This window comes from Mediterranea massiliensis (genome assembly GCF_900128475.1).
GTDB lineage: Bacteria > Bacteroidota > Bacteroidia > Bacteroidales > Bacteroidaceae > Bacteroides > Bacteroides massiliensis_E.
Window position 1 is genome coordinate 253868 of sequence record NZ_LT635836.1, and the last position, 115343, is coordinate 369210.

Genomic DNA, 115343 nt, shown 5'->3' on the forward strand with positions numbered 1-115343 from the left:
ATGTTGCCGTATTAACCGCATCTCCCAAGAAACAGGCGTGCCCTGCTTCGTGGCCTACTACCGTCGCTATCTGCCTTACTTCCAGAAAGTGAAATCGCTCGTGGAAGAAGGTGCCATCGGCAACGTCATCAACATCCAGATACGTTTCGCACAACCTCCGCGCAACCTGGACTACAACCGCGAGAACTTGCCGTGGCGCGTACAGCCCGACATTGCCGGGGGAGGATATTTCTACGACCTGGCCCCTCATCAGATAGACCTCCTGCAGGAAATCTTCGGATACATCCTTGAAGCCAGCGGATTCAAGAGCAACCGTGGCGGGCTCTATCAGGCCGAAGATACCATCAGTGCCTGCTTTCAGTTTGACAGCGGCTTGGTAGGAAGCGGTTCGTGGTGTTTCGTGGCTCATGACTCCGCCCGTGAAGACCGCATCGAAATCATCGGAGACAAAGGCATGATCTGCTTTTCGGTCTTCACCTACGATCCCATTGCCCTCCATACAGAAAGAGGACGCGAAGAAATTCCGGTCGAAAACCCTGTTTACGTCCAACAACCACTCATCCAAGCCGTGGTAGACCACCTGTTGGGCAAGTCAATCTGCACCTGCGATGGCGAAAGTGCCACACTGACCAACTGGGTAATGGACAAAATCTTAGGGAAAATCTAAGGAAAGGCTGTCTGTAAAGAATGTATCGAATTAGAAAAAGGAAGTAAATGCAACGTCATCCCGGCCTCGAGCCGGGATCTATTGCCTTACCAGCAACAGGCAAAATATGGATACCGCATCAAGTGCGGAATGACAATAGATTAGTACTTTTTGTTATAGCCCCTCACGGATTAATCATCTTCCGTCTCAGCGCTACTGTTCACCAGCCTATATACATCGTTATTCTCACCCACTACCCATACGACATCGTCGACCATGAAACGCTCATGAGGATCAGGGGCATGAAGGGTTTCATCGCCACGCTCCACCCCTACAATCAGGCAATGGTACTGCTCCCGAATGCCTGCTTCACGAAGCGTCAGCCCGAGGAAGGGAGAATCGTCGTCTATCTTAAACTGACGGAGAATCATTTCGCTCTTCTCTACCACATCCGTATCGAGTGCAGCCGCCTGCTCCATGTCTTTACTGAAAGCCACCAGTTCCTCGTCTGTAGCAATCACCTGAATCTTGTCCTGTGGAAACAGACGCACATCGGCACCAGGAATGTTGAAACGCCGCCTGCCACGCAGGATGGAGACGACATGCACTCCATACTTGCTGCCGAACTTCAACTCCCCTAACGTCCGACCGGCCCAATCAGCCTCGGCGGGTATCACATAATCCGTCAAGTGCAGGTCGCGCGGCAACAGACGGCCGGCATATTCAGGTTTTTTCTCACCCATATACTCTGCCCGCATGTCACGATAGCGCAGGTTCTGAAAGAAAGTGCGTTCTATCAGGATGGACTGTTTCTTCAGTTGGCGTGATATAATCATCAATACCAGCAACAAAGCCGCCACACCAAACACCAAACCGATGGACAGCTTAAACAATCCGCCGATGACAAACATCACGAAACCTGCAGCTACCAGAATGCGCAATACAACAGTGGCCACCAGCGGAGCACGGTTGGAACGGCTTTCTTTCCACAAAGTCGTAAATTCGACTGAATGGTTCTTCTTAATCATGATGGCACGCAGGAAGGGAGAAATGCAGAGAATGATGATGACGGCGGCTGTCAGTGAGCCCCAGATACCCGGCAGAGCTTCACGCAGCAGAGGTACCAGCAGGCGGAAAGCAATCGCCACGACAGCCACACTGACAATGGAATAGACCACCGTAATGCGGACCAGCGCAATGATCAGCTTCTTCCACAAGCTCTCATGATTTACCGTGTGAGAACCGTTGGCATAACGGTCGAGCCACATGTGCCAGCGCTTGGGCAGATGGCTGTCCACGAAGTTGGAAGCAGGTTCTGCCAGCCGGATCATATAAGGAGTAAGGAAAGTGGTAATGACCGACACCGCCACAACGATTGGATACAGAAAATCGCTCGTAACCTTGAGCGACACGCCCAGCGAAGCGATGATGAAGGCAAACTCACCGATCTGTGTCAGGCTGAAGCCACACTGCATGGCCATCTTCAACGGCTGCCCTGAAAGCAATACGCCCAAGGTACCGAAAACGGCCTGCCCCACAATGACAGCCAGCGTGATGACAAGAATAGGAACGGCATATTGGACAATCATGCCGGGATCGACCATCATGCCTACCGACACGAAAAACACGGCACCAAACAGGTCCTTGACCGGGTTGACCAACCGTTCGATGGACTCGGCCTCAGCCGTTTCTGCCAAAATGGAACCCATGATAAAGGCACCGAAGGCAGGCGAAAATCCCGTCTGCGAAGCAATGACCACCATGGCAAAGCAAAGCCCCAGCGAGACAATCAGCAACGTTTCGTCGCTCATCAGCTTACGGCAACGCTTCAACAAACCCGGAATGAGGTAGATGCCCACTACGAACCACAATACCAGGAAGAACATCAGCTTCAGAATGCTCTCCATCATCTCAGCTCCCTCGAAATTGTGACTGGCGGCCATCGTCGAAAGCATCACCATCAGGACGATGGCCAGGATATCTTCCAGAATCAGCACACTGAGCACCAAGCCTGCAAACTGCTTCTTGCGCAAGCCCATGTCATCGAAAGCCTTGTATATAATAGTGGTGGACGACATGGCAATCATACCGCCCAAAAAGAGGCAATCCATCCGTTTCCATCCGAAACCCGAACCAACGGCCATACCCAGCAAAATCATGCAGAAAATGATGGTACAGGCAGCAATGATGGCCGCCCCGCCCACCTTGGCAATCTTCTTGATGCTGAAGTCGAGTCCCAGCGAAAAAAGCAGGAAGATAACACCAATATCGGCCCACGTCTGGATGTTGGCAGTATCCATTACCGAAGGCGTGTATTGCATGTGCGGACTGGCCAGAAAGCCCGCCACGACATACCCCAGCACCAAGGGTTGTTTGAGTTTCTTAAACAGCAGCGTCATCAGCCCCGCGCAAACCAATATCAGGGCCAGGTCGCTGATCAATGTAGCCAAATGTGACATAATACGTGTTTTTATTCCGTTTCTGCAGACAAAAGTACAGATAAAAACGGAGAAAGCAAACATCTTATACCATTAAAGCTACTACTTAATTTACGACACGAAAAATGTGACAATCAGACTGCAGCCTTCCATACTTCCAAGGGACTTTTACAACGTAAAAGGAGAACTTGCCCGCTTAAATTAATTGCGGAAATATTTCTCTATTCGGCAAGAATTCGCTTTCTTTGTAGCATGTTTTAAAGTATAACCTACGATTAAATAAATAAAGTTATGAAGATTTCACACATTGAGCATCTGGGCATTGCCGTAAAGAGCATTGAAGAAGCCCTGCCGTATTACGAGAACGTATTGGGTCTGAAGTGTTACAACATCGAGACTGTCGAGGACCAGAAAGTGAAAACGGCCTTTCTGAAAGTGGGTGAAGTAAAAATCGAACTGCTGGAACCGACTTCACCGGACAGCACCATTGCCAAATTTATCGAAAAGAACAACGGTAACGGCGGTATGCACCACCTGGCATTCGCCATCGAAGACGGCGTGGCCAACGCGCTGGCATCGGCCGAAGCCGCCGGCATCCGCCTGATAGACAAGGCTCCGCGTAAAGGTGCCGAAGGACTGCACATCGCTTTCCTGCACCCGAAATCCACGCTGGGCGTACTGACAGAACTTTGCGAGAAACCGGAATAAAAGAGTGACGAGCTACACAGGCTGCAAATGACGAGTAAGTTTTATACAACCGTTGAGACTTGCAGCTTGCTGCCCGCAACTTGTAACTAACCCAAAATCATACATTACTAAAATTCTAATAACGATGAGCAATCAATTAGAGAAGATTAAAGAGCTGATCGACCGTCGCGCCGTAGCGCGTCAGGGAGGTGGCGAAAAGGCTATTGCCAAGCAACATGATAAAGGTAAATATACAGCCCGTGAGCGTATAGCTATGCTGCTGGACGAAGGCAGCTTCGAGGAAATGGACATGTTCGTGGAACACCGTTGCACCAACTTCGGCATGGAGAAGAAGCACTACCCCGGCGACGGCGTAGTAACCGGTTGCGGCACCATCGAAGGCCGCCTGGTGTATATCTTCGCGCAGGACTTCACGGTATCGGCCGGCTCGCTGTCCGAGACCATGTCTCTGAAAATCTGCCACATCATGGACAAGGCCATGAAGATGGGCGCACCGGTCATCGGATTGAACGACTCGGGCGGCGCACGCATCCAGGAAGGTATCAACGCCTTGGCCGGCTACGCTGAAATCTTCCAGCGCAACATCCTGGCTTCGGGCGTCATCCCGCAAATCTCCGGTATCTTCGGCCCCTGTGCCGGCGGTGCCGTTTACTCTCCCGCCCTGACCGACTTCACACTGATGATGGAAGGTACATCTTATATGTTCCTTACCGGTCCGAAGGTAGTAAAGACCGTGACGGGCGAAGACGTGAGCCAGGAAAACCTGGGCGGAGCCAGCGTACACTCCACCAAATCGGGTGTAACACACTTCACAGCCGCTACGGAAGAAGAAGCCCTGGCCCTGATACGCAAGCTGTTGAGCTACATTCCGCAGAACAACCTGGAGGAACCGCCTTACATTGACTGCACCGACCCCATCGACCGTCTGGAGGACTCGCTGAACGAGATAATCCCCGACAGCCCCAACAAGCCTTACGATATGTATGAGGTCATCGGCGCCATCGTGGACAACGGCGAGTTCCTGGAAATCCAAAAGGACTATGCCAAGAACATCATCATCGGCTTCGCCCGCTTCAACGGCCAGTCGGTGGGCATCGTGGCCAACCAGCCGAAGTACCTGGCCGGTGTACTGGACAGCAACGCTTCACGCAAAGGCGCACGCTTCGTCCGCTTCTGCGACGCCTTCAACATTCCTATCGTTTCACTGGTTGACGTACCGGGCTTCCTGCCGGGCACAGGCCAGGAATACAACGGTGTCATCCTGCACGGAGCCAAGTTGCTTTACGCCTACGGCGAAGCCACCGTGCCCAAGGTAACCGTCACCCTGCGCAAATCCTACGGCGGTTCGCACATCGTGATGAGTTGCAAGCAGCTGCGCGGCGACATGAACTACGCTTGGCCTACGGCCGAAATCGCCGTGATGGGCGGTGCGGGCGCCGTAGAGGTACTATACGCCAAGGAAGCCAAAGAGCATGAAAATCCGGCCGAATTCCTGGCAGAGAAGGAAGCCGAATACACCAAGCTGTTCGCCAACCCGTACAATGCGGCCAAGTATGGCTACATCGATGATGTCATCGAACCGCGCAACACGCGCTTCCGCATCATCCGTGCCCTGCAGCAACTGCAGACCAAGAAGCTGACGAACCCGGCCAAGAAGCACGGCAACATTCCTCTCTAATTCCTAACTTATAAAGAACATTACAATGAGAAAAGTGAACATAGGAATATTCTTTTCATTGCTGCTGACGTTGGGGATTTGCTCCTCATGCGGAGTCGAAGGGGAAAGCAAGTTGATACTGAACGAAGTGCTGGTAGACAACGAGACCAATTTCCAGGACGACTACGGCGTACAAAGCGCGTGGATAGAAATATTCAACCAGTCATACGGCTCGGCCGACTTGGCAGGATGCTACCTGAAGCACTCCAGCCAGCCCGGCGACACGGCCGTGTATTTCATTCCCAAAGGCGACGTGCTGACCAAAATCGCACCGCGCCAGCACGCCTTGTTCTGGGCGGACAACAAACCCAACCGCGGTACCTTCCACACCAATTTCCTGTTGGATAAAGAAAGTTCCAACTGGATAGGCCTGTATGATTCCGGGAAGAAACTGCTGGACGAGATCACCGTCCCTGCCGGTTTGCTGAAAGCCGACCAATCGTATGCCCGTGTGGACGATGCTTCCGCCAATTGGGAAGTGAAAGACGAGTCACCCGAAAAATACGTTACGCCCAGCACCAACAACAAGACGCTGGACAAGAACGTGAAGATGGAGAAATTCGAGCAACACGACAGCATAGGCATCGGTATGGCTATCACAGCCATGCTGGTGGTATTCGTGGGCCTCATCTTGCTCTACGTTTCCTTCCGCTTTATCGGCAAGGCCTCGGTAGCCATGAGCCGGAAGAGAGCCATGGCCGCCAAAGGCATTACGGACAAGGCAGAAGCCAAGGAGAAAGAACTCGGCCAGGCTCCGGGCGAAGTATTCGCCGCCATCTCCATGGCCCTGCACGAGATGCAGAGCGACGTACACGACGTGGAGGAGACCGTACTGACCATCACCCGCGTGAAACGCAGCTACTCGCCGTGGAGCTCGAAGATATATACCCTGCGCGAGACACCGCATAAAAAGTAACATCACCCTTAACAGACTGAACAATGAAAGAATATAAATACAAAATCAATGGCAACCCCTACAAAGTAGTCATTGGAGACATTGAAGGCAACATTGCCCACGTTGAAGTGAACGGCACCCACTACCAGGTAGAAATGGAGAAGGCGCCTCAACCCAAAACAACCGTCATCAAGCCCGTCGTAAGACAAGCCGCCACCACACCGGCCGCACCGACCACGCAAGTGGTGAAACCCGCCGCCGCCTCTGCCGGCAAGTCGGGCGTGAAGTCACCGCTGCCCGGTGTCATCCTTGAAATCAAGGTGAACGTCGGTGATACGGTGAAGAAAGGCCAGACTATCATCATCCTGGAAGCCATGAAGATGGAAAACAACATCAACTCCGACCGTGACGGAAAGGTGACCGCCATCAATGTAAACAAAGGGGACTCTGTTCTCGAAGGTACTGACCTCGTAATCATCGAATAATATGGGAGAATTTATAGATTTTATTGGAAACAACCTTGCCGACTTCTGGACCTATACTGGTTTTGCGAATGCCACAGCGGGACACCTCATCATGATTTTGGTGGGTCTGTTCTTCATCTACCTGGCCGTCGCCAAGGAGTTCGAACCGATGCTGCTTATCCCCATCGGCTTCGGTATCCTGGTCGGCAACATACCTTTCAACATGGAGGCCGGACTGCAGGTCGGCATCTATGAACAAGGCTCTGTACTCAACATTTTGTATCAAGGCGTGACATCCGGCTGGTATCCGCCGCTCATTTTCCTGGGCATCGGTGCCATGACGGACTTCTCGGCGCTGATTTCCAATCCGAAGCTGATGCTGATCGGCGCAGCTGCCCAGTTTGGTATCTTCGGAGCTTACATGATTGCGTTGGCCATCGGGTTCGACCCCATGCAAGCCGGTGCCATCGGTATTATCGGTGGTGCAGACGGTCCTACGGCTATCTTCCTGTCGTCTAAGCTGGCTCCTAACCTGATGGGTGCCATCGCCGTATCAGCCTACTCTTACATGGCACTGGTGCCGGTTATCCAGCCCCCCGTCATGCGTCTGCTGACCACAAAGCACGAACGTCTGATCCGCATGAAACCGCCTCGTGTAGTTTCTCACACGGAGAAAGTGATGTTCCCCATCATCGGTTTGTTATTGACATGCTTCCTGGTACCATCCGGTCTGCCTTTGCTGGGTATGCTGTTCTTCGGAAATCTGTTGAAAGAAAGTGGTGTGACCCGCCGTCTGGCCAATACAGCCAGCGGCCCGCTGATTGATACCATCACCATTTTGTTGGGTCTGACAGTAGGTGCCTCTACACAAGCGTCTGAATTCCTGACAACCGACTCTTTGTGGATTTTCGGACTCGGTGCGGCATCATTCTTTATAGCCACCGCTTCAGGCGTACTCTTCGTGAAGTTCTTCAACCTCTTCCTGAAGAAAGGCAACAAAATCAACCCGCTTATCGGTAACGCCGGTGTATCAGCCGTACCCGACTCAGCCCGTATCTCACAGATTGTCGGCCTGGAATATGACCCGACCAACTATCTGCTGATGCACGCCATGGGTCCCAACGTTGCAGGCGTCATCGGTTCGGCTGTAGCCGCCGGTATCTTGCTGGGCTTCCTGATGTAAAGCAACTCATTCCAATCGATAGAAAAGAGGATGCGTCATACGATGCATCCTCTTTTTGTTTCTATGATTGTTAATCAAACTCAAAATATCTACGAGAAAATCACAATTCTACGATTTTTAAGTATATTCGTAGCATAAAACATTTAAAGATATTCCTATGGTAAAGCAAATCCTTTTTTTCTGCCTGCTGTGCATGGGGTTGACAGCGGCAAAAGCGCAAACAAACGCCTATAATGACATCCGGGAAGCCATGAACAACTACGACTACGAAAAGGCCCTCCTGCTGATAGACAAGGAAGTACCCTCCACGACCCTACTCTATCAGAAAGGCAAAGCCCTGAAAGAACTGGGACGGGACAAAGAGGCCCTCACCGTATTCGAACAACTCACCCGACAAGATTCACTGAATCCACGAGCCTACATTGAAACCGCTGAATGCTACAAGTCACTGGGCAAGTTTCAGCCGGCCCTGCAATGCTATGGACGGGTGATTGAGCTGAATCCTCAAAACAAATATGCCCGTATCCAATACATCGGCCAGCTGCTGAACCTTCATAAATACCAAGAAGCATTGGGTGAAAGTAGCGCCCTGGCCGAACAGGACAGCTCGGCCACTGTGCTCCATCTGAAGGCCCAAAGTATGGAAGGACTCTACTCAGACCCCAACATCCAGATAGGCGCCTATCTGGAGATACACGACCGCTATCCGGATGACTACCTGGCAGCCTCGAAGCTGGCCAGTCTCTACATCCGAAGCAATTACTACGACTACGCCATCGAAACCTGCGAGAACTACCGGAAAACGGACACAACCAACGCAACCGTCAACCGACTGGAGGCCCAGGCCTACTGCCTGAACCAGCAATATGAAAAGGCATTGGAACGGTACAGCCCTCTGTTGGCCCAAGGAGACAGTTCGTTTTACAACTGCTACTACGCAGGCATCAGCCACTATGCCTTGAACCAGCCCTACGAAGCCCATGACTTGCTGGAAGCTGCCCGCAAGTTGGCACCCGAACATGTGGACGTACTCTATTTCCTAGGAAAAACTTGCTCCAAGACACTTTGGAAAGACAAAGGAGTAGAATATCTGGAGGAAGCCATCCGTTTCTCCTTACCAAAAGACAGCGTCATGGCAAAGCTTTACGGAGGACTGGCCGACTGCTGTAGAGAGGCTGCCGAACCCCGCAAACAGATAGCAGCCCTGATGCAGCAATACAAATATGACCCGAAAGCCCACTACGTGCTCTACAAAGCAGCCTTCACATCCTACTATCACCTGAAAGACCTACAGGCAACCGAAAAATATCTGGAAGCCTACCTCAAAACCCGCCCCGAAGGAAGCAAAAACCAACCGCAGGAGATGACGAAAGATGGAGACGTCGTCTACAACGAAAACAACCGCTACGATTCCGCCGAAGCCTGGCTGGAAAAGCTGAAGAAGAATAAGAAAGTGGAAGATTTCTTCCAAGGGAAAACGGTTATAAAGACAAACAAGACAACCGACAAGTAACAAGAAAGCAAACGTTTGCATAATATAAAAGAAAGTGACTGGCGGAGAGACATCGGGTTTCTCCGCCAATTGTTTTATCTTAGCCACACGAAAACAACCGTAAAATTACTATCATGAAAAAGAAAGTTTTTTCACTCCTCGGAACCATGCTGCTGTCACTCACAGCCTATGCAGCACCCCACATCAACAAAATTGACCCACCCTTCTGGTATACAGGCATGCAGAACCCCGAGCTGCAGCTGATGGTCTATGGCGAAGGCATCGGCGACGCACGGGTAGCGGTGGACTATCCCGGCGTATCGGTGAGCAGCATCGTAAAACTGGAAAGCAACAACTACCTGCTGGTATACCTGAACCTGGACAAAGATGTGAAGCCCGGCAAGATGCAACTCACCTTCAGCCAGGGCAAGAAACAGACCATACAAGAATATGAGCTGAAAGCACGCGCCATGAAAGGCTGCGAGCACAAAGGGTTCGACGCTTCGGACGCCCTCTACCTGCTGATGCCCGACCGTTTTGCCAACGGCAATCCGGACAACGACCAAGTGGAAGGCATGCTCGATGCCAAAGTGGACCGCAACGATCCGAATGCCCGCCACGGTGGCGACCTGGCCGGCATTGAGCAACATCTGGACTACTTCACCGATCTGGGCGTGACGGCCCTGTGGTTCACCCCCGTACTGGAAAACAACATGCAGGGCGGCAGCTACCACGGCTATGCCACGACAGACTACTACAAGGTAGACCCCCGCTTCGGCACCAACGAAGAATACCGCCAACTGATATCCAAGGCACACCAACGTGGCATCAAAATTGTGATGGACATGATTTTCAACCATTGCGGCGTAGACCATGCATGGATCAAAGACATGCCTTCGAAGGACTGGTTCAATAACTCCGATTATCAGAACAACTTTGTGCAGACATCCTTCAAACTGACTTCACACGTTGACCCCTATACTTCCCAGTACGACTTCAACCAGATGAACGACGGCTGGTTTGTTCCCACCATGCCCGACCTCAACCAGAAGAACCCGCATGTACTGAGATACCTCATCCAAAACAGTTTCTGGTGGATTGAATACGCCAACATCGACGGTATCCGCATGGACACCTACCCCTATGCTGACTACGACAGCATGAGCCAATGGATGAAGGAACTAAACGAAGAATACCCCAATTACAACACCGTGGGTGAAACATGGGTTACCGAACCCGCCTATACCGCGTGGTGGCAGAAAGACTCCAAACTCTCGGCTCCGAAGAACAGCAATTTGAAAACTGTGATGGACTTCAGCTTCTTCGATAAGATAAATATCGCCAAGAACGAACAAACTGAAACCTGGTTCAAGGGACTGGATCGCGTATATAACAATTTCGTCTATGATTTCCTCTACCCCAACCCTGCCAGTGTGCTGGCTTTCATCGAAAACCACGACACTGACCGTTTCCTGGGTGAAGGGCAGAACCTGGCCATGCTTAAGCAAGCCACTACCCTATTGCTCACCACACGCCGTATCCCACAGCTGTACTACGGTACGGAAATCATGATGAACGGTGTGAAGACCAAGAGTGACGGCTACGTACGTTGCGACTTCCCCGGCGGATGGGCAAACGACAAGCAGAATGCTTTCACCGCCGAAGGACGCACCGATCTGCAAAATGAGTGCTACAATTTCTACAAGACTATCTTGAACTGGCGTAAAGGTAACGACGTCATCGCCAAAGGCAGTATGACACAATTCATGGTACAGCACGGAGTCTATGCCTACGCCCGCCAGTATGAAGGCAAGACTGTATTCGTCATGCTGAACGGTACGGACAGCGAAACTACCCTGCCGCTAAAATTCTATAAGGAAATCCTGAAGGATGCGAAACAAGGTAAAGACATTCTGACAGGCCGCACCATCAGCTTCTCCGAAGACCTGAAGATGGCGCCGCGCGAATCGCTGGTCATCGAACTGTAAAAGAAGCCCCCGTTACATGTAAGGAGGACGTTCCAACAAAAGTTTTCGAACGTCCTCCTTCCTTGTTCTATCCGTAGTCACTCCATAATGCGCAACACTACATTCTTCCGTTCAATTGTGAAGAAATACAAAAAACGACAAATTCCTATCCACTCAATCGAACAAAATTTCCTCATTCTGTGTGTTTAGAAAGCAGAAACTAAAACCCAGACAAGGAGGATGACCCAATTTACAAAACTATTTTCCATGGCTGCCTGTTGCATGCTGCTATGGACTGCCTGCAACGAAACCGACGAGTACACCACTATCGGCAACGAAAATTCTTTTCATTTGTTTTGTTCCAAATCGGCATGGGACTCGAATACCCGTGCCGTGACGGACGAAACTGGCCTCGGAAACTTTTCGGAGAATGACCGCATCGAAGTAAGAATTACTTCCGGACAGGCTTCTACCGTCCGTGATATGGAATACAGCAACGGGCAATGGACTCCCACGCTGAACCGCAGCGACTACGGACAAGAAGCGTTGTCACTGTCCGCACTCTTTCCCGTCCTGCCGACCGACGGCAATGATGATGCCGCTCGCTACCTCAGCCTGCCGACAGACCAGAACAGTATAGACTATTACGAAACGGCTGACATACTTTTCGGACAAACGGAGGTATCTGCCGGGCAGTCATCGGCCACCCTATCATTCGGACATGCCCTACACCGCTTGTGCATCAACCTGAAAGGTACTATCCCCGCCGACCTCCAAATCGAAGTCCGCAGCCGCACGGAAGGCGTCATTTCCCTAATAAATGGTACCGTTATACCGAACGATAACCATACCATAAACTGGATAACCCCATTGAAGCAAAACGCCACTACCTATACGGCTATTATCCTGCCCCAGGATGCCTCTGTCTATCATGGTACAGAAGGTTTGCTCCGCCTGACCAGTAGTGGAAAAAGCGTCGTATATCCGCTCAACGCAAGCATACAGAATTTTCTGCCCGGCATGCAGACCCAGCTGAACCTGACTTTGAAACCCGGAGAAGAAGTGGACCTGGACTTCTGTAACCAGAAATTCTGGGTATATGGCATCAGTTCACCTGTATTTCCCGGAAAAGAAAACATCAAAACCTACCCGGTATGGGCAAGTGAATTTGCGGAAGGAGAATGGTTGCGTTATGATTATGAGAAAATTGATTTACCCAACGAGGTGAACTACCTGACATGGAAAGAAGGCTGTGGCTGGTTCGACTGCAACAAGACCTTCAACTACGACGGAGACGGACAAATGTGCTGGGCAGCAACTGCCTCCAACCTGATACACTGGTGGCTGGATCGCAACCGTCCATACGTCGAAGCCTACGAAAAGAAGTATGGCGGTGAACCTTGCCCCAAGGGATACAGGAAAATGACCAAACAAGACCAGCAACACAGCGACGTATTCAACTTTTTCAAACAATGTTACCCCAATCTCGGAAGTTGGGAAACAGGAGGTGTGAATTGGTTCATAAACGGTGACAAAACGAACCTCAACTACAGCTATAACGAAACATTTCCCGGATACTTCCATGAAGTGTTTTCCAAAGATACACCTGTCGCAAAAGAAACCAAGAATACCTCCAAAAAGAATTTCAACCAATGGATAAAGGACGCTTTCCGCAAAAACAATGCCATCGGTTTCTCTGTCTATGGATTTACAGGCCCTAACGGCCGACTTCATGCCATGACCATTTGGGGAGCAGAATTCGACCAGGAAGGAAACGTAGCCTTTATATACTTCTGCGACAATAACCAAAGCGAGGATGAGCCTAATCATGGCTCACTCAGGAGGTACAAGGTAGTCTATACGGATTCAGACATTCAAGGCACTTACATCATGCCATTGGACTATAATGACGGAACGCTACCCTCCATCAAGTCCCCAGTCTGCTCCGTCACCCAAGTAGACCTGCGACAGGACATCTGGCAGACTGCCTTTCCCGAAATAGATACAAAAACCAGAATGAATAAATAATAAAAAAACAATGAGAAAGAATTATCTGTACGTACTGCTGGCCGCATCACTGACGGCCACATCCTGCTCCAATGAATTACCGGAAAATGTACCCGCCTCAGACGGAGTAATCCACATCGAAGCCAACGTATCTCCCCAAACCCGCTCACCGCAGCTCGACAGCGACGGAAGCGGTACCTTCGCCAAAGGTGACGCACTGTCCATCTTTGTAGCCGGGAACGGAACAACAGTTACCGCCAACTATGCCTATGCCTCGGACCTCCTCACTTGGAGCCAACTGGGTTTGCCGGAAGACGTGAAACAAGTGACATTTGCCGCCTGCTACCCACAGCCCACCACTGTCAAAGATGGAACCTTCGAATTCAATACCCTTACGGCACCTGAGAAAGACCTGTTGCTGGCACCGGCACAACCGGTATCGGTCGGTACAGCCGAAACTGTCCGCCTCACCTTCGGACATGCCCTACACAATCTTAACCTGAACTTCGTACCGGGAAACGGCTATACAGACAGTGACATCCGCTCGCTCACACTCGCCTGCCAAGCCAAAACCACCTGCGTGGTGGATGCTGCTCAGGGAACAATCCAGAAAGTGAACGAAGAAACTGGCGACTACCAGGCTACAGGAAACACAGCCTCGTTCTACCTGGTACCGCAGGCTACGGATGCCATCAGCCTGACCATCGGCATACAGAATGAAAGCAAAAAAATAACCCTCGACAACCTGCTCCAGCAATTGGGTTCCCAGCAGACGGAACTGCAGGGAGGCAAGCGTTGCTCGCTCACACTGAAAGTAGGCCGCGAGGGCATTACCATCGAAGGCGCAACCATTGGTGCCTGGGGCGACCAGGTGACAGCCGACGGTGAGGTAGTAATAGGCTGACAACCCGTCACCAGACTACCTTGGCATCGGAAATGACACCGTCTGCCGCATCTTCAGACGTAAAGGTAGCTCCCCTGTACTGCACACAAAGCATCACAAGCGGTTCCGTACCTTTGTTACGGACTGAACGCAGTCCGGCGGGAGCCACCCTTACTACACTACCTTCGGCCACCGGAAATATCTGTCCGTCTACCTGAAACTCACCCTTGCCGGAGAGGAAGAAATACAATTCCTCATGGGTCTTGTGGGTGTGCAGGAAACCGGTCTCCGTCCCGGGAGCAAACGATTGGAAGGAGAACTCGGCTCCAGTGGCCTGCAACGCCGCCCCTCCAAACACTTTGCCGGGAATCTTCACATCCGGCCCCAACTGCAATACATATTCGCCCAACTCATTCAGTTTGCCTACGCTGATAGCGCTAAAATTCTTTGCTTCTGCAATTTTCTCAATCTGTTTCATACTACATTATTTTAAACGGTTCATTTGTTTCGAGTGCAAAGTTATCCATTAAAAATCTATTTATCAAGAAGTTACATTTTCATCCTATACTAACCTTTTCCTCTCTTTTGCAGAAAATCAGGCTGTTGCGTCAGCATAATAAAACGAAAAAATATCATGCCGCTTCACGACATACAATCGGAAAAAAGTATTAGCTTTGCCTGCAAAACTCCACCAAACTTATCGGCCATGCAGAAAAAAGAAGAAAAGAATTCAATCATAGAGTTTTGCCCGGTGCGCAACGTCATAGCCCGTTTCGGCGACAAATGGTCTTTCCTTGTCTTGCTTACCATCAACGAACATCAGGTAGTCCGTTTCAACGAGCTGTGTCGGGCCATACCCGACATCTCTCCCCGAATGCTGTCGGGCACACTCCGCACGCTGGAAGCAGACGGACTGATTTCCAGAAAAGCCTATCCCGTCGTGCCACCCAAAGTAGAATACCGGCTGACGGACATCGGCAATTCACTCATCCCGCACATCAACCAACTGACGGAATGGGCTTTGGCCAACATGCAAAAGATTGTTTCGCACCGCAAGCAGTTCGACGAATCGAAATAACTTCATTTACCCCAAAAAACATTAAGCAATACCAATAAGATATGAAAGGAAAACTGATCTTTATTACCGGTGCCACGAGCGGCATCGGTGAAGGTTGCGCCCGCAAGTTTGCAGCCATGGGAAGCAACCTGATATTGAACGGACGGAACACCGAAAAGCTGGAAACCCTGAAACAAGAACTCACTACGCTGGGTGTGGAAGTGCTCACACTGCCCTTCGACGTACGCGACCGACAGGCCATGTGTCAAGCCATAGATTCCCTCGAAGGCCGGTGGAAGGACATCGACGTGCTGGTGAATAACGCCGGACTGGTCATCGGCATGGACAAGGAGTACGAAGGTTCGCTGGACGAATGGGACGTGGTTATCGACACCAATATCAAGGCCCTGCTGGCCATGACACGCATGATAGTGCCTGGCATGGTGGAACGCGGATGCGGACATATCATCAACATCGGCTCCATTGCAGGCGATGCGGCCTATGCCGGCGGCAGCGTCTACTGCGCTACGAAGGCTGCCGTCAAAGCCCTGTCCGACGGACTGCGCATCGACCTGGTGGATACGCCTCTGCGAGTGACAAACATCAAGCCCGGCATGGTGGAAACCAATTTCTCCGTCATCCGCTTCCGCGGCGACAGGCAGAAAGCCGATGCTGTATATGACGGTATCCGCCCATTGACGGGTGACGACATTGCCGACGTAGTCTATTATGCCGCATCAGCCCCTGCCCACGTACAGATAGCCGAAGTATTAGTAATGCCTACCTATCAGGCCACAGGAACAGTCTGCTATCGGCAGAAATAAGATCATCGACGCCAGGACTGACGCAGCACATTTCCTGCTATTCCTGTTTTAAAGAGAGAAGGTGTGTCAAAATGAAAGATAATATCTCTCAATGTTGACACACCTTCGTCATAAAATCTAAGGCCTCTACAGCGGCCTCCACCCATTTTACATTTGATAGAACGCCGATAATTCGACTATCTCACCACTTCGGTAAATTCAGGCTTGGCATCCTCACCCTTGCCTACCGTCACATAAATAGTTGCTTCGATGTCATTACCTCCAGCATCCTTGCTCCGGGCAGTGAAACGATAGTCGGTACTGCCCGAAGTGGTACGCTTACCCACAGTTACAGGGGTACCCAGCGGATACTGATAGTTGCTGCAAGCAGCATCGAAAATCTTCACATCCTCGGCTGTGACAGGTTGTTGGGCGGAATAATCCGGCAGTTTTTCTACTTTTCCCTCCAGATAGCCGCTCTCTATAAGAAAACGCTCTACTTCGGCAGGAGCCTTGGCAAGGCGGGCATTGCGTACACCGTAGCCCGGCAAGATCTCAGCCTTGGGAAGCGCCTGCTTCAGGTCCTTCATACTAGCTCCCAGACCACCGCTCCCAAAGGTACAGAAGGGAACAATCTTCTTACCCGAAAAGTCCGTCTGTTTTACCAGTGAAGCCATCGGCAAGGCGTATGTACCAAACCAGATGGGATAGCCGAGGAAGATAACATCATAGCCCGACCAGTCGCTCTTCAATGCTTTCAATTCAGGCAGTTCACCGTTTTTCATTTCTTTCTGGCATCGTTCGATGGTTTCCTGATATGTGCCGTCGTAAGGCTGTTCGACCTCGATACGCAACGTATCGGCACCCAGCAAGCGGGCAAACACCTGTGCCACCTGCTGCGTAGCTCCCGTCTGCGAATAGTAAACTACCAAGTATTTCTGCGCCTTCGGAGCAGCGTCCGTCGCCGCGTTTTTCTTCTGCGAGTTACAGCCCACCAATGCCAGGAGAGCAGTAAACAAAACCAATCCTTTTTTCATTGTCTTTCAGTTTTTCAAATTCATAACCATTATTTCTGATACTCTGATTGCAAAAATAACATTTTGACCGAATATTCTGACAAATAAGAAACACGACCTTTGGTAACCGCCCCAGTTTTGTATTTTAACGTGAGTTCGAAATAATAATAAATATATTTCAGTGATAATTAGAAACATAGCGATAAAAGTATTAAATTTATAGTGCTGAATTATAAGATTTAAACGATTACCACTATGTTTCCAGAGTCTAAAGTTACAGAGATTTATTGTATGGCCGATGATTTTTGCAAGGAATTTGCATTGCAACAGGAAAAATATATGATTGAGGATAAGAAAACCAGGCATCGTAACAAACCTAACCGTATGAATGATGCTGAGATTATGGTTATTCTAATCCTGTTTCACTCCGGTGGTTTCCGCTGTTTCAAGCATTACTACAAGGAATATGTCTGTAAACATCTGAAACACCTTTTCCCACGTTTGGTATCCTATAACCGTTTCGTAGAACTGGAGAAGGAAGTGCTGCTTCCTCTGACCATTTTTATCAAAAAGATTCTTTTGGGGGCATGTACCGGCATCAGTTTTGTCGACTCCACTCCTTTACGTGTCTGCCGTAACCAAAGAATCCTTATTCATAAGACATTTGAAGGACTTGCCGAGCGTGGAAAATGTTCTATGGGATGGTTCTTCGGATTCAAACTACATCTGATAATCAATGACAAAGGGGAAATTCTCAATTTTATGTTTACTCCTGGAAACGTGGATGACCGGGAGCCTTTGAAGCAGGGTAAGTTTCTGGAAAACATCAAAGGAAAACTATGTGCAGACAAGGGATATATTGGCCAGGCTCTCTTCGAGAACCTTTTCCTTAATGGCATTCAGCCTGTCACTAAAGTTAAAAACAATATGAAGAACTCGCTGATGAGCATCGCCGACAAGATCCTGCTCAGAAAAAGGGCCTTGATTGAAACGGTTAATGACGAGCTGAAGAACATTGCACAGATAGAACACTCCAGACATCGTTCGTTCAATAACTTTATAGCCAACTCTTTGTCGGCTATAGCAGCATATTGCTTTTTTGAAAAGAAGCCCGCCATTGATGTAAACTTTGTCAATGACGGACAACTGTCTATTTTCTAATTTTATATCGAACTCACGTTATTTTATTAAGAATACGAACAAAGACGGGATGAAGCATCACCTGCATACATCCCGTCTCATAACACGATATCCAACCAGACGTCATACAACGTCGAAAGTAACTATCATTTCATTCCCAGCTTGTTTTCTACTTCCTCCTTACTCAACTGCTTGGTACAGAAGAACCAGTCATAGCATTTCATTTCACCTTCCTCGCCATCCATGCGGGCCTTGGCTACGCCACACGAACCAGCCGTGGGTACAATGACCTCGTCGCCCGGACGCCAGTCAGCAGGCAGGGCCACGCCGAAATTGTCGGCCGTCTGCAAGCCGATGAGCACTCGCTTGATCTCGTCGAAGTTACGCCCCAGCGAAAGCGGATAGTAAAGAATGGTACGGATTTTGTCCTCCGGATCGATAAAAAATACCGCACGTACAGCCGACGTCTGACTCTCGCCCGGCTGAATCATACCGTAGAGTTTGGCCACCTCCATCGTAATGTCTTCAATGAGCGGGAACTTCACTTCCACGTTCTTCATACCTTTATAATCTATCTTGTCCTTAATGGTGCGCAGCCAAGCGATGTGGCTGTACAGCCCGTCCACCGAAAGGCCTACCAATTGGCAGTTGAGCGCCTCGAAATCGGCCGCCATGGTGGCGAAGGTCATGAATTCGGATGTACACACCGGAGTGAAGTCTGCCGGGTGGCTGAACAGGATTTTCCACTTACCCTTGTAGTCAGTCGGAAAGTTGATGACACCCTGAGTGGTCTTTGCGGTAAAGGCCGGAGCCTGGTCACCGATTCTCGGCATTGCGTTTACTTGATTTGCTTCCATGATAATAACAGTTTAAAAATGATACTTAAGGTTTTGTTCTCGATGATGTTGCAAAGGTAAACCTCCGCACATTATCCTCCAAACGGTTATTTCTATGGGGCAATAGAGAAAATCTATAATTAACGAAACCGGCATGAAACCTCGCGCACATAATGAAATTTTTATTCTCCTTTTCTACATAAAAGGAAAAAAGTTATTTATCTTTATCCACCATTTCAACAGACAAAAGATGAAGAACCAGCCTTGCCCATCCGCCCCCTGCGTCCGGAAGAAGCACATCTGCTACGCGACTTCCTTTACGAAGCCATCTACCTGCCCGAAGGTATCCCGTCTCCGCCGCGTAACATCATCCATCTGCCCGAACTACAAGTCTATATACGTGATTTCGGCACCCAACCCGACGACCATTGCTTAGTGGCCGAAGCCTCGAATAACATTGTCGGTGCCGTCTGGGTTCGACAGATGAACGATTATGGCCACGTGGACGACCACACCCCCTCACTCGCCATCTCCCTCTACAAAGACTTTCGGGGGCACGGCATCGGCACCTGCCTGATGAAAAAAATGCTCGACCTGCTGCATGATAAAGGCTACCGGCAAGTATCGCTCTCGGTGCAGAAAGTCAACCCGGCCGTCTGCCTTTACGCGCGCCTCGGTTTCGAAACCGTAAAAGAGACGGAAGAGGAGTATATCATGATATATAACTTATCAACCCGTCAGGGGCACTGCATCCCCACAGAAGTTTCTGCTATTAACTACCGCTCCGTCACCTCGGCCGACATACCCGAACTGAAAGAGCTCTTCCACAACACAGTGCTGACAATCAATGCCCGTGATTATACTGCCGAAGAAGTAGTCGACTGGGCTTCGTGTGGCAATCGCCCCAGTCGTTGGGAAGAACTGATCGCCACCCTACACTTCACTGCAGCCTGCGATGCCGAAGGCCGCATCGTCGGTTTCACCTCTATCCGCAACGACGGCTATCTACACTCCATGTTCATCCACAAAGACCATCAAGGAGAAGGCATCGCCACCGCCCTGCTACAACAGATAGAAGCTTACGCCAAGGAGCACGGTATCCGCGAAATAACCTCCGAAGTAAGTATCACCGCCCGCCCCTTCTTTGAGCATCGAGGCTATACCGTCGAACGTGAGCAACAGGTACAGGCCAACCGACTACAGCTGACCAACTATGTAATGAGAAAAGTCCTGCCTTCTTCGCTGACTACTCAAACTGAGAATAAGCAACAGACTGCACAGCAATCAAACTGCGTCACACCCCGATACCGTCTGCGGCCATGGGAAACATCCGATGCGCCCTCATTGGCAAAATATCTGAATAACAAAAAAATCTGGGATAACTGCCGCGACCGTCTCCCCTTCCCTTATACGGAAGCAGATGCCCGTTCTTTTATCGACCATGCAACAAGCCTGCAAGAGCCAAGCGAATATTGCATCGAAATAAACGGTGAAGCCGCCGGCAATATCAGCTTTATGCGGGGAACGGATGTGGAACGTTTCAATGCCGAAGCCGGCTACTGGTTGGCAGAACCCTTCTGGAACCAGGGCATTGCCAGCAAAGCCTTGTACGAAGCCTTGCGACATTATCTGGCTGCGACAGACGTCATCCGCATCTTTGCCAACGTGTATGAAAGCAACATTGCCTCCATGCGGATACTCGAGAAAGTCGGTTTCCGCAAAGTCGGCATTCTCCACAAAGCCTGCTTCAAAAACGATTGCTTTATAAATGCACACTATTTTGAATTGCTGAAAGAAGATTTTGTATGAACATCCAACTTATCACCAACGACAAGAAACGTTTCCTCTCCCTCCTTCTTCTGGCCGACGAACAGGAGTCAATGATCGACCGCTACCTGGAGCGGGGAGAACTCTTCGTCATGCGCAGCATGCAAGAAGCTGAAGTCATTGCCGTAGCAGTTGTGACAAACGAAGGAAATGGCGTATATGAACTGAAAAACCTGGCTGTTACACCTGCCTGCCAGCGAAAAGGATACGGGCGGCAGATGGTGGAATACCTTTGCCGACATTACGCAGACGTATGTCACAGGCTACTCGTCGGCACGGGCGAAAGCAGACAGACAATCGACTTTTACGAGAACTGTGGCTTCACCTACTCACATACTGTCGCCGACTTCTTCACTCTCAACTACGACCACCCGATTGTGGAGGACAGAAAAGAGCTGAAGGACATGATTTATTTTCAGAAGGACTTAACCCTCAACTGCTAAGAAGAATAAATCCGGTGATAATACTTTTCCTCCTACCCTTTTTCTTTCTGCTCCACGAACTGGAAGAAATCCTTATGGTATACCCGTGGGTAAAAAAGAACAGTACTACAATGCAAAAACGCTTCCCTAAGGCCAAACGAATTATCCGAAAAATGGAACAAATAACAAGACCCCATTTTACAATAATTGCTTCTGAAGAACTTCTGATTGTTTCCGCCTGCACGTTTGTGAGCCAGCAGACAGGGGACCTAACGGCATGGTATTGCTGCATGGCCGCATTCAGCGTCCATCTTATCGTCCATATCGCCCAATTTATCGTATAGCGTAGATATATTCCAGCCATTGTATCTACAACATTATGCCTGCCCTACTGCATTTGGGCAATACGCGACACGCACCAGTTCTTTTCCTCACACGAACTGTTTCTCTGCACAATACTGGGAATATTACTTGGCGGAGTGAACTTGATAGGAATGCATGCTATAATATATCGTTATACAAAAAAAGCCCGCAAATATTAATTTTGCAGGCTTTATAACATCAGACTAATTTCTCAGCGGTGCGTACGGGACTTTAACTTAAAGAATCAAGAAATCTCATAAGATTGCAATATACTGATAATAATCAAGTTATTACAAACCAACTATATTACTAAATATCATTAAATACCTTTTGCTGTTTCAATTATTGGGTGTATATTTGGGTGTTGAATTTCAAACGCACCCAATTATGAATATCAAACGAAACATCATCTTTTCATTGGAAAGCCGCAAGAAAAACGGAGTGCCAATCGTCGAGAATGTCCCTATCCGTATGCGTGTGGTTTTTGCCAGCCATCGCATCGAGTTCACAACGGGCTACCGCATAGATGTCGCCAAATGGGATGCCGACAAGCAGCGTGTAAAGAACGGATGCACCAACAAGCTGAAGCAAAGCGCATCGGAAATCAATGCGGACTTGCTGAAATACTACACCGAAATTCAGAATATATTCAAAGAGTTTGAGGTGCAGGGATTCATGCCCACAACCGAACAGGTAAAAGATGCGTTCAACAGGTTGCACGATGGGAAAAAGGAAGATGAGGAACAGGCTCCGGTGGTGTTTCTGCCTTTGGAGGTGTTTGATGAGTTCATCAAGGAATGCGGCACGCAAAACGGCTGGTCTGATGCCACCTATGAGAAATTTGCCGCAGTCAGGAAGCATCTTGAAAAGTTTGACAAGGGGCTGACCTTTGAATCGTTGGATGAACCCAAGCTGACGAAGTATGTGAATTTCCTGAAAGATACCGAAGATATGCGGAACACATCCATCATGAAACAGGTCGCCTATCTGAAATGGTTCCTGCGTTGGTGTACCAAGAAAGGGTATTGCATGAATAATGCCTATGAAGATTTCAATCCCAAATTGCGAAGCACTCCGAAAAAGGTGATATTCCTCACTTGGGAGGAACTGAACAAACTCAAAAATTATCAGATACCCGACACAAAGCAATATCTTGAACGGGTGAGGGATGTCTTTCTGTTCTGTTGCTTTACCGGACTCCGGTATTCGGATGTGCATAATCTGAAGAAAAGCGACATCAGGGACGGATATATAGAAATTACTACCGTAAAGACCGCAGAAAGGCTCATCATCGAACTTAACAACCACAGCAAGGCAATACTCGACAAATACAAGGGTGTGGAATTTGAGGGGCACAAGGCTCTCCCTGTCATAAGCAACCAAAAGATGAATGACTATTTGAAGGAACTGGGCGAACTTGCCGAAATCAACGAACCTGTAAGTGAAACCTACTACAAAGGAAGCAGCCGTATAGACACCATTACACCCAAATACGCATTGCTGGGTACCCATGCCGGGAGAAGGACTTTCATCTGTAACGCTCTGGCTCTCGGTATTCCGGCACAGGTAGTGATGAAATGGACGGGACATAGCGACTACAAGGCTATGAAACCCTACATCGACATTGCCGATGATGTGAAAGCCAGTGCGATGAACAAATTCAACCAACTATAAAAACAATCAGCAAGTTTCACGGGATGCCTGTTATTGGGCTTATCTTTGTAACTTTCAATACATATAACAATGAGCAACAACGATAACAATATAGAAAAAAGAAGTTTCGAGGCTTTCGTCAATGCCATCGGCTCGGAAATAGAGCAGGCGCAAGTCCGGCTCATCAGTGCCGCCAATGCGCAGATGCTGTTCCATTACTGGAAGATGGGTAATTACATTTTATACCACCAGAAACTGCAAGGTTGGGGCGGCAAGGTCATCAAGAGACTGGCGCAGGCGATACGGTTCAATTATCCCGAAAAGAAAGGGTATTCGGTCAGGAACTTGGCTTATATGTGCCAGTTCGCACGCTCCTATCCATTGGGCGCATTACGGAGTTTCATAGAAACCGATGTGAAATTACTTGCTCCAAGTGTGCAGAAAATCACGGATGAACTTCAAAGCCTGAACAATGTGTCATTTACGCAAGAGCCTCTTGCGCAAATTCAATCCTCAGACAACAAGGAAGTTGCAATTGTGCAAGAACCTCTTGCACAAATTCAGGATGTAGCCCAAACAGTCGCTGCCGCTTACCAAATAGCGATTGAGGACATAGAAAAACTGTTCCTGGCATCACCTGTTGCAAAAATCAATTGGGCAAGCCATGTGATTCTGCTGAACAGTTCCCTTCCGTTGGGTGTCGATTACTGGTATATGAAGCAATCCGTGGAAATGGGCTGGAGCAGCAATACTCTTAAAATGCAGATTGAAAGCAAATTGTTTGAACGGCAAGTCAACAGCCACAAGGTCAATAATTTTACCGCCACGCTTCCTGCGCCCCAAAGCGACCTTGCCAACTACCTGTTGAAAGACCCGTATATCTTTGACTTGGCGGGAGCCAAAGAACGTGCGGACGAAAGGGACATAGAGGAACAACTGGTGAAGCACGTTACCCGTTATCTTTTGGAAATGGGCAACGGATTCGCCTTTGTCGCAAGGCAGAAGCATTTCCAGATTGGCGACAGCGATTTCTATGCCGACCTGATTCTGTACAATATCAAGCTCCATGCATACGTGGTTGTGGAACTGAAAGCCACCCCGTTCAAACCGGAATACGCCGGACAGTTGAATTTCTACATCAATGTGGTGGACGACAAACTGAGGGGAGAAAATGACAACAAGACCATCGGGCTGCTGCTGTGCAAGGGCAAGGATGAGATTGTTGCGCAGTATGCACTGACAGGCTATGACCAGCCTATCGGCATCAGTGACTACCAACTCAGCAAGGCCGTACCAGAGAACCTGAAATCGGCATTGCCGAGCATAGAACAGGTGGAAGAAGAACTGACGATGCTTCTTGACAATGAAAAGAACAAACAAAAGTAAGACACCTATGGCAGACAAGATACAGACGATAATCCCCCGGTACGGAGAACTCAACAGAATATACAGGGACTATATAGACAATCACGTTTTCTCTTTTGACAGGCAGAAATTCATTTCGGATTTCTATCGGCAGTATAGTGACACAAAGTCTTTTGAAGCCGCTATCCTTGAACTGGTGCTTGACAGGCAAAAAGAACAATACACCTTGATACTCAGCAGCCTGAGAACCGAAATAGAAAAGAGCATACAGTCTTATGAAACGCACCCCATAAGTGACAGTGTGATAGAACGTGTTTGCTATCAGCACATGGAAAGGTATTCCCCTGAAATTAAAGCCCAACTGGATGTTACAAGAAGTCTGAGCAAGCCGCTGAATGAAGCCAACAACAAGTATGATTCCATTGGCTATAGGGAACATACCGCCGAAGAGGAAAAGCAGGCGGAGAAAGAATATGAACGCTGCAAGGCTGAATATGACAAGGAAAGAGCCATACTGAACGAACTCTATGACCAGCAAAAGGCTGCAAGGAAAGAGGCGTTCCAATATATGAAGAACCGTTGTACGGACATATACCGCCAAAGCCGCCTTTTTCTGGACATATTGAAAAAATACATTCCTGACGGGAAACGACAGGACGAGCCGGGCAACCCCATCAGCCAGCAGGAAACGACGGACGGACAACAAGAATATTTCAGCATGAAATTGCTTTCGCTCATTCATGAGGTATGTGTTGGAGAACAGTTCGAGGAAATTTCCGCACTGGATTTCTATGCCAATATGAACCTGCAACCCTGCAACTGCAAGTTGAGAATCAAACCGAGAGAGAAAATCCGTGTATGCTATCTGATATTCCTGATGGGCGAGAAACTCTCCAAGCAGGACAAGGACAAATGGAAGGCCGGAATACTGGAATTGCTGGATATTGACGACAGCTACTACAAATCCAAATACAAGGAGCCGGTTTCTGATTTTCCAAGTGACAGCAACCAGAAATTCGCCAAGGAAATGGAACATATATTCAGATAATCCGTGATATATCCTGATACTTTACGAAAGTTCCACTTTTACCACTCAAAATAATTTTTGAGTGGTATTTTTATTTTCTGACATTCAATAAGATACAATGATATTCGGTTTATATCATCCCCATCCTTACCACTCATAACCCTACCTAATTTTGCATCGTTCGAGAACAGAAATAGCAGCCAGTGCGCAGGGCTGATTGTTTAACGACTAAATAGATTGGACGATGACAAATATCCAAGAATTATTATCAAAACCCGTCTGGCAGATGACAGGAGAAGAATTCATATTCCTGAGTAAGCACGCTTCAGGTCAGGCCGAAGCATTGCCGCAACCCGTTACAGACACGGAAAAGAAGTATGTGTACGGAATACTCGGTATAGCCAAACTGTTCGGGTGCAGTCTGCCCACTGCCAACCGCATAAAGAAAAGCGGTAAGATAGACAAGGCTATTACCCAGATAGGGCGCAAGATTATCGTAGATGCAGAATTGGCTCTTGAACTTGCCGGGAAGAAAACAGGAGGACGGAAATAATGGGAGGTATGCTTATGGACTATATGAAAGAAATAAAGGAGATTTCGGCAGAACAGGCAATAATCCTTTGGCAAGCTTCACGCCTGAGCCTGTCGAAAATCTACGAGAAAGCACCTGAGATTCTAAAAGTGCAAGGTTCGGTCATTGGTACACTGGGCAATTTCAGTGCATCCATCGGCAAAGCCAAGAGTAAAAAGACTTTCAATGTATCGGCTATCGTAGCCGCCGCATTGAAAAACGGTACGGTACTGCGGTATGTTGCGGAACTTCCCGAAGCCAAACGGAAAGTGCTTTATGTGGATACGGAGCAAAGCCCCCACCACTGTCTGAATGTGATGGAGCGCATCATGCGTATGGCAGGGCTGCCCGATGACAGGGACAACGAGAACCTTGAGTTCCTTGCCCTGCGGAAGTACACGCCTGAGCAGCGCATAAGGATTGTCGAACAGGCAATCTACCATACGCTAAACCTTGGTCTGGTGATAATAGACGGCATCCGTGACATGGTATATGACATCAACAGCCCCAGTGAATCGACACGCATCATATCAAAGCTGATGCAGTGGACGGACGACAGGCAGATACATATCCACACGATACTCCACCAGAACAAGGGCGATGAGAACGCAAGGGGACATATCGGCACGGAGCTGAACAACAAGGCTGAAACCGTGCTGCTCGTTGAAAAGGACAAGAGCAACGGGGACATAAGCAAGGTTTCCGCCATGCACATCCGTGCGATGGACTTCGAGCCGTTTGCCTTCCGCATCAATGACAGGGCATTGCCCGAACTGATGGAGGACTACCAGACAGAAACCAAAGCACCCGGCAGACCCCAAGGTGAAAGGTTCGATGCCTGCAAGGACATTTCCGAGCAACAGCACCGGATAGCTCTGGAAGCCGCATTCTCGTTGCAGGACGAGTATGGGTATAAGGAACTGGGCAAGGCGCTGAAAGAATCGTATGCCTTGGTGGGCGTTCCGTTAAGCGACAACAAGCTGGTCAAACTCATCACTGTGTTGAAGAGCAAGCGGATGATAGTGCAGGAAAACGGCAGAAAGTACAGGTACGAACCGGATTTCCACTATTAGCACAATCCTCGCAATCACTTCACTTTATTCTCAGGGTCTATATATTAGGATAAAGCGAAGTGGTTGCTGGGAAGTATCAAACCGCTTCACTTTAAGCCGTATCCTATATATACGACAATAAAGTGAAGTGGTTATACGGCCAGTAACCTATATGAAAAGGTACTGGCGAAAAGAAAAACAAACAATAACCGATAAAGACAATCATTTATGGACATACAGACAGCAAAACAAATCAGGCTGGAAGAATACCTGCACAGCTTGGGATATAGCCCGGTGAAGCGGCAGGGCATCAATCTCTGGTACAAATCGCCGTTCAGGGAAGAAACCGAAGCCTCGTTCAAGGTGAATACTGAGCGGAACCAATGGTATGATTTTGCACTCGGCAAGGGCGGCAACATCATCGCGTTGGCTTCGCACCTCTATGCAACGGACAGCGTGCCGTACCTTCTGAGACGCATAGAGGAACAGGCACCGCACGTGCGCCCCGTTTCTTTCTCTTTTCGCAAGCAGTCCTTTACGGAGCCGAGTTTCCAGCAGTTGGAAACCGTGCCGCTATCTTCCCCTGACTTGCTCGCCTATTTGCAGGAAAGGGGTATCAATCCGGTACTGGCGAAAAGAGAATGCAGGGAGGCACGGTTTACGCACAACGGCAGGCGGTACTTCGCCATTGCGTTTCCCAACATATCGGGCGGCTATGAGATACGCAACCGATATTTCAAAGGCTGCATTGCACCTAAAGAAATATCCCATATCAGGCAATCGGGAGAGCAAAGGAACACGTGTTACGTTTTTGAGGGATTTATGGACTACCTTTCCTTTCTTACCCTGCGGCTTGAAAGCTGTCCGCAATACCCCGATTTCGACAGGCAGGATTACATGGTGCTGAACTCTGTCACCAATGTTTCCAAGGCACTCTACCCGTTGGGAAGTTATGAGCGCATCCACTGCTTTCTTGACAATGACCGTGCAGGAATGGAAGCCTTGCAGCAAATCCGCAAGGAATACGACAGCACCCGGCATATACGGGACGCTTCCCAAATCTACTGCGGATGCAAAGACCTGAACGAGTATTTGCAGAAGCGCATGGCTGATGGAAAAGAACAAATGCAATCCGTCAGAAAGAGAAATGACACGCTATCCAAGAAACCGAAAGGCTTCCGGTTATAGCTCACTATAACTACACGCTTCGCTTGCGTAGTTGTGGGCTCTCCCGAGGGGCTTAGGACGCTGCCCTAAGAACCCGGCAAGGGCTTTCTGCCCTATGCAACCCGACCAAAGAGTGACCCTCTCTTTGGAAACTCCGCTCATGGGTTGCACCCCTAAGAACCCCTTGCGGTTATGAGCGGAAAGCAGCAAACAAAATTAGTCAATAACCGAATCAAAAGTTGAAAAGATGGCAACAAAATCAAGCATACATGTTAAGCCTTGCAACGTGGCATCAAGCGAGGCTCATAACCGGAGGACTGCCGAGTATATGCGCAACATCGGCAAGTCCAAAATCTACATCGTGCCCGAACTCACAGCCGATAATGAACAGTGGATAAATCCGGATTTCGGCAGTCTCGAATTGCAGACGCATTATGAGAACATCAAACGCATGGTCAAGGAAAAGACAGGCCGTGCCATGCAGGAGAAGGAGCGTGAGCGCAAAGGGAAGAACGGCAAGATTATCAAAGTGGCGGGATGTTCACCCATCCGTGAGGGAGTCTTGCTCATCAGACCGGACACCACTTTGGCTGATGTGCGTAGGTTTGGCGAGGAGTGCCAAAGGCGTTGGGGCATCACACCGCTCCAAATCTTCCTGCACAAGGACGAAGGACATTGGCTGAACGGACAGCCTGCACCGGAGGACAGGGAAAGTTTCCAAGTAGGCGAAAGATGGTTCAAGCCCAATTACCATGCCCATATCGTGTTCGACTGGATGAACCACGATACAGGCAAGAGCCGAAAGCTCAATGACGAGGATATGACCGAAATGCAGAGTCTGGCATCCGATATCCTGCTAATGGAGCGTGGACAATCAAAGGCGGTAACAGGCAAGGAGCATCTGGAGCGGAACGACTTCATCATTGAGAAGCAGAAAGCCGAACTCCAACGCATTGAAGCCGCCAAGCGGCATAAGGAACAGCAGGTAAACCTTGCCGAACAGGAACTCCGTCAGGTGAAATCGGAGATACGCACGGACAAGCTCAAAGGCGCAGCCACCGATGCCGCTACGGTCATAGTAAGCGGAGTGGGTTCTCTTTTCGGTAGCGGGAAAATGAAGAAACTGGAACAATCCAATGAAGAATTGCGTCAGGAAATAGCCAAACGGGATAAGGGAATTGATGACTTGAAAGTCCAAATGCGGCACATGCAGGAACAGCACGGCAGGCAGATACGTAACCTGCAAGGAATACACAATCAGGAACTTGAAGCCAAAGACAAGGAAATATCACGGTTGAATGCTATTATTGAAAAAGCGTTCAAATGGTTCCCGATGCTCAAAGAGATGCTGAGAATGGAAAAGCTGTGCGCTGCCATCGGCTTCACCAAAGAAATGATAGAGAGCCTTCTGACGAAGAAAGAGGCTATCAGGTGCAATGGCATGATTTATTCCGAAGAACACAGGCGGAAGTTTAACATCAGAAACGATATTTTCAAGGTAGAGAGAAGTCCGACCAATGACAGTAAACTGGTACTGACCATAAACAGGCAGCCGATTGGAGAATGGTTCAAAGAACAGTTTGGCAAACTAAAACATAACTTGTGTGAACCAATAGAAGAACCGAAAAGGAATAGAGGACTTAGGGTGTAATCGCTAATTTATTCTAATTAAGCAGAAAGGAGTAATCAAATAGTATTTGGCTTGCTCCTTTTTTCCTATCTTATACTATCTTTGCATCCATGTTCAATTTATCATTTACAATTCAATTATGAGAATTATTAAAAGAATGTCTTTTCTTCTAATAGCTATTTTGTTTGGCTATACTTCTGTCTATTCACAAACACTGGCGGATGTGAAAATGGGTGAAGTTCTGAACAACGGTGATTTATTTCAAATTAGGGAGCAATATCCGATATTAAAGGATTCTGTCAGCATAGAAATGTTGAATCTTGTGTCTGAAGCGCAACTTGGTATAGGTTTCAATCAATTGGAAAGATCAGGTGTTGCATTGGATAGTCTGTTGCAGTTCCATCAGGCAGAGCTTGGTGCGGAGACATCAATAGGAATGGTAGCCTTGCAGGGTATGAATTTCTTGAATTTGGGAATGTATGAGCAAGCTGGAAAAGTTGGAGAAGGCTTGGTTAATGCGCTTAAAAATTCTGTACCGTTTGAAGCTCTTTATAGTTTTGTGTTTATAGAGAAAGTCGGCAAAGCACTTGCTAATGTACCTAAGCCTTATCTTGAACGCCCTGACCGGGACATTACTGTACCGTCAATTGTGGAAACAGTAGGAAGAGGCAAACATATTTATATTCCTGTGGAAGTAAACGGTATAACGAAAAACTATATTTTCGATACAGGCTGTTCATTTGGCAACTTCGTTTCAGAAAAGTATGCGGAAGAAGTAGGCTTGAAGGTTTTGGCAGATTCAATTCCTGTATCGGGTATGGAAATAGGCTTTGTAAAGCTTGCTATGGCGGATTCGTTGAAAATTGGAGAACTGGTATATCATCATCCTATTTTTATGGTTGCACCTCCTGACAATGAAGTGGACTCGGTGTTTGCATTTGACGGAGTGCTGGGCTATCACTTTATCAGGGACGCACGAGAAATAATCATAGACAATGAAGCAGGCAGATTTGTATTTCCACAGAAAACATCTGATGGAGAACCGAATATGTATTTGTCATCAAATACACCTCAAGTGAGAATTAGCTACAGTGGACATCCTTTTGATTTGATTTTTGATACAGGAAATGTAAAATCTGATTTGGGAAATAAATTTGCAGAAACATTTCCCGACGCAATAGAGGGGCTCGCTGAACAGACAACCTCCCGTGGAGGCTTTGGCGGAATATCACAAACAAAAGCAGTTGTATTACCCGAATTCCGTTTTGAAGTAGCAGGTTCCACTGTTAAATTATATAATACGGAGGTCGTTAAAAATACGGAATCCGGCAGTCAGTTATTTTCCGGCTCATTAGGAGCGGATTTCGTACTATCATTCAAACGGCTGGTTATTAACTATCAGAACATGTTTATACGTGGAGAAAAATAGCAATAGCCGCAATAATGAGATTAAGGGGCAAACTTCAAAGTAAGTTTAGCCCTTTCTTTTTGCTTCTTAATGAAAAACACCCGACTTTACATTCTTGGGTGTAAAATCGGGTGTCTATTTCACAAAACATTGATTTTCAATGTTTATTGCGGTGCGTACGGGACTCGAACCCGTGACCCCATGCGTGACAGGCATGTATTCTAACCAGCTGAACTAACGCACCAGATTTTTATTGTTTCGTTGCTATCTCTCTCGATTGCGGTTGCAAAGGTACGTCTTTTTTTGAAATCTGCAATAGCTAAAGCGAAAAAAATATTTTTTTCAGATAAAAGCCGATTATATCACTTTTATACTAACTTTGCCAAAGTAACTTGAATCCTAAAAAAACATTATCATGAAAGCAACTCCTATCGAACGAAATATCATCGACCAGACCATCGACGAGTTCCACCTGGCAGATTTCGCCAAAGCCACTATCCGGGAAGTGAAAGCCATTGCTGCCAAGGCAGAAGCCTTGTCTGGAGTAGAGTTTATCAAGATGGAAATGGGCGTACCCGGACTTCCTCCTTCCTCCGTCGGCGTAGAAGCCGAAATCGAGGCCTTGAAAAACGGTATAGCCAGCCTATATCCGGACATCAACGGACTCCCTTCCCTCAAAACGGAGGCATCCCGGTTTGTAAAGGCATTCATCAACGTCGACATCGCGCCCGAAGGCTGCGTACCGGTAACCGGATCCATGCAAGGCACGTTTGCCTCGTTCCTCACCTGCAGCCAATGCGACCCCAAGAAAGACACCATCCTTTTTATCGATCCGGGGTTCCCTGTCCAAAAACAGCAACTGGTCGTCATGGGACAAAAATATGAAACTTTTGATGTCTACAATTACCGCGGTGACAAGCTGAAAGACAAGCTGGAAAGTTATCTGAGCAAGGGGAATATAGCTGCCATCATCTATTCCAACCCCAACAATCCCAGCTGGGTCTGCCTGAAAGACCAGGAATTGCGCATCATCGGTGAGCTGGCCACCCAATACGACACCATTGTTCTGGAAGACTTGGCCTATTTTGCCATGGACTTCCGACAAGACATGAGCCGGCCGTTCCAACCTCCCTACCAACCTTCGGTAGCCCACTATACGGACCACTACATCCTGCTCATTTCAGGGTCCAAAGCCTTCAGCTATGCAGGACAACGCATCGGAGTGAGCTGTATATCGGACAAGTTGTATCACCGCGCCTACCCGGGACTAACCCAACGATATGGAGGAGGCACCTTCGGCACCGTATTTATCCACCGGGTACTCTATGCCCTTTCATCGGGTACCAGCCACTCGGCACAATATGCCATGGCGGCCATGCTGAAAGCAGCCAACGACGGACAATACAATTTCCTGAACGAAGTCAAGGTGTATGGTGAACGGGCACGGAAACTGAAAGAGATTTTCTTGCGCCACGGCTTCCATCTCGTATATGACAACGATTTGGGTGAACCCATAGCCGACGGTTTCTACTTTACCATCGGATATCCGGGCATGACCAGCGGAGAGTTGGCCAAGGAGCTGATGTACTATGGTGTAAGTGCCATCTCACTGGTGACAACCGGAAGTTCTCAGGAAGGACTGCGGGCATGTACCTCCTTTATACAAGACCATCAATATGCTTTGCTGGACGAACGGATGGCGTTGTTTGCCGAAAACCATCCCATCTGAGAGAACCGCCCCAGATACGCCACAAGGGCATATCGATAATATTTTGTAAAAAAAGATGGCATATACCTTTGGATTTCGAATAATTATCTGTAACTTAGGGGCATGCCTGAAAGTATAGATATATTCAAAATAGAGAGTAACCATGTACTCCCGACGCGCGGAAAGATTCTGATTTCCGAACCTTTCCTGTGTGACAAGCTCTTCAGCAGGTCTGTCATCCTCATGATAGACCATACTTGCGAAGGGAGCATGGGACTTGTCATGAACAAGCTGTCCTCCCTGTCACTGGCAGAAATCTTCGAAGACCTCGACGGAAAGGAGAACATCCCCATTTATTGGGGAGGACCGCTTGGCACGGACACCATCTTCTATATCCATACCTTGACCGACATTCCCCACTCTCTCCCCTTGGGGAAAGGGCTCTATATGAACGGCGACTTCGAATCTGTCAAGGAATACATCAGACAAGGAAAAGAGATTGAAGGAAAAATCCGTTTCTTTGTAGGTTATTCCGGATGGGAGAAAGGACAATTGCATGAGGAAATCCAAATGAATACATGGATTGTAAGCCAGACATCCAACGCCTCATTGATGGACGAAAAGGAATCTTCCGACTTATGGCGTACATCGCTGGACAGACTGGGCGGCAAGTACAAAATATGGTCACGCTTTCCACAAAGGCCCGGCCTGAACTAAGGATGAAGACGCTGGAGCATCACTACATCCTTATATTGGCCGCCTGCGAACCACCACTCCTTCAATACGCCACATTCCACAAAGCCACATGATGCAAAAAGGTGGCGGCTGGCTTCATTGTCGACCGCCACATGAGCTGTCAGCTGGTGCATGAACAGAAAACCGAAAAGATAATCGCACAACAACGACAAAGCCTCACGGGCGTACCCTTTTCCCTGAAATATCTTACGGATAGCAATGCCAATCTCTCCCCTTCGATGTATCGGGACAAAGTCGGTCACGTCGACCGTACCTACTACCTGCCCGTCTTCACAACGAACAATCATCAGCCGAAGTTGCCTGTCGGCAAACATATCGCTTTGGGAATCTTCCATGTACTGCTTCAACACATATTTGGAATACGGCACCGTAAAATTGGATACATCCCACGTCTCGGGATCGTTTTCCATGCAATAGAGCACCTCCAAATCTTCAGGTTCCATTGCCCTGAGGCGCACAAGCTCCCCTTGAAAAAAAACCGGCTTCATAACTTTTCCTCCACGTCGCGTTCAATGTGCAGCTCCCGGCGTAAACGCTCCTCACCCGGCAGGCAAAACAACGATGCCGTCAAGGCAATGAGTCCACACAAAAGTCCTGTCGTACTCAACATTGCATAATATGTAAGGAAGCCGGCTATCACGGGAAGGGCCAGCAACACCATCCGCATGCCGCTCCAGAATACATACATCTGCAAGGCCCGCCCCATGGCGGCAACATCTATCCTGCGCTTCAACACCCAGGCAAACAATTTCAAGGATACCGGTACGCAAATCGCCGCCAGCAGGATGCAAAGCGCTTCGGCAAAGTAAGTGGTCCGCACGTCACCGGCATAATATCCAACCCAGCCTTCGGTCGTTTCACCCAAAAACACCACAACCACCGGCACAAGCCAGAAACTTATATAGAGGGTCCGAAGGAGTCGGGCCGCCTTTCTGATCAGTTCATCCATTATCTATTTCGCTATTTTTTTAAATTATAAAGTCCCATTGAACGGAGTACGGTTCACAATGCTGCGTCCCAACGTCACCTCGTCAGCATACTCCAGCTCGTCGCCCACCGAAATACCCCGGGCGATGACCGAAAGCTTCACATCCAGCTTCTCCAGTTTGCGGTAAATGTAGAAGTTGGTCGTATCGCCCTCCATGGTCGTACTCAACGCCAGAATCACTTCCTTGATGCCACCGGCCTTGACCCGCTCCACCAGGCTGTCTATCTGCAAGTCGCCCGGCCCGATGCCGTCCATCGGAGAAATGACCCCGCCCAATACATGATACAGCCCGCGGAACTGCTGGGTAGCCTCCACCGCCATCACGTCGCGGATGTTCTCGACCACACACACAATCGAAGCGTCGCGCTGGGGGTTGGAACAGATACGGCAGACGTCGGTATCGGAAATGTTGTGACACACCTTGCAATACTTCACTTCGTGCTTCAAGGTGACGATGGCCCGCCCGAAGGCTTCGACCGTCGCCGTATCCTGACGCAACAAATGAAGCACCAGACGCATGGCCGTCTTGCGGCCCACTCCCGGCAATTTGGCAAATTCACTCACTGCCTTCTCCAACAATACTGAAGGGAACTGTCCGTTCATAGCTAAAAACTTTCACATTGCGGGCGCAAAGATAACGAAATAAGTGCTACCTTTGCAATGGGTATAACACTAAATTTTGATAGAAAACATGGAGATAACCAGTGCAGAATTCATTATCAGCAACACCGACGTACGCAAATGTCCGGCCGGCAACCTGCCCGAATACGCCTTCATCGGGCGTTCGAACGTAGGCAAGTCGAGCCTCATCAACATGCTGACCGGCCGGAAAGGCCTGGCCATGACCTCGGCGACTCCCGGAAAGACCATGCTGATCAACCATTTCCTCATCAACAGGAACTGGTACATCGTAGACCTTCCCGGCTATGGATATGCCAAACGTGGTTTCAAGGGACAGGAGCAAATCAAGAACATCATCGAAAGCTATATCCTGCAACGCCCCCAGATGACCAGTCTCTTTGTCCTGATAGACAGCCGGCTGGAACCCCAACCCATCGACCTGCAATTCATCGAATGGCTGGGCGAGAACGGCATCCCCTTCTCCATCGTCTTTACCAAAGCCGACAAGCTGAAGAGCGGCAAACTGGGAGCCAACGTAGCAGGCTACCTGAAGAAACTGGAAGAGCAATGGGAAGAACTTCCTCCCTACTTTGTCACTTCTTCGGAAAACCGACTGGGACGAAAAGAACTATTGGACTATATAGAAACGATCAACCAACAAATAAAATAATGTGAGGAGAAAGAATTATGAAGAAAATGAATGTTTTGGGCTGCATCGCCCTCGTTTTGTTGGCCATTCCTGCCAATGGACATGCACAATCGTTGAAAGACCTGTTCAACAAGGACAACATTGAGAAAGTAGTCAATGCCGTCACCGACAAAAATACGGCTTCCATGACCGGCACATGGACCTTCACAGGTACAGCCCTGGAATTCGAATCGGACAACCTGCTCCAGAAGGCAGGAGGCTCGCTGGCTTCCTCGGCCGTAGAGAAGAAGCTGGACGAACAGCTGGCCAAAATCGGCATCAAGCCGGGACAGCTCACGTTTACTTTCGACGCCGACAGTACCTTTACGGCTACCGTGGGCTCCAAACCACTGAACGGAACCTACTCGTATGACGCATCGACCCAAAAGGTCAACCTGAAATTCGTCAAGCTCATCGGACTGAATGCCAAGGTGAACTGCACTTCCAGCTCCATGGACCTGCTGTTCAACGCCGACAAGCTGCTCCAGCTGCTCACCTACCTGTCCAGCAAGAGCAACAACAGCACACTGCAGACCATCGGATCGCTGGCCGAAAGCTATGACGGCATGCTCGTAGGACTGGGACTGGAAAAGAAGGAGAACTAAAAATTCCCAGTTGGAGAAATGTTTTCCTCCAACTGGGAATTTTTAAAATCCTAAGGACATAAAAAAGAGGCCCGAAATCGGACCTCTTTTTTGTGGAGCGGAAAACGAGACTCGAACTCGCGACCCCAACCTTGGCAAGGTTGTGCTCTACCAACTGAGCTATTTCCGCGATTGCATTACCTTTAATAGTGCCCAGAACAGGACTCGAACCTGCATGCCTCTCGACACACGCACCTGAAACGTGCGCGTCTACCAATTCCGCCACCTGGGCATTCGTCGTTGCAATCTTAAAATGGAGCGGAAAACGAGACTCGAACTCGCGACCCCAACCTTGGCAAGGTTGTGCTCTACCAACTGAGCTATTTCCGCAGTTTCAAGATACGTGAAGAGAAGGAGACTCGAACTCCCACGACATAATTGTCACTACCCCCTCAAAGTAGCGCGTCTACCAATTCCGCCATCTCTCCAGACCTTTCAATCTTTCAAAGAACTGACTACAAAACCTGGTGCCCAGAACAGGACTCGAACCTGCATGCCTCTCGACACACGCACCTGAAACGTGCGCGTCTACCAATTCCGCCACCTGGGCATTGGGTTATTGCAATCATTTCAATGGAGCGGAAAACGAGACTCGAACTCGCGACCCCAACCTTGGCAAGGTTGTGCTCTACCAACTGAGCTATTTCCGCGTTTGCGGTTGCAAAGGTAGGTATTTTCCGCAAACCTGCAAACATTCCAGCTACTTTTTTCAGCAAATAAATTCACGTTGACAAACAGACTTCTGATTATCAGTCCATTCTGTCACGATAATCTTCGTAAGAAAATTTTCGGAAGACCTTGGCCTCACCCTTTTCGGTCCACATGGCGATGGCCGGATGGTGAATTCCGTTGAACATATTGGTCTTGACGGTCGTGTAGTGTATCATGTCCTCGAAGACGATACGCTCCCCTATTTGCAGTTCATGGTCGAAGCTCCAGTCGCCCATATAGTCGCCGCTCAGGCAGGAATTGCCGCCCAGCCGGTAGACATACGGCCCCTGCGCACCCATCTGCGCGCCGCGTACGGCAGGCTGGTAGGGCATCTCCAGGCAGTCGGGCATGTGGCAGGTGAAGCTCACGTTCAGGATGGCGGTGCGGATGCCGCGGTTCTCCACGATGTCCACCACCTCGGACGTCAGTACGCCCGTCTGCCACGTGAAGGCCGAGCCGGGTTCAAGGATGATACGCAGGTTGGGATAACGCCTCCTGAGGCCCTGTAGCAAGCCGATAAGGTGCTCCACGTCGTAGTCCTTGCGGGTCATCAAGTGACCGCCGCCCAGATTGAGCCACTTCAGCTGGGAGAACCAGCGGGCAAACTTCTCTTCCAGGTGCGCCAGCGTGCGCTCCAGTTCGTAGGACGACGACTCGCAATGGCAATGGCAGTGGAAGCCCTCAATGCCCTTCGGCAGACAGTCGGGTAGCTGTTCGGCCATCACGCCGAAGCGGGTGCCGGGGGCGCAGGGATTGTAGAGTTCGGTCTCCACCTCCGAATACTCGGGGTTCACGCGGATGCCGCACGAGATGCCGCTCCCCCCGGCCTCCACCATCGGATAGAAGCGGCGGAACTGCGACAGGGAGTTGAACGTGATGTGGCTGCTGCAACGCATGATTTCGGGGAAGTCGGCTTCGGTATAGGCCGGCGAATAGGTGTGTGCCTTGCTTCCGAACTCCTCGAGCGCCAGACGCGCCTCGTAGACGGAGCTGGCCGTGGAGTGGTCGATATACTCGCGGAAGATGGGGAACGAGCGCCACATGGCAAACGACTTGAAGGCAAGGATGATTTCCACACCGGCACGGTCGGCCACGCTCTTGATGAGTGTCAGATTCTTGCGCAGCAACTCTTCTTCCATGATGTAGCAGGGAGAAGGGAAAAGGGTAAAGTCTATCATGTATCTGTCTTTATTTAATGTTCTTGAAATTCAATTATTTCATTGATAATCAACAATTCATCCAGTTCATCCGAAAGCGGCCTTCCGCCGCCCGGAACCGGGCAATGTTTTGCCCCAGAGAAAGCAATGTTTTCGGGTAAAGAAAGCAATGTTTTCTTCCTTGAAAAGCAATGCTTTTCCACGCTTCATCCGACAACCTTGAAGCGGGCAAAGCGCAGGAGCAGCTGCTTCTCGCCCGCATGCTCGAAGCGGATGGTAGCCTTGGCGTTGTCGCCCTCGCCTTCCACCCGCAGCACCTCACCGCGGCCGAAGCGTTCGTGCTCTATCAGTTGCCCTGCCTGCAGGCCTCCCCCGCCCGACGGAGCCGGAGCGGCGCTGGTCGCGGCCTCCACCCGCTTCAGCTTGCGGGGCATGGTGGAGGCGATGAGCGGTTCGCGCGAGAACTTCCGTTCGCCTGCGGGCGATGAAGCCGACGTGCCATACTGGGGACGCGAGGCGGAACGGAACAGGTCGTCCGACGAACGGCGGAAGCGTTCGGCTCCCTCGTCCACCCGCCGGCCCAATAAAGCGTTCTGCGGCAGGCTCAGGTAGCGCGCGTCGATGTCGTGCAGGAAGCGGCTGGGGCTGCCGAACTCGGTCTTGCCGTAGCGCATGCGCGTCTTGGCGTACGACAGGAAGCAATGCTCCTCGGCACGGGTGATGGCCACATAGAACAGGCGGCGCTCCTCCTCCAGGGCACGGGGCGAATCGACCGTCATGGCGCTGGGGAAGAGGTTCTCCTCCATGCCCACCACAAAGACGTTGCGGAACTCCAGTCCCTTGGCCGAATGGACGGTCATCAGCGTAATCTTCTCGCCGTCGTCGTCCTTGTCCGAGTCCTGGTCGGTGAGCAGCGACACTTCAGAGAGGAAGTCGCCCAGGGCAATGTGTTCGTTGCCCTCCTCCAGCCGTTCGGCGCAGAAGTCCCTCATGCCGTTCATCAGCTCCTCGATGTTCTCCTTCCGGCTGAGGTTCTCGGGCGAATTGTCCTGGCAGACGTCGTTGATGATGCCCGCCTGCCGCACGATGTCCTCGCCCAGCTCGCTGGCATTCTTCCGTCCCAAGTCGTCCATGAAGGAAGCTATCAGGTCGCGGAATCCCTGAAGCTTGCCCGCCGTACCCTTGTTGAAGTTCAGCCCGTAGGCCAGCGGCTCGCAGAGGACAGCCCACAGGCTGACATTGTTCAACGTAGCCGCGGCCACAATCTTGCCCACCGTCGTGTCGCCGATGCCGCGGGCGGGATAGTTGATGATGCGCTTGAAGGCCTCTTCGTCGTTGGGATTGGCCACGAGGCGGAAGTAGGCTATCACGTCCTTGATTTCCTTGCGCTGGTAGAAGGACAGGCCGCCGTAGATGCGGTAGGGCATGTTGCGCTTGCGCAGGGCCTCTTCGAAGATGCGACTCTGGGCATTGGTGCGGTAGAGCACAGCAAAGTCGGCATAGCCATAGCCCGACTGGCGGCGCAGGGCGGCTATCTTGTTCACCACCATCTCGCCCTCCTCCACGTCGCTGTAGGCCTGAAGGACGCCGATGGGCTCGCCGGGGTCCTTCTCGGAGAACACGTCCTTGTGTATCTGCCGCTGGTTCTTGCTGATGAGGCTGTTGGCGGCAGACACGATGGTCTGCGTGGAGCGGTAGTTCTGCTCCAGCTTGAAGACGCGCGTGCCGGGGAAAGTCTTGGTGAAATAGAGGATATTGTCGATGTCCGCCCCGCGGAAGGAGTAGATGCTCTGTGCGTCGTCGCCCACCACGCAGACGTGCTGGTGGTTCTTGGCCAGCTGGAGCACGATGCTGTGCTGGGCCACGTTCGTGTCCTGATACTCGTCCACGAGGATGTAGCGGAACTGCTCCTGATAGCGGGCCAGCACGTCGGGATGGTCGCGGAAGAGCAGGAAGGTATAGAACAGCAGGTCGTCGAAGTCCATCGCATCGGCCTGGCGGCAACGTTCCCAGTAGCGGCGGTACACATCGCGCAGGGCGGGCACCTGGGCCGCGCAATCGTACTCGTATGCCTCCTTGCTGCGGGCATAGTCGGCGGGCGACACGAGGTGGTTCTTCGCGTTGGAGATGCGCGACTGTATCAAGCCCGGCTTATAGGCCTTCTCGTTGAGCTGCATTTCCTTGACGATGGAGCGTATCAGGCTCTTGCTGTCGGCCGTGTCGTAGATGGTGAACTGATGCGTGAACCCCAGCACATCGGCCTCGGTATGGAGGATGCGCAGGAACAGGGAGTGGAACGTACCCATCCACAACCAGCGCGCCCGTTCGGGGCCCACCTGGCGGGCGATGCGCGCCTTCATCTCGCGCGCCGCCTTGTTGGTAAAGGTCAGGGCCAGGATGTTCCACGGCTGGTAACCGTTCTCCAGCAGCCAGGCTATCTTGTAGGTCAGCACGCGGGTCTTCCCCGAGCCCGCGCCCGCAATCACCAGCGAAGGCCCGTCGTTGTAGAGCACGGCGGCACGCTGGCTTTCGTTCAGTTCGTTGATATAGTCGGACATATATATGCGTTGTCTTATTCTTCCTTATTATATACTGTGATGCAAAGCTGGTGCAAAGATACGGAAAAGCCCCGAACATTTCCCCCGCCGAAGTGTTGATATTACAAAGCATTCTTCGTATATTTGTATCGAAAGAAGAATTATTAACCTTATAACCATACCACGTATGACACTCATTACATTAATCGCAACGCTTATGATGTTCAACATGCCCACACTTCCGTATGCCCACAACGCATTGGAACCTGTAATCAGTCAGTCCACCATCGACTTCCACTACGGGAAGCATCTGCAGACCTATGTCAACAACCTGAACAGCCTTGTCCCCGGCACCGAGTTCGAGGGCAAGACACTCGAGGAAATCGTTGCCACCGCCCCCGACGGTCCTATCTTCAACAATGCCGGACAAGTACTGAACCACACGTTCTACTTCCTCCAGTTCACCCCCGCCCCTGCCCGCCACGAACCCGAAGGCACGCTGGCCGACGCCATCCGCCGCGACTTCGGAAGCTTCGACAATTTCAAGAAAGAATTTACGGCGGCCGCCACAGGCCTCTTCGGCTCCGGCTGGGCCTGGCTCTCGGCCGACAAGGACGGCAAACTGCACATCACCAAGGAAGCCAACGGCAGTAACCCCCTCCGTGCGGGCCTCACGCCCCTGCTCACCTTCGACGTGTGGGAGCATGCCTATTACCTGGATTACCAGAACCGCCGAGCCGACCATCTGCAAGCACTATGGGACATCATCGACTGGCCAGCCGTAGAAAAGAGACTGAAATGACCAACTTCCCCGTCCTTACGGGACTTCCATCCCCACTTGACGCATCCACCGGGCACAAACGCGGCGGATGCGTTTCTGTTTCCATACCATCTAACATATTTTAAAGGAAAAGATTGGCTTCTCCAGCAAGGATTCATTAACTTTGCTAAACTTAACAATTCCGGCAAAGGATATGAAACTTATCGTTGTGACACCACCCACATTTTTTGTGGAAGAAGACCAAATCATCACCGCCCTCTTCGAGGAAGGGCTGGACATCCTGCACTTGCGTAAGCCGGAAACGCCGGCCATGTACTCGGAACGTCTGCTGACCCTCATTCCCGAAAAATATCATCGGCGCATCGTCACCCACGAGCATTTCTACCTGCAAAACGAATTCAACCTGCTGGGCATCCACTTGAATGCCCGCAACCCCAAGGAGCCACACGACTATGCAGGAAACGTCAGTTGCACCTGCCACTCCATCGACGAGCTGAAAAACAAGAAGCACTTCTACGACTATGTATTCCTGAGTCCTGTATTCGACTGCATCACCAAGGCAGGAGTGACTGCCGGCTTCACCCCCGAAGAGCTGCGCGCCGCAGGCAAAGAGAGGATTATCGACAACAAGGTCATGGCCTTCGGAGGCATTACACCCGACAACATCCTCCAAGTGAAAGACTTCGGATTTGGAGGAGCCGTCGTGATGGGCGACTTGTGGAACAAGTTCAACGCCTGTACCGACCGCGACTATACGGGAGTCATCCGCCATTTCAAGCATTTGAAGGAAATGGCCGACTGAAAAAGCCGTCGTATCACGCCCTCGGACAGCCTTCCGTTTGCCCAGCCTAAAGCAACCGTTTGTCCAGCTTAAAGCAACCGTTTACCCAGCTTAAAACCAACCTTTGCCCAGCCTAAAGCAACCATTTGCCCAGCTCAAAAGAAACGTTCACCCGACTGAAAACTAAAAGAGGGGTGCATCCATGGATGCACCCCTCTATGTTTAACGGACCAACGTCCACATTAATCTTCGATAGCAGCCTGCGCCGCAGCCAGACGGGCAATAGGCACACGGAACGGAGAGCAGCTGACGTAGTTCAAACCAACCTTGTGGCAGAACTTCACAGACGAAGGCTCACCGCCATGCTCGCCGCAGATACCGCACTTCAGGTCGGGACGAACAGCACGTCCTTTCTCTGTAGCCATACGGATAAGCTGACCTACACCGTTCTGGTCGAGTACCTGGAAGGGATCGACCTTCAGAATCTTCTTCTCCAGATATACGGGGAGGAAGGAAGCAATGTCATCGCGCGAATAGCCGAAGGTCATCTGCGTCAGGTCGTTCGTACCGAAGGAGAAGAACTCGGCAGAAGAGGCGATGCGGTCGGCCGTCAAAGCAGCACGAGGCACCTCAATCATTGTACCTACCTTGAAATCGATGCTGTCACCCACTTCTTCGAACAGCTTGGCAGCTTCGGCGCGGATTACCTTCTCCTGTTCCTTGAATTCATAAAGGATACCTGTCAGCGGAACCATGATTTCGGGATGCGTTTCCACTCCCTCTTTCTTCAGTTCAAGAGCGGCACCCAAGATGGCACGCGTCTGCATCTGAGTGATTTCAGGATAGGTATTACCCAGACGGCAGCCACGGTGTCCCAGCATCGGATTGTGTTCGCAAAGGGCTTCCACACGCTGCTGGATGTATTGCAGACTTACACCCATGGCTTCGGCCATCTCCTGCTGTCCCTTCAAATCATGAGGTACAAACTCGTGCAAAGGCGGGTCGAGCAGACGAACGGTAACAGGATAGCCTGCCATGGCCTTGAAGATGCCCTTGAAGTCGGCCTGCTGATAAGGCAAAATCTTGTGCAAAGCCTTACTGCGGCCTTCCGCATCTTCCGCCAGAATCATTTCACGCATGGCTTTGATCTTCTCACCTTCAAAGAACATGTGCTCCGTACGGCACAAACCGATACCTACAGCACCAAAGCTACGGGCCACAGAAGCATCATGAGGCGTATCGGCATTGGTACGCACCTTCAACTTCGCATATTTGTCGGCCAGTTTCATCAGTTCGGCAAAGTCGCCCGACAGCTCGGCAGCTTTCGTTTCAACCTTTCCTTTATATACTTCACCGGTACTACCATTGAACGAAATGAAGTCTCCTTCTTTCAAAACAACTCCATCAACCTCTACAGTACGGGCCTTATAGTCAATATTCAATGCTCCTGCACCCGAAACACAGCACTTACCCATGCCACGGGCTACAACGGCTGCATGCGAAGTCATACCACCGCGAGCCGTCAGAATACCTTCGGCCACAGCCATACCTGCCAAGTCTTCAGGTGACGTCTCAATACGCACCATCACGACACGCTTGCCGGCAGCACGCCATTCGGCCGCATCATCGGCAAAGAAAACAATCTGACCGCAGGCGGCACCCGGAGAAGCCGGCAGACCACGAGTCAGCACCTTGGCCTGCTTCAAAGCCGTCTTGTCGAATACGGGGTGAAGCAACTCGTCAAGTTTGTTAGGTTCACAACGCATCAGAGCCGTCTTCTCGTCAATCATACCCTGACGGAGCAAATCCATGGCAATCTTCACCATTGCGGCACCTGTACGCTTACCGTTACGGGTCTGCAGGAACCAGAGCTTGCCTTCCTGTACCGTGAATTCCATATCCTGCATATCACGGTAGTGGTTTTCCAACTTCGTCTGCAGGGCATCCAGTTCCTTGTAGATTTCGGGCATGGCCTCTTCCATGGAAGGATATTTGGCAGCACGCACTTCCTCGCTGATACCAGCCAGTTCGGCCCAGCGCTGCGAACCGATCTTGGTAATCTGCTGCGGCGTACGGATACCGGCTACTACGTCTTCGCCCTGTGCATTGATCAGGTATTCACCGTTGAACAGGTCTTCACCCGTAGCGGCATCACGGCTGAAGCATACACCTGTTGCCGAAGTATCGCCCATATTACCGAACACCATAGCCTGTACACTGACAGCCGTACCCCATTCGTCGGGTATACCTTCCATCTTGCGATACAGGATGGCACGTTCGTTCATCCAGGAATTGAAGACGGCGCAAATGGCGCCCCACAACTGTTCGTAAGCACAAGTCGGAAAATCCTTGCCCGTACGTTCCTTGACTGCAGCCTTGAAGCGCTTTACCAGTTCTTTCAAATCCTCTACTTCCAGCTCATTGTCAAGCTTCACGCCTTTGGCATGCTTGACATCTTCTATAATGGCTTCGAAAGGATCAATATCATCTTTGTTGGTAGGTTTCATACCCAGCACCACGTCACCATACATCTGCACAAAACGACGGTAGGAATCCCATGCAAAGCGGGAATTGCCAGTCTTGCGAGCCAATCCTTCCACAACGTCATCGTTCAATCCCAGGTTCAAAATGGTATCCATCATACCCGGCATGGAAGCGCGCGCACCCGAACGGACAGAAACCAGCAACGGGTTTTCGACGTCACCAAACTTGGAACGCATCAAGGTCTCCACATGTGCAATGGCTTTTTCGACATCATCTTTCAACAGGGCCACTATCTTTTCCTGTCCCATTTCATAGTATTCTGTACATACCTCCGTTGTAATGGTAAATCCGGGAGGAACCGGTACACCTATCAGATTCATTTCAGCCAGATTGGCACCCTTGCCACCCAGCAGGTTTCTCATGTCGGCCTTGCCTTCCGCATGGCCATTTCCAAAAGTATAAACTCTTTTTCTATCCATAATATTGAAAAGGTTTTGATTGTGACTTTTTCATTTCTTGCCCGCAAAGCTAAATATATTTCGCATACTATAAAACTTTTTGCAGAGAAATTTTATGCAAAAATGCAATTTCGACATTGCAATCTTTATTATTTCACCAAAACACCAATAATTAGCAAAAAATAGCTATTTTTGCAGCAGAATTTATTAGACTGGTGTAAAAGTGGCAAGAAAAAGAAAAGAACTTCCCCTGCTGGAAAAAGTAACAATAACGGACGTGGCTGCCGAAGGAAAAGCCATAGCAAAAGTCAACGACCTCGTCATATTCGTACCATACGTTGTTCCCGGAGATGTAGTCGATTTGCAAATCAAGAGGAAAAAGCATCATTATGCCGAAGCGGAAGCAGTAAAATTTCACGAATACTCGCCGAAAAGAGCCGTCCCCTTCTGCCAGCACTATGGCGTGTGTGGCGGATGCAAATGGCAGGTCCTTCCCTATGAGGAACAAATCAAGTACAAGCAAAAACAGGTAACTGACAACCTGACGCGCATCGGAAAAATCGAACTGCCGGAGATTTCCCCCATATTAGGATCGGACAAGACCCGGTTCTATCGGAACAAACTGGAATACACCTTCTCCAACAAACGATGGCTTACAGCCGAAGAAGTGGAAAAAGATGCGGTATACGACCAAATGAACGCCGTAGGATTTCATATTCCCAATGCCTTCGACAAAGTACTGGCCATTGAAAAATGCTGGCTGCAGGACGATGTTTCAAACCGCATCCGCAATGCCATACGCGACTACGCCTACGAGCACAACTATACCTTCAACAACATCCGTACGCACGAAGGCATGTTGCGCAACCTCATCATCCGCACATCATCGACAGGCGAGCTGATGGTGATCCTTGTCTGCCGCATTGAACGAGACGAAGAGATGGAATTGTTCAAAAAGCTGTTGCAGCATGTGGCCGACACTTTCCCTGAAATCACTTCCTTACTATATATAGTAAACAATAAAGTAAACGATACCATTACCGACCTCGATGTACTGACATTTAAAGGGAAAGACCATATTTTTGAAGAAATGGAAGGACTGCGCTTCAAAGTAGGTCCCAAATCGTTCTATCAGACCAATTCTGAACAAGCCTACAAACTGTACAAAGTGGCAAGAAGCTTTGCAGGTCTCACAGGCAACGAACTGGTATACGACCTCTACACAGGTACAGGCACCATTGCCAACTTCGTATCCCGCCAAGCCAGACAAGTCATCGGCATCGAATATGTACCCGAGGCCATTGAGGACGCCAAGGTCAATTCGGCAATCAACGGAATAGACAATACCCTCTTCTTTGCCGGCGACATGAAGGACATCCTGACGCAGGACTTTATCGGACAATACGGACGGCCGGATGTCATCATAACCGATCCACCCCGCGCAGGCATGCACCCCGATGTCATCAACGTCATTCTGGCAGCTCAGCCACAACGCATCGTCTACGTCAGCTGCAATCCGGCAACCCAGGCACGCGACTTGCAACTGCTGGACACGAAGTATCGGGTGACTGCCGTACAACCGGTCGACATGTTCCCCCATACCCACCATGTAGAAAATGTCGTACTCCTTGAATTGAGAGAACAACCTGCATCCGAAAACCTATAAACTGAAATTGCCGTGGCAAAAGAAAGAATAACCGCACGGGCCCGTACCCAATATACGGACTATCTGGTCAAAGAACCGATGGAACTGATGGAGTTCCTGGCAGCCAAAATGCCGCAAGCCAGCCGCACCAAACTGAAGATGCTGCTGAGCAAACGCGTCGTGTTTGTCGACAACGTCATCACCACCCAATACAATTTCCCGCTGAAACTGGGCATGAAGGTCCAGATAAGCCGGGATAAAGGCAATAAGGAATTCCATAACAAGCTGCTGAAGATTGTCTACGAGGATGCTTACCTCATTGTGATAGAAAAGATGCAAGGATTGCTCTCGGTCAGCACTGAGCGTCAAAAAGAACGCACAGCCTGCACCATCCTGAACGAATATCTCAAACGCTCGGGACGCAACAACCGGGTATATGTAGTCCATCGCCTGGATCGGGACACATCGGGACTCATGATGTTTGCCAAAGACGAAAAGACCCAGCACACCCTGCGTGACAATTGGCATCGGATCGTTTTCGACCGCCGATATGTAGCCGTAGTAGCCGGAGAGATGGAAAAAGACCAGGGTGTCGTACATTCTTGGCTTACCGACCGCAAACTATACGTATACTCCAGTCCGACGGACGATGGAGGAAAGGAAGCCATCACCCACTACCGGACCATCAAACGGGCCAACGGCTATTCACTCGTAGAACTGCATCTGGAAACTGGACGGAAAAACCAGATCCGAGTCCACATGCAAGACCTGGGACATCCGATTATCGGTGACGGACGGTATGGCATCGAAGATCTGAATCCAATCGGACGCCTGGCTCTCCACGCTTTCAAGCTCTGCTTCTACCATCCCATTACCGGCGAAAAGATGCAGTTTGAAACGCCCTACCCTTCTGAATTCAAAAACCTGCTTCTCAAGAAATAGAACCTACAAAAAAAATGAAGCGCGGAATGCCACAACTGAACATTCCGCGTTTCATTTGTTCTATAGTTTCAATAGAGAGGTATCATTTGTAGTCCGCATCAGCAAAGGTAACCTCCACACCATCCAGCTTGCCAGACAAATAGTGCTCGCGTACCCAGACATTCTCAAAATAGACAATATTCCCTGCCCCGAAATCAAGACGCAAACCTTCTTTGGCACTATCCATCCATTCCCAGTCAAAATTACGGGTCAACGAACTGTAAGGACGGCTTTGGCCCACATAATAATATTCATAGATTTCCTGACCGCTATAATCAAGCTTCGCAAATTTCAGCTGATGGACACAGGTTACCGCAAGATTTTCTTCATTAGTCATTTCATACGTCTCCGTCCATGTATGGGCACACAAACCTTCATCGGTATTTTGAATGGTTTCATACACCACATCATCACCACAGGAAGCCATTACCGGGACTAATATACAAAGTGTCAAGACTTTCACAAAATCTAAAATTCTCATATTCTTTCTTTTTACGTTATTACTGCCGACAAACATACAGAAAAATGTCGGTATAAACTAAATTTTAGTAAAAAGAATAACAGTTGGATTAAACTTTTGTTTCATCGCCCGGTCTAAAAAACATGAAACTTAAAACATGAAATTATGAAAAAGTCTGTAACCTTTATTCTTCTATTAGCGGCAATCTGTACGATAAACATATCCTATGCCGCCAATCCGAAAGTGACCGAACCCCCTTTGGCAGTGGACCAACACCCCAAACATCAGAAGCATCATAAACCCGACAAATCCGACAGGCCTGGCAGACCTGACAAACCCGACAATAAGCGCAGACCACATCATAAAAAGAGACCCGCTCCACCCATCGGGGCTCATTATAGGGAAAAACCGGCCCATTGCATTGAGATTATGTTCAATCATTCTCCCTATTTCTATGCCGGTGGCATATATTACAGGCCGGAACGAACCGGTTATGTCGTGGTACGTCCAAAAATCGGCATGGTTGTTCCCCTCCTTCCCACCAACGGTGTATACAAAATCAAAAAGAAAGGGGAAACATTGTATGTATTTGACGATATTCTCTACAAACCGCTTCCCGACCCCAAAGGAATAAAATTCAAGATTGTAGGTTTCCTACCCATTCCTTGACCAGAATAAATGGCATTCTTATCGCAGTTCTACAAAATGTAATGGTATCGAGTTGAAAAAAAGAATATTCTTTTGCCGTTCATAAAAGAGCCATTAAATTTGTGCCGTCATTCAACGTTTGCAATGGAAACATTTTATTTTCATTTGCATTGACCTGAATTGATTGTAAAGAAACGAACCTAATCCAAATTATGTTTAACTAATAAAGAATCAATGATGAAGAAATTTATAATTTTACTGTTTGTTCTGGCAGCTTCATTGTCTGTCAAAGCACAAGTGTATGTAGGTGGTTCACTCGGACTGTGGCACAACGACGACGCCGACAAGACATCGTTTACACTGGCCCCGGAAGTGGGATATGAGCTGAACGAAGCATGGTCAGTGGGTGCGACACTGGCGTTCACACACAGCAAGACGAAAGTAGAAAAGATAAAAACCATAACCAATGGCTTTGCCTTCGCTCCCTATGCACGATATTCCTTCTTTAACAGTAAAATCATACGCCTGTTTGTCGACGGAGGTATCGGCGTTTCTACCTATAAAGTAAAAGACGGAGGAGATGCCACTTCCGGATTTGAGTTAGGGTTCAAACCCGGCATTGCCATCAAGCTGAACAAACACTTCAACTTTATTGCCAAGTATGGTTTTCTGGGGTATAGAGACGACTATATGCTCGGCAGTCAGGATGGTTATGGATTCTCATTCAGTAGCGAGGACCTCTCCATCGGTTTCCACTACGTATTCTAAAGCTTGAGATTTTATAAAAAACAATCAGCTTTCACATCAGACGACAAGCCTCTGTGAAAGCTGATTTTTCTATGTTTATACTCCACAAGTCCTTTATTCGACAGGCTGATTGCCTGCATACAGGTTGTCGATAATACCATCGGCCAGACCAATAACAGGCACATGAACATATTTTGCCTTCACCGTTTCGGCAATCGTCAGGAAAATCTTGGCGGCAGGCACGATGACATCAGCACGGTCGGCCTTGAGGTTAAACTCCTTCATGCGCTGCTCGGGCGTCAGAGGGCTGAGCTGGTCATACAATTCCTGCAAGGAAGCAATAGACATCCGCTGGAGTTTCTTGTCCTTCTTGTCGGCCAGACGGTAGAGTTTGTTGATATTGCCGCCCGAACCGATGATATTGATGTCCGAAAAGTCGGCTGTCAGGCGGGTCAAGTCGTCCTTCATCTGTTCCCAGACTTCATCCTTTACAGCGTTGCTCAGCATGCGCACGGTTCCTACGTTGTAGGAAAGTGACTGTACCAGCACACCGTTGGTCAAGAGATTAATCTCGGTGCTACCACCGCCCACGTCAACGTAGATATAGTTGCCGGTACGGTCTTCGAGGCATTCGATGTGATTGTTGTAAATCATGCGAGCCTCTTCCTGCCCATCAATGATTTCGATGCGGATGCCCGTATCTTTCAATACCTTCTTGATGACAGCCTTGCCGTTGCGGGCGTCGCGCATAGCCGAGGTGGCACAAGCGCGGTAGTCGGTCACTTCGTATATTTTCATCAGCTGGCGGAAGGCCTTCATCAGGCGGCGCAACTTCACGGCCTTGTTGTCTGAAAGCTCACCCAAGGAAAATACGTCAAAGCCCAGACGGAGGGGCACACGAAGCATCAGTACCTTCGACAAGCGGCGGCTGACCAAGTTCTCGTTTTCTTCCTCTTTCTTAATCAAAAGCCGCACGGCGTTCGAGCCTATATCGATAGCGGCATAACATTTCTTGCACATATTAAATCTACTTATTCTCTTTCTCTTGAGACTGATTCATCTCTTCATAATACCGATACAATTCCTCTTGCGAACGGAAAGGACGCTCCTCACCTGTCGTCCAGGGTTCGTTTCCTCCCCTACCGTCGACGATACGCCCCTGCATCGTGTCGCACAGGCCGTAGTCGATGACACGAGCCAGGTCGGCCTTGATGGCGGGATCGTAGACGGGTGTAACCACCTCCACACGGTTGTCCAGGTTGCGGGGCATCCAGTCGGCCGAACCGATGAAGCATTTTTCTTCGCCACCGGCAGCAAAAATAAAGATACGCGAATGTTCCAAGTAGCGGTCGATGATGCCGCAGATGCGTATCGTGTCGCTTACGCCGGGAATACCGGTAACCAGCGAACAGTTGCCACGCACGAGCAGGTCGATGGGGACACCGTTGGCCGACGCTTCATAGAGTTTCTTCACCATGTCTACATCCGTAATGTGATTGATTTTAATGCGAATATAGGCAGGTTTGCCCAACTGACGATTCCTGATTTCAGTATCTATCAATTTGATGAACCGTTTTTTCATCTCGTTGGGCGAAACGAGCAGCTCCTTGAAGGAGACGGGCATATAGGGTTTCTCGATGAAAGTAAAGACGGAATGGACGTCGCGCACCACGTTGCGGGCTGCCGTCATCAGCATGTAGTCGGTATAGATGCGCGCATTGCCTTCGTGGAAGTTTCCCGTACTGATGCAGGCAATGTCCTGGCCGTTCTTCATGCCGATGTGGGTAATCTTGGAGTGCACCTTCAGGTTCTCCACGCCGAAAATGACGTGGATGCCGGCATCCTGCATCTTCTTCGACCAGCTGATATTGGAAGCTTCGTCGAAACGTGCCAGCAGTTCGATGACCACCGTCACCTTCTTGCCATTACGGGCAGCACAGATGAGGGCACGCACCACCTTGGAGTCCTTGGCCAGGCGGTAAAGCGTGGTCTTGATACTCTTCACCTCCTTGTGTATGGCAGCCTCCTGTAAAAGGCGGATGTAGTAGTCGAAGCTGTGATAAGGCACGTGAATGAAGCGGTCGCCCTTCTGCACCAGCTTCAACAGACTTTCGTTTTTATCCAGTTCAGGGCGTATCAGAGGGGGCCATTGCGGATATTTCAAATCTTTCCGACCACAATCGGGGAAAGACATCAGGTCCTTGTGGTTGTGATAACGTCCTCCGGCCTGCACCGTATCCAGCTTGTCGAGGTTCAGCATGTTCATCACACGCTTGTGCAGGTCCTTGGGCATGGCAGCGTCGTAGATGACCCGCAGGGCATCACCTTTCTTGCGACTCTTCACCCCTTTGGAAATCTTCTGCAACATACCGTTGCGCAGGTCGTTGTCTATTTCCATCTCGGCATCCTTCGTGAACTTGAACGCATACGCCTCGAAATGGTCATAATCCAGCCCGCTGAATATCATCGGGAGGCAGAAGCGGATGACATCGTCCAGATACATCAGGTAATTGTTGCCGTTCTTGTCGGGCAGACGGACAAAACGTCCGCAGACAGAAACAGGCAATTCTATCAGGGCGTAATCGCTATTCTTCCGGCTATCGGCATGCATCTTGACGGCCAGGTAGATGTTCTCGTCGGTCTCGTCGGCCAACTGCTTCACAGCCGAAATCCATACGGGACTGACAAACCCGCTCAGCTTCTGACGGAAAAACGTACGGACATACTGTTGCTGCTCGTCGTCGAGTTCATCTTCCTTCAACAGACAGATGTGCTCGGCACGCAGCTGCCTCGTCACTTCGCGGATTGTCTCCTCGTACTCTTTGGCATATTTGTTGTTCAGCTTGTTGATTTGCTTGATGAGCTGCCGGGCATGTTCGCGCTCGGCCCGCACGCTCCGGTCCTCACATTCGGCAATGCGGCTCAAGGTCGCCATACGCACACGGAAGAACTCATCCAGATTATTGGAGTAGATACCCAGAAAGCTCAGTCTCTCCAACAGAGGTACCTGATGCTTCGTCGCCTCCTGAAGAATGCGGCGGTTAAAAAACATCCAACTCAAATCCCGCTCCACATACGCTTCTGAAAGGACTTTCTTATTGACCGTCTTGTTAGCCATAGTCTATTTACAATTTTTCTGCAAAAATAGGCCACGGTTGTTACATTTACATTTCAATTCCGTTACAATACTCATACGGTGCGTCCAGCGGACAATGGCTGGAATGTATGGCTTCCTCCAAGGCATTCAGGATGACGCGCTCACTGCTCCGTACCCAATACCGGAATTCAACATTCGGCCGATACTTCCGTTCAAAGTCGAGCAACTTCTGCAAGTCGAACGAATCGGCTACGATTCCTGCCCCCGTACAAGCCGCATCATAGGCATTACAGTCCTGCTCGATATGGGCCGGCACCATCAGCAAAGGTTTGCCCAAATACATGGCTTCGCACACAGATTCGAATCCAGCCGTCGTTGCATAGGCCCGGCAACCGGTCATATAGCGCAGAAACTTCACATCGTCTATCTGATGGAAGGTCAGCGTATCATCCATCCTGCAAGTATCATCCTCGTCGGGCTTGTCCCAAAAGAAATGCAACGGCACCCGTGGATGACGGCGATGCCACCCCAACACATCCTCGGCAAAACCGGCATTGAGCAGATAGCCGTGCAAATAATCGCCCTTCCGGCTTTCACTGGTCAAAACTTCCAGCCTCAGCAAGGGCGGAACAACCCGAATACGAGAAACCGGAACATCGGACATCGGACGGAAAGACAAAGCCAATCGCTGACAAGCTCCGATGCAGGTCAGCCGGGTAAAGAAACGAAGCAGGAAGAGAGACATCCTGCTCTTGTGTGGGAAACGGAAACCGGGATGCAGAAAAAGATACTGATGGCCAATACAGACCTGAGGCACCGCAGGATGCAGGAACAAATAGGTCAGTCCTGTCAGGAGTTCATAGAAATTGATGACCAGGTCGGCACCGGTTTCCCGAATGCGGCGACGGATGTAACACATGCTGCGGACGTAGGCTGGCAAGTGCATCAGGTTATAAGCCACGCTGCGCACAAGACTCACCCGACGGTTGGCCGGAGTCGGCAGGAAGTTGGGACTCAAGAATCGCTTCACGGGTGCCTGGATGCTACGGTTGAAAAATCCGGGCAGACGGCGTGACTTGCTTTGCCCGACCAGCACTTCGACCACATCGTAACCGTTGCGACGCAGCATACTCTCCAGTGTAATGGCTTGGGTGAGATGTCCCCGCCCTTCGCCTTGAATGACAAACAGTACTTTCATAGGACTTGCAATGATTATATAAGGTGTATTTCACAATGATTCAAAAACCAACCGCACCTGCATCACGCAGATGCGGGACTTCAAGAGAATATATGAATTTACGTAAGAAATGTTTTCTGATACAGGCGTCAGACATATTCTTCGACCATAAACATATCGCTGACAAAATCGTCTACAATACGTTCCAGATTCTCGCAAGCTTCATCGGGTGTTTCACCATAAGCGCTGCACAACAAATTGTCCATATAATAGGCAAAATATCCACCTCCGGCAGCAGCTTCTACCGTGTAATCGTTCGGATTCAATTTCATAATCAGTTCCTCCTTTTTTATTTGGCATTGCAAAAATGACCATTACATGTTGCAAGGATATTGAGGCGGCATTACAAATTTGCTAAGAAAAACAGAAGACGAGGCAAAAGACGCAGGCTGCGAGACGCTCTCCGGCTCTTCTACATTTTCCGGCCGAAAGTCCGTCGTTTCCCAAAGTAATTGTGTACTTTTGCAACACTTAATCACTACTGTCCAATAAAAGTTGGCTAATCGGTCTTTGAAATTATTGAAATACAGTCTTTTAAGTAGTATTTCTGAATGAAACGGATTTGAATTTGTAGTTTAGCGGTCAAATTGAAGACCGCTTATGAACCAAGATAAATACGTATTCGCTCAACTTACCGCTTTTCTGAACAGAACACAGTTCAACAACTTCGTTCGCAAGTATGATGGTAATCGCTACGTGAAGCAATTCACTTGCTGGAATCAGTTACTTGCTATGATGTTCGGACAACTGAGCAATCGTGAGAGCCTTCGCGACCTAATTGTAGCTTTTGAAGCGCATCGTTCCAAGCAATATCATCTTGGCTTGGGACGCAATCCAATAGCCAAAGCCACCCTCGCTTATGCTAATCAGAATCGTGACTACAGAATCTTTGAAGACTTCGCATTCTATATGATGAAGGAAGCTTGCGAAAAGCGAGCAACCAATATCTTGGAAATTCCAGGAAATAAGTATGCTTTTGATTCAACAACTATTCCGTTGTGTCTAGCCACATTTCCATGGGCGAAGTTCCGAAGAAAGAAAGGAGGTGTCAAAGCTCATGTCTTATATGACATTGAAGCACAAGTTCCTGCCTTCTATACTGTAACCGCAGCATCGAAACATGACTCTACGGCGATGTACTCAATCCATTATGAACCAAATGCTTATTATATATTCGACAGGGCTTATGATTCTTTTAAGGAATTATATCGGATTCACCTGACAGGTTCCTTTTTCGTTGTCAGAGCTAAGACGAACTTGAAATGTACAACGGTTAAATGGAAGCGCAGGATGCCTAAGTATGTACTGACCGATGCTGAAGTGAAACTGACCGGATATCTCTCAGAGAAGAAATATCCCGAGTTATTCCTACTCATTCGTTACTACGATGAAGAGGATGACCGTGAGTTTACTTTCCTAACGAATGCAACACATGTCTCTGCATTGGATATTGCCAATCTCTATAAGAAAAGGTGGTTGGTCGAGCTCTTTTTCAAATGGCTAAAGCAACACCTTAAAATAAAGAGGTTCTGGGGTACAACAGAAAACGCTGTCCGCATTCAAATCAGTGTGGCGATCATTACTTACTGTCTCGTAGCTATAGTTCAACACGATATGCAATTGAAACGCTCAATTTACGAAGTTTTGCAGATTCTAAGTATCTCTCTAACGGACAAAACCCACTTACGTGACCTGTTCGATAAGACTAATTTCAATGATGTCAAAGAACTCGATTGTCCCCTTTTTGAAGGACTATTTGATTAAATTTTTAACTCGTCCATTTTTATTGGACACTAATGACACTTAATATAAATAAAGGAGTTTTCGTCATGAAGAAACTGATAAAGGGAGCCCGCTTCACTCCCAAAAACTATTCTGATGAAGTGGAAGAGAAAATCCAACAATACAAACGGGAAGGCGTCCGCCTGCCGCAACGCCACCTGCTCCGCACGGAAGAGCAGCTGGCCGGCATCCGCGAAAGTGCCAAAATCAACACCGCCCTGCTCGACTATATTTCTGAAAATATCCGCGAAGGCATGTCTACGGCTGAGATAGACCACATGGTCTACTGCTTCACTACCGACCACGATGCCATCCCTGCCCCCTTCCTCTACGAAGGCTATCCGAAAAGCGTATGCACCAGTATCAACGACGTCGTTTGCCACGGCATTCCCAGCACCAAAGAATTTCTGAAAAGCGGCGACATCGTCAACGTCGATGTGTCGACCATCTACAAGGGGTATTTCTCCGATGCCTCACGCATGTTTCTGATCGGTGAAGTGAGTCCCGAAATGAAACGTCTTGTGGAAGTGACCCGCGAATGCCGCGACATCGGCGTACGCATGGCACAGCCCTGGACGCGCTTGGGAGACATCGGCGCCGCCATCCAGGAACATGCCGAGAAGAACGGCTACAGTGTGGTGCGCGACCTGTGTGGACACGGATGTGGCATCAAGTTCCACGAAGAGCCTGACGTAGAACACTTCGGCAAGAAAGGGACGGGCATGATGATTGTGCCGGGCATGACCTTCACCATCGAGCCAATGATCAACATGGGCAGTTATGAGGTCTTCATCGACGAGGCCGACGGGTGGACCGTCTGCACCGACGACGGCCTGCCATCGGCCCAATGGGAAAGCATGGTGCTGATTACTGAGAACGGGAACGAAGTGCTGACCGAATAAGCCCCGCCTCAGCTATGGATATACTGACACTCGTCGCAGGACTGGTTGCGGGAGGTACCATCGGCTGGCTGGCCGCCGGCCGAAAAACAGCCGCCGTCAAAGCACAGCTCGAAGCAGCCCGCCAACGTGAAGACCTGCTGAACCATACCGCCGAAGAACGGATTACCCGTGAGAAGGCCGTTGCCGACGAACGGCTGAAAGCCGCCGGGCAACAAGCCGAGGAACGCTTCGCCGAACAAGAAAGGCACTTCAACGAACGACTGGCCGAGCAACGGCAACAGTTGGAAAAACGGCTGGCCGAGCAGCGCGAAGAGGCCGAAGCCCTGCACCGCCGCATGAATGCCGAGTTCGAAGCCCTGTCCAACCGCATCTTCCAAAGCAAGGCCGACGACTTCAAACGGCTCAACGCCGAACACATCGGCAACCTGCTCCGCCCGCTGGGCGAAAACCTCAAAGACTTCCGTGAAAAGGTGGAACAGATATATAGCACGGAAGCCAAGGAACGCTTCTCGCTAAGCGAACGCATCAAAGACCTTGTGGAGCTGAACAACCGCCTGAGCGAGGAAGCCAATAACCTGACCCGTGCCCTGAAAGGCGACTCGAAGATGCAGGGCAACTGGGGGGAAGCCATTCTGGAACGCCTGCTTCAGGCATCGGGACTCATCGAAGGCGAGCATTACTTCCGTCAAGAGTTCCTGCGAGACGAACGGGGCGAAGTGCTGACCAACGAAGAAAGCGGCCAGCGCATGCAGCCCGACATCATCGTCCGCTATCCCGACGACCGCGAAATGATCATAGACTCCAAAGTATCACTTTCGGCCTACGCCGCCTATACCGCTGCCGAGGACAAGGAGGAACAAGCACGCTGCCTGAAGGCACACCTGCAATCCGTCCGGGCCCATATCGACGAGCTGAGCCGCAAGGACTATTCGCGCTACGATGTCAAGGCGCCGGACTTCGTCATGATGTTCATCCCTACCGAGGGAGCCTACCTGCTGGCCATACAGAGTGACGCCAACCTGTGGGAATATGCCTACAACAAGAAAGTCGTGCTGATGAGCCCTACCAACCTCATTAGTGCCCTGCGCCTGTCGCTCGATCTGTGGAAACGCGAGAACCAGGTGAAGAACGTGCAGGCCATCATCAAGCGGGGCACGTCGCTCTACGAGAAGATTGCCGGCTTTACCGACACATTCCTCACGCTGGGCGACCGCCTGGGCAGCCTCCAGAAGGACTACGACAAAGCACTGAACCAGCTCTCCGACGGAGCGGGCAGCGTTGTCCGCCAGGCCGAACAGCTGCGCGGCATGAGCCTGACACCCAAGAAACGCATCTCGCCCCGCCTCCTGCCGGCCGAAGAAGAGCAGGAAACGACGGACGGGACATCCGAAACAGATCAAACAATAAAAAAAGAATAAGACAATGAAGACATTGAAAGACCGCATCCTCCGCGACGGACGCTGCTTCCCCGGAGGAATCCTGAAAGTGGACAACTTCATCAACCATCAGATGGACCCCATCCTAATGAAGAGCATCGGCGTGGAATTCGTACGCCGCTTCGCATCGACCCAAATCAACAAAGTCATCACGGTAGAGGCCAGCGGCATTGCTCCGGCCATCATGGTGGGCTATCTGCTCGAACTGCCCGTCGTCTTCGCCAAGAAGAAGAAACCCAGCACAATGGAGAATATGCTGGCCACCTCGGTCTTCTCCTTCACCAAGCAGCGCACGTATGATGTCTGTGTCAGCCGCGATTTCCTCTGCCCGGGCGACAAGGTGCTGTTCATCGACGACTTCCTGGCCAACGGAAATGCAGCCAAAGGTATCATCGAACTGGTGAAACAAGCCGGCGCCGAACTGGTCGGCATGGGATTCATCATCGAAAAGGCCTTCCAGCACGGAGGCGATGAACTGCGTGCGGCAGGCATCCACGTAGAGAGCCTGGCCATCATCGAAAGTTTGGACAACTGCGAAATCAAAATCAGATAAACCTAAAAAGAGGTTTGACACATGGAAGAACAAGCCCACACGACACCCAAAAACGGACTCATCTATGGCCTGAACGACCGACCGCCTTTCCGCGAAGCCTTTTTCGCCGCCCTGCAACATCTGCTGGCCATCTTCGTGGCCATCATTACACCACCGCTCATCATTTCGGGCGCCCTGAAACTCGATACCGAAACGACGGGCTATCTGGTTTCCATGGCCCTCATTGCCTCGGGCATCGCCACCTTCGTGCAATGCCGCCGCTTCGGCTTCATCGGTACGGGGCTGCTTTGCATACAAGGTACCAGCTTCTCGTTCATCGGTCCCATCATCGCTGCGGGTACCACGGGCGGACTGGCACTGATCTTCGGATCGTGCATGGCGGCCGCTTCGGTAGAAATGATTATCAGCCGTCTGCTGAAATATACGCGCAAGATTATCACCCCGCTCGTGTCGGGCATCGTAGTGACCCTCATCGGCATGAGCCTCATCAAGGTGGGCATCACGGCTTGCGGTGGCGGTGCGGCAGCCCAAGCCGACGGGACATTCGGCAGCCTGCGCTACGTGGGGCTGGCAGCCCTGGTACTGGTACTTATCCTGATCTTCAACCGCAGCAGCAACCGGTATCTGCGCATGAGTTCCATCGTCATCGGCCTGGCTACGGGCTATGTCGTGGCGTGGCTGATGGGCATGATTGACTTCGGTTCGGTACAGAGTTTCGGTGGTGTCACCGTTCCCCACCCCTTCCGCTTCGGACTGGACATCAGCCTGTCTGCTGTACTGGCTCTGGCACTGATTTTTGTCATCACAGCCATCGAGGCGTACGGCGACATCACGGCCAACTCCATGATTTCGGGCGAACCGGTAGAGGGCGAAGTCTTCATCCGACGGGCGTCGGGAGGTATCTTTGCCGACGGTTTCAACTCCATGATTTCGGGCATGCTCTGCGCTTTCCCAAATTCGGTGTTCGCACAAAACAACGGCATGATACAGCTGACAGGCGTAGCCAGCCGCTACGTGGGCTACTACATAGCAGGCATGCTGGTCGTGCTGGGACTGTTCCCGGCCGTGGGACTGGTATTCTCGCTGATGCCCGAACCGGTACTGGGCGGCGCCACGCTGCTGATGTTCGGCACGGTGGCAGCAGCAGGTATCCGCATCATTGCCGCGCAGGAGATGAACCGCAAAGCCACACTGGTCATTGCCGTCAGCTTCTCGCTGGGGCTGAGTGTCGAACTGGTGCCCGACATTCTGTGCCAACTGCCCGAAACGCTGCACAACATCTTCGCATCGGGCATCACCACGGGCGGCCTGACCGCCATCGTGGCGAATGCGCTGATACGAATCAAGGAATGAAATCGGATATGAGGTTTCAGGTATGAGGTTTCCGGTAAAAAGAAGAAAACTTCATACCGCCTCATACCTGATACCTCATAGCCCAAGACTAATACTTAAATCCCTTCCTCAACTCTTCCTTCACATCCTGCACCACCCCCATCGGGATGTTCCCTTCCACCTTCAGCGAGATGGTCATATCGGACTTGCCGGAACGGAAGGAATTCATTTCTTTCCGAAGTTCGTCCAAGGAGAAATTCTTCAGCGTTTTGCTTTGGCCGGAAGCCAGCAGCGTCACTTCCAGCGGCAGCTTCTCCGTAGCGTCCACCACTATTTTCTTGTATTGCTTCGGCTCCGCAAACGTGACGAGGATGGGAAACGCCTTGTCCAAAGCAGCTTCATCCGCCGTGCCCAGCTCGGCAGCGACCTCCCGGCGAAGCTGCTGATAGACTTCCTTCACCGTACGCAGATAGAGGCGCATGGCTTCGGTAGTCGTTCCGCGGTCGTAGCGTATCTGCAAATCGGAGCGGAACGGCTGTCCCGACTGTTTTGCCTGTTGATAATCTTTCCACAAGGCATCGGCCAGATGCTTGCGGATAAAGTCGACACAATCAGTCTTTGCCCCTTGCTGGTCTATCATAATCTGATTTCTCATGTTAACAAAGAGCGTGTGTGCCACCTCTCCCAGGGCAGGCACCACGGTACCTCCGCCTTCTCTGAACTTCCGCGCGAAATACTGCTCCAACAGTTCGCGTTCATCCTGCCGGACAGTGTCCTGCAAGGGTTCGCAGACTTGCGGCTTCACCACCTGTTCCACCGCGTTCTTCACTTCGGGCCGGGCAAACGCATAGAGCGTCCCCGACACCACTGGCACTAAGAGCAACAGCTTCAGTCGTGCCAGTCGGTTGGTTCTTTTCTTTAACATCATGTTAATACGTTGTTTTAGCTTGCTGTGTCCAAATCCGCTGGCCATAGAGTAGAGCCTTGTGCCGACGGATTTCTTCACGAGCAAAAGTTGATATTGAGTGGCATCGATGCCATGAGAAAGTACGCCGCGGTCTGCCTCGAACTCGTGCACCTCGCGCAGTTCGCGCATCAGCAGCCAGGCGGCAGGGTTGAACCAGTGGAGCACAATCAGCAGTTCCATCCACAGCAGGTCGGCCGTGTGGCAGTAGTGCAGGTGCATCCGCTCGTGCAGCAGCACCGTTTCGCGGTTCTGCTCATAGTCTTCCTGCGAGAGGACGACGATCCGCCCCCAACTGAAGGATTGCTGTCCACGCGGACCGATGACCAGCCGACAGCCGCCACACTCCCTGACGGGACAACGGCGCACCAACTGCCGCATCCGCCTGTGCGAGAGCAGAAAGGAGCCCAGCGTCAGCACCGCCCCACCTGCATAGAGCGCCGCCAGCAGATGCACCCAGCCGAACGACGTTTCCGAACGGAGTGTCATTGCTTCCCCTCCGATTCCGTCAGAGACCTTCAAGACTGTCTCAGTCTCCGATAACGGCCCACTTACCGAGGTTTCCTCCACAAAGGGTTCCGTCAGTACAGCTTCCACTGCCGCCACGGGCCGTTGCCACAGACTGTCTTGCTGTACGTCCACTTGTACCAAAGGAAGCAGCAGGCAGCCAGCCGTACCGCCCAACAGCAGAAAGCGGTTGGTGCGAAACAGCGTGTCGCCTCGGAAGCACAGCCGGAAGAGCAGATAGAGTACCACCAGGCAAAGCGTAGACTTGAACAGATAGAACAGAAAGGCACCCATATCCCTGTCAGGCTTTGCGTTTGTTTTCAATCCGCGCAATCAGCTCCTTCAGCTCGTCGAGCGGCATGCCCTCCTCTTCGACAAAGGCGGAGACAACGTTGGCAAAGGAATTGTCGTAGTAATGGGCCACGACCTCGTTCAGCGCCGAACGCTTGTAGTCCTTCGCCGACACCAACGGATAATACTGATAGGTATTGCCGTAAGCCTTGTAGCCCACGAATCCCTTCTCTTCCAGCCCGCGCACCAGCGTGGACACGGTATTGTAGTGCGGCTTCGGTTCTTCATAGAAAGCCAGCAACTCGCGGACAAACATGGGGCCATGCTCCCAAAACATCCGCATGATTTCTTCTTCTTTTACGGTCAGTCGTTTCATAATCATTTCGCTTTATCGGCATTGTCTGCTGCAAATATAGTGATTATTTCCATACAAACAACTGTTTACATTAGTTATTCAACTAATACAAGTAGTAGATTAACTAAAGTTAGCAGTAGAAACAACGGAAACGGTTTGTCAGATTGACACTTTGACGACCGAAATGCGCGAGAATCGCTTGTTTCAAACCAAAGACACGGCCGATGGAAAAGAATGAAGAGCGAACAATCTTATCCGCTAATCCACAACACGATAGCAAAATCTTTACATTTGAAATAGAAGAAAAAACGGGGAAAAAGCCCGTGAAACAACCGGCAAACGACCCCATCAGGCAAAAAATGTACTAAAAGGAAACAAAACATAGGCAGGAAAACGGCAAAACATACACGTTTCAGAAGAAAAACATCCGATGTCTGAGGGGAAAAAGTAGCATGTGAAGGGCCAGGAAAAGCATTGTTTTCCACCTGAAAGCCGCCTTTCGTCCTTGTTTTCTTCCTGTTTCGACCCAAACGAGCAACAGGACAAGATACGAAAAATGCGGAAACGGCATCTTTTCGATACCATTTCCGCATAGACTCCTATCAATTTGTCCGTTCGACCGGAAGCCGCCACAAAGCTGCTTTACTGCAGTTCCAGCGTCACGATGGACTTTGCCGGAAGCGTCAGGCGGAGGATACCTTTCTCAATCTTGGCATCCTTGAACGGCACGGGGCGTACGCGGTCGGGCTCCTCGAACGAATTGTAATCGGTGATGGCGGCGGAGGTCAGCACCTCGCCCACGGCTTTCCGGGCCGTAATGCCGGACAGGCGGACGGTGACTTCCTGCGCCTCGTTCAGGTCGACATTGGAAAGCGAGAGGTGGACACGGCCTTTCTTATCGCGCGAAGCGGTGGCACTGAGCAGGGGCAAGCGCCGGCCGTCACGCACGTCGACGGTAGTGCAGCTCAGTTCCAGGGGCAGGTACGTGGCATCCTGATGCACGCGGTACATCTTGAAGACGTAGTACGTGGGCGTCAGCACCATCCGGTCGTCCTTCGTCAGAATCATGGACTGGAGGACATTGACTATCTGGGCGATATTGGCCATCTTCAGGCGGTCGGTATATTTATGGAAAATGTCGAGCGAAAGGGAAGCCACGAAGGCATCGCGCAGGGAGTTCTGCTGATAGAGGTGGCCGGAAACGGTACCCGGCTCCTCGTCCCACCATGTGCCCCATTCGTCCAAAATCAGCGCAATCTGCTTCTTGGGGTCGTAACGGTCCATGATGGCACAATGCTTCTTGATGACATCTTCCACCTCGCGACACTTGCCCAGCGTCCAGTAATAGTCCTCGTCGGTAAACTTCGTGGCCGAGCCCTTGCTGCCGCTCCAGCCTGCCACCGTGTAGTAATGCAGCGAAAGTCCCTGCATGCGTCCGCCCACGCGGTCCATGAGGACGTCGGTCCAGTTGTAGTCGTAGTCGCTGGCACCGCTGGCTATCTTGAACAGGCGGTTGCCGTCATAGTTGCGGCAGTAGGTGGAGTAACGGCGGTACAGGTCGGCGTAATATTCGGGACGCATGCTGCCGCCGCATCCCCAGCTCTCGTTGCCCACGCCGAGGTATTTCACCTTCCAGGCCTTGTCGCGTCCGTTCTGGCGACGCAGGCGGGCCATGGGTGAGTCGCCTTCGGAGGTCATATATTCCACCCATTTGGCCAGTTCTTCCACCGTACCGCTGCCCACGTTGCCGCTGATGTAGGGCTCGCAACTCAGCATCTCGCAGAGGTTCAGGAACTCATGCGTGCCGAAGCTGTTGTCTTCGATGGTACCGCCCCAGTTGTTGTTCACCATCTTGGGCCGCTGTTCCCTGGGACCGATGCCGTCCCGCCAGTGGTATTCATCGGCAAAGCATCCGCCAGGCCAGCGCAAGACGGGCACATGCAGTTCCTTCAAGGCGTTGAACACATCGGTGCGGTAGCCTTGAATGTTGGGAATTGAAGAATCTTCGCCTACCCACAGGCCGCCGTAAATGCAGGTGCCCAGGTGCTCGGCAAACTGGCCGTAGATTTCTTTTGGGATGATTTGAGTGCCGCGGTCGGCCTCGATGGTAAGAATCGCGCTGCGTTGTGCGGAAAGTGAAAGCGAAGCGGTTAGCAGCAGACCGCCGATCAACAGTTTGTTTGTCATGGGGTTCATAAAGGTTTGAATGTGGATATAATATGGAAGAAACGGACGGTGTCCCGTCATCTCGCATCAAGTGCGTGATGACGGGCATCGTCCATCGCAATTCTTTTACTTTTTGCAGGCTACCGCCTTTTCCTCGACAGGCAGGCAGGCCTTGTAGGTCTTGATGTAGGCGTTGAAGCCGGCCACATCCTCGGGCATTGGCGCCACTTCGACACCGGCATATCCGGCAAACACCTGCGTGTCCAGAAAGTCGGGCAGTGACTGGCCTTGGGCGTTGTTCACCAGGTAAGAGCCCAGCAGGGCGATACCCCAGGCTCCACCCTCGCCTGCCGTTTCCATAACGGAGATGGGCGAGTTGATGGCTGCCGCCAGTATACGCTGGCCCACACCTTTGGTCTTGAACAGACCGCCGTGGCCCGTGATGCGGTCCACCCGGATTTTCTCGTCGTTGAACAGGATGTCGTTACCTATCTTCAGTACGGCTACGGAAGCATAAAGATGGGCACGCATCAGGTTGGCCAAGCTGAACTTGTCCGTAGCCGAACGCACAAACAAGGGACGCCCCTCGGCCAGTCCGGTAACGGGTTCGCCGGAGAAGTAGTTGTAGGCCATCAGACCGCCACAATCGGCATCACCATCGAGCGCATGGTTGTAGAGCTTGCCGTAGATGTCGTTCATGTCGACGGGCAATCCCATCAGTTCCTGGTATTCCTTGAAGAGGCCCACCCAAGCATTGAGGTCGGAAGTACAGTTGTTGCAGTGTACCATTGCGACAGGGCTGCCATCGGGAGTAGTCACGATGTCAATAGCCTCGTAGGGACGTGAGAGTTCTTTCTCCAGCACAATCATGGAGAACGACGAAGTACCGGCCGACACGTTGCCCGTACGCTGCTTCACAGCGTTGGTGGCCACCATGCCCGTACCGGCATCACCTTCGGGCGGACAGAGTGGGATACCTGCCTTCAACCGGCCTGTGGGGTCGAGCTTGCGGGCACCTTCGGCTGTCAGGCGTCCGGCATCTTCGCCGGCCATCAGGACGCGGGGCAGGATGTCTTTCAGCTTCCAGCCGTAGCCCGGAGCTATCAGCTGCTCAAACTTCTCCACCATCGGAGCAGAATAGTTCTTCGTTTCGGGGTCGATGGGAAGCATGCCGGATGCATCACCAATGCCCAGCACGCGTTCGCCCGTCAACTGCCAATGCACGTACCCGGCCAGCGTTGTCAAGTAGTCGATGGAAGGTACATGCTCCTCACCGTTCAGGATAGCCTGATAGAGGTGCGAAATGCTCCAGCGAAGGGGAATGTTGTAGACAAAGAGTTCGGAAAGCTTGGCTGCAGCAGGGCCGGTATTGGTATTGCGCCACGTGCGGAAGGGCACGAGGATATTTTGCTGCTTGCCGAAAGCCATGTAACCGTGCATCATGGCGCTGACGCCGATGGCAGCCAGGGTTTCGATCTGGACACCGTATTGTTTCTGCACGTCGACACACAGGTCGGCATAGCAATCCTGCAGGCCGCTCCAGATGGCATCCAGACTATACGTCCAAAGGCCGTCGACAAGCTGGTTTTCCCAGGTATGGCTACCCTGCGCGATGGGCTTGTTCTCCCCGTCGATGAGGACTGCCTTGATGCGGGTAGAGCCGAACTCAATGCCCAGCACGGCACGACCGGCTTCTATGGTTGATTTGGGATCAGATTTCATAGGAATGGTATTGTGATAAGGTGAAACAAAAAGAAGAAGGAAGGTACATTCCTGTGTGCCTTTCCTTCTTCTATTACAGATTTAGCAGAGTGCCTTGTTCAGCATGTAGTACACCTCGTTCATGCGGAGTTCTTTCTTGAACTCGCTGATGGTGGTGTCTTTGTTGATGTGCACCATCTCGATACCGGCAATCTCGGCATAGTCTTCCCAGTATTCAGCCGTCAGGTCGTAAGAGAAGCAGGAGTGGTGCGTACCGCCGGCCAGAATCCAGGCACCGGCACCTACCTCGAAGTTTGGCATCGGCTTCCAGAGGGCAGAAGCGACAGGCAGCTTGGGCAACGGTTTCGGCTCGATACACTCCACGTCGTTTACAATCAGACGGAAACGGTTACCCAGGTCAACGACTGTAGCGGTACAACCCATGCCTACCTTAGACGTGAACACGAGGCGCGCCGTCTGGCTCTTGCGGATACCGATACCCAGGAAATGAACCTCCAGACGGGGCTTCTTGGCGGCGATAAGCGGACAAACTTCCAACATGTGGGCCTGCAGGATGGCACTGTTCTGTCCGTCGAAATTCAAGGTGTAGTCCTCGAGGAACGAGCAGCCGTTGGGCAATCCCTGATTCATCACCCAAACCATACGGTAGAGAGCAGCCGACTTCCAGTCACCCTCGGCACCGAAACCGTAACCTTCGGCCATCAGACGCTGCGATGCCAGACCGGGAATCTGGTCAAAGTGACTGCCGTCTGTCTGGCCCAGATCATCAAAGTTGGTTGTAAAGCCCTTGGCACCCTTGTCTTTCAAGATGGCACGGAGAGCCAGTTCAGCCTTCGCAGAGTTCCAAACCTTCTGATAAGCTTCGGTAGACTTGTCTTCCAGAGAGGCATCGTGGTCGTATTCAGCAAAGTAAGTTTTAACAAGAGCATCTACATCGGCATCCTTCACCTGTGCGTGATATTCCATCAGTTCGCTCACGGGGCAATAGTCTACATGGTAACCCATGCGCTGTTCAGCCTCGACCTTGTCGCCGTCGGTTACGGCCACGTTGTTCATTTGATCGCCGAAACGGATGATGAGCATATCCTGTGCATCGGTCCAAGCGGCACAGACACGCATCCATACGGCAATCTTCTTCTGGGTTTCTTCTTCCTTCCAGTAGCCAACCACCACTTTGCGGCGGATGCGCATACGGGTACAGATGTGGCCGAACTCACGGTCGCCGTGGGCGCTCTGGTTGAGGTTCATGAAGTCCATGTCCATCGTATCCCAAGGAATTTCCTTGTTGTACTGTGTATGCAGGTGAAGCAAAGGCTTCTTCAGCTGCTGCAAACCGTGAATCCACATCTTGGCAGGCGAGAAGGTGTGCATCCAAGTGATGACACCGATACATTTTTCCTCGTTGTTGGCTGCTTTGAACACAGCTTCCACTTCCTTGGAAGAATTTGCAGTACCTTTATATACAACTTTTACAGGCAGCTTGCCCGATTCATTCAAACCCTTTACCATTTCGTTGCTGTGTGCATCAACGGCAATCACGGCATCACCACCGTACAGGAGCTGTGCACCTGTAACGAACCATACTTCATATTGATCAAATGCGTTCATAATACTATAATATTATTAAGTTGTTGTTATTGGGGTTATGGGCGACAAGCGACGAGCCCTCACATGCTTGCGGTCCTCAGCTTGTCACCCGGAAATTTTTCACTTTTGTCCGTAATAGGCATTCGGCCCGTGCTTGCGGCTGAAATGCTTCTCGATAAGCAATGGGCTCATCGTCAGGTTGGGATTGACCGCATAGGCTATGGAAGCCATCTTGGCCACCTGTTCCATAACGACAGCGTTGTGGACCGCATCATGCGCATCCTTTCCCCAGGCAAAGGGACCATGATTCTTGACCAGTACGCCCGGTGTATGTACAGGATTCAATCCTTCGAAGCGTTTTACAATTACGTTACCCGTTTCGCGTTCATATTCGCCTTTCACCTCGGCTTCGGTCATGTCGGCCGTACAGGGAATGGCATCGTGAAAATAATCGGCATGCGTTGTACCGATATTGGGGATGTCGCATCCGGCCTGAGCCCAGGCCGTAGCATACGTGGAGTGTGTATGTACCACTCCACCAATCTCAGGGAAAGCCTTATAGAGTACCACATGGGTAGGTGTGTCAGACGATGGTCTCAACTTGCCTTCCACCACTTTGCCGTCGAGGTCGACCACAACCATGTCTTCAGCCTTCATTGTGTCATAGCTTACACCACTGGGCTTGATGACTACCAGTCCGCTTGCACGATCAATGGCCGACACGTTTCCCCAAGTAAAAATAACCAGTCCGTGTTTCACCAATTCAAGATTGGCACGAAAAACTTTTTCTTTCAATTCTTCCAGCATATAAATAACATATTGAAGTGTTTGTATTACAATTTAAAATTCGGAGTTTTCCGATAAGCATTCTCATTGAATTGATACAAGGCGGCTCCCCGTTTGGAGCCAGTCTTGTCAATCTTGTCCGTTTTTTCAATGCAATTCATCTCGGCAATGCGTTTTCGGAAATTACGTTTGTCAAGTGGAGCACCATAAATGGCTTCATATAGACTCTGCAACTGCGACAGCGTAAAAAGCTTGGGCAACAAATTGAATCCGATAGGTTCGGTCGACGCCTTCTGCTGCATCAGCGCCCGAGCTTTCTCCACCATCTCCGAATGGTCAAAGATAAGCGGAGGCACTTCATTGATGTTAATCCAGAAAGCATTATGCTGATGCACCAGGTCGCGGTCGTATTCATCGACATTGACCAATGCATAATAGGCGATGGAGATGACACGACCACCCGGATCGCGGTGAACGTCACCAAACGAACCGACCTGCTCCATGTAGACCTGATTCAATCCGGTCAGTTCGGCCAACACTCGCTTGGCGGCATCGTCCACGCTCTCGTTTTCCTGCACAAAGCCTCCCATCAGCGACCATTCGCCCTTGGCCGGTTCAAAGTTTCGCTTCAACAGGAGGAGACTCAACTCTCCTCCGCTGAAACCGAATATGATGCAGTCTACCGAAATGTAGAACTTTGGATTTACACTATAATATTTAGTCATTCAATACAAATTTAAATAAAGAAATTACCAAAAATAAGCATAGAACAGGGCGCAAAGCAATACAACACCCAACGAAGCAATCACATCCCACTTGTTCCAGCTCTTTCTGATAAGTTCCTTGTAACTACCAGTAAACGTAATGGCTTCTATCTGCTGAACAGAAGGTTTCGGAGTAAAGCAGGACACTACTACCATCAGGACAATCAGGAAGACAAGCAACCAAATTTCAAAAATCAGCCAGTTGGTCTGCCAGAACCAGGAAGTTGCTTCCCAGAAAGAACCTTCCATAACAGCATTACCGCTCTTGGTGATGACATTGGTTACCAGACGAAGCATACCGATAAGGAAGCCTCCGATAAGTCCCCATTCTCCGGCCTTTGGAGTAATTTTCTTCGAGAAAATTCCAAGAGTAAATACGGCAACCATTGCAGGAGCCAGCAAGGACTGGATATCTTGCAGATAGCTATACAGATTGTCCATATTCATCATGATGGGCAGCCAAGCCAAACCCAAAAGCACGACAACGACAGTAGCTACACGGCCTACAAACACATAGTGAGCCTCACTCTTGCCCTGACGCATCGGCTTGTAAAAATCTTCCGTAAACAGAGTGGCACAACTGTTGAAGAACGCTGCCAGTGAAGTGACAAGCGCACAGATAAAGCCGATGGTAACCAATCCCTTCACACCGGCCGGAAGAATATTCTTCACCATCATGGCAAAAGCGCCATCCGTATCGTGCTGATTGGCGAGATCCATCACAATGCCACTATCCGGATTCTGCGCAAGGGCAACAGCCACCATACCGGGAATCAAGAACATGAATACCGGAAGGATTTTGAAGTAACCGGCTGCGATGCTACCGCGACGGGCACGCTTCATCACCACATCGTCAGATTCCCCCTTCTGCTGACCAAGTACACGCTGAACGATGTGCTGGTCTGTACACCAATACCAGAAACCGATGATGGATGCACCGATGAACACGGCAAAACCGGGGAACTTGGAATACATGGGGTCGCCCTCTTCCCAATGGAACATGTGGTTGATGCCATATCCGTCATGAGCAGAACGGGCATAATCCATCATGTTAGTCCAACCGTCTACAATACTGCCTTGTCCCAGAGCAGACAAACCGAGAAAAAGCACCAGGAAGGAACCGACAATCAGAATCGGCGTCTGGATGGCCGACATCGTCATTACTCCCTTCATACCGCCAACTACAGTAAAGATGGCCGTAATGGCAATCAAGCCAAGAGCTCCCCACCAGAACGGCAGTCCAAATAAGTATTCAAAAAAGATACCGCCTGTAAAGGCCGTCACACTGACCTTGGTCAGGATATAGGCAATTAAGGTAATGATACTCAGCCAAGAACCGGTTTTTTTGGTATAGCGGTATTTCAAGAAATCAGGCATCGTGATAATCTTGCCCATTTTATTGTTCAACAACTGATAGAAAGGCACGAAAAGCCAACCAAGAATAAGTATCATCCATCCCTGCATTTCCCAGTGGGCCATTCCCACTCCATCTTTAGCTCCAGTACCGGCCAGTCCTACCAAATGCTCCGAACCGATATTGGCAGCAAAAATTGCAGCACCAATTACATACCAGGGTTCTCCCTTTCCAAACAGATAGTCCTGACTGTCCGCACCTTTCATGGCCAGTTTGTCTTTCCGTACAGAACGATAGACCATCCAGGCTACCAGAATAATTCCTACGGCCAGAACTGCCCAGTCCAGCCAAACAAATTCATGCGAATTCCAATTCATATCATTTTATGTTTTTGTTAGTACTCTATTCAAGGTTATTCTTCTACAGAAAACTTAAAGACACATTCACTGTTATAAGTTTGTCCCGGTTCCAGAACTACAGACGGCCAATCCGGTTTGTTAGGGCTGTCGGGATAATGCTGTGTTTCCAAACATACAGAAGCACGTTGGTTATACACGATGCCCTTCTTTCCCTTCACTGTCCCGTCAAGGAAATTACCAGTATAAACCTGAATACCTGGCTCATTGGTATACACATCCAACGTGATGCCTGTTTCTGGTGAAGTCAGACGGGCAGCCAATTGTGTCATGTCCCCTTGTGTATTCAGCACCCAGTTGTGGTCATATCCGTTACCGTTTTTCAGCTGAACGAAATCATAGTCGTCGATATCCTGACCTATCACTTTCGGGGTAGTGAAATCCATCGGGGTATCTTTTACCGGAAGAATTTCACCCGTCGTCATAAACGTGCTGTCTACCGGCGTATAATAGTCAGCATTAATATATAAGATGTGGTCAGTAGCTGCTTTGGCAGGATTACCCGACAAATTAAAATATGAATGGTTCGTCATATTGATGACTGTCTTCTTGTCGGTCGTGGCAGTACATTTAATGTTAAGGGCATTGTCGTCTGTCAATTTATAAATGACCTTGGCCGTTACATTACCTGGGAAATTTTCATCTCCATCCGGAGAGAAACGGGTCAGTTCGAGCGTCGATCCATCAATCTGCTTAGCGTCATATACTTGATACTGCCATCCCTTCGGCCCTCCGTGCAGGCAATGGCCGAAATTGTTTTGAGGCAATTGGATGGTATCACCGTCAAGCACCAGACGGCCGTGGTCGATACGGTTGGCATAACGACCAATAGCAGCCCCGAAATCACTGGGAATATGAATGTAATCGGCAATACTGTCAAAACCCAGCACGACGTCTCTCATTTCCCCATTCTTGTCCGGAACCATCATGGAAACAATACGCCCTCCGAAATTTGTGATACAGACTTCCATTCCTAGTTGGTTCTTCAGCACATACAAATCAGTTTGTGCATCTCCGACTTTCGTCCGAAAATTCTCCGGATTCAAACCGGACTGTGTCGTTTCCACTTGCGACACACAAGAAGCTAATAGCATCATCAACAATGCTCCAGCATACAGAAAATGCTTTTTCATGATAACGAAGTTTAAGTTCATTTTATTTTGAGTGTAAAAGTAACACTCTATTTTCATTTACAAACCATCTGATAATATGTTTGATAACATGATTAGTAAAAAAGTGCATGCAACGAATGTTAATGTACCTTGCCGGAGTTAAAACATATTGTTCCAAAAGTACGTTTTAACAATCAAAATAGTATAATCAATTTAAAAAAAGTGCTGAAAAACACATTTCATGCCGAAATGTTTTTAATTTTGCATGGCAAGCAGAGAGAGAGACGGCCCGTATGTACAAGTTTTTCCCAACCCTTGCACAAATAAAAGCGGAAATTTACTAATTAGAAGAAAATAATAAGCTTATGTCACAAATTGTCGGACATATTTCCCAGGTCATTGGACCTGTGGTTGACGTTTATTTCGAAGGTACGGAAGCCGAGACCGTTCTTCCAGCCATCCACGACGCCCTCGAGATAAGAAGACACAACGGCAAACGCCTGATTGTGGAAGTGCAGCAGCATATTGGTGAAAACACCGTCCGTACGGTAGCCATGGACAGCACCGATGGTCTGCAGAGAGGAATGAAAGTATACCCCTTGGGCGGCCCTATCACGATGCCTGTAGGCGACCAGATCAAAGGCCGTCTGATGAACGTAGTAGGCGACTCCATTGACGGTATGCGCGAATTGGACCGTACCGGTGCCTATCCCATTCACCGCGAGCCCCCAAAATTCGAAGATTTGACCACGACACAAGAAGTGCTCTACACGGGCATCAAAGTGATTGATTTGCTGGAGCCTTATAGCAAAGGTGGTAAAATCGGTCTGTTCGGTGGTGCCGGTGTGGGAAAGACGGTACTTATTCAGGAACTCATCAACAACATTGCCAAGAAGCAGCACGGTTTTTCCGTTTTTGCCGGTGTAGGTGAACGAACCCGTGAAGGTAACGACTTGCTGAGAGAGATGATTGAATCGGGTGTCATCCGTTATGGCGAAGAATTCAAGAAAAGTATGGAAGAAGGCCACTGGGATCTCTCCAAGGTAGATTATAACGAAGTGGCTAAATCACAAGTATCCCTGATATTCGGACAGATGAACGAACCCCCTGGAGCACGTCAGTCGGTTGCTCTGTCGGGTCTGACGGTGGCAGAATCGTTCCGCGACATGGGTTCGGAGACAGACGGACCTCGCGATATTCTGTTCTTCATCGATAACATCTTCCGTTTCACCCAAGCTGGTTCAGAGGTATCGGCCCTGCTGGGACGCATGCCTTCGGCTGTAGGTTACCAACCGACACTGGCAACAGAAATGGGTGCCATGCAGGAACGAATCACATCTACCCGCAACGGCTCCATTACTTCCGTACAGGCTGTATACGTACCGGCCGACGACTTGACCGACCCTGCACCGGCCACGACCTTCACCCACCTGGACGCCACAACCGTACTGAGCCGTAAGATTACCGAGCTGGGTATCTATCCGGCTGTTGACCCGTTGGAATCCACTTCACGTATCTTGGATCCGCATATTGTCGGTGAAGAGCATTATCAGACAGCCCAACGTGTCAAACAGATTCTGCAACGCAACAAGGAACTGCAGGATATCATATCCATTCTGGGTATGGAGGAACTGTCGGACGAAGACCGTACGTTGGTAAACCGTGCACGTCGTGTCCAGCGTTTCCTGTCACAGCCGTTTGCGGTCGCTGAACAGTTTACCGGCGTACCGGGCACGATGGTGAATATCGAAGATACCATCAAAGGATTCCGCATGATTCTGGACGGCGAAGTGGACTATCTGCCCGAACCGGCCTTCCTGAATGTGGGAACCATCGAGGAAGCCATCGAAAAAGGCAAAAAGCTGCTGGAGCAAGCCAAACAATAACACATTGTCCGACAGAAATCGCTTACTTCTGCCGGCAATGAACCAAATATCAAATGAGAAGTGCAATGAAGAATTTACAGTTGACTATCGTATCGCCGGAAAAGAAACTCTTCGAAGGTGAAGTGAAGCAAGTCACTTTGCCGGGAGTCATGGGTTCCTTTACCATTCTGCCACAACATGCTCCCATCGTTTCCTCCTTGACACGAGGCAAACTCTCGTACGTCACGACCGAAGGTGCAGCGCAGGAGCAAGAGATAAAAGGCGGATTCATTGAAATGAATGACAACAATGTGTCTGTCTGCATCAACTGATAAAGCAGCATTACATTATTATATAAGGAACATCAAAAAACGGATAATGACGTGAGCAAGACCAAGCGCAACTACCTGATACAAACAGCGATACTGACCATTTTGCTGGGAGGTGTGGGAGGATGGATCTATTTCAAGACCAATCCACACCACTATTTTGACGGTTATCCGCTGATACCTTCCTTCTTTTTTCTGTTCGGTTGGCTGATGATCAACATTGTAGAATGGAGCCGGAGGAAAATGCCGGGAAAGCTGTTGCAGACGTATTTGTTGCTCCGCGTCATGCGAATGCTCGCTTCTTTTATTCTGATGGTACTTTATTGCGTGATTGTCCGCAACGAGGCCCAATCCTTCCTGCTGACATTCATTGCCAATTATCTGATATATCTAACGTATGACTCCTGGTTCTTCTTCACCTTTGAAGTGAACAAGAAGTCACAAAAAGAGAAACAAAAATGAAACGATTACGTAAAATATGGACCGGATGGTGCGTCATGGCAGTGCTTCTGCTCCTATGTCCCCTTTCCGCTTCGTCGGCCGAAGAGCCATCGACCGGACAACCGGCTGAAGAGAAAGTCGACATCAAGGAAATCGTATTCGGACACATTGGTGACTCATACGAATGGCACATCACTTCGTGGGGCGACACACACCTCACCATCCCTCTGCCGATTATCGTATACAGCCATACGACAGGGTGGCATGTATTCTCGTCTGCACGTCTGGAAGAGAACGGCGGCAGCTACGAAGGACTTTCCATCGCTCCTGCCGGCAGTCCCTACGAAGGCAAACTGGTAGAGCACGATGCGGCAGGCAATGAAATTCGACCGTTCGACATCTCGATTACCAAAGTGACCCTGGCTCTGCTGATGAACAGTGTCCTGCTGACAGTCATTATCCTGTGTGTGGCCCGGTGGTACAAAAGACATCCGAAAGACAGCGCGGCACCCGGAGGCTTTGTCGGACTGATGGAAATGCTCATCATGATGGTCAATGACGATATCATCAAAAGCTGTGTAGGCCCCAAATACAAAAAGTTTGCTCCCTACCTGCTGACAGCTTTCTTCTTTATCTTCATCAACAACCTGATGGGCCTGGTGCCCTTCTTCCCCGGTGGTGCCAACGTTACGGGAAACATTGCCATCACCATGGTACTGGCCGTCTGCACATTTCTGGCAGTCAACCTGTTCGGCACCAAGACGTATTGGAAAGACATCTTCTGGCCCGACGTTCCCTGGTGGCTGAAAGTGCCGGTACCGATGATGCCGTTCATCGAGTTCTTCGGCATCTTCACCAAGCCGTTTGCCCTGATGATCCGTCTGTTTGCCAATATGCTGGCAGGACACGTAGCCATGCTCGTACTGACAGGACTGATTTTCATCTCCGCCAGCATGGGACCGGCCCTGAACGGCACACTGACTTTCGCATCGGTTGTGTTCAACCTGTTCATGAATGCCCTCGAACTGCTGGTAGCCTTTATCCAGGCCTACGTATTTACCATGCTGTCGGCCGTATTCATCGGACTGGCCCAGGAAGAGCATACACACAAAGAAGAAACAAACGTAGAAGAAAAACAATTAATAAAATAACCCTTTAAAATTTTAGAAAGTTATGTTACTATCTGTATTATTACAAGCTGCTACGGCAGGTATTGGAGTTACAAAACTGGGAGCTGCACTGGGTGCCGGTCTCGCTGTGATTGGTGCTGGTTTAGGTATCGGTAAAATCGGTGGTTCGGCTATGGAGGCCATTGCCCGCCAGCCGGAAGCATCCGGAGACATCCGTATGAACATGATTATCGCTGCAGCCTTGATCGAGGGTGTCGCCCTGCTGGCAGTCGTTGTATGTCTGCTGGTATTCCTCATCTAATAGATTGTACAACCTTCAAACGGCAAGTTATGGCCGAGTTCCATTGCAACGGAAAACGGCCTGTACTTGCAGTTTGACAAAAACATTGAATGTATGTCATTGTTATTACCCGACAGTGGTCTGCTGTTCTGGATGGTCCTGTCCTTCGGCATTGTCTTCGTCATTCTGGCCAAATACGGTTTTCCCGTCATCACCCGCATGGTGGAAGAACGAAAAGCCTATATTGACCAGTCGATGAAGGTGGCCCAAGAGGCCAACGCCCAGCTTGCCCGCCTGAAAGAGGAGAGCGACGCACTGGTGGCTTCGGCTAACAAGGAGCAGGGACGCATCCTGCGGGAGGCGATGCAGGAACGTGACAAGATTATCGCTGACGCACGCAAGCAGGCCGAAATGGCAGCACAAAAAGAGCTGGACGAAGTTCGCATGCAGATCCAACAGGAGAAGGCAGAAGCCATCCGTGACATCCGTCGCCAGGTAGCTGTCCTTTCGGTGAATATCGCCGAGAAAGTGCTTCGAAAGAATTTGGACGAAAAGCAGGAACAGATGAGCATGATAGACCGCATGCTCGACGAAATGCTGGCTGCGCCCAAAAAGAACTAACGAGATAATAAGAAAAAGATGGATATAGGAATTGTTTCAATGCGGTATGCAAAAGCCTTGATCGACTATGCCTACAACAGTGGCAAGGAGGATGTATTGTACAGAGAATTCAGTACACTGGCACATAGTTTCGAGAAGCATCCCGAACTGCGCGAAGCGTTGCTGAACCCCATTCTCTCGGCCAAGGACAAATTCGCACTGATATGTACGGCAGCAGCCGGCAATCAGCCGACAAGCGAGGAGTTCAACCGTTGTATTGCACTGATCCAGAAAAACAGACGCGAAGGTCTGCTTCAATACATCAGTTTGTCTTTCCAGACATTATACCGCAGGAAGAAGCATATCGGAACCGCCAAACTGACAACCGCCATTCCGGTCAGTCAGGAAGTGGAGGAACGTATCCGCCAAACCGCCTCCTCGCTGTTGCATGCCCGCATGGAACTGCAGACGGAAGTCAATCCCGAAATCGAAGGCGGATTTATCTTCGATATCAATGATTATCGGCTGGATGCCAGTATAGCCACCCAGTTCAAAAAAGTGAAGCAGCAGTTTGTCGACAAGAACCGCAGGATTGTATAGTCCTCCCCTACTCTGACACAGACCGACTGATTCATGAAAGTTTGTAAGTAAGTAATTTGTAAAATAGCAAAACAATGTTGTCTGAAAATATAAAAGTAAGCGAAGTTTCCGACGTCTTGCGCAAACAGCTCGAAGGCATCGATACCCGCGTCCAGCTGGACGAAATCGGTACGGTGCTTCAGGTAAGCGACGGTGTGGCCCGTATCTACGGACTGCGCAATGCCGAAGCCAACGAGCTGCTCGAGTTTGACAACGGCATCAAAGCCATTGTGATGAACCTGGAAGAAGACAATGTAGGTGCCGTGCTGCTGGGACCTACCGACAAAATCAAGGAAGGGTTCACCGTGAAGCGTACCAAGCGAATCGCTTCCATCATGGTAGGCGAAGGTATGCTGGGACGTGTCATCGACCCGCTGGGTGTTCCCCTCGACGGCAAGGGATTGATTGGAGGCGAGCTTTGCGAAATGCCCCTGGAGCGCAAGGCCCCGGGCGTTATCTTCCGCCAGCCGGTGAACCAGCCTCTGCAAACGGGACTGAAAGCGGTAGACGCCATGATTCCCATCGGCCGCGGACAGCGTGAGCTGATCATCGGCGACCGCCAGACCGGAAAGACGGCCATTGCCATCGATACCATCATCAACCAACGTGCCAACTACGAAGCAGGCGATCCCGTATATTGCATCTACGTGGCCATCGGCCAGAAGGGTTCTACCGTTGCCACGATTGTCAACACCCTGCGCCAGCATGGTGCCATGGACTATACCATCGTGGTAGCCGCCACTGCCGGCGATCCCGCCGCCCTGCAATACTACGCCCCGTTTGCCGGTGCGGCCATCGGCGAATATTTCCGCGACACCGGCCGTCATGCCCTGGTAGTTTACGACGACTTGTCCAAGCAGGCCGTGGCCTATCGTGAAGTTTCCCTGATTCTGCGCCGTCCTTCGGGACGTGAGGCCTATCCGGGTGATATCTTCTACCTGCACTCCCGTCTGCTGGAACGTGCCGCCAAGATTATCAACCAGCCCGAAGTGGCCGCCCAGATGAACGACCTGCCCGACAGCCTGAAAGGCAAAGTCAAGGGAGGCGGTTCGCTGACGGCCCTGCCCATCATCGAGACACAGGCAGGTGATGTATCGGCCTACATTCCGACCAACGTCATCTCCATCACCGACGGACAGATATTCCTCGACAGCAACCTCTTCAACCAGGGCAACCGTCCGGCTATCGACGTAGGTATCTCCGTGAGCCGTGTAGGTGGCAACGCCCAGATCAAGGCCATGAAGAAGGTGGCCGGTACGCTGAAGATAGACCAGGCCCAGTACCGCGAACTGGAAGCCTTCTCCAAGTTCAGTGGCGACATGGACCCCGTTACTGCCCTCACCATCGACAAGGGACAGAAGAATACCCGTCTGCTCGTCCAGCCGCAATACTGCCCCATGCCGGTAGAGAAGCAGGTGGCCATCCTCTATTGCGGTACACACGGACTGCTGAAAAACGTTCCGCTGGCCAAGGTCAGCGAGTTTGAAAGCAGCTTCCTCGATGCGCTCGAAAGAAATCATCAGGAAGATGTTCTCGATGTCCTGAAGAAGGGTGTCATCGACGACGGCGTGTGCAAGAAGCTGGAAGAGACGGCCGAAATGGTCTCCAAACAGTTTGCATAAACCAAGGATTTTGAGAGGCAGGTGTACAAGGCCTCGCGGCCCTGTACACTCCGCCTGAAATCTGAATCACATCCATCATAATCCAATCAGAAATGGCTTCACTCAAAGAGGTAAAAAACAGAATCAATTCCGTAAAGAGTACCCGTCAGATTACTTCGGCCATGAAGATGGTGGCATCCGCCAAGCTTCACAAGGCACAGGGACAGATTGAAAACATGTATCCCTACCAGCAGAAACTGAACGAAATCCTGACGAATTTCCTGGGTACCGACGTGACGGTGGAATCACCCTACACGGAAACGCGTCCCGTAGCCAGGGTTGCCATCGCCGTGTTCTCGTCCAACAGTTCGCTGTGCGGCGCCTTCAACTCGAACGTGGTGAAGATGCTCGAACGCACGCTGGAAGAATACAGCTCGCTTGGCAAGGAAAACATCCTCCTCTACCCGGTAGGCAAGAAGGTGGAAGAAGCCGTCAAGAAACTCGGATACACCCCCCAAGGCAGCTATCAGGCCATGGCTGACAAGCCGGCCTATACCGAAGCCTACCAACTGGCTGAACAGTTGATGGCCCTGTATGCCGAAAAGGCTGTAGACCGCGTTGTCCTGATTTACCACCACTTCAAGTCCATGGGCTCGCAGGTGCTGCTGAAGGAGAACTATCTTCCCCTCGACCTGGGACAGATGGCCATGCAGGTAGCCATGCACCCCGACAAGAAGGACATGGCCGCGTACAACAACGACTACATCGTAGAGCCGTCGGTGGGCGAACTGATAGCCGAACTGCTCCCCAAAGTCCTTTGCCAGAAGATTTTCACGGTACTGGAGGACTCCAACGCTTCGGAACATGCCGCCCGCATGCTGGCCATGCAGGCTGCAACGGACAATGCTAACGAACTGATTCAGGACCTGACCCTGCAATACAACAAGACCCGACAGCAGGCCATCACCAACGAGCTGCTCGACATCATCGGCGGCAGCTTGAGGTAAAAAAATACTAAATAGGCAGAAAGACAGACCTTTTACAGGAAAATAGCTTATCTTTGCCGCCGTAGAACAACTGAAAAAGTGTAGAAAACATGAAGAGAGTATTTTTGTATATGCTGTTTGCCGTGCTGGGCATGGGCTATGCCATGGCACAGGCCGAAATCAAGTTCGACAAGACCACGGCTGATGTCGGTACCTTCTCCGAAGAATCGCCGGTAGTCAGCTGTGTCTTCACGTTCACCAACATCGGCGACGCACCGCTGGTCATCCATCAGGCTGTCGCTTCCTGCGGCTGCACCGTTCCCGAATACACGCAGGAGCCGGTACTCCCGGGCAAGACAGGCACCATCAAAGTGACTTATAACGGTACCGGCAAATATCCCGGTCACTTCAAGAAGTCCATCACGCTGCGTACCAATGCCAAGACGGAGCTGATGCGCCTGTTCATCGAAGGAGACATGACCGCAAAGGAAGAAAAATAACGGCAAATACGGACAAAAAAGAATAGAAGAGGATGCCATCCCACCGATGGCATCCTCTTTCTTTTTAGACCGCACCGAACGATGGCTCCATAACGAAGCACTTCGTGAGGTTCTCATACAGTGCTTCATCACCCCCTCAGGAAGTGCTTCGTGACACCCTGACGAAGCACTGTGTCGCACCCTCACGAAGCACCGTGTCAGGAAGCCACAAAGCACTGCGAACTCCTGCCAACCTCTGAAGACACTCCATCCCTCCCCCGAAATCCAGTCCCAAGAAACATCAACACTCGCCCGGCTGGATATCCTGCACGCATTTATCACATGGATTATTTTGACACCTCCCTTTTTTTTGCTTTCTTTGGCCTTCAAAACAAGGAATATAGCGAAAGAAATCATTTTATTCTAAAAACAATATCAAACATTCTGCTATGAAACAGGAAGAAGAACAAGTGACCGGTCTGCCGGAGAACGCATTCCGCGAACTGAAGCCGGGCGAAACGTACAACCCGCTGATGAGTCCGGGCAAGAACTATCCCGAAGTAAACGTATGGTCGGTGTCGTGGGGCATCTGCATGGCCATCCTCTTCTCGGCTGCCGCCGCCTATCTGGGACTGAAGGTGGGCCAGGTATTCGAAGCCGCCATCCCCATCGCCATCATCGCCGTCGGCGTGTCGAGTGCCGCCAAGCGCAAGCAGGCCCTGGGCGAGAACGTCATCATCCAGTCCATCGGCGCCAGTTCGGGCGTCATCGTGGCCGGCGCCATCTTCACCCTGCCCGCCCTCTACATCCTGCAGGAAAGCTATCCCGAGGAAGTGACCGTCACCTTCGCGCAGGTATTCATCAGCTCCCTGCTGGGTGGTGTGCTGGGCATCCTGTTCCTCATTCCCTTCCGCAAATACTTCGTCAGCGACATGCACGGCAAGTACCCCTTCCCCGAAGCGACGGCCACCACACAGGTGCTCGTGTCGGGCGAGAAGGGCGGCAGCCAGGCCAAGCCGCTGCTGGCAGCCGGCCTGATAGGCGGTCTGTACGACTTCATCGTGGCCACCTTCGGCTGGTGGAACGAGAACTTCACCACCCGCTTCTGCTCGTGGGGCGAGATGCTGGCCGAAAAGACCAAGCTGGTGTTCAAGGTGAACGTCGGTGCGGCCGTGCTGGGCTTGGGCTACATTGTCGGCCTAAAGTACGCCGCCATCATCTGCTTCGGCTCGCTGGCCGTGTGGTGGATCATCATCCCCGGCATGTCCATCTTCTGGGGCGACGCCGTGCTGAACCAGTGGAATCCTGAAATCACCCAGACCGTCGGCCAGATGTCGCCCGAACAGATATTCACCTACTACGCCAAGAGCATCGGCATCGGCGGCATTGCCATGGCGGGCATCATCGGCATCATCAAGTCCTGGGGCATCATCAAGAGCGCCGTGGGGCTGGCTGCTAAGGAAATGGGCGGCAAGTCGAAGGCCGAGGCCAACGTCATCCGCACCCAGCGCGATCTCTCGATGAAGTTCATCGCCATCGGCTCCCTCATCACACTGGTACTGGTGTTCCTCTTCTTCTACTTCGACGTGATGCAGGGCAACCTGATGCACACCGTCGTAGCCATCCTGCTCGTGGCAGGCATCGCCTTCCTCTTCACCACCGTAGCGGCCAACGCCATTGCCATCGTGGGCACCAACCCCGTGTCGGGCATGACGCTGATGACACTCATCCTGGCTTCGGTAGTCATGGTGGCCGTCGGCTTGAAAGGCCCGGGCGGCATGGTAGCGGCACTGGTCATGGGCGGCGTAGTCTGCACGGCCCTGTCCATGGCAGGAGGCTTCATCACCGACCTGAAGATAGGCTACTGGCTGGGCACGACTCCCGTCAAGCAGGAAGCGTGGAAGTTCCTGGGCACCATCGTCTCGGCAGCCACGGTAGGCGGCGTGATGATTATCCTGAACAAGACCTACGGCTTCACCAGCGGACAGCTGGCCGCCCCGCAGGCCAACGCCATGGCAGCTGTCATCGAGCCGCTGATGAACGGTGTAGCCGCTCCTTGGTTGCTCTACGGCATCGGCGCCGTGCTGGCCATCGTGCTCACGCTGCTCAAGGTGCCTGCCCTGGCCTTTGCCCTGGGTATGTTCATCCCGCTCGAACTGAACATTCCGCTGCTGGTGGGCGGTGCCATCAACTGGTATGTGACAACCCGCAGCAAGGACGCCAAGGTCAACACCGAACGCGGTGAGAAGGGTACCCTGCTGGCTTCCGGCTTCATCGCCGGCGGTGCGTTGATGGGTGTGGTCAGTGCCGGCATGCGTTTCGGAGGCATCAATCTGGTCAACGATGCCTGGATTGCCAACACGTGGTCACAAATTGTGGCACTGGTTGCCTATGCCATCCTGATATTCTACTTCATCAAAGCATCCATGAAAATCAAATAACATTCCGCACATACCATGAGAACTTTCATCTTATCCGTTTTATTGTCTGTAACAACCATGTTATCTGCACAAACTACCCTTGAACTGCCGCTCTGGCCGGCCGGAGCTCCCAACAGCAACGGCCTGACCGGACCAGAAGAATTGTTGGAAGGAGGACGGGTGGCCAATGTAGTCGCCCCCTCCATCACCGTCTACCGGCCTGCCTGCCCCAACGGCATGGCCATCATCATGTGTCCCGGAGGCGGCTATGCCCGCCTGGCCATGAACCACGAAGGCCACGACATGGCCGCCTGGCTCAACACGCAAGGCATCACCTACGTCGTACTGAAGTACCGCATGCCCAACGGCCACCATGAAGTGCCGCTGAGCGATGCCGAACAGGCCATCCGCCTCGTACGCCAGAATGCCGCAGAATGGGGCGTCCGTCCGGACCGTATCGGCATTATGGGAGCCTCGGCCGGAGGACACCTGGCCGCCTCGCTCGCCACGCTCTACAGCAGTGACGAAACGCGTCCCGACTTCCAAATTCTGTTCTACCCCGTCATTTCCATGGAGTTAGATTTTATTCACGGCAGCTCAGGCCTAAGCCTTTTGGGCGACCATCCCTCGCAGGAACTGAAAGACCGCTACACACTGGAGAAGCAGGTAAACGCCCAGACTCCCCCCGCCTTCATCATGCTCTCGGCCGACGACGGCTCCGTGCCGCCAGCCAATAGCATCCACTACCTCGAAGCGCTGCTGCAACACCACGTACCGGCCACCCTACACATTTATCCTTCAGGAGGCCACGGCTGGGGCTTCAAGGACTCGTTCGCCTACAAGCGCCAATGGACCGGCGAACTGGAGAAATGGCTGCGTGAAGAACTTAAAATTGACCGAAAATGAAATCATCCGTCTGCATGCTGCTGCTCGCGGCAGCTTCCCTGTCGCTGATAGCCGCCGGCCAGGAGTCCGGCGGCCAGCTTGTACTGAACACCGCCCTCACCTATCTGGGCAAGCCTTATGTGGCCCATACCCTGGAGGTGAACGATGAAGAGCAACTGGTCGTCAACCTCGATGAGGTGGACTGCACCACGTTTGTGGAATACGTGCTGGCCCAGTCACTGGCCGCCACCCGAGGCGGGGACATGAAAGACTATCTGACCCGCATCCGCTACCGCGACGGACGCATCGACGGCTATACCTCGCGCCTGCACTACATCGCCGAATGGGTGGAAAGCGGAGTGAAGAACGGATTCATCGAGGACGTGACGGCGGCCTGCAGCCCGGACATCCTGACGCTGCAGCTCTCGTTCATGTCCACGCATCCCGATGCCTACCGCCACCTGAAGTCCTCGCCCGAAAACGTAAGAAAGATGCAGGACATAGAGGCCCGGCTCTCCGGCCGCTCCTTCCACTACCTGCCCAAAGACAAAATCACCGACGAAGGCCCCGACTGGATCAAGGACGGCGACATCTTCTGCATCACGACCCGCATCGCCGGGCTGGACGTAGTTCATCTCGGCTTTGCCTGCCACCGCGACGGCCAGCTGAAACTGCTGCATGCCTCGTCCAGTTACAAGCAGGTGACCTTGTCCAAAGGTTCCTTTGCCCAGATGTTCCGCCAGAACGACAGCTGGACGGGCGTACGGGTATTGCGCCTGAAACAAAGTCCCCGCCCGTAACCGTCCTGCCACCGGCCTGCCGCTTTCCTGCGGCCGCACCGTTCCGATGCCCGTAGCAGACCGCCGGTACTTCCATTGAAGTACTCCAGTACTCGTACGCAAGTACTGGAGTAATCCGCTGAAAGTACTGCCACTTTCCCCTCACCATTCTTCAGACAAGCCGCCCGCTTGTGTCCAAAGACAACGGATTTCCCCATTTTTTCTGATGCCACCGGCTGATAAATGCTGATTTATAATTAAATTTGCGCCGCAAATCCACCAAGAAAATGCAACGGACTCTATATACCTATATTATATATATAACAATTCTTCTGTGCACCCTGGCCTGCCCCCGCCTGCGGGCGGCCGAAACGACGACACCTCCCGAAGACGACGGCATCCGCCTCAGCCTGCTGACCTGCGGGCCGGGAACGGAAATCTACTCCCTCTTCGGACACACGGCTCTCCGCTACGAAGATCGCCGGCGGGGCATTGATGCCGTGTTCAACTACGGCCTCTTCAGCTTCGACACACCGAACTTCGTCCTGCGCTTCACGCTGGGCGAAACGTATTACCAGCTGGGAGCGACGGACTACAAATACTTTCTGGCAGAATACCAGATGACCAACCGCGACGTATGGCAGCAGACGCTGAACCTCAGCTCCGAGGAAAAACGCCGGCTGATAGCCCTGCTGGAAGAGAACTACCGTCCGGAGAACCGCGTCTATCTCTACAACTTCTTCCACGACAACTGCTCCACCCGTCCGCGCGACCTGGTGGAACGTACCGTGAAAGGCCGCCTCCACTATGCCGATGACATGACGACGACCGACACCGGCCGCAGCTTCCGCGACATTGTCCACCAATATTGCAAGGGGGATCCGTGGTCGCAGTTCGGCATAGACCTCTGCCTGGGCAGCGAGGCCGACCGCCCCATCAGCCGCCGTCAGATGATGTTTGCTCCCTTCTACCTGAAAGATTTCTTTGCCACCGCCATGCTCGCCGATTCGACCGGCACCCGCGCCATCCCGCTGGTGAGCCATACGGAGCAGGTGGTCACCGCCTCGCCCGAAGACAAGGAAACGGGACTTCCGCTTCCCAGCCCGATGACTTGTGCCCTGATACTCCTGGCCGCCGTTGCTGCCGCCACATGGTACGGCATCTGCCAAGGGAAAAGTCTGTGGGGCATCGACCTCGTCCTCTTCCTCGCGGCCGGCCTGGGTGGATGCATCCTCGCCTTCCTGGTCCTGCTGTCGAAACACCCCGCCGTGAGCCCCAACTACTTGCTCTTCGTGCTTCATCCGCTACACCTTTTCTGCCTGCCATGGATGCTGAAAAAGGTCATCCGAAAGGAAAAAAGCCGCTATATGATGGCAAATCTTGCCGTTTTAACACTTTTTATAGTGCTTTGGGCGCTCATTCCGCAGAAAATCAATTTAGCTGTATTACCTTTGGCACTGTGTTTGCTAGAACGTTCGGCAGGCAACCTGATATTGTCACATAAACAAGCTACGAAACAGAAGAAATGAAGAAAGGACTGATTACCTCCATACTGGTGCTGACCTTCGGCAGCATGCAGGCACAGCCGCTGCCCGCTACGCCCAAGCTGGTCGTCACCCTGAACATCGACCAGCTGCGCACCGACTACCTGGAGGCGTTCTCGTCGTTGTATGGAGAAAAGGGCTTCAAGCGCCTCATGCGCGAAGGCAAGGTGTTCTGCCAGGCCGAGATGCCTTTCAGCAAGCCCGACCGCGCGTCGGCCACCGCCACCCTCTTCACAGGTTGTTCGCCCGCCACCCACGGCATCATCGCAGGCAAGTGGATGGACATGTCCACCCTGACGCCGCGCAGCTGTGTGGACGACCCCAACTACATGGGCAACTATACCAACCAAAGCAGCTCGCCCGCCCAACTGCTCACGTCGACCGTGGCCGACGAGCTGAAGATAGCCACCCGCAACAACGCCAAGGTCTACGCCATCGCCCCCTACCGCGACGCGGCTATCCTGAGTGCCGGCCATGCGGCCGACGGTGCCTTCTGGCTCAACAACAAGAACGGGAAGTGGTGCAGCACCACCTATTATCAGGAGTTCCCCGAGTGGCTCAACCAGTACAACGATTCCTGCTCCGTCGATTTCCGCATCAAGGACATCGTCTGGACCCCCCTCCGTCCGGTAGCCGACTACAAATACCTGTCCGACTGGCGTACGGAGCCCTTCAAATACATCTTTGAGACCGAGCGCGAGAACAAGTTCTACCGTCTCTCGGCCAGTCCCTTCGTCAACGACGAAGTCAATCTGCTGGCCGCCAGGCTGCTGGAAAAGAGCGGCATCGGGCGCGACGGCATACCCGACCTGCTGGCGCTGACCTACTATGCCGGCAACTACAACCACCGCAGCACCCGCGAATGTGCCATGGAGATGCAGGACACCTACACGCGGCTGGACCGTAGCATCGCCACCCTGCTCGAGCTCATCGACAAGCAGGTGGGGCTGCAGAACACCATCGTCTGCATCACCTCGACGGGCTATGCCGACCCCGAACCGGCCGATACGGGCATCTACCGCATCCCCGGAGGCGAATTCCACCTGAACCGCTGCGCCACGCTGCTCAACATGTACCTCATGGCCACATACGGTGCAGGGCTGTACGTGGAAGCCTACTACGACCAACAAATATACCTCAACCATAAACTGCTGGAAGACAAGCAGCTCGACCTGACGGATATACTGGAAAAATCGGCAGCCTTCCTGGTTCAGTTCAGCGGCGTGGACAAAGTCTACACGTCCCACCAGCTGCTGCTCGGCTCCTGGTCTCCCCAGATCGACCCCGTCCGCAACAGCTATCACCGCAAACGTTCGGGCGACCTGGTCGTAGAAGTGCTGCCGGGGTGGACCATCGTCCGGGACAACGGCGCGGACAGCCGCGTGGTTCGTTCCGCCGAAACACCTGCTCCACTGATTCTGATGGGCGGCGGCATCAAGGCCGAAATCATCCGCACACCCGTCAGCACCGACCGCATCGCCCCCACCCTGACCAAGGTGATGCGCATCCGCGCCCCCAACGGTTGCAAAGCCTCTCCGCTCAACCTCTGATTTTTCATGACAAGGCCCTCGCCTGCCCCTGTCTTTCCCGTCTTCCGCTCCCGTCTGTTGCAAGAAAGAACGGAATAAAGGAAAAAACTCGGCAGAACGCTGTGTCCTCTGTGTTGAAATGATTACCTTTGCAGAGGTAAAATTATCTATCAATCAAACAGCTAATAATAATAAAAACAATTATAAAATGGGATTCAATGAATTTTTAAGCTCGATTTTCGGCAACAAATCCACCCGCGACATGAAGGAAATCCAACCATGGGTCGACAAGGTGAAAGCCGCTTATCCGGAAATCGACAGTCTGGACAACGACGCCTTGCGTGCCAAGACAGAAGAACTGAAGGCATACATCCGCAACTCCGCAGCCCAGCAGCGTGCCAAAGTAGACGAACTGAAGGCCACCGTGGAAAACACGGAACTGGAGAAACGCGAAGAAATCTTTGCCCAGATAGACAAAATCGAAAAGGAGATACTGGATATCTACGAGAAAGCACTCGACGAAGTGCTGCCCGCCGCCTTTGCCATCGTCAAGTCGACAGCCCGCCGTTTCACGGAAAATGAAGAAATCGTGGTTACGGCCAACGACTTCGACCGCCAGCTGGCCGCCACCAAGGACTTTGTCCGCATCGAGGGCGACAAGGCCATCTACAAGAACCACTGGATGGCGGGTGGTAACGAAATTACCTGGAACATGGTACACTACGACGTACAGCTCTTCGGCGGCGTCGTGCTGCACAAGGGTAAGATTGCCGAAATGGCAACCGGTGAAGGAAAAACCCTCGTGGCTACCCTCCCCGTATTCCTCAATGCCCTGACCGGTAACGGCGTACATGTAGTGACAGTGAACGACTACCTGTCCAAGCGTGACTCCGAGTGGATGGGACCGCTCTACATGTTCCATGGCCTGAGCGTGGACTGCATCGACAAACACCAGCCCAACTCCGATGCCCGCCGCCGTGCCTACCTGGCCGACATCACCTTCGGTACCAACAACGAATTCGGTTTCGATTACCTGCGCGACAACATGGCCATCAGTCCGAAAGACCTCGTGCAGCGCCAACACAACTACGCCATCGTCGACGAGGTCGACTCCGTCCTGATTGACGATGCCCGTACGCCGTTGATCATCTCCGGTCCGGTGCCCAAAGGCGACGACCAGCTGTTCGAACAGCTCCGCCCGCTGGTAGAAAGACTGGTGGAAGCCCAGAAGAGACTGGCTACCCAATACCTGGCCGACGCCAAGCGCCTCATCGCCTCCAACGACAAGAAGGAGCAGGAAGAAGGTTTCCTGGCCCTCTACCGCAGCCACAAGGCTCTGCCCAAGAACAAGCCGCTCATCAAGTTCCTGAGCGAACAGGGCGTCAAGGCCGGTATGCTGAAGACAGAGGAAATCTACATGGAGCAGAACAACAAGCGCATGCACGAAGTGACCGATCCGCTCTACTTCGTCATCGACGAGAAGCTGAACAGCGTCGACCTCACCGACAAGGGTGTTGACCTCATCAGCGGAAACTCGGCCGACCCCACCCTCTTCGTATTGCCCGACATCACCGCCCAGCTTTCCGAACTGGAAAATGAAAAGGACCTGAGCGAAGAAGAGCGTCTGGCCAAGAAGGATGCCCTGCTCACCAACTATGCCATCAAGTCGGAACGCGTACATACCATCAACCAGTTGCTGAAGGCCTATACCATGTTTGAGAAGGACGACGAATACGTCGTGATAGACGGACAGGTGAAGATTGTGGACGAGCAGACGGGCCGTATCATGGAAGGCCGCCGCTACTCCGACGGTCTGCACCAGGCCATCGAAGCCAAGGAAGGCGTGAAGGTGGAAGCCGCCACACAGACATTCGCCACCATCACCTTGCAGAACTACTTCCGTATGTACCACAAGCTGGCCGGTATGACCGGTACGGCCGAAACGGAAGCCGGTGAATTCTGGGATATCTACAAACTGGACGTTGTAGTGATCCCGACCAATCGCCCCATTGCCCGCAAGGACATGAACGACCGCGTCTACAAGACGAAACGTGAGAAATACAAAGCTGTTATCGAAGAAATCGAAGCCATGGTCCGTGCCGGACGCCCCGTACTGGTAGGTACGACGTCGGTAGAAATCTCGGAAATGCTGAGCAAGATGCTGACCATGCGCAAGATTCCCCACAACGTGCTGAACGCCAAGCTGCACCAGAAGGAAGCCGAGATTGTAGCACAAGCCGGTCAAAGCAGTACGGTGACCATCGCCACCAACATGGCCGGCCGTGGTACCGATATCAAGCTAAGTCCGGAAGTAAAGGCTGCCGGCGGTCTGGCCATCATCGGTACGGAGCGTCACGAGTCCCGCCGTGTAGACCGCCAGCTGCGTGGTCGTGCCGGCCGTCAGGGCGACCCGGGTTCATCCGTGTTCTTCGTATCACTGGAAGACGACCTGATGCGTCTGTTCTCGTCCGACCGCATTGCCAGCGTGATGGACAAGCTGGGCTTCAAGGAAGGTGAAATGATTGAACACAGCATGATTTCCAAGTCCATCGAACGGGCCCAGAAGAAAGTGGAAGAAAACAACTTCGGCATCCGTAAACGCTTGCTGGAATACGACGACGTGATGAACAAGCAGCGTACCGTGGTCTACACCAAACGCCGCCACGCCTTGATGGGCGAACGCATCGGCATGGACATCGTGAACATGATTTGGGACCGCTGTGTCAATGCCGTACAAGCTCCCGACTACGAGAACTGCAAGATGGACATGCTCCAGACACTGGCCATGGAAGCCCCGTTCACCGAAGACGAATTCAAGGAAGAGAAAAAAGAAAAGCTGGCCGACAAGGCTTTCGATGCCGCAATGGAGCTCTTCAAGCGCAAGACCGACCGCATGGCACAGATTGCCTATCCGGTCATCAAGCAGGTATACGAGAACCAGGGACACATGTACGAGAACATCCTGATTCCCATCACTGACGGCAAGCGCATGTACAACATTTCCTGCAATCTGAAAGCCGCCTATGAAAGCGAATGCAAGGAAGTGGTGAAGTCGTTCGAGAAGAGCATCCTGCTGCATGTCATCGACGAGGCCTGGAAAGAGAACCTCCGCGAGCTGGACGACCTGAAGCACTCCGTACAGAACGCCAGCTACGAACAGAAAGACCCGTTGCTGATCTACAAGCTCGAATCTGTCAACCTGTTCGATGCGATGGTCGACAAGATCAACAACCAGACCATCTCCATTCTGATGCGCGGCCAGATACCTGTACAGGAAGCTCCGGCCGAAAGCCAGCAGCAGGCGCCCCAGCGCAACGTAGAAGTGCGCCAGGCCGCTCCCGAGCAACGTCAGGACATGAGCAAATACCGTGAACAGAAAGTGGACTTGAACGACCCGAACCAGCAGGCTGCCGCCGCAAGAGATACCCGCGAACAGCCCAAACGGGAACCCATCCGCGCAGAAAAGACAGTAGGACGCAACGATCCCTGCCCCTGCGGCAGCGGCAAGAAATACAAGAACTGCCACGGAAGAAATCTGTAAAAGGAAGTAACGTTACTCCCACTTAACAAAAGCCTCGAACGGTTAAAAACCGTTCGGGGCTTTTATATTTTCAACGAAAAGAGTACTTTTGTTCAGGATTAAAGATTTTGAGAACTATGAAGAAAAGACTCCTTTATTGTCTGGCCATGACAGGCATCCTTTGCCTGACCGCCTGCCAAAGCATCGAGCAACTTTCAATAGACTATATGCTGCCGGCCGAAGTCAGCTTTCCCGCCGACCTGAAACGGGTAGGCATTGTAAACAATATGCCTGCAACGCCGGACAACAAACTCATCACAAGCGACACACGAAAGGGGAAAGCCGAAACGGAGATTGCCCGACGGACAGACTATTACAACGGAGATGCCCGACTCACTACCGAGTCATTGGCAAAAGCTGTGGCAGACGCCAACTACTTTGACCTGGTTGTCATCTGCGATTCTGCGCTCCGAAGCCAGGACATTACCCCACGCGAAAGCACACTGTCGCAAACCGAGGTACGCCAACTGACCGACGAACTGGGAGTCGACTTCCTCCTGTCGCTGGAAAACATCCAACTGAGCAGCCTGAGGAGAGTCAGCTACCTGCCCGACTGGCAGGTGTACTATGGAACCGTCGATGCCAAGGTTTACCCGACTGTCAAAGTATATCTCCCGACTCGCTCCACCCCGATGGTTACCGTCACTCCCACAGACAGCATCTTCTGGGAAGCCACCGGTAGCAGTGAGACACAAATATTCACCAAACTAATTCCAGAAAAAGACATGATAGAGCAGGCATCGGAGTTTGCCGGCAGCGTTCCGGTCAAGTATCTGATTCCCTATTGGACTACCGCCACCCGCTACCTCTTCACAGGAGGTACCGTCAACATGCGCGACGCAGCCGTTTTCGTCAAGGAAAAGAACTGGCCCGCAGCCATTGAATTATGGAAAGTTGAATATGAACATAAGAAAGGTAAGTCCAAAATGTATGCCGCCTACAACATTGCCTTGGGGTATGAAATGCAGGACAGTATCAGCCAAGCCTACGACTGGGCACTGAAAGCGCAGAAAATAGCCGAACAAGTGGACGGCATCGGTGAAAAGAGCAGCCAAGGCCTCTATGCCAGCGACATTCCCAACTATCTCATGACCAGCGCTTATGTAAACGAACTGAAGACCCGTCGGGAAGGACTGACACGGCTGAAGGTCCAAATGAATAGAAATAATGACGATTTTTAAAGAAAATATGCCAACGTTGCCATTTTTTTCCTACCTTTGAAAGGTGTAACAGAACATTTGCCATATGAAACTGAGTCAATCGTCCCTGTCCCAACTCGGGAATACCATCAAGAAAGCAGTGAGCAGATACAATTGTGCCTGCGAACAGACTATTGTGACCGATATCCACCTGCAAGCCACCCCCACTTCCGGCGAACTGGTTATCTTCAACGATGAAGACGAAGAGCTGGCCCGGACCACCATTGAAGAATGGATCAACTACGAAGGGGAAGACTTCAACAGCGATACCGAACGTACGCTGTCGACTCTGCTGAATGAAATGAAAAGCGCCGGCGACTTTGACCAGATGACAAACCTGAAGCCTTTCTCTTTTGTACTGGTAGACGAAGACAAAGAAACGTTGGCCGAACTGCTTCTGATGGACGACGACACCCTGATGGTCAGCGATGAACTGCTGAAGGGACTGGACGAGGAACTGGACGAGTTCCTCAAGAAACTATTGGAATAAACTTTTCTGCATACTCAAAAAGAAAGCTCCCCTCCCCATCCGCCGCATGGCGAAACAAGGAGGGGAGCTGTTTTTTACTGACGGCCCAGCCAGTCGTGCAAAGCCGCCACATCGGCTTCCGGACGGATGCGCCCTTCTGGCAAAGCCTCCAGCGTAAACTTGGAAAGCAACTTCTCCAGACGGGCCAGCTTCCCTTTCTCACCCTTCCGGATAAACTCCTCCCGCAGGATGCGTACTTTCTCACACACCTGCACGCCTTCCATCATCCGCTCAAAACGTATGCTGCTCCGCGGACCCGGATAGACGCTGTAGGTGTCGCCTGCCGCCCACGTGCGGAAACGCGAATCGCGCAGGGGATCGGCCGTCCAGCTGTTGAAGGACCAACGCAGGTAACCGTCATATCCCTCGGCTACCGCATGGAGCATGGTCCACACGGCCTCGGCCGGACGGGAGAAAGTGAATGTATTCGGGAATGCTTCCACACAACACGTATAATAGGTGCTGACCTGTCCTCGAGCCTCACGGGCCTTCTTCACATCAGCCGGGAATTTCTGTCCCAAAGGAATGCAATAATAAAACAAATCCGATTCTATTTCGGGATGATAGTTACCCGCTAACGTAATTTTAAACTCCGGATCAGCCGCACGAACCACCTTGATAGCCTCGCGCATGGCCTCCATGGGACGCTCGTCCATCGAAATGGCCGTGCGCTCGAACCAGCCCTTCTCGCGCAGATGACGGGCAAAGTCCTTCAGGAAAGTTCCCCAATACTCTGCATAGGCCACATCGCCCGGCTTGGCATCCACAAACAGGACACGGTTGGTGGCTTCATCGTAATAATCGAAGTGCAAGGCCCAGGGAATCATGGTATAACAACTGATCAGTCCCTGAAGGCCGATGTCCTCGGTCATGAACTCCACCCACTTGTCGAACACAGCATAACCGAACTCCCACGAGCCGTCCAGCTTCCTGATGCGGGTCACCATGCTGTCGAAGGGGTCTTCCGTCTGCCCGTTCCAAGGCTTGTGCATGATGCTGGCCGTAATGGCCTTCTGGCCCGCATCGGCCAACATCTTCATGATGGGACGCATGGCGTCGAAATGCTCCTTGCTCCAAAGCGGCACCTGGTAATAGCGCGCCACCGCATAAGGGTTCTGCCACAGGTCCAGATTGAACTTCCAGTCCTGCGGAGCCGGAAGCGTACGGTTCACCACCTTCACTTCGAAAGGCAGAGACATCGGTTCCATACCCTCGGCACTGACCATTAGACGTGATCGATACGTACCGGCCTGGACGTCAGCCGGAACCCAAACGCTCAACCATATCGGCTGCGAACAACGTTCCCTGATATCGAGTTCCTGCGCGATGTCGAGCACATCGGCCACCAACGAGGAATCCCACTGGGTCTTGTCGGGCCGATTGCCGCAACCGCCTTTCCCGTCCTTGTTCAGCTCGTCGGTCATGACGTAGCGCACAAAATTCGTCTTCACGGCCGAAGCGGGAATGACCGAACGGCCGTTCTTCAGTTCGCTGACTTCCACACGCACGTTCTTCAGGGCCTGTCGGGTCCAAAGCACAGCCTGCGCATGCACCCGCTCGCCTTTCCAGGCTGTCATCCGGGTACTCCCCTTGCGGGTCCCTTCAGGAATGCTCAACTTGGGATAACGCACATCGACACTGCCCCAAGCCAAAGCCGTCGGACGCTGCATCTTGTTCCAAACGGCCTCTCCGTCGTGGGGCTTCGTATCCGTCAATTCTTCATAAGCGCCCAACGGATACTGCTCCGCGGGCTGCTGGGCACTGCACCACAGACTGGCAGAGAGTGCCCACACCCATAATAATCCTTTCTTTGTCATGGTATCTTTTATTTCAGAATATCTTCCAACTTCACTGCCTGGAACAAGATATGGGCCGTGCTGCTCTCGTAGAGAATGCCGACCGTTTCGCGGTCGATCATCGTCAGACACGAATAGCCCCAGCTGCCGCCTTCGTCCAGCATCAGCCGGTTCTCGGGCAGCCACGTCAGGCCATTGTCCAGACTGGCCTTGATGGTCATGCGGTGGCGGTTCTTCGGGCTGTCGGGGTTGGAGAACAGCAAGAGCGGCTTGCCTGTCACATTGTCTTCGGCCGCCACATGCAGCAGGCTGGCCATACAAACGGGCTCTACCAGCGCCTTGCGTGAAGAGGGATGCTCTTCCCACGTAGCCCCAAAGTCGCGGGTCACCGCTACGGCACGACTGCCTCCACGATTGTCGCGCATGTTCAGCATCAGTACGCCCGGCTCCACTTCTGCCACCTGCGACTCGGTGGTGTTGGTGCGGGCCGGCTGGCTGATGTGCCACGTCTTGCCGTGGTCCTTGCTATAGATGATGCAGGCACAGGGGATGCGGTCGGCACCGATGAACTGGCCGGCGAAGACCAGGGTGCCGTCGGCCATCGAGATGCCCCGACCCGGTCCCTGCAAGAGGAAATACCATTCGGGCGACTTCACCTGTTCCGTAATATTGATGGGGTCGGACCACGTCTTGCCGTCGTCATCGCTCTTCACCAGCATCAGCTGGGCCGTCTGATCCAGCGTCATGCCCTGACCCGAATTGTTCCAGGCACGTGCGTTGCCCATGCCATGCGTCCAGGCCGCCATAATCCAGATAGTACCCTTCTGCTTGTCCACCAGGATGGCCGGATCGCCCACACCGTTCTGTGCCTTGGGCAGCCCGCCATACTCGCCGAAGCTCATGGGTATCTGCATTTTCTCCCACGTCTGCCCGCCGTCGGTACTGCGACTCAGACCGATTTCAATGTATTCCTGCAGGTCGACACTGTTATTGTGGCGTACGTCATAGACGGCCAGCAGCGTACCCTTGTTGCTGGTTACGAGGCCAGGAATGCGGTAGGCGGCCACACCGTCGTCGCCCGCCTGACGGACACCGAAGCCCATCCGATGGACACGCGGACCGTTGGCCAGCTTCAGCGGAGCGGCCTGTCCGTCGATTTCAACCGAAGCCACCGAGGCCGAGAACTTGGAAAGCAGCGATGCCTGCGGCTTCATCTGGAGGCTGATCCAGAAATAATTGATGCCCGGATAGAGTGTCTGGTTCACGTCAAACACCACTTCACGGCCGGGCGAACGGACTTCGCTCTTCAATACAGAATAGGAAGGATTGGCCGCACGGGTCTGTCCTACGGTATAGGCCGACACATAGGCCACAGGAGCATAATATCCCTTGCCGCTACGCTCCACGCACTCCGTACCGCCATAGTACAGTTTGACGGCTTCTACCTGAGTCAGGTCGACCGCTTCGCCCAGGTCCAGAAGGACACGGTCCAGCTTCTTGCCTTCGCCGTTGTCGATGCGCAGGTGGAACAGTTCGTTGTCCTGACGGTCTATCAGAACGGGGATATTGGTTTCGCGGATGAATACCGTGTCGGTGACGGTGGAAATGGCTCCCCATGCGGGGCAACACAAGACCGCCAGCAACAAAAGTGAAGTGATTTTTCTCATGATACAATGGTTTTAAGATGATACAAAACAAACGTCGGGCTCTGCTTTCCTGTAACAGAAAGCCGCACCCGACGTTTCTATATTTATTAGCTACGAGCTACAAGCTACGAGTGATGAGTGACAAGCCGGAAAACTCGTAGCTCGTAGCTCGTCACTCATCACTACTTCACGCTTTCTTCAGCGCAGCGATGCTTTCCTTCAGCGACTTGATGATGCTTTCGGCATCGGCCTGCTTCTTGCGCTCCAGCTCGATGACGGCGGCAGGAGCGTTGTTCACAAACTTCTCGTTGCTGAGCTTCTTCAGTACGCCTTGCAAGAAACCTTCCTTGTGCTTCAGCTCGGCTTCCATGCGGGCGATTTCAGCTTCCACGTCAATCATGTTGCCCAGAGGTACGGCATACTCCGTCGTGCCTACCATGAAGGCGGCGGCGCCGTCGGCCTTGGCCTCGACCACGGTGATGGACGAGAGGTTACACATCTTCGTGATGACGGCGTTGAAGGCGGCTACAGGGTTCTCGCCCACGGCCTGCAACTCCAGCGCTTCCTTCTGCGCAATGTTCTTCTGCAAGCGGATGGAGCGGACGTTGCTGATGATTTCCTTCACAACCTCGAACTGCTGCACGAGGGCTTCGTCCACCGGTCCCGGAGCGGCCATGGGGCTCACCATCAGGCTATCGCCGTCCTTGCGGTCCACGATATGCTGCCACAGCTCTTCAGTGATGAAGGGCATGAACGGATGGAGCAGGTGGAGCAGGTTGTCGAAGAAACCGATGGTCGTGTCATACACGGCCTTGCTGATGGGCTGGCCGTAAGCAGGCTTGATCATCTCCAGATACCAGCTGGAGAACTCGTCCCAGAAGAGCTTGTAGACAGCCATCAGGGCTTCGCTCAGGCGGTACTTGCTGAAGAGGTCGGCCACTTCGGCGGCTACGGCGTTCTGCTTCGACTCGAACCACTTCATGGCCAGGGCGGCAGCTTCGGGCACTTCGACGTCGGCGCTCACTTCCCAACCCTTGACGAGACGGAAGGCGTTCCATATCTTGTTGTTGAAGTTACGGCCTTGCTCGCACAGGGCATCGTCGAAGAGGATGTCGTTGCCGGCAGGAGCCGAAAGCATCATACCCATGCGCACACCGTCGGCACCATAGCGTTCGATGAGGTCCAGCGGGTCGGGCGAGTTGCCCAGCGACTTGGACATCTTGCGTCCCAGCTTGTCGCGCACGATACCTGTGAAGTATACGTTGCGGAAAGGCATGTCGCCAATGTATTCGTATCCGGCCATGATCATGCGGGCCACCCAGAAGAAGATGATGTCCGGGCCTGTCACCAGGTCGCTCGTCGGATAGTAGTATTTGATTTCCTCGTTGCCGGGGTTGTTGATGCCGTCGAACAGGGAGATGGGCCACAACCAGGAAGAGAACCACGTGTCGAGGCAATCTTCGTCCTGACGCAGGTCTTCCAGCTTCAGGTCGGCCTTGCCGGTCTTCTCCTTGGCCAGTTCGAGCGCCTTCTCGGGCGTCTCGGCCACCACGTATCCGCCTTCGGGCAGGAAGTAGGCAGGAATGCGGTGTCCCCACCACAGCTGGCGGCTGATACACCAGTCCTTGATGTTCTCCAGCCAGTTCTTGTACGTGTTCTTGTACTTGGCGGGATAGAACTTCAGTTCGTCGTTCATGACAGGCGGCAGGGCCATGTCGGCAAAGTGCTGCATCTTGAGGAACCACTGCATGGAGAGCTTCGGCTCGATGGCCACGTTGGTACGCTCGGAGAAGCCCACCTTGTTGGTATAGGCCTCCACCTTCTCCAGCAGGCCGGCGGCGGCGAGGTCTTTCTCAATCTGTTCGCGCACGTCGAAGCGGTCCATGCCTACATAGAGGCCGGCTGCTTCGCTCAGGGTGCCGTTATCGTTGAAGATGTCGATGCTCGGCAGGTTGTATTTCTCGCCCAGCATGTAGTCGTTCACGTCGTGGGCAGGCGTCACCTTCAAACAGCCCGTACCGAACTCTACATCCACGTAGTCATCCTGAATGACGGGGATGACACGGCCTACGAGGGGCACGATGACTTTCTTGCCCTTCAGCCACTGGTTCTTGGGGTCGGCAGGGTTGATACACATGGCCGTATCGCCCATGATGGTTTCGGGACGGGTCGTGGCCACTACGGCATAGCGGCGGCCCTGGGCATCGCGGTGAACCACTTCACCCTCGGCACCGGTCTCGCCCGACATGTCGTCGTCGGCCACGTAGTATTTCAGGTAGTAGAGCTTGCTGTGCTCTTCCTTATAGATCACTTCCTCGTCGCTCAGGGCGGTCAGCGCCTTGGGGTCCCAGTTCACCATGCGCACGCCGCGGTAGATGAGCCCCTTGTTGTAGAGGTCGACAAAGACCTTGATGACGCTCTTGCTGCGCATCTCGTCCATGGTGAAAGCGGTACGGTCCCAGTCGCACGAAGCGCCCAGCTTGCGGAGCTGCTTCAGGATGATGCCGCCGTGTTCTTCGGTCCATTCCCAGGCATGCTTCAGGAACTCCTCGCGCGTCAGGTCGGTCTTCTTGATGCCCTGCGCGGCCAGTTTGTTCACCACCTTGGCTTCGGTAGCAATGGAAGCATGGTCGGTACCCGGCACCCAGCAGGCGTTCTTGCCTTCCATGCGGGCGCGGCGCACCAGGATATCTTGAATGGTATTATTAAGCATGTGTCCCATGTGGAGCACACCGGTGACGTTGGGAGGCGGGATGACGACGGTGTACGGTTGACGGCCATCGGGTTTCGAACTGAACAGTTTGTGGTCCAGCCAATACTGGTACCACTTTCCCTCTACGTCGGCGGGATTGTACTTACTTGCTAATTCCATTTCTCTTTAAATCTATAAAATTAAAATTGTTTGCGATTATGGGCACAAAATTAGTAATTTATTGCTTTCCATCGGCAAAAGCAACGGAAAGATTTGTCTATCTTTGCGCAAAGACGGCGGTTTTGCTCCGGTTCAAACGGAGTATACCGTCGGTTCAAAGGCTTTAAACTCTCAGTTTAAACGGACTAAACTGACAGTTTAAAAGCATTAAACTGACAGTTTATCGCTATTAAACCGGCAGTTTATTTTCTGCAAACTAAAATAAACTGATAGTATGCTGACATTCAATACTCTAAGAAATACGTCGAAAGGCGGCGACAGGACTGCACGCCCTTGGTGGAAACGTCTGAAGAAGCGCCACTTTGTACTGATGGCACTGATACTTATAGTGTGGCTCGTTCAGCTCCTGCCCGCCGCCGGAGCCTGCTACGCCCGATACATTTACCCCACCATAGCCCGCGTGCTGACCGCCGTGTCCGACCTCATCCCCTTCGCCGTGGGCGACCTCTTCATTGCCCTCAGCATTGCCTGGCTCGTTGTCTGGCCTTTTTACGCCCGCCTCCGCCGCAAGAAGCCCTGGCGGCGCATCGCTGGTCGCGAAGTGGAGTACCTGCTCTGGATTTACGTCTGGTTCTACCTGGCCTGGGGACTGAACTACTCGCAACCCGACTTCTACCAGCGGACAGGCATCGCCCGCACGGCCTACACGCCCGAGAACTTCGCCCGCTTCACGGACGCCTACATCGAACGGCTGAACGCCTCATATACGCCTGTAGACAGCATCGACACCGACGTGGTGCGCACAGAGGTAGTACGCGGCTATCGGGCCATCAGCCTCGCGCTGGGCGTACTTCCGCCCACGACCGACCGCCCGCAGGCCAAGACGATGCTCTTCACCCCCTTCATCTCGATGGTGGGCGTCACGGGCAGCATGGGTCCCTTCTTCTGCGAGTTCACCCTGAACGGCGACCTGCTGCCTGCCGACTATCCCGCCACCTATGCCCACGAGCTGGCCCACCGCCTGGGCATCACCAGCGAGGCGGAGGCCAACTTCTACGCCTATCAGGTATGCACCCGCTCCAGCGTACCCGCCCTGCGCTTCAGCGGCTACTACTCCATCTTCTTCCACGTGTTGGGCAACGCCCGCCGTCTGATGGACGAGGCTGCCTACCAGGCACTTGTAGAGAACATCCGCCCCGAAATCATCCAACTGGCCAAGGACCATCAAGCCTATTGGTCGGCCAAGTACAGCCCGCTGGTCGGCGCCGTGCAAGACTGGATCTACGACCTCTACCTGAAGGGCAACCAGATAGAAAGCGGCCGTCAGAACTACTCCGAGGTGGTGGGGCTGCTCATCTCGTACGAAACGGCACGAAACGCAGAAAATCCATAAAATCTTCGTACCTTTGCGAAAAAGAATTTAAACTGAAGAACCATGCAACATACCCGTAAAGAACAGATGGAAGCCTTCGGACGCTTCCTCGACATCCTCGACGAACTGCGCGAGAAATGTCCCTGGGACCGCAAGCAGACCAACGAAAGCCTGCGCCCCAACACCATCGAAGAAACCTACGAACTGTGCGACGCCCTGATGCGCGACGACAAGCAGGACATCTGCAAGGAGCTGGGCGACGTCCTGCTGCACGTGGCCTTCTATGCCAAGATAGGCAGCGAGACGGATGACTTCGACATCAAGGACGTATGCGACCGCCTGTGCGAGAAGCTCATCTTCCGCCATCCGCACGTCTTCGGTAACGAAAAGGCCGAAACGGCTGCCCAGGTTGTGGAGAACTGGGAGCAACTGAAACTGAAGGAAAAAGGTGGAAACAAAAGTGTATTGGCAGGTGTACCCGCTGCCCTGCCCTCGCTCATCAAGGCCTACCGCATACAGGACAAGGCCCGCAACGTAGGCTTCGACTGGGAAGAGCGCGAACAGGTGTGGGACAAGGTGAAGGAAGAAATCCAGGAGTTTCAGGCCGAAGTGGCCAACATGGACAAGCAGAAAGCCGAAGAAGAGTTTGGCGACGTGCTGTTCAGCCTCATCAACGCCGCCCGCCTCTACAAAATCAACCCCGACAATGCACTGGAGCACACCAACCAGAAATTCATCCGCCGCTTCAACTACCTCGAGGCACACACCCTCAAGGAAGGCCGCAACCTGCACGACATGACGCTGGCCGAGATGGATGCCATCTGGGAGGAAGCCAAGAAACTGGAAAAGGAGCAATAAAAATGCAGCCTCCCGACGCTGAAGCCCTTTCAACATCGGGAGGCTGCCTACCTCTTGAAAACTGAAATCAGTCTGCTATAGTCGGAAACGTCCTTCTCACTTCTTGGGAGCAGGCCCTTTTCCGTTCTTCTTACCATTCATGCCTTTCAACAGCTCGCGGTGGAAGCGCATCTCGGCACGCTGTATCAGATAGATCTTCTTATTGGAAAGTATCTTCTGGAACTTCTTCAGATACGTCTGCTCCAGTTCGCTGGAAGCGACCCTCGCATCGTATACGCCGTCCAGGATTTCGCCGTACTGGCTCTCTGTCGTATTCTCGTTCTTGCCCTGACGCAACAGTTTCCAGGCATTGTCATTCAACTTCTGCTTGCGGTCCTGCAGTTCGAAATACAGGGGAAAGAATTTGGCAGCCTCAGCCTGGGTCAGCCCGGCCTTCTCAGTCAGGAAAGCCTGCTGCTTGGCGCGAAACTCTTCCTTCGTCAGCCGCTGGCAGATGCCGTCATTGGCCCACACCGACAGCATCAAGCCGAACAGGGCAACCATTAAAACACTCAACTTTTTCATTGTTATTCTTTACAAGTATTGATTATTCTGCATTTTCATCGCTCAGATAGACGTACAGCGAATAATCGTCCATCATCGTATTGTCTATCGCCGTACTGATGTACTCCAGTTCGACATCCGTATCCTCGGCAGCCATCTGCTGCCTGCCTTCCGACGCGCTGTCGCCCGGCGAAGCTACCCGTATGATCAGAGCGGCCCCTACAAACATGGCAGCCATGTAAAGCCAGGGCCTGACCTTCTCCCACGTGGTAGGCTCACGGCGGACATCGTTCTTTTCTTTCTCGGGAAGACGGCTCATCAAGTCTGAAGTGAATCCTTCGAAATACCCTTCCGGCACACGGAACGGGTTCTCCGTACCAACTTTCTTCAGCAAATTATCTTCTTCTTTCATAAGCTTTTCTCCTTTCATTCAGATTAGACTATGGTTTGAGGCAAAGGTTTAAAATTCATCTTCAAAAAACTTTTCGATTTTTTTCACCGCATGATGATAAGAAGCCTTCAGTGCTCCGACCGACGTGCCGAAGATCTCGGACATCTCCTCGTACTTCATTTCCTGGTAATACTTCAGGTTGAACACCATCCGCTGCTTTTCGGGCAGGGTCAGCAAGGCTTTCTGCAACGTCGTCTGTATCTTGTCGCCCGAGAAGTAGGGGTCGCTCTCGAGCTTCTGCAGCACATCGGCCTCGGGGTCGTCCAGCGAGACGGTAGCCTGTGCCCGTTGTTTGTTCAGGAAAGTCAGACATTCGTTCAGAGCGATGCGGTAGAGCCAGGTGGAGAGCTTGGCGTCGCCGCGGAAATAGTCGATGTTGGTCCACGCCTTGATGAACGTGTTCTGAAGCAGGTCGTTGGCGTCCTCATGCGAATATACCATACGGCGAATCTGCCAGTACAGCTGTTCGCTGTATTGGGCCACAATCATTTCAAATCCGCGCCGTTGTGTCTTCTCGTCCTGCAACAAGGCCAGCACTTCGCGCTCATTATAGGGAGTATTCATATACTTTTATCCGCATTTGTAGATTTTAGACGGCCAAAGATACAAAAAGTTTAATTAAATCGGTACGCAAAGCGTTTCTTTCGCCAGCATGGTTTCAGGAAAGACGGCGCGGGCCTGCTCCAGCAACAGGTCTTCGTTGTCGTAGCGTGCCGAGAAGTGGCCCACCAGCAGACGCTTCACGCCTGCCTCGCGGGCAATGGCGGCCGCCTGCGCGGCCGTGGTATGGAAGGTTTCCTTGGCACGGGGAGCGTCTTCCTCGACAAAGGTGGCTTCGTGAAACAACAGGTCCGCTCCCCTCACCTGCTCCACGACTGATGCCAGCGGAAGGGTGTCCGAACAGTAGGCATAACTGCGCGGAGGGTCGGACGGACGCGTCAGGCGTTCGTTGGCAATCACTTCGCCGTCGGGCGTCACATAGTCGGCCCCGTTCTTGATGCGGTTCAGTTCGTAGACAGGCACCTCATAGAAGTCGACCATCTCGCGGACGATGTGGCGGGGACTGGGCTTCTCGGCAAAGAGGAAGCCGCAGGTAGGCATCCGATGACGCAAGGGGATGGTGGTGACCGTCAGCGAGCGGTCTTCATAAACCACCGACGGCTCACGGGTATCGAACGCATGAAACACGACCGCATAGGTCATCTGACGGTTGAAGAAGTCGAGCATCGGCTTCATCAGCTCCTCCAACCCCTGGGGCGAATGGATATGGAGCTCGGCTGTGCGTCCCAGCAGGTTCAGCGTGGAAATCAGTCCCAGCAGGCCGAAGCAATGGTCGCCGTGCAGGTGGGAGATGAAGATGTGGTTCAGACGCGAGAACTTCAGGCGCGACTTGCGGAACTGCAACTGCGCCCCTTCGCCGCAGTCGATCATGAACAGCTTGTCGCGGACGTTGAGTATCTGCGACGTCGGAAAATGGCGGGTGGTGGGCAGGGCCGAACCACAGCCCAATATATGTAACTCAAACTTCTCCATAACGCCGCAAATTTAGGCATAAATCGCGATTCATGCCGCCTGTCACCCACAAAAAAAAGAGAGTGCATCCCGCGGGGGACACACTCTCCTCTCATTAGATTATATCAGAAGTACCTTATTTCTTCTTGCCTTCCAGTTGCTCTTTCAAAGCAGCCAGTGCGTCGATGTCGCCCAGCGTAGTGGAAGCGGCCTGGTTCTGGATTACAGGGATTTCTTCCTTCTTGCTGTTAGACTTCTTGGCAGCCTTCTTCTCGGCTCTCTCTTCTGCCTTGGCAGCATCTTCGAAGATGCGGCTGTGAGACAGGATGATGCGCTTGGCGTCCTTGTTGAACTCGATGACCTTGAACGGCAACTTCTCGTCAAGCTGAGCCTGAGAACCGTCTTCCTTAACGAGGTGCTTCGGAGTGGCGAAACCTTCCACACCATAAGGCAGAGCTACAACAGCGCCCTTGTCCAGCATTTCGATGATGGTACCTTCGTGTACGGAACCTACCGTGAATATCGTTTCGAATACATCCCAAGGATTCTCTTCGAGCTGCTTGTGGCCGAGGCTCAGACGACGGTTTTCCTTGTCGATTTCGAGAACGACAACGTCGATGTCGGCACCGATCTGAGTGAATTCAGAGGGGTGTTTGATCTTCTTCGTCCAAGACAGGTCGGAGATGTGGATCAAGCCGTCAACACCTTCTTCTACTTCTACGAATACGCCGAAGTTAGTGAAGTTGCGAACCTTGGCAACGTGCTTGCTGCCTACAGGATACTTCTCTTCGATCGTTTCCCATGGATCCGGCTTCAGCTGCTTGATACCCAGAGACATCTTGCGCTCTTCGCGGTCCAGTGTCAGGACTACAGCCTCTACTTCGTCGCCCACCTTCATGAAGTCCTGAGCCGAACGCAGGTGCTGGCTCCAAGACATTTCAGATACGTGGATCAGACCTTCTACACCCGGAGCGATTTCGATGAATGCACCGTAGTCGGCCATAACGACCACTTTGCCCTTCACGTGGTCGCCCACCTTGAGGTTCGGGTCGAGGGCATCCCAAGGATGCGGAGTGAGCTGCTTCAGACCCAGAGCGATACGCTTCTTCTCGTCGTCGAAGTCGAGGATAACGACGTTCAGCTTCTGGTCGAGCTCTACTACTTCGTGCGGATCGCTTACGCGGCCCCAAGACAGGTCGGTGATGTGGATCAGACCGTCTACGCCACCCAAGTCGATGAACACACCGTAGGATGTGATATTCTTGACAACACCCTCGAGTACTTGACCCTTCTCGAGTTTGCTGATGATTTCCTTCTTCTGCTGTTCCAGCTCAGCCTCGATGAGAGCCTTGTGGGAAACAACGACGTTCTTGAATTCCTGGTTGATCTTGACAACCTTGAATTCCATGGTCTTGCCAACGAATACATCATAGTCGCGGATAGGCTTCACGTCGATCTGAGAACCCGGCAGGAAGGCTTCGATGCCGAATACGTCTACAATCATACCACCCTTTGTGCGGCACTTGATGTAACCCTTGATGATTTCCTGATTTTCCAAAGCAGCGTTGATGCGGTCCCAAGAACGGGTTGCACGGGCTTTGCGGTGCGAAAGAACCAGCTGTCCTTTCTTGTCCTCCTGGTTTTCGATGTATACTTCTACCGTATCACCTACCTTCAGGTCGGGATTGTAACGGAATTCACTCATCGGAATGATACCGTCTGATTTGTAACCGATGTTCACAACTACTTCACGCTTGTTCATTGCGATTACGGTACCGTCTACAACCTCGCGGTCGTTTACCTTGCTCAGCGTGTTGTCATACGCCTTCTCCAAGTCTTCGTGGCTCACATTGGTTGTTGCTTCGCCATTCTCATACGCATCCCAGTTGAAGTCTTCAACCGGAGCTACCTTATCAAATTTTTCCATTAATAAATAAGTTGTTGTTAATAAATTAATTAAGTGAGACTTTATGTTGACTCAATAAATCGGGCGCAAAGATAGGAGTATTTTCTTGAACGACAAAACGTTCGGTGCGAAATTTATCGTCAGAAATCCGGTCAGGGAGCACTTTTCATACGACAAGTGCCACTCTGCCGGCCGAAAGCAGTGCTTTGGCAGACAGAAATGGCACTTTTAGGGGAAAGAAAGCAGTGCTTTCAGTTTTTCAGATAATAGGTGACGGTCGTCACTACACGCACGCTCTTTATATAAGGTGTGTTGCTGTCGCGGTCGCTGATGGTGAACTGCCCCTGCGAAGCGTTTCTGATTTTCCCCAGCTTGCTGTCCGAGTCTTTGGCAAACTTCTCAGCGGCCGCGCGGGCGTTCTTCGTGGCTTCCTCGATCATCTGAGGCTTGATGTCGTTCAGCCCCGTAAACTCGTAGGACACGTTGTAGCGATAGTCACCGCCGGCGATGGCGATGCCCTGCTTCAGCAGTTCGGCCTGTTCGGTCATCAGCTTGCGCACGTTGTCCACGTTCTTCGACGTCACGGTGATGACCGACGTGGCGTTGTAGCGGTAGTTCACGTTCTGGTTGGCATAGCGCTCGGCCTCCATGTCGATGATTTCGGGCGGGGCGATGCTGATCTCCGCATCGCTGATGCCGTTGTTCTTCAGGAAGGCGACGATGGCCGCGTTCTTCTTCTCGATGTTGGCGTAGATGACGGCGGGGTCGTTGCCGATATCCTTGTGCACCAGGGGCCACACCACCTTGTCGGCCGGCACTTCCATCTCGGCCAGTCCCTTGACGGTCACCACACGCTCTCTGTCTCTGAAGTCATTGATGCCGCCCCTCAGCATCCAGCCGAGCAGCAGCAGTCCCACTGCCATGATGGCAGCTTCCAATCTCCAATTTTTCATGTACGTTCGTTTTTAAAAGTTGTTTTGCAAATGAATGGAATAAAGCCGTCATCGGCAAGGGCTTTGGCATAAAAGATGTTAAGCCGCAGGCTTTTAACGGTTGAACAGCTCGAAGGTGAACTTGCAGCCTATCTCCTGGTACTCCCAGTTGGCGAAGCTGGCAAAGACGCCGAAGTCGAAGATGTGCGTGCCGATGCCGTAGCCCACCTCCAGATAGGGTGTCAGGTGAGGCACGACGAGGGCGTTCAGGTAGAGGCGTTCGTTCAGCACGTACTGCGTGTACTTCATCAGGTGGCGCAGCAGCAGGAAGGGTGCCTCGTAGGTGGCATGGGCCCGCAGGTACTTGCGCGAGGAGTTGTACCAGCGTCCGTCCAGCAGCTGGAAGACACCGCCGATTTCATCGTTCCACCCCACGGGCAGGTTGTGGCGGGTGAAGTTGGCAAAGTCCACAAAGTAGAGCTCCTCCTGGTTGGTGAACTTTCCCCACCCCACGCGATAATACAGGTCGCGCATCAGGCCCAGGGAGACATGGTGCTGCAGGTCCACCTCCACCCGTTCGTAGGTGCCCGACCCCGGCAGGATGCCGCTGATGCCCCGCTCCCAATCCACGCTCAGCGTGGGGTACTTGGAGTAGAGGTTGATCTTGCGGTCGCCGTTCATGTAGTAATACTGCCCCGGCGTCCATTGTACGGACACGCGCGGTGCAAAGCTGCTGTACGTATGGCGGAAGCGCTTCAGAAACTCCGAATCGAGCACGGGCGGATAAGGGTTTTCTCCAATGGACGCCTTCGTCTGCGGACGTTTCGACACCAGGTCGTTGTTTTCGGGCAGGTTCAGGCGGAATTCAGACTTCTGCACCTCCGTGCGGCGGTGGATGGACAAACCGATGTCCAGCGTCAGCCCGTTCACGATCTCCCACGTATGACGGACGCGGAAATACAGGTCCTTGAAGTAATCCAGATGGATGCGGTCGAAGTCGAAGAGGCTGTCGGGCATGGCCTTCAGCTCGTCCAGCACGTCACTGCTGTAGATGCGGTTACCGTTGCCCATCTCGAAGTGGAGGGCCGCCCGCTTGCGCGGCCAGTAGTCCAGGTCGCCGCTCATCGACCAGTAGAACTCCTTGCGCGTGAAGTTGTAACCGATGCGGGGGGCGATGTGCAGGAAGCGGTCGCCTGGAAACAGGCGGTTGTAGCGGAAGTCCTGTCGGTAGGAGATGCCGTTCGAGTGGCTGTAGCTGAGCAGCAGCGGATTGATGAGGGGCGAACAGCGCACACTGCCCACGTTGGCCAGGTCGAGCGTGTAGCGGCTCACCAGCGCGTCGCCCACCGTTCCCCAGAACTCCAGCCGCTTGTTGCGCGGCTTCTTCCTCGTCTGGCCGGCCGTGTCGAGGTACTGGTAATATGAGTAGTAGAGCGAATCCTCGTGCTTCGTCAGCGGCAGGGGGCGCAGGGCATTGAAGGCGGCCGTGTCCTTCACGCTGGCACTGGTGTCACAGCGCAGCGTGTACGAGGCCGAGAGGTCGTACGAATCCTTTTCCATCGCCCGCCTCCGGTAGGCCGAGGGGTTCTGCTGCTTGATGTCCTTGTACTTCAGCGCCGCCGTATAGCTGCCGTCTATCACGTTGCCCACCATCTTGAAGGTCACGTCGAAGTCGGAGTACAGCGGCAGGAACTCGTCCGCCTCCCCCACCTGCCCCATGCGGACGTGGTTGCTGAAGCGGAAGATTTCCGACCGCCCCGAGAAGCGTATCTCGCGGATGCTCCACACGTTGTCGCTCACCACCATGTAGCCGCCCACCAGCTGGAAGCTCTTGCTCTTGGGGATGAAGCGGATGACGTACTGCAGGTCGTGGGGCTTCCCCTGGATGGTGTCGATGCGGTAGTTGTAGTACTTCTTCGCGTTGGGCGCCAGCGGCGAGAGGAGCTTGTCGTTGAGCAGCGAGGCCGAGTAGACATTAATGCGGAAGTATTGGGGCAGCTGGCCGTTGAGGTCCCACATCTCGCTGGCGGTGCCCATCGTGGCCGTCACCTTCTGGTCGTAGATGTCGGGAGCGGTGAAGCTCAGCTCGTTGTAGGTCTCCATCAGATACTCCTTCTCCCCCTTGCGCATGCGGAACAAGGTGGGGATGTAGCGCATCAGCCGGTTCTGCTTGCGGATGTGGATGTGCCCCTTGATGTAGAGCTCCGCATTGTAGCTGTCAACAATGCGTTCGTAGAGAGGGGCGAAGAAGACCACCTTCTCCATGATGGAGTCGGCCGACACGAGACGGTCGCCATGACGGTAGGGAGCATACTCCGCCCGTGCCTTCCCTCCGCAGAAAAGCAGCAGCAGAATGCCCACTATGGTTCCCAACGTTCGTGCCAACTTTACAATTTTTCTTGATAGTTCGGGGACAAATATAGTGAAAGGTGAAAGCAATACAAAATAAGCCCGCTTATTTTTATTGCTGAGCCGCATCCTATTTTCGTGCAACAAATCTAGTGAAAGGGGCGAGCAAATGAAACAAGCTCCCCACTTTTTTTCGCCAACCTTTCGCCATCTCCTGCCGTATATGGAAAAAAACACGTACTTTTGCAGGCAAATTAAAACAACTACTAAAGAAAATCTGATATGTCTAAAATGCGTTTTTTTGCTTTGCAGGAGCTTGCCAACCGCAAGCCCCTGGAAGTCACGCCTCCCTCCGAGAAGCTGTCCGACTACTACGGCAGCCACGTATTCGACCGTAAGAAGATGCAGGAGTATCTGCCCAAGGAAGCCTACAAGGCCGTGACCGACGCCATCGAAAAGGGTACCCCCATCAGCCGCGAAATGGCCGACCTCATCGCCAACGGCATGAAGAGCTGGGCCAAGTCGATGGGCGCCACCCACTACACCCACTGGTTCCAGCCGCTGACCGACGGCACCGCCGAGAAGCACGACGGCTTCATCGACTTCAGCGAAGACGGCTGCGTCATCGAGCGCTTCTCGGGCAAGCTGCTCATCCAGCAGGAGCCCGACGCCTCCAGCTTCCCCAACGGCGGCATCCGCAACACTTTCGAAGCCCGCGGCTACACGGCGTGGGATGTCTCCTCACCCGCCTTCGTGGTAGACACCACCCTCTGTATCCCCACCATCTTCATCGCCTACACGGGCGAGGCGCTCGACTACAAGACGCCGCTGCTGAAGGCGCTCAACGCCGTCGACAAGGCCGCCACCGACGTCTGCCAGCTGTTCGACAAGAACGTCAGCCGCGTCTATGCCAACCTCGGCTGGGAGCAGGAATACTTCCTCGTCGACCTGGCCCTCTACAACGCCCGCCCCGACCTCTGCCTGACGGGCCGCACGCTGATGGGGCACTCCTCGGCCAAGGACCAGCAGCTCGAAGACCACTACTTCGGCTCCATCCCGCCGCGCGTCACCGCCTTCATGAAGGAGCTGGAGATAGAGTGCTACAAGCTGGGCATCCCCGTCAAGACACGCCACAACGAGGTGGCCCCCAACCAGTTTGAGCTGGCTCCCATCTTCGAGAACGTCAACCTGGCCAACGACCACAACCAGCTGGTCATGGACCTGATGAAGCGCATCGCCCGCAAGCATCACTTCGCCGTCCTGCTCCACGAGAAGCCCTACAACGGCGTCAACGGCAGCGGCAAGCACAACAACTGGTCGCTCTGCACCGACACGGGCATCAACCTCTTCGGCCCCGGCAAGAACCCCAAGAGCAACATGCTGTTCCTCACCTTCCTGGTCAACGTCCTGATGATGGTGTACAAGAACCAGGACCTGCTGCGCGCCTCCATCGCCAGCGCCAGCAACAGCTACCGCCTGGGTGCCAACGAAGCGCCGCCCGCCATCCTGTCCATCTTCCTGGGCCGCCAGCTCTCGTCCATCCTCGACGAAATCACCCTGCAGATGAGCAGCAGCAAGATGACCGCCGAAGAGAAGACCACCCTGAAGCTGGGCATCGGCCGCATCCCCGAAATCCTGCTCGACACGACCGACCGCAACCGCACGTCGCCCTTCGCCTTCACAGGCAACCGCTTTGAGTTCCGCGCGGCAGGTTCGTCGTCCAACTGCGCCGCGGCCATGATCGCCATCAACGCCGCCATGGCCAACCAGCTGAACGAATTCAAGGCATCGGTCGACAAGGCCATGGAAGACGGCACCGGCAAGGAGGAAGCCATCTTCCGCATCCTGCGCGAGATGATTATCGCCTCCGCCCCCATCCGCTTCGAGGGCGACGGCTACTCGGAAGAGTGGAAGCAGGAAGCTGCCCGCCGCGGCCTGACCAACATCTGCCACGTGCCCGAAGCGCTGATGCACTACGTGGACGACCAGTCGCGCTCAGTCCTCATCGGCGAGCACATCTTCAACGAGACGGAGCTGAACAGCCGCCTCGAGGTAGAGCTGGAGAAGTTCACCATGAAGGTGCAGATCGAGAGCCGCGTCCTGGGCGACCTGGCCATCAACCACATCGTGCCCACGGCCGTCAGCTACCAGAACCGCCTGCTGGAGAACCTCCGCGGCCTGCGCGAGACGTTCACGCCCGAAGAGTACGAAGAGCTCAGCGCCGACCGCAAGGAACTCATCCGCGAAATCTCGCGCCGCGTGACGGCCATCAAGATGCAGGTGCGCCAGATGACCGAAGCCCGCAAAGTGGCCAACCACATGGACAGCTACAAGGACAAGGCCTTCGCCTACGAGGAGACGGTGCGCCCCTACCTCGAAAGCATCCGCGACCACATCGACCACCTCGAGATGGAAGTGGACGACGAAATCTGGCCCTTGCCCAAGTATCGTGAGCTGCTGTTCACGAAATAAGTTTTAGTGGATATGTCAAAATGAGATGAGGCTATTCAACTCCCCTCCTTCCGGAAGGAGGGGTGCCCAAAGGGCGGGGTGGTAGGTTTTCGCGAGAGTTTATCAATCAACGCGTTACGTATTCACCTACCACCTCCCCCTATCGGGTACTCCTCCTTCCAGAAGGAGGAGAGTCTCAGATACCTCTATTTTGAGACATCCCCTATTTTCCCCTCCAAATTGCACATTTTTCCGACAAATGCGTATCTATTTAATTTTTTCTTATTACATTTGTGCTATATAACACAGTTATGCAGCACTCATGGTAAAAGTAAACTTGTCAGATATCAAAGTTCCGGAGCTCATCGCCGACATGTGGTCTCCGCTGAACGACGAGCAACGGGAGTTCCTCGCCAGCCACTTCACCCTTCAGAATTACAAAAAAAATGAAGTGATCCATTGCGAAGGCGAAACCCCCACACACCTGATGTGTCTGCTGAGCGGCAAGGTGAAAATCTACAAGGACGGTGTGGGCGGACGCAGCCAGATTATCCGCATGATCAAGCCCGTCGAATACTTCGGCTACCGCGCCTACTTCTCGGGCGAAGACTACATCACGGCCGCTGCCGCCTTCGAGCCTTCGGTCATCTGCCTCATCCCCATGAATGTCATCACCACCCTCGTGACGCAAAACAACGGCCTGGCCATGTTCTTCATCAAGCAGCTGTCCAAGGACCTGGGCGTGGCCGACGAACGAACGGTGAACCTCACCCAGAAGCACATCCGCGGCCGCCTGGCCGAATCGCTCCTGTTCCTCAAGGAAAGCTACGGACTGGAGGAAGACGGTTCCACCCTCAGCATCTACCTCTCGCGCGAGGACCTGGCCAACCTTTCGAACATGACGACTTCAAACGCCATCCGAACGCTCTCCCAGTTTGCCGCCGAACGACTCATCACCATCGACGGACGAAAAATCAAAATCATTGACGAAGAAAAGCTGAAGAAGATCAGCAAGATAGGATAAGAGTGGTTAACGGTTAACGGTTAATGGTAAATTGTGAGCAGATTCAGCATTTACCATTAACCATTCTTTTCATGAAGGCCGTATCAAATAATAAGTGAGAGTAATTCAACTCCCCTCCTTCGGGAAGGAGGGGTGCCCAACGGGCGGGGTGGTAGGTTGTTACACTGCGCTATCAATCCCTGCTTTATGCCTTCACCTACCACCTCCCCCTTCGGGGACTCCTCCTTCCCGAAGGAGGAGAGCTTCAAATACTTCTGCTTTTGATACCCCGCTCACCGCTACTTCTGCAAGTACCGCTCCGCCTCAATGGCCGCCATGCAACCGCTGGCAGCTGCTGTGATGGCCTGGCGGTAGTGCGGGTCGGCCACGTCGCCTGCGGCAAACACACCCGGCACCTTCGTACGAGGCGTACCCGGCTCGGTCAGGATGTAGCCCACTTCGTCGGTATCCACGTAAGGCTTGAAGATGTCCGAGTTGGGCTTGTGGCCGATGGCCAGGAAGAAGCCGTCGATGGCCACGTCGTAGCGCTCTTCGTCGGGCTCGCCCATGCGCTTCACCAGATGCACGCCTTCCACGCCGTTCTCGCCATAGAGGCCCACGGCATTGTGCTCGAACAGCACCTCGATCTTCTCGTTGTTCATCACGCGCTCCTGCATCACCTGCGACGCACGCAGATAGGGCTTGCGCACGATGAGATATACCTTGCTGGCAAGGCTGGCCAGGTAGGAAGCCTCTTCGCAAGCCGTGTCGCCACCGCCCACAACGGCCACCACCTTCTTGCGGTAGAAGAAGCCGTCGCACGTGGCACAGGCACTCACACCCATGCCGGCATATTTCTTCTCGTCCTCCAGGCCCAGGTATTTGGCTGTGGCGCCTGTGGCGATGATGATGGTTTCGGCTTCGATCACCTTCTCTTCGTCGATCGTTATCTTGTAGGGCTTCGCGCTGAGGTCGGCCGCCGTTGCCACGCCATAGCGGATGTCGGCTCCGAAGCGTTCGGCCTGCTTGCGCAAGTCTTCCATCAGCTCAGGTCCTCCGATGCCGGCAGGATAGCCGGGGAAGTTTTCCACTTCGGTGGTCGTAGTCAGCTGTCCGCCCAGTTGCAGGCCGGCATATACCACAGGAGCCAGGTTGGCGCGTCCTGCATAGATGGCGGCTGTATAGCCGGCAGGGCCCGACCCGATGATGAGGCATTTCACTTTTTCTGTTTCCATACTGTTTACTGTTTTCTTTATGTTCAATTCTGTTTTCGCTTGTTTATCTCAAGTCTATCACCTCCGCCGTCGGATAGGCGCGCTTGTCGAAGGTGAAGAGCGTATCGTCGTATTTCTGCCCCGTCTGATAGGAGCGCACCAGCACGACGGCTGCCTCGCGGTCGCCCCTGCGGACAAGGCTCAGCTTCGAGGGGCGCAGCGTCTGTTTGTCCACATAGAGTATCAGGCATTGCAGCTCGCTGCCCCGACGGGTGGCGGTCATCATCACCTTGTGGAGGCGCGGGTCGGCCTGCTCGCCCATCTTCAGCGTGTAGCCGTCCTTGTAGAGCGACAGCCAGGCATAAGGGTTGATGCTCTGCAACTCTTCGGCCGTGGGTTCGGAGACGTTCACCTCGTCGCTGTTCTCCAGGTAGGTCCATTGCGTCCGTCCGTCGAACCAGGTCGTGATGCCTTCGGTGTCGAGGCGGAACTTCTCGCCCTTGAGGCGGATGCGTCCCTCGGACGTTCCTTCGGGTGCGCGTACCTCGAAAGCGATTTCCACGCCTTCCGCCTGGCGGAAGGTGTCGGCCACGCGGTCCAGCAGCTGGCGGGCCTCGTTATTCTCTTGTGCGGCGGCTGCCTGCCCCATGCAAAGGGCAACAAGCAGGCAAAGTATTTTGTTCAGCATTTTTTAATTGAAAATTGAGAATTATATCAAAAATAAGAGA

The 115343-nt window shown here is 52.1% G+C and carries 98 protein-coding genes, 7 tRNA genes and 1 pseudogene (1 of these 106 cut by a window edge); 63 read left to right on the forward strand and 43 right to left on the reverse strand.

Annotation, left to right across the window (positions count from 1 at the left end):
* Nucleotides 1-667 carry the 3' portion of a Gfo/Idh/MocA family protein gene (locus tag BQ7483_RS05765; RefSeq protein WP_072545199.1) on the forward strand. It extends 320 nt beyond the left edge of the window, so only the last 667 of its 987 coding nucleotides appear in the window; its start codon lies off the left edge, out of view; the stop codon is at nt 665-667.
* Nucleotides 668-837: 170 nt separating this feature from the next.
* Here the strand turns inward: BQ7483_RS05765 and BQ7483_RS05770 are convergent, their stop codons facing one another.
* Nucleotides 838-3105 (reverse strand): monovalent cation:proton antiporter family protein, encoded by a 2268-nt coding sequence (locus tag BQ7483_RS05770; RefSeq protein WP_072545200.1) that lies wholly within the window; start codon nt 3103-3105, stop codon nt 838-840.
* A 270-nt stretch (nt 3106-3375) separates the two neighbouring features.
* Here BQ7483_RS05770 and mce point away from each other — a divergent pair, with 270 nt between their 5' ends.
* The 9 genes from mce to BQ7483_RS05815 all read left to right on the forward strand — a co-directional run bounded on the left by mce (nt 3376) and on the right by BQ7483_RS05815 (nt 14421).
* On the forward strand, nt 3376-3792 hold the full coding sequence (gene mce / locus BQ7483_RS05775) for a methylmalonyl-CoA epimerase (RefSeq protein WP_022021850.1): 417 nt from the start codon (nt 3376-3378) through the stop codon (nt 3790-3792).
* 124 nt (nt 3793-3916) lie between these two features.
* A complete protein-coding gene (locus BQ7483_RS05780; RefSeq protein ID WP_072545201.1) occupies nt 3917-5470 on the forward strand; it encodes an acyl-CoA carboxylase subunit beta in 1554 nt (517 codons plus the stop codon).
* 25 nt (nt 5471-5495) lie between these two features.
* A complete protein-coding gene (locus tag BQ7483_RS05785) occupies nt 5496-6425 on the forward strand; it encodes an OadG family transporter subunit (protein WP_021847719.1) in 930 nt (309 codons plus the stop codon).
* A 23-nt stretch (nt 6426-6448) separates the two neighbouring features.
* Nucleotides 6449-6889, forward strand: coding sequence for a biotin/lipoyl-containing protein (locus BQ7483_RS05790; RefSeq protein WP_072545202.1), 441 nt, complete (start codon nt 6449-6451; stop codon nt 6887-6889).
* A 1-nt stretch (nt 6890) separates the two neighbouring features.
* On the forward strand, nt 6891-8051 hold the full coding sequence (locus tag BQ7483_RS05795) for a sodium ion-translocating decarboxylase subunit beta (RefSeq protein WP_021847721.1): 1161 nt from the start codon (nt 6891-6893) through the stop codon (nt 8049-8051).
* Nucleotides 8052-8208: 157 nt separating this feature from the next.
* Nucleotides 8209-9564, forward strand: coding sequence for a tetratricopeptide repeat protein (locus BQ7483_RS05800; RefSeq protein WP_072545203.1), 1356 nt, complete (start codon nt 8209-8211; stop codon nt 9562-9564).
* A gap of 113 nt (nt 9565-9677) precedes the next feature.
* Nucleotides 9678-11531 carry a glycoside hydrolase family 13 protein gene (locus tag BQ7483_RS05805; protein WP_072545204.1) on the forward strand — a complete coding sequence of 618 codons (1854 nt, stop codon included), beginning with the start codon at nt 9678-9680 and terminating at the stop codon, nt 11529-11531.
* 246 nt (nt 11532-11777) lie between these two features.
* Nucleotides 11778-13538, forward strand: coding sequence for a fimbrillin family protein (locus tag BQ7483_RS05810; RefSeq protein WP_235847310.1), 1761 nt, complete (start codon nt 11778-11780; stop codon nt 13536-13538).
* A gap of 10 nt (nt 13539-13548) precedes the next feature.
* Nucleotides 13549-14421, forward strand: coding sequence for a fimbrillin family protein (locus BQ7483_RS05815; RefSeq protein WP_072545205.1), 873 nt, complete (start codon nt 13549-13551; stop codon nt 14419-14421).
* Nucleotides 14422-14428: 7 nt separating this feature from the next.
* On the opposite strand, the gene BQ7483_RS05820 is transcribed toward BQ7483_RS05815, so the two are convergent.
* Nucleotides 14429-14878 (reverse strand): cupin domain-containing protein, encoded by a 450-nt coding sequence (locus BQ7483_RS05820; RefSeq protein WP_072545206.1) that lies wholly within the window; start codon nt 14876-14878, stop codon nt 14429-14431.
* Between the two features lie 228 nt (nt 14879-15106).
* Between BQ7483_RS05820 and BQ7483_RS05825 the strand changes: the two genes are divergently transcribed.
* Complete coding sequence (locus BQ7483_RS05825) at nt 15107-15478, forward strand: winged helix-turn-helix transcriptional regulator (protein WP_072545207.1); 372 nt, start codon at nt 15107-15109, stop codon at nt 15476-15478.
* Nucleotides 15479-15519: 41 nt separating this feature from the next.
* The gene (locus BQ7483_RS05830) at nt 15520-16281 is read left to right on the forward strand and encodes an SDR family NAD(P)-dependent oxidoreductase (RefSeq protein ID WP_072545208.1); all 762 of its coding nucleotides are present in this window, start codon (nt 15520-15522) and stop codon (nt 16279-16281) included.
* A 176-nt stretch (nt 16282-16457) separates the two neighbouring features.
* Here the strand turns inward: BQ7483_RS05830 and BQ7483_RS05835 are convergent, their stop codons facing one another.
* On the reverse strand, nt 16458-17297 hold the full coding sequence (locus BQ7483_RS05835; protein ID WP_072545209.1) for a flavodoxin: 840 nt from the start codon (nt 17295-17297) through the stop codon (nt 16458-16460).
* A gap of 234 nt (nt 17298-17531) precedes the next feature.
* On the opposite strand from BQ7483_RS05835, the gene BQ7483_RS05840 reads away from it, so the two are divergent.
* Complete coding sequence (locus BQ7483_RS05840; protein WP_072545210.1) at nt 17532-18437, forward strand: IS982 family transposase; 906 nt, start codon at nt 17532-17534, stop codon at nt 18435-18437.
* A gap of 125 nt (nt 18438-18562) precedes the next feature.
* Here the strand turns inward: BQ7483_RS05840 and BQ7483_RS05845 are convergent, their stop codons facing one another.
* Nucleotides 18563-19273, reverse strand: a complete 711-nt coding sequence (locus BQ7483_RS05845) for a peroxiredoxin (protein WP_072545211.1) — start codon at nt 19271-19273, stop codon at nt 18563-18565.
* A gap of 243 nt (nt 19274-19516) precedes the next feature.
* Here BQ7483_RS05845 and BQ7483_RS18370 point away from each other — a divergent pair.
* From BQ7483_RS18370 to BQ7483_RS05910, 12 genes and pseudogenes are all read left to right on the forward strand, one after another.
* Nucleotides 19517-20413 (forward strand): annotated as a pseudogene (locus BQ7483_RS18370) (GNAT family N-acetyltransferase); the annotation flags it as partial.
* 150 nt (nt 20414-20563) lie between these two features.
* Nucleotides 20564-21061, forward strand: coding sequence for a GNAT family N-acetyltransferase (locus BQ7483_RS05860; protein ID WP_072545452.1), 498 nt, complete (start codon nt 20564-20566; stop codon nt 21059-21061).
* Complete coding sequence (locus BQ7483_RS05865; protein WP_022019409.1) at nt 21058-21522, forward strand: GNAT family N-acetyltransferase; 465 nt, start codon at nt 21058-21060, stop codon at nt 21520-21522. Before BQ7483_RS05860 ends, BQ7483_RS05865 begins: the two co-directional genes overlap by 4 nt.
* Nucleotides 21523-21536: 14 nt before the next feature.
* The gene (locus BQ7483_RS18325; protein WP_162274247.1) at nt 21537-21845 is read left to right on the forward strand and encodes an HXXEE domain-containing protein; all 309 of its coding nucleotides are present in this window, start codon (nt 21537-21539) and stop codon (nt 21843-21845) included.
* A gap of 406 nt (nt 21846-22251) precedes the next feature.
* Entirely contained in the window at nt 22252-23538 is a 1287-nt protein-coding gene (locus tag BQ7483_RS05875) for a site-specific integrase (protein ID WP_072545212.1), read from the forward strand.
* Between the two features lie 69 nt (nt 23539-23607).
* Nucleotides 23608-24903, forward strand: a complete 1296-nt coding sequence (locus BQ7483_RS05880; RefSeq protein WP_072545213.1) for a PDDEXK nuclease domain-containing protein — start codon at nt 23608-23610, stop codon at nt 24901-24903.
* 7 nt (nt 24904-24910) lie between these two features.
* Entirely contained in the window at nt 24911-25930 is a 1020-nt protein-coding gene (locus BQ7483_RS05885; protein WP_072545214.1) for a hypothetical protein, read from the forward strand.
* A gap of 223 nt (nt 25931-26153) precedes the next feature.
* The gene (locus tag BQ7483_RS05890; protein ID WP_007842330.1) at nt 26154-26462 is read left to right on the forward strand and encodes a DUF3853 family protein; all 309 of its coding nucleotides are present in this window, start codon (nt 26154-26156) and stop codon (nt 26460-26462) included.
* Nucleotides 26463-26476: 14 nt separating this feature from the next.
* On the forward strand, nt 26477-27553 hold the full coding sequence (locus BQ7483_RS05895; protein WP_072545453.1) for an AAA family ATPase: 1077 nt from the start codon (nt 26477-26479) through the stop codon (nt 27551-27553).
* 207 nt (nt 27554-27760) lie between these two features.
* A complete protein-coding gene (locus tag BQ7483_RS05900; RefSeq protein ID WP_072545215.1) occupies nt 27761-28720 on the forward strand; it encodes a toprim domain-containing protein in 960 nt (319 codons plus the stop codon).
* 226 nt (nt 28721-28946) lie between these two features.
* Nucleotides 28947-30350: a mobilization protein gene (locus tag BQ7483_RS05905; RefSeq protein ID WP_072545216.1), complete on the forward strand. Its 1404-nt coding sequence runs from the start codon at nt 28947-28949 to the stop codon at nt 30348-30350.
* A 118-nt stretch (nt 30351-30468) separates the two neighbouring features.
* Nucleotides 30469-31758, forward strand: coding sequence for a retropepsin-like aspartic protease (locus tag BQ7483_RS05910; RefSeq protein ID WP_139247548.1), 1290 nt, complete (start codon nt 30469-30471; stop codon nt 31756-31758).
* Between the two features lie 149 nt (nt 31759-31907).
* Here the strand turns inward: BQ7483_RS05910 and BQ7483_RS05915 are convergent.
* Nucleotides 31908-31981 (reverse strand) — tRNA-Asp (locus BQ7483_RS05915).
* A gap of 171 nt (nt 31982-32152) precedes the next feature.
* Between BQ7483_RS05915 and BQ7483_RS05920 the strand changes: the two genes are divergently transcribed.
* Complete coding sequence (locus BQ7483_RS05920; RefSeq protein WP_022019411.1) at nt 32153-33466, forward strand: aminotransferase class I/II-fold pyridoxal phosphate-dependent enzyme; 1314 nt, start codon at nt 32153-32155, stop codon at nt 33464-33466.
* 102 nt (nt 33467-33568) lie between these two features.
* A complete protein-coding gene (locus BQ7483_RS05925; RefSeq protein ID WP_022019412.1) occupies nt 33569-34162 on the forward strand; it encodes a YqgE/AlgH family protein in 594 nt (197 codons plus the stop codon).
* Here BQ7483_RS05925 and BQ7483_RS05930 read toward each other — a convergent pair.
* Genes BQ7483_RS05930 through recR form a run of 3 tightly spaced genes read right to left on the reverse strand, consistent with a single transcriptional unit; the run spans nt 34159 to nt 35792 of the window.
* Nucleotides 34159-34689 (reverse strand): GNAT family N-acetyltransferase, encoded by a 531-nt coding sequence (locus tag BQ7483_RS05930; protein ID WP_072545218.1) that lies wholly within the window; start codon nt 34687-34689, stop codon nt 34159-34161. The genes BQ7483_RS05925 and BQ7483_RS05930 overlap by 4 nt on opposite strands.
* Nucleotides 34686-35150: a hypothetical protein gene (locus tag BQ7483_RS05935; protein ID WP_022019414.1), complete on the reverse strand. Its 465-nt coding sequence runs from the start codon at nt 35148-35150 to the stop codon at nt 34686-34688. Before BQ7483_RS05935 ends, BQ7483_RS05930 begins: the two co-directional genes overlap by 4 nt.
* A gap of 24 nt (nt 35151-35174) precedes the next feature.
* Nucleotides 35175-35792: a recombination mediator RecR gene (gene recR / locus BQ7483_RS05940; RefSeq protein ID WP_022019415.1), complete on the reverse strand. Its 618-nt coding sequence runs from the start codon at nt 35790-35792 to the stop codon at nt 35175-35177.
* Between the two features lie 88 nt (nt 35793-35880).
* On the opposite strand from recR, the gene yihA reads away from it, so the two are divergent.
* Complete coding sequence (yihA, locus tag BQ7483_RS05945; RefSeq protein ID WP_072545219.1) at nt 35881-36480, forward strand: ribosome biogenesis GTP-binding protein YihA/YsxC; 600 nt, start codon at nt 35881-35883, stop codon at nt 36478-36480.
* A 17-nt stretch (nt 36481-36497) separates the two neighbouring features.
* Complete coding sequence (locus BQ7483_RS05950; RefSeq protein ID WP_022019417.1) at nt 36498-37103, forward strand: DUF4923 family protein; 606 nt, start codon at nt 36498-36500, stop codon at nt 37101-37103.
* Between the two features lie 93 nt (nt 37104-37196).
* Here BQ7483_RS05950 and BQ7483_RS05955 read toward each other — a convergent pair.
* The 8 genes from BQ7483_RS05955 to BQ7483_RS05990 form a co-directional block, all read right to left on the reverse strand.
* A tRNA-Gly gene (locus BQ7483_RS05955) sits at nt 37197-37272 on the reverse strand.
* Nucleotides 37273-37292: 20 nt separating this feature from the next.
* A tRNA-Leu gene (locus BQ7483_RS05960) sits at nt 37293-37374 on the reverse strand.
* A gap of 22 nt (nt 37375-37396) precedes the next feature.
* Nucleotides 37397-37472, reverse strand: a tRNA-Gly gene (locus tag BQ7483_RS05965).
* Nucleotides 37473-37486: 14 nt separating this feature from the next.
* Nucleotides 37487-37570: transfer RNA gene (locus tag BQ7483_RS05970), tRNA-Leu, on the reverse strand.
* Between the two features lie 37 nt (nt 37571-37607).
* Nucleotides 37608-37692, reverse strand: a tRNA-Leu gene (locus BQ7483_RS05975).
* A 24-nt stretch (nt 37693-37716) separates the two neighbouring features.
* Nucleotides 37717-37792: transfer RNA gene (locus BQ7483_RS05980), tRNA-Gly, on the reverse strand.
* 99 nt (nt 37793-37891) lie between these two features.
* Nucleotides 37892-39031: a carboxynorspermidine decarboxylase gene (gene nspC / locus BQ7483_RS05985; protein ID WP_022019528.1), complete on the reverse strand. Its 1140-nt coding sequence runs from the start codon at nt 39029-39031 to the stop codon at nt 37892-37894.
* A gap of 185 nt (nt 39032-39216) precedes the next feature.
* Nucleotides 39217-41568: an ATP-dependent helicase gene (locus BQ7483_RS05990; protein WP_072545220.1), complete on the reverse strand. Its 2352-nt coding sequence runs from the start codon at nt 41566-41568 to the stop codon at nt 39217-39219.
* 166 nt (nt 41569-41734) lie between these two features.
* Between BQ7483_RS05990 and BQ7483_RS05995 the strand changes: the two genes are divergently transcribed.
* Together BQ7483_RS05995 and BQ7483_RS06000 are read left to right on the forward strand one after the other, a co-directional pair.
* The gene (locus BQ7483_RS05995) at nt 41735-42349 is read left to right on the forward strand and encodes a superoxide dismutase (protein WP_022019526.1); all 615 of its coding nucleotides are present in this window, start codon (nt 41735-41737) and stop codon (nt 42347-42349) included.
* Nucleotides 42350-42521: 172 nt separating this feature from the next.
* The gene (locus tag BQ7483_RS06000) at nt 42522-43130 is read left to right on the forward strand and encodes a thiamine phosphate synthase (RefSeq protein WP_022019525.1); all 609 of its coding nucleotides are present in this window, start codon (nt 42522-42524) and stop codon (nt 43128-43130) included.
* A gap of 221 nt (nt 43131-43351) precedes the next feature.
* Here BQ7483_RS06000 and ppdK read toward each other — a convergent pair whose 3' ends face one another.
* On the reverse strand, nt 43352-46072 hold the full coding sequence (gene ppdK, locus BQ7483_RS06005) for a pyruvate, phosphate dikinase (RefSeq protein WP_072545221.1): 2721 nt from the start codon (nt 46070-46072) through the stop codon (nt 43352-43354).
* Between the two features lie 202 nt (nt 46073-46274).
* Between ppdK and rlmD the strand changes: the two genes are divergently transcribed.
* The gene (gene rlmD / locus BQ7483_RS06010; protein ID WP_072545222.1) at nt 46275-47717 is read left to right on the forward strand and encodes a 23S rRNA (uracil(1939)-C(5))-methyltransferase RlmD; all 1443 of its coding nucleotides are present in this window, start codon (nt 46275-46277) and stop codon (nt 47715-47717) included.
* A 12-nt stretch (nt 47718-47729) separates the two neighbouring features.
* Nucleotides 47730-48638, forward strand: a complete 909-nt coding sequence (locus BQ7483_RS06015; protein WP_072545223.1) for an RluA family pseudouridine synthase — start codon at nt 47730-47732, stop codon at nt 48636-48638.
* Nucleotides 48639-48720: 82 nt separating this feature from the next.
* Here BQ7483_RS06015 and BQ7483_RS06020 read toward each other — a convergent pair whose 3' ends face one another.
* On the reverse strand, nt 48721-49158 hold the full coding sequence (locus BQ7483_RS06020) for a hypothetical protein (protein WP_072545224.1): 438 nt from the start codon (nt 49156-49158) through the stop codon (nt 48721-48723).
* Between the two features lie 144 nt (nt 49159-49302).
* Here BQ7483_RS06020 and BQ7483_RS06025 point away from each other — a divergent pair, with 144 nt between their 5' ends.
* Nucleotides 49303-49806 carry a DUF6515 family protein gene (locus BQ7483_RS06025; protein WP_072545225.1) on the forward strand — a complete coding sequence of 168 codons (504 nt, stop codon included), beginning with the start codon at nt 49303-49305 and terminating at the stop codon, nt 49804-49806.
* Between the two features lie 216 nt (nt 49807-50022).
* Nucleotides 50023-50553, forward strand: coding sequence for a porin family protein (locus BQ7483_RS06030; RefSeq protein WP_072545454.1), 531 nt, complete (start codon nt 50023-50025; stop codon nt 50551-50553).
* A gap of 93 nt (nt 50554-50646) precedes the next feature.
* On the opposite strand, the gene BQ7483_RS06035 is transcribed toward BQ7483_RS06030, so the two are convergent.
* The 4 genes from BQ7483_RS06035 to BQ7483_RS06050 form a co-directional block, all read right to left on the reverse strand.
* Nucleotides 50647-51552 carry a Ppx/GppA phosphatase family protein gene (locus BQ7483_RS06035; protein ID WP_072545226.1) on the reverse strand — a complete coding sequence of 302 codons (906 nt, stop codon included), beginning with the start codon at nt 51550-51552 and terminating at the stop codon, nt 50647-50649.
* Nucleotides 51553-51559: 7 nt separating this feature from the next.
* A complete protein-coding gene (locus tag BQ7483_RS06040; protein WP_072545227.1) occupies nt 51560-53650 on the reverse strand; it encodes an RNA degradosome polyphosphate kinase in 2091 nt (696 codons plus the stop codon).
* 46 nt (nt 53651-53696) lie between these two features.
* Entirely contained in the window at nt 53697-54827 is a 1131-nt protein-coding gene (locus tag BQ7483_RS06045) for a glycosyltransferase family protein (protein ID WP_072545228.1), read from the reverse strand.
* Nucleotides 54828-54955: 128 nt separating this feature from the next.
* On the reverse strand, nt 54956-55138 hold the full coding sequence (locus BQ7483_RS06050) for a hypothetical protein (protein WP_022019515.1): 183 nt from the start codon (nt 55136-55138) through the stop codon (nt 54956-54958).
* A gap of 328 nt (nt 55139-55466) precedes the next feature.
* Between BQ7483_RS06050 and BQ7483_RS06055 the strand changes: the two genes are divergently transcribed.
* The 5 genes from BQ7483_RS06055 to BQ7483_RS06075 all read left to right on the forward strand — a co-directional run bounded on the left by BQ7483_RS06055 (nt 55467) and on the right by BQ7483_RS06075 (nt 60892).
* A complete protein-coding gene (locus BQ7483_RS06055; protein ID WP_072545229.1) occupies nt 55467-56630 on the forward strand; it encodes an IS4 family transposase in 1164 nt (387 codons plus the stop codon).
* Nucleotides 56631-56695: 65 nt separating this feature from the next.
* Nucleotides 56696-57550, forward strand: coding sequence for a type I methionyl aminopeptidase (map, locus tag BQ7483_RS06060; protein ID WP_072545230.1), 855 nt, complete (start codon nt 56696-56698; stop codon nt 57548-57550).
* Nucleotides 57551-57564: 14 nt separating this feature from the next.
* Entirely contained in the window at nt 57565-58968 is a 1404-nt protein-coding gene (gene rmuC / locus BQ7483_RS06065) for a DNA recombination protein RmuC (protein ID WP_072545231.1), read from the forward strand.
* A gap of 4 nt (nt 58969-58972) precedes the next feature.
* Entirely contained in the window at nt 58973-59539 is a 567-nt protein-coding gene (gene xpt, locus BQ7483_RS06070; RefSeq protein ID WP_021847664.1) for a xanthine phosphoribosyltransferase, read from the forward strand.
* 21 nt (nt 59540-59560) lie between these two features.
* Nucleotides 59561-60892 (forward strand): nucleobase:cation symporter-2 family protein, encoded by a 1332-nt coding sequence (locus tag BQ7483_RS06075; protein ID WP_072545232.1) that lies wholly within the window; start codon nt 59561-59563, stop codon nt 60890-60892.
* Between the two features lie 88 nt (nt 60893-60980).
* On the opposite strand, the gene BQ7483_RS06080 is transcribed toward BQ7483_RS06075, so the two are convergent.
* Both BQ7483_RS06080 and BQ7483_RS06085 read right to left on the reverse strand, forming a co-directional pair.
* Nucleotides 60981-62636, reverse strand: a complete 1656-nt coding sequence (locus tag BQ7483_RS06080) for a M56 family metallopeptidase (protein ID WP_072545233.1) — start codon at nt 62634-62636, stop codon at nt 60981-60983.
* A gap of 7 nt (nt 62637-62643) precedes the next feature.
* The gene (locus tag BQ7483_RS06085; RefSeq protein WP_022020815.1) at nt 62644-63009 is read right to left on the reverse strand and encodes a BlaI/MecI/CopY family transcriptional regulator; all 366 of its coding nucleotides are present in this window, start codon (nt 63007-63009) and stop codon (nt 62644-62646) included.
* A gap of 203 nt (nt 63010-63212) precedes the next feature.
* On the opposite strand from BQ7483_RS06085, the gene BQ7483_RS17715 reads away from it, so the two are divergent.
* Complete coding sequence (locus BQ7483_RS17715) at nt 63213-63356, forward strand: hypothetical protein (RefSeq protein ID WP_154673569.1); 144 nt, start codon at nt 63213-63215, stop codon at nt 63354-63356.
* A gap of 274 nt (nt 63357-63630) precedes the next feature.
* On the opposite strand, the gene BQ7483_RS06090 is transcribed toward BQ7483_RS17715, so the two are convergent.
* From BQ7483_RS06090 to BQ7483_RS06120, 7 genes are all read right to left on the reverse strand, one after another.
* Complete coding sequence (locus BQ7483_RS06090; protein ID WP_072545455.1) at nt 63631-65175, reverse strand: alpha-N-arabinofuranosidase; 1545 nt, start codon at nt 65173-65175, stop codon at nt 63631-63633.
* A 105-nt stretch (nt 65176-65280) separates the two neighbouring features.
* Complete coding sequence (locus tag BQ7483_RS06095; RefSeq protein ID WP_072545234.1) at nt 65281-66876, reverse strand: xylulokinase; 1596 nt, start codon at nt 66874-66876, stop codon at nt 65281-65283.
* A gap of 81 nt (nt 66877-66957) precedes the next feature.
* The gene (gene araA, locus BQ7483_RS06100; protein WP_072545235.1) at nt 66958-68484 is read right to left on the reverse strand and encodes an L-arabinose isomerase; all 1527 of its coding nucleotides are present in this window, start codon (nt 68482-68484) and stop codon (nt 66958-66960) included.
* Nucleotides 68485-68583: 99 nt separating this feature from the next.
* Complete coding sequence (locus tag BQ7483_RS06105) at nt 68584-69270, reverse strand: L-ribulose-5-phosphate 4-epimerase (protein WP_072545236.1); 687 nt, start codon at nt 69268-69270, stop codon at nt 68584-68586.
* A 26-nt stretch (nt 69271-69296) separates the two neighbouring features.
* Nucleotides 69297-69974 carry an NUDIX hydrolase gene (locus BQ7483_RS06110; RefSeq protein ID WP_072545237.1) on the reverse strand — a complete coding sequence of 226 codons (678 nt, stop codon included), beginning with the start codon at nt 69972-69974 and terminating at the stop codon, nt 69297-69299.
* A gap of 24 nt (nt 69975-69998) precedes the next feature.
* Nucleotides 69999-71744 carry a sodium:solute symporter gene (locus tag BQ7483_RS06115; protein WP_072545238.1) on the reverse strand — a complete coding sequence of 582 codons (1746 nt, stop codon included), beginning with the start codon at nt 71742-71744 and terminating at the stop codon, nt 69999-70001.
* A 35-nt stretch (nt 71745-71779) separates the two neighbouring features.
* Complete coding sequence (locus tag BQ7483_RS06120) at nt 71780-72916, reverse strand: aldose epimerase family protein (RefSeq protein WP_072545456.1); 1137 nt, start codon at nt 72914-72916, stop codon at nt 71780-71782.
* 344 nt (nt 72917-73260) lie between these two features.
* Between BQ7483_RS06120 and atpD the strand changes: the two genes are divergently transcribed.
* From atpD to BQ7483_RS06210, 18 genes are all read left to right on the forward strand, one after another.
* Nucleotides 73261-74781 (forward strand): F0F1 ATP synthase subunit beta, encoded by a 1521-nt coding sequence (gene atpD / locus BQ7483_RS06125; protein ID WP_022020823.1) that lies wholly within the window; start codon nt 73261-73263, stop codon nt 74779-74781.
* Between the two features lie 65 nt (nt 74782-74846).
* Nucleotides 74847-75092: an ATP synthase F1 subunit epsilon gene (atpC, locus tag BQ7483_RS06130; protein ID WP_022020824.1), complete on the forward strand. Its 246-nt coding sequence runs from the start codon at nt 74847-74849 to the stop codon at nt 75090-75092.
* A gap of 51 nt (nt 75093-75143) precedes the next feature.
* Nucleotides 75144-75551 (forward strand): hypothetical protein, encoded by a 408-nt coding sequence (locus BQ7483_RS06135; protein WP_022020825.1) that lies wholly within the window; start codon nt 75144-75146, stop codon nt 75549-75551.
* Nucleotides 75548-76681 carry a F0F1 ATP synthase subunit A gene (gene atpB / locus BQ7483_RS06140; protein ID WP_072545239.1) on the forward strand — a complete coding sequence of 378 codons (1134 nt, stop codon included), beginning with the start codon at nt 75548-75550 and terminating at the stop codon, nt 76679-76681. Before BQ7483_RS06135 ends, atpB begins: the two co-directional genes overlap by 4 nt.
* 22 nt (nt 76682-76703) lie before the next feature.
* Nucleotides 76704-76961: an ATP synthase F0 subunit C gene (gene atpE, locus BQ7483_RS06145; protein WP_072545240.1), complete on the forward strand. Its 258-nt coding sequence runs from the start codon at nt 76704-76706 to the stop codon at nt 76959-76961.
* Between the two features lie 93 nt (nt 76962-77054).
* On the forward strand, nt 77055-77561 hold the full coding sequence (gene atpF, locus BQ7483_RS06150; RefSeq protein WP_072545457.1) for a F0F1 ATP synthase subunit B: 507 nt from the start codon (nt 77055-77057) through the stop codon (nt 77559-77561).
* Nucleotides 77562-77579: 18 nt separating this feature from the next.
* Nucleotides 77580-78140 carry a F0F1 ATP synthase subunit delta gene (locus tag BQ7483_RS06155; RefSeq protein ID WP_072545241.1) on the forward strand — a complete coding sequence of 187 codons (561 nt, stop codon included), beginning with the start codon at nt 77580-77582 and terminating at the stop codon, nt 78138-78140.
* Nucleotides 78141-78217: 77 nt separating this feature from the next.
* Nucleotides 78218-79801, forward strand: a complete 1584-nt coding sequence (atpA, locus tag BQ7483_RS06160) for a F0F1 ATP synthase subunit alpha (protein WP_139247574.1) — start codon at nt 78218-78220, stop codon at nt 79799-79801.
* Nucleotides 79802-79893: 92 nt separating this feature from the next.
* On the forward strand, nt 79894-80787 hold the full coding sequence (locus tag BQ7483_RS06165; RefSeq protein ID WP_072545242.1) for a F0F1 ATP synthase subunit gamma: 894 nt from the start codon (nt 79894-79896) through the stop codon (nt 80785-80787).
* 89 nt (nt 80788-80876) lie between these two features.
* Nucleotides 80877-81266: a DUF1573 domain-containing protein gene (locus BQ7483_RS06170; protein WP_072545243.1), complete on the forward strand. Its 390-nt coding sequence runs from the start codon at nt 80877-80879 to the stop codon at nt 81264-81266.
* Between the two features lie 428 nt (nt 81267-81694).
* Complete coding sequence (locus BQ7483_RS06175; RefSeq protein WP_072545244.1) at nt 81695-83686, forward strand: OPT family oligopeptide transporter; 1992 nt, start codon at nt 81695-81697, stop codon at nt 83684-83686.
* Between the two features lie 15 nt (nt 83687-83701).
* The gene (locus tag BQ7483_RS06180; protein WP_072545245.1) at nt 83702-84571 is read left to right on the forward strand and encodes an alpha/beta hydrolase; all 870 of its coding nucleotides are present in this window, start codon (nt 83702-83704) and stop codon (nt 84569-84571) included.
* The gene (locus tag BQ7483_RS06185) at nt 84568-85350 is read left to right on the forward strand and encodes an N-acetylmuramoyl-L-alanine amidase-like domain-containing protein (protein ID WP_072545246.1); all 783 of its coding nucleotides are present in this window, start codon (nt 84568-84570) and stop codon (nt 85348-85350) included. The genes BQ7483_RS06180 and BQ7483_RS06185 overlap by 4 nt, the downstream gene beginning before the upstream one ends.
* Nucleotides 85351-85616: 266 nt before the next feature.
* Nucleotides 85617-86858 (forward strand): lipoprotein N-acyltransferase Lnb, encoded by a 1242-nt coding sequence (lnb, locus tag BQ7483_RS06190; protein ID WP_072545458.1) that lies wholly within the window; start codon nt 85617-85619, stop codon nt 86856-86858.
* Nucleotides 86855-88423, forward strand: a complete 1569-nt coding sequence (locus BQ7483_RS06195; RefSeq protein ID WP_072545247.1) for an alkaline phosphatase family protein — start codon at nt 86855-86857, stop codon at nt 88421-88423. Before lnb ends, BQ7483_RS06195 begins: the two co-directional genes overlap by 4 nt.
* A 187-nt stretch (nt 88424-88610) precedes the next feature.
* Nucleotides 88611-91943: a preprotein translocase subunit SecA gene (secA, locus tag BQ7483_RS06200; protein WP_022020839.1), complete on the forward strand. Its 3333-nt coding sequence runs from the start codon at nt 88611-88613 to the stop codon at nt 91941-91943.
* A gap of 116 nt (nt 91944-92059) precedes the next feature.
* Nucleotides 92060-93163 (forward strand): DUF6340 family protein, encoded by a 1104-nt coding sequence (locus BQ7483_RS06205; RefSeq protein WP_022020840.1) that lies wholly within the window; start codon nt 92060-92062, stop codon nt 93161-93163.
* Nucleotides 93164-93227: 64 nt separating this feature from the next.
* Nucleotides 93228-93671, forward strand: a complete 444-nt coding sequence (locus BQ7483_RS06210; RefSeq protein ID WP_022020841.1) for a hypothetical protein — start codon at nt 93228-93230, stop codon at nt 93669-93671.
* Between the two features lie 74 nt (nt 93672-93745).
* On the opposite strand, the gene BQ7483_RS06215 is transcribed toward BQ7483_RS06210, so the two are convergent.
* The 3 genes from BQ7483_RS06215 to BQ7483_RS06225 form a co-directional block, all read right to left on the reverse strand.
* Nucleotides 93746-95527 (reverse strand): DUF4091 domain-containing protein, encoded by a 1782-nt coding sequence (locus BQ7483_RS06215; protein ID WP_022020842.1) that lies wholly within the window; start codon nt 95525-95527, stop codon nt 93746-93748.
* An 8-nt stretch (nt 95528-95535) separates the two neighbouring features.
* Nucleotides 95536-97173: a sialidase family protein gene (locus BQ7483_RS06220; protein ID WP_072545248.1), complete on the reverse strand. Its 1638-nt coding sequence runs from the start codon at nt 97171-97173 to the stop codon at nt 95536-95538.
* A gap of 166 nt (nt 97174-97339) precedes the next feature.
* Nucleotides 97340-100024 carry a valine--tRNA ligase gene (locus tag BQ7483_RS06225; RefSeq protein WP_072545249.1) on the reverse strand — a complete coding sequence of 895 codons (2685 nt, stop codon included), beginning with the start codon at nt 100022-100024 and terminating at the stop codon, nt 97340-97342.
* A 370-nt stretch (nt 100025-100394) separates the two neighbouring features.
* Between BQ7483_RS06225 and BQ7483_RS06230 the strand changes: the two genes are divergently transcribed.
* Entirely contained in the window at nt 100395-101417 is a 1023-nt protein-coding gene (locus BQ7483_RS06230) for a DUF3810 domain-containing protein (RefSeq protein ID WP_072545250.1), read from the forward strand.
* 42 nt (nt 101418-101459) lie between these two features.
* Nucleotides 101460-102254, forward strand: coding sequence for a nucleoside triphosphate pyrophosphohydrolase (mazG, locus tag BQ7483_RS06235; RefSeq protein ID WP_072545251.1), 795 nt, complete (start codon nt 101460-101462; stop codon nt 102252-102254).
* Between the two features lie 96 nt (nt 102255-102350).
* Here mazG and BQ7483_RS06240 read toward each other — a convergent pair whose 3' ends face one another.
* The 7 genes from BQ7483_RS06240 to BQ7483_RS06270 all read right to left on the reverse strand — a co-directional run bounded on the left by BQ7483_RS06240 (nt 102351) and on the right by BQ7483_RS06270 (nt 109863).
* Entirely contained in the window at nt 102351-102818 is a 468-nt protein-coding gene (locus BQ7483_RS06240) for a hypothetical protein (RefSeq protein WP_072545252.1), read from the reverse strand.
* A gap of 22 nt (nt 102819-102840) precedes the next feature.
* Nucleotides 102841-103209 (reverse strand): hypothetical protein, encoded by a 369-nt coding sequence (locus tag BQ7483_RS06245; RefSeq protein ID WP_072545253.1) that lies wholly within the window; start codon nt 103207-103209, stop codon nt 102841-102843.
* Nucleotides 103210-103257: 48 nt separating this feature from the next.
* The gene (locus BQ7483_RS06250) at nt 103258-103812 is read right to left on the reverse strand and encodes an RNA polymerase sigma factor (RefSeq protein WP_072545254.1); all 555 of its coding nucleotides are present in this window, start codon (nt 103810-103812) and stop codon (nt 103258-103260) included.
* 54 nt (nt 103813-103866) lie between these two features.
* Nucleotides 103867-104781 carry a ribonuclease Z gene (locus BQ7483_RS06255; protein WP_072545255.1) on the reverse strand — a complete coding sequence of 305 codons (915 nt, stop codon included), beginning with the start codon at nt 104779-104781 and terminating at the stop codon, nt 103867-103869.
* A 115-nt stretch (nt 104782-104896) separates the two neighbouring features.
* Nucleotides 104897-106687, reverse strand: coding sequence for a 30S ribosomal protein S1 (gene rpsA / locus BQ7483_RS06260; protein WP_072545256.1), 1791 nt, complete (start codon nt 106685-106687; stop codon nt 104897-104899).
* A 230-nt stretch (nt 106688-106917) separates the two neighbouring features.
* Nucleotides 106918-107619, reverse strand: coding sequence for an SIMPL domain-containing protein (locus tag BQ7483_RS06265; protein ID WP_022020852.1), 702 nt, complete (start codon nt 107617-107619; stop codon nt 106918-106920).
* 93 nt (nt 107620-107712) lie between these two features.
* Nucleotides 107713-109863, reverse strand: a complete 2151-nt coding sequence (locus BQ7483_RS06270; RefSeq protein WP_407657208.1) for a DUF5686 family protein — start codon at nt 109861-109863, stop codon at nt 107713-107715.
* A 366-nt stretch (nt 109864-110229) separates the two neighbouring features.
* Here BQ7483_RS06270 and BQ7483_RS06275 point away from each other — a divergent pair, with 366 nt between their 5' ends.
* Both BQ7483_RS06275 and BQ7483_RS06280 read left to right on the forward strand, forming a co-directional pair.
* Nucleotides 110230-112419 carry a glutamine synthetase III family protein gene (locus BQ7483_RS06275; RefSeq protein WP_072545257.1) on the forward strand — a complete coding sequence of 730 codons (2190 nt, stop codon included), beginning with the start codon at nt 110230-110232 and terminating at the stop codon, nt 112417-112419.
* Between the two features lie 301 nt (nt 112420-112720).
* Nucleotides 112721-113422 carry a Crp/Fnr family transcriptional regulator gene (locus tag BQ7483_RS06280; RefSeq protein WP_072545258.1) on the forward strand — a complete coding sequence of 234 codons (702 nt, stop codon included), beginning with the start codon at nt 112721-112723 and terminating at the stop codon, nt 113420-113422.
* A gap of 278 nt (nt 113423-113700) precedes the next feature.
* On the opposite strand, the gene trxB is transcribed toward BQ7483_RS06280, so the two are convergent.
* Together trxB and BQ7483_RS06290 are read right to left on the reverse strand one after the other, a co-directional pair.
* Nucleotides 113701-114636 (reverse strand): thioredoxin-disulfide reductase, encoded by a 936-nt coding sequence (gene trxB / locus BQ7483_RS06285; RefSeq protein ID WP_072545259.1) that lies wholly within the window; start codon nt 114634-114636, stop codon nt 113701-113703.
* Nucleotides 114637-114679: 43 nt separating this feature from the next.
* A complete protein-coding gene (locus tag BQ7483_RS06290) occupies nt 114680-115303 on the reverse strand; it encodes an outer membrane lipoprotein periplasmic chaperone LolA1 (protein ID WP_072545260.1) in 624 nt (207 codons plus the stop codon).
* Between the last annotated feature and the right edge of the window lie 40 nt (nt 115304-115343).

What these genes read in the sequence shown, in the direction of transcription:
- BQ7483_RS05770 (WP_072545200.1), bottom strand. Translation starts at nt 3,105, where the DNA reads ATGTCACATTTGGCTACATTGATCAGCGACCTGGCCCTGATATTGGTT.
- mce (WP_022021850.1), top strand. Translation starts at nt 3,376, where the DNA reads ATGAAGATTTCACACATTGAGCATCTGGGCATTGCCGTAAAGAGCATT.
- BQ7483_RS05780 (WP_072545201.1), top strand. Translation starts at nt 3,917, where the DNA reads ATGAGCAATCAATTAGAGAAGATTAAAGAGCTGATCGACCGTCGCGCC.
- BQ7483_RS05785 (WP_021847719.1), top strand. Translation starts at nt 5,496, where the DNA reads ATGAGAAAAGTGAACATAGGAATATTCTTTTCATTGCTGCTGACGTTG.
- BQ7483_RS05790 (WP_072545202.1), top strand. Translation starts at nt 6,449, where the DNA reads ATGAAAGAATATAAATACAAAATCAATGGCAACCCCTACAAAGTAGTC.
- BQ7483_RS05795 (WP_021847721.1), top strand. Translation starts at nt 6,891, where the DNA reads ATGGGAGAATTTATAGATTTTATTGGAAACAACCTTGCCGACTTCTGG.
- BQ7483_RS05800 (WP_072545203.1), top strand. Translation starts at nt 8,209, where the DNA reads ATGGTAAAGCAAATCCTTTTTTTCTGCCTGCTGTGCATGGGGTTGACA.
- BQ7483_RS05805 (WP_072545204.1), top strand. Translation starts at nt 9,678, where the DNA reads ATGAAAAAGAAAGTTTTTTCACTCCTCGGAACCATGCTGCTGTCACTC.
- BQ7483_RS05810 (WP_235847310.1), top strand. Translation starts at nt 11,778, where the DNA reads ATGGCTGCCTGTTGCATGCTGCTATGGACTGCCTGCAACGAAACCGAC.
- BQ7483_RS05815 (WP_072545205.1), top strand. Translation starts at nt 13,549, where the DNA reads ATGAGAAAGAATTATCTGTACGTACTGCTGGCCGCATCACTGACGGCC.
- BQ7483_RS05820 (WP_072545206.1), bottom strand. Translation starts at nt 14,878, where the DNA reads ATGAAACAGATTGAGAAAATTGCAGAAGCAAAGAATTTTAGCGCTATC.
- BQ7483_RS05825 (WP_072545207.1), top strand. Translation starts at nt 15,107, where the DNA reads ATGCAGAAAAAAGAAGAAAAGAATTCAATCATAGAGTTTTGCCCGGTG.
- BQ7483_RS05830 (WP_072545208.1), top strand. Translation starts at nt 15,520, where the DNA reads ATGAAAGGAAAACTGATCTTTATTACCGGTGCCACGAGCGGCATCGGT.
- BQ7483_RS05835 (WP_072545209.1), bottom strand. Translation starts at nt 17,297, where the DNA reads ATGAAAAAAGGATTGGTTTTGTTTACTGCTCTCCTGGCATTGGTGGGC.
- BQ7483_RS05840 (WP_072545210.1), top strand. Translation starts at nt 17,532, where the DNA reads ATGTTTCCAGAGTCTAAAGTTACAGAGATTTATTGTATGGCCGATGAT.
- BQ7483_RS05845 (WP_072545211.1), bottom strand. Translation starts at nt 19,273, where the DNA reads ATGGAAGCAAATCAAGTAAACGCAATGCCGAGAATCGGTGACCAGGCT.
- BQ7483_RS05865 (WP_022019409.1), top strand. Translation starts at nt 21,058, where the DNA reads ATGAACATCCAACTTATCACCAACGACAAGAAACGTTTCCTCTCCCTC.
- BQ7483_RS05875 (WP_072545212.1), top strand. Translation starts at nt 22,252, where the DNA reads ATGAATATCAAACGAAACATCATCTTTTCATTGGAAAGCCGCAAGAAA.
- BQ7483_RS05880 (WP_072545213.1), top strand. Translation starts at nt 23,608, where the DNA reads ATGAGCAACAACGATAACAATATAGAAAAAAGAAGTTTCGAGGCTTTC.
- BQ7483_RS05885 (WP_072545214.1), top strand. Translation starts at nt 24,911, where the DNA reads ATGGCAGACAAGATACAGACGATAATCCCCCGGTACGGAGAACTCAAC.
- BQ7483_RS05890 (WP_007842330.1), top strand. Translation starts at nt 26,154, where the DNA reads ATGACAAATATCCAAGAATTATTATCAAAACCCGTCTGGCAGATGACA.
- BQ7483_RS05895 (WP_072545453.1), top strand. Translation starts at nt 26,477, where the DNA reads ATGGACTATATGAAAGAAATAAAGGAGATTTCGGCAGAACAGGCAATA.
- BQ7483_RS05900 (WP_072545215.1), top strand. Translation starts at nt 27,761, where the DNA reads ATGGACATACAGACAGCAAAACAAATCAGGCTGGAAGAATACCTGCAC.
- BQ7483_RS05905 (WP_072545216.1), top strand. Translation starts at nt 28,947, where the DNA reads ATGGCAACAAAATCAAGCATACATGTTAAGCCTTGCAACGTGGCATCA.
- BQ7483_RS05910 (WP_139247548.1), top strand. Translation starts at nt 30,469, where the DNA reads ATGAGAATTATTAAAAGAATGTCTTTTCTTCTAATAGCTATTTTGTTT.
- BQ7483_RS05920 (WP_022019411.1), top strand. Translation starts at nt 32,153, where the DNA reads ATGAAAGCAACTCCTATCGAACGAAATATCATCGACCAGACCATCGAC.
- BQ7483_RS05925 (WP_022019412.1), top strand. Translation starts at nt 33,569, where the DNA reads ATGCCTGAAAGTATAGATATATTCAAAATAGAGAGTAACCATGTACTC.
- BQ7483_RS05930 (WP_072545218.1), bottom strand. Translation starts at nt 34,689, where the DNA reads ATGAAGCCGGTTTTTTTTCAAGGGGAGCTTGTGCGCCTCAGGGCAATG.
- BQ7483_RS05935 (WP_022019414.1), bottom strand. Translation starts at nt 35,150, where the DNA reads ATGGATGAACTGATCAGAAAGGCGGCCCGACTCCTTCGGACCCTCTAT.
- recR (WP_022019415.1), bottom strand. Translation starts at nt 35,792, where the DNA reads ATGAACGGACAGTTCCCTTCAGTATTGTTGGAGAAGGCAGTGAGTGAA.
- yihA (WP_072545219.1), top strand. Translation starts at nt 35,881, where the DNA reads ATGGAGATAACCAGTGCAGAATTCATTATCAGCAACACCGACGTACGC.
- BQ7483_RS05950 (WP_022019417.1), top strand. Translation starts at nt 36,498, where the DNA reads ATGAAGAAAATGAATGTTTTGGGCTGCATCGCCCTCGTTTTGTTGGCC.
- nspC (WP_022019528.1), bottom strand. Translation starts at nt 39,031, where the DNA reads ATGATAGACTTTACCCTTTTCCCTTCTCCCTGCTACATCATGGAAGAA.
- BQ7483_RS05990 (WP_072545220.1), bottom strand. Translation starts at nt 41,568, where the DNA reads ATGTCCGACTATATCAACGAACTGAACGAAAGCCAGCGTGCCGCCGTG.
- BQ7483_RS05995 (WP_022019526.1), top strand. Translation starts at nt 41,735, where the DNA reads ATGACACTCATTACATTAATCGCAACGCTTATGATGTTCAACATGCCC.
- BQ7483_RS06000 (WP_022019525.1), top strand. Translation starts at nt 42,522, where the DNA reads ATGAAACTTATCGTTGTGACACCACCCACATTTTTTGTGGAAGAAGAC.
- ppdK (WP_072545221.1), bottom strand. Translation starts at nt 46,072, where the DNA reads ATGGATAGAAAAAGAGTTTATACTTTTGGAAATGGCCATGCGGAAGGC.
- BQ7483_RS06020 (WP_072545224.1), bottom strand. Translation starts at nt 49,158, where the DNA reads ATGAGAATTTTAGATTTTGTGAAAGTCTTGACACTTTGTATATTAGTC.
- BQ7483_RS06025 (WP_072545225.1), top strand. Translation starts at nt 49,303, where the DNA reads ATGAAAAAGTCTGTAACCTTTATTCTTCTATTAGCGGCAATCTGTACG.
- BQ7483_RS06030 (WP_072545454.1), top strand. Translation starts at nt 50,023, where the DNA reads ATGAAGAAATTTATAATTTTACTGTTTGTTCTGGCAGCTTCATTGTCT.
- BQ7483_RS06035 (WP_072545226.1), bottom strand. Translation starts at nt 51,552, where the DNA reads ATGTGCAAGAAATGTTATGCCGCTATCGATATAGGCTCGAACGCCGTG.
- BQ7483_RS06040 (WP_072545227.1), bottom strand. Translation starts at nt 53,650, where the DNA reads ATGGCTAACAAGACGGTCAATAAGAAAGTCCTTTCAGAAGCGTATGTG.
- BQ7483_RS06045 (WP_072545228.1), bottom strand. Translation starts at nt 54,827, where the DNA reads ATGAAAGTACTGTTTGTCATTCAAGGCGAAGGGCGGGGACATCTCACC.
- BQ7483_RS06050 (WP_022019515.1), bottom strand. Translation starts at nt 55,138, where the DNA reads ATGAAATTGAATCCGAACGATTACACGGTAGAAGCTGCTGCCGGAGGT.
- BQ7483_RS06055 (WP_072545229.1), top strand. Translation starts at nt 55,467, where the DNA reads ATGAACCAAGATAAATACGTATTCGCTCAACTTACCGCTTTTCTGAAC.
- map (WP_072545230.1), top strand. Translation starts at nt 56,696, where the DNA reads ATGAAGAAACTGATAAAGGGAGCCCGCTTCACTCCCAAAAACTATTCT.
- rmuC (WP_072545231.1), top strand. Translation starts at nt 57,565, where the DNA reads ATGGATATACTGACACTCGTCGCAGGACTGGTTGCGGGAGGTACCATC.
- xpt (WP_021847664.1), top strand. Translation starts at nt 58,973, where the DNA reads ATGAAGACATTGAAAGACCGCATCCTCCGCGACGGACGCTGCTTCCCC.
- BQ7483_RS06075 (WP_072545232.1), top strand. Translation starts at nt 59,561, where the DNA reads ATGGAAGAACAAGCCCACACGACACCCAAAAACGGACTCATCTATGGC.
- BQ7483_RS06080 (WP_072545233.1), bottom strand. Translation starts at nt 62,636, where the DNA reads ATGGGTGCCTTTCTGTTCTATCTGTTCAAGTCTACGCTTTGCCTGGTG.
- BQ7483_RS06085 (WP_022020815.1), bottom strand. Translation starts at nt 63,009, where the DNA reads ATGAAACGACTGACCGTAAAAGAAGAAGAAATCATGCGGATGTTTTGG.
- BQ7483_RS17715 (WP_154673569.1), top strand. Translation starts at nt 63,213, where the DNA reads ATGGAAAAGAATGAAGAGCGAACAATCTTATCCGCTAATCCACAACAC.
- BQ7483_RS06090 (WP_072545455.1), bottom strand. Translation starts at nt 65,175, where the DNA reads ATGACAAACAAACTGTTGATCGGCGGTCTGCTGCTAACCGCTTCGCTT.
- BQ7483_RS06095 (WP_072545234.1), bottom strand. Translation starts at nt 66,876, where the DNA reads ATGAAATCTGATCCCAAATCAACCATAGAAGCCGGTCGTGCCGTGCTG.
- araA (WP_072545235.1), bottom strand. Translation starts at nt 68,484, where the DNA reads ATGAACGCATTTGATCAATATGAAGTATGGTTCGTTACAGGTGCACAG.
- BQ7483_RS06105 (WP_072545236.1), bottom strand. Translation starts at nt 69,270, where the DNA reads ATGCTGGAAGAATTGAAAGAAAAAGTTTTTCGTGCCAATCTTGAATTG.
- BQ7483_RS06110 (WP_072545237.1), bottom strand. Translation starts at nt 69,974, where the DNA reads ATGACTAAATATTATAGTGTAAATCCAAAGTTCTACATTTCGGTAGAC.
- BQ7483_RS06115 (WP_072545238.1), bottom strand. Translation starts at nt 71,744, where the DNA reads ATGAATTGGAATTCGCATGAATTTGTTTGGCTGGACTGGGCAGTTCTG.
- BQ7483_RS06120 (WP_072545456.1), bottom strand. Translation starts at nt 72,916, where the DNA reads ATGAAAAAGCATTTTCTGTATGCTGGAGCATTGTTGATGATGCTATTA.
- atpD (WP_022020823.1), top strand. Translation starts at nt 73,261, where the DNA reads ATGTCACAAATTGTCGGACATATTTCCCAGGTCATTGGACCTGTGGTT.
- atpC (WP_022020824.1), top strand. Translation starts at nt 74,847, where the DNA reads ATGAAGAATTTACAGTTGACTATCGTATCGCCGGAAAAGAAACTCTTC.
- atpB (WP_072545239.1), top strand. Translation starts at nt 75,548, where the DNA reads ATGAAACGATTACGTAAAATATGGACCGGATGGTGCGTCATGGCAGTG.
- atpE (WP_072545240.1), top strand. Translation starts at nt 76,704, where the DNA reads ATGTTACTATCTGTATTATTACAAGCTGCTACGGCAGGTATTGGAGTT.
- atpF (WP_072545457.1), top strand. Translation starts at nt 77,055, where the DNA reads ATGTCATTGTTATTACCCGACAGTGGTCTGCTGTTCTGGATGGTCCTG.
- BQ7483_RS06155 (WP_072545241.1), top strand. Translation starts at nt 77,580, where the DNA reads ATGGATATAGGAATTGTTTCAATGCGGTATGCAAAAGCCTTGATCGAC.
- BQ7483_RS06165 (WP_072545242.1), top strand. Translation starts at nt 79,894, where the DNA reads ATGGCTTCACTCAAAGAGGTAAAAAACAGAATCAATTCCGTAAAGAGT.
- BQ7483_RS06170 (WP_072545243.1), top strand. Translation starts at nt 80,877, where the DNA reads ATGAAGAGAGTATTTTTGTATATGCTGTTTGCCGTGCTGGGCATGGGC.
- BQ7483_RS06175 (WP_072545244.1), top strand. Translation starts at nt 81,695, where the DNA reads ATGAAACAGGAAGAAGAACAAGTGACCGGTCTGCCGGAGAACGCATTC.
- BQ7483_RS06180 (WP_072545245.1), top strand. Translation starts at nt 83,702, where the DNA reads ATGAGAACTTTCATCTTATCCGTTTTATTGTCTGTAACAACCATGTTA.
- BQ7483_RS06185 (WP_072545246.1), top strand. Translation starts at nt 84,568, where the DNA reads ATGAAATCATCCGTCTGCATGCTGCTGCTCGCGGCAGCTTCCCTGTCG.
- lnb (WP_072545458.1), top strand. Translation starts at nt 85,617, where the DNA reads ATGCAACGGACTCTATATACCTATATTATATATATAACAATTCTTCTG.
- BQ7483_RS06195 (WP_072545247.1), top strand. Translation starts at nt 86,855, where the DNA reads ATGAAGAAAGGACTGATTACCTCCATACTGGTGCTGACCTTCGGCAGC.
- secA (WP_022020839.1), top strand. Translation starts at nt 88,611, where the DNA reads ATGGGATTCAATGAATTTTTAAGCTCGATTTTCGGCAACAAATCCACC.
- BQ7483_RS06205 (WP_022020840.1), top strand. Translation starts at nt 92,060, where the DNA reads ATGAAGAAAAGACTCCTTTATTGTCTGGCCATGACAGGCATCCTTTGC.
- BQ7483_RS06210 (WP_022020841.1), top strand. Translation starts at nt 93,228, where the DNA reads ATGAAACTGAGTCAATCGTCCCTGTCCCAACTCGGGAATACCATCAAG.
- BQ7483_RS06215 (WP_022020842.1), bottom strand. Translation starts at nt 95,527, where the DNA reads ATGACAAAGAAAGGATTATTATGGGTGTGGGCACTCTCTGCCAGTCTG.
- BQ7483_RS06220 (WP_072545248.1), bottom strand. Translation starts at nt 97,173, where the DNA reads ATGAGAAAAATCACTTCACTTTTGTTGCTGGCGGTCTTGTGTTGCCCC.
- BQ7483_RS06225 (WP_072545249.1), bottom strand. Translation starts at nt 100,024, where the DNA reads ATGGAATTAGCAAGTAAGTACAATCCCGCCGACGTAGAGGGAAAGTGG.
- BQ7483_RS06230 (WP_072545250.1), top strand. Translation starts at nt 100,395, where the DNA reads ATGGCACTGATACTTATAGTGTGGCTCGTTCAGCTCCTGCCCGCCGCC.
- mazG (WP_072545251.1), top strand. Translation starts at nt 101,460, where the DNA reads ATGCAACATACCCGTAAAGAACAGATGGAAGCCTTCGGACGCTTCCTC.
- BQ7483_RS06240 (WP_072545252.1), bottom strand. Translation starts at nt 102,818, where the DNA reads ATGAAAAAGTTGAGTGTTTTAATGGTTGCCCTGTTCGGCTTGATGCTG.
- BQ7483_RS06245 (WP_072545253.1), bottom strand. Translation starts at nt 103,209, where the DNA reads ATGAAAGAAGAAGATAATTTGCTGAAGAAAGTTGGTACGGAGAACCCG.
- BQ7483_RS06250 (WP_072545254.1), bottom strand. Translation starts at nt 103,812, where the DNA reads ATGAATACTCCCTATAATGAGCGCGAAGTGCTGGCCTTGTTGCAGGAC.
- BQ7483_RS06255 (WP_072545255.1), bottom strand. Translation starts at nt 104,781, where the DNA reads ATGGAGAAGTTTGAGTTACATATATTGGGCTGTGGTTCGGCCCTGCCC.
- rpsA (WP_072545256.1), bottom strand. Translation starts at nt 106,687, where the DNA reads ATGGAAAAATTTGATAAGGTAGCTCCGGTTGAAGACTTCAACTGGGAT.
- BQ7483_RS06265 (WP_022020852.1), bottom strand. Translation starts at nt 107,619, where the DNA reads ATGAAAAATTGGAGATTGGAAGCTGCCATCATGGCAGTGGGACTGCTG.
- BQ7483_RS06270 (WP_407657208.1), bottom strand. Translation starts at nt 109,863, where the DNA reads ATGGAGAAGGTGGTCTTCTTCGCCCCTCTCTACGAACGCATTGTTGAC.
- BQ7483_RS06275 (WP_072545257.1), top strand. Translation starts at nt 110,230, where the DNA reads ATGTCTAAAATGCGTTTTTTTGCTTTGCAGGAGCTTGCCAACCGCAAG.
- BQ7483_RS06280 (WP_072545258.1), top strand. Translation starts at nt 112,721, where the DNA reads ATGGTAAAAGTAAACTTGTCAGATATCAAAGTTCCGGAGCTCATCGCC.
- trxB (WP_072545259.1), bottom strand. Translation starts at nt 114,636, where the DNA reads ATGGAAACAGAAAAAGTGAAATGCCTCATCATCGGGTCGGGCCCTGCC.
- BQ7483_RS06290 (WP_072545260.1), bottom strand. Translation starts at nt 115,303, where the DNA reads ATGCTGAACAAAATACTTTGCCTGCTTGTTGCCCTTTGCATGGGGCAG.